Source organism: Dysgonomonadaceae bacterium zrk40 (assembly GCA_016916535.1).
In the GTDB taxonomy this organism is placed as follows: Bacteria; Bacteroidota; Bacteroidia; order Bacteroidales; family Dysgonomonadaceae; genus Proteiniphilum.
Map to the genome: position 1 here is coordinate 1498515 of CP070276.1, position 115343 is coordinate 1613857.

General features: G+C 51.1%; 74 protein-coding genes, 1 tRNA gene and 1 pseudogene (2 of these 76 cut by a window edge). 30 read left to right on the forward strand and 46 right to left on the reverse strand.

Features of this window, described 5'->3' with window-relative positions; translation table 11 throughout:
- The 3 genes from JS578_06340 to JS578_06350 all read right to left on the reverse strand — a co-directional run.
- Positions 1-337 carry the 5' end (the start) of an anthranilate synthase component I family protein gene (locus JS578_06340; protein ID QRX64844.1) on the reverse strand. The gene continues 1070 nt to the left of window position 1, outside the view, so only the first 337 of its 1407 coding nucleotides appear in the window; the start codon lies at positions 335-337; its stop codon lies off the left edge, out of view.
- Positions 338-365: 28 nt separating this feature from the next.
- A complete protein-coding gene (gene trpB / locus JS578_06345; GenBank protein ID QRX64845.1) occupies positions 366-1559 on the reverse strand; it encodes a tryptophan synthase subunit beta in 1194 nt (397 codons plus the stop codon).
- Between the two features lie 474 nt (positions 1560-2033).
- A complete protein-coding gene (locus JS578_06350) occupies positions 2034-2243 on the reverse strand; it encodes a heavy-metal-associated domain-containing protein (GenBank protein QRX64846.1) in 210 nt (69 codons plus the stop codon).
- Between the two features lie 232 nt (positions 2244-2475).
- Here JS578_06350 and JS578_06355 point away from each other — a divergent pair, with 232 nt between their 5' ends.
- The 4 genes from JS578_06355 to JS578_06370 all read left to right on the forward strand — a co-directional run bounded on the left by JS578_06355 (position 2476) and on the right by JS578_06370 (position 6046).
- A complete protein-coding gene (locus JS578_06355) occupies positions 2476-4050 on the forward strand; it encodes an ADP-ribosylglycohydrolase family protein (protein QRX64941.1) in 1575 nt (524 codons plus the stop codon).
- Positions 4032-4421, forward strand: coding sequence for an HIRAN domain-containing protein (locus JS578_06360; protein QRX64847.1), 390 nt, complete (start codon positions 4032-4034; stop codon positions 4419-4421). Before JS578_06355 ends, JS578_06360 begins: the two co-directional genes overlap by 19 nt.
- Positions 4414-4869, forward strand: coding sequence for a hypothetical protein (locus JS578_06365; GenBank protein ID QRX64848.1), 456 nt, complete (start codon positions 4414-4416; stop codon positions 4867-4869). The genes JS578_06360 and JS578_06365 overlap by 8 nt, the downstream gene beginning before the upstream one ends.
- A gap of 109 nt (positions 4870-4978) precedes the next feature.
- On the forward strand, positions 4979-6046 hold the full coding sequence (locus tag JS578_06370) for a DUF3810 domain-containing protein (protein ID QRX64849.1): 1068 nt from the start codon (positions 4979-4981) through the stop codon (positions 6044-6046).
- Positions 6047-6069: 23 nt separating this feature from the next.
- Here the strand turns inward: JS578_06370 and JS578_06375 are convergent, their stop codons facing one another.
- A complete protein-coding gene (locus JS578_06375) occupies positions 6070-8487 on the reverse strand; it encodes a copper-translocating P-type ATPase (protein QRX64850.1) in 2418 nt (805 codons plus the stop codon).
- A gap of 143 nt (positions 8488-8630) precedes the next feature.
- On the opposite strand from JS578_06375, the gene JS578_06380 reads away from it, so the two are divergent.
- Positions 8631-11402, forward strand: a complete 2772-nt coding sequence (locus JS578_06380; GenBank protein QRX64851.1) for a S9 family peptidase — start codon at positions 8631-8633, stop codon at positions 11400-11402.
- Positions 11403-11416: 14 nt separating this feature from the next.
- On the opposite strand, the gene JS578_06385 is transcribed toward JS578_06380, so the two are convergent.
- From JS578_06385 to JS578_06395, 3 genes are all read right to left on the reverse strand, one after another.
- On the reverse strand, positions 11417-12202 hold the full coding sequence (locus JS578_06385; GenBank protein QRX64852.1) for an RNA methyltransferase: 786 nt from the start codon (positions 12200-12202) through the stop codon (positions 11417-11419).
- 9 nt (positions 12203-12211) lie between these two features.
- Positions 12212-12673 (reverse strand): thioredoxin, encoded by a 462-nt coding sequence (gene trxA / locus JS578_06390; GenBank protein QRX64853.1) that lies wholly within the window; start codon positions 12671-12673, stop codon positions 12212-12214.
- 92 nt (positions 12674-12765) lie between these two features.
- On the reverse strand, positions 12766-13269 hold the full coding sequence (locus JS578_06395) for a pyridoxamine 5'-phosphate oxidase family protein (protein QRX64854.1): 504 nt from the start codon (positions 13267-13269) through the stop codon (positions 12766-12768).
- Between the two features lie 378 nt (positions 13270-13647).
- Between JS578_06395 and JS578_06400 the strand changes: the two genes are divergently transcribed.
- Positions 13648-14559, forward strand: coding sequence for an IS982 family transposase (locus tag JS578_06400; protein ID QRX64855.1), 912 nt, complete (start codon positions 13648-13650; stop codon positions 14557-14559).
- Positions 14560-14579: 20 nt separating this feature from the next.
- On the opposite strand, the gene JS578_06405 is transcribed toward JS578_06400, so the two are convergent.
- Positions 14580-16121, reverse strand: coding sequence for a YifB family Mg chelatase-like AAA ATPase (locus tag JS578_06405; protein QRX64856.1), 1542 nt, complete (start codon positions 16119-16121; stop codon positions 14580-14582).
- 22 nt (positions 16122-16143) lie between these two features.
- Complete coding sequence (locus JS578_06410; protein ID QRX64857.1) at positions 16144-17262, reverse strand: AhpC/TSA family protein; 1119 nt, start codon at positions 17260-17262, stop codon at positions 16144-16146.
- A gap of 225 nt (positions 17263-17487) precedes the next feature.
- On the opposite strand from JS578_06410, the gene JS578_06415 reads away from it, so the two are divergent.
- Positions 17488-18477: a glycosyltransferase gene (locus tag JS578_06415; GenBank protein ID QRX64858.1), complete on the forward strand. Its 990-nt coding sequence runs from the start codon at positions 17488-17490 to the stop codon at positions 18475-18477.
- Here the strand turns inward: JS578_06415 and upp are convergent.
- Positions 18474-19133: a uracil phosphoribosyltransferase gene (upp, locus tag JS578_06420; GenBank protein QRX64859.1), complete on the reverse strand. Its 660-nt coding sequence runs from the start codon at positions 19131-19133 to the stop codon at positions 18474-18476. The genes JS578_06415 and upp overlap by 4 nt on opposite strands.
- 248 nt (positions 19134-19381) lie before the next feature.
- Between upp and pckA the strand changes: the two genes are divergently transcribed.
- Positions 19382-20974 carry a phosphoenolpyruvate carboxykinase (ATP) gene (pckA, locus tag JS578_06425; protein ID QRX64860.1) on the forward strand — a complete coding sequence of 531 codons (1593 nt, stop codon included), beginning with the start codon at positions 19382-19384 and terminating at the stop codon, positions 20972-20974.
- Between the two features lie 99 nt (positions 20975-21073).
- Here pckA and JS578_06430 read toward each other — a convergent pair whose 3' ends face one another.
- The 5 genes from JS578_06430 to JS578_06450 all read right to left on the reverse strand — a co-directional run bounded on the left by JS578_06430 (position 21074) and on the right by JS578_06450 (position 25384).
- Positions 21074-21859, reverse strand: coding sequence for a DUF1080 domain-containing protein (locus tag JS578_06430; GenBank protein ID QRX64861.1), 786 nt, complete (start codon positions 21857-21859; stop codon positions 21074-21076).
- Positions 21860-21982: 123 nt separating this feature from the next.
- The gene (locus tag JS578_06435; protein QRX64862.1) at positions 21983-22702 is read right to left on the reverse strand and encodes a peroxiredoxin; all 720 of its coding nucleotides are present in this window, start codon (positions 22700-22702) and stop codon (positions 21983-21985) included.
- Between the two features lie 268 nt (positions 22703-22970).
- Positions 22971-24665 (reverse strand): FAD-dependent oxidoreductase, encoded by a 1695-nt coding sequence (locus tag JS578_06440; GenBank protein ID QRX64863.1) that lies wholly within the window; start codon positions 24663-24665, stop codon positions 22971-22973.
- Positions 24666-24704: 39 nt separating this feature from the next.
- A complete protein-coding gene (locus tag JS578_06445) occupies positions 24705-25094 on the reverse strand; it encodes a DUF134 domain-containing protein (GenBank protein ID QRX64864.1) in 390 nt (129 codons plus the stop codon).
- A gap of 218 nt (positions 25095-25312) precedes the next feature.
- Positions 25313-25384: transfer RNA gene (locus tag JS578_06450), tRNA-Arg, on the reverse strand.
- Between the two features lie 134 nt (positions 25385-25518).
- Between JS578_06450 and JS578_06455 the strand changes: the two genes are divergently transcribed.
- Positions 25519-26019: a flavodoxin gene (locus JS578_06455; GenBank protein ID QRX64865.1), complete on the forward strand. Its 501-nt coding sequence runs from the start codon at positions 25519-25521 to the stop codon at positions 26017-26019.
- A 93-nt stretch (positions 26020-26112) separates the two neighbouring features.
- Here the strand turns inward: JS578_06455 and JS578_06460 are convergent, their stop codons facing one another.
- The 9 genes from JS578_06460 to JS578_06500 form a co-directional block, all read right to left on the reverse strand.
- Positions 26113-27465 carry a DUF1080 domain-containing protein gene (locus JS578_06460; protein ID QRX64866.1) on the reverse strand — a complete coding sequence of 451 codons (1353 nt, stop codon included), beginning with the start codon at positions 27463-27465 and terminating at the stop codon, positions 26113-26115.
- 64 nt (positions 27466-27529) lie between these two features.
- The gene (locus tag JS578_06465; protein ID QRX64867.1) at positions 27530-28951 is read right to left on the reverse strand and encodes a Gfo/Idh/MocA family oxidoreductase; all 1422 of its coding nucleotides are present in this window, start codon (positions 28949-28951) and stop codon (positions 27530-27532) included.
- A gap of 32 nt (positions 28952-28983) precedes the next feature.
- Positions 28984-30267, reverse strand: coding sequence for a DUF2088 domain-containing protein (locus JS578_06470; GenBank protein QRX64868.1), 1284 nt, complete (start codon positions 30265-30267; stop codon positions 28984-28986).
- Positions 30268-30357: 90 nt separating this feature from the next.
- Positions 30358-31812, reverse strand: a complete 1455-nt coding sequence (gene gnd / locus JS578_06475; GenBank protein QRX62562.1) for a decarboxylating NADP(+)-dependent phosphogluconate dehydrogenase — start codon at positions 31810-31812, stop codon at positions 30358-30360.
- A 24-nt stretch (positions 31813-31836) separates the two neighbouring features.
- The gene (locus JS578_06480) at positions 31837-32916 is read right to left on the reverse strand and encodes a sugar kinase (GenBank protein QRX62563.1); all 1080 of its coding nucleotides are present in this window, start codon (positions 32914-32916) and stop codon (positions 31837-31839) included.
- A gap of 38 nt (positions 32917-32954) precedes the next feature.
- On the reverse strand, positions 32955-33767 hold the full coding sequence (locus JS578_06485; protein ID QRX62564.1) for an SDR family oxidoreductase: 813 nt from the start codon (positions 33765-33767) through the stop codon (positions 32955-32957).
- Positions 33768-33874: 107 nt separating this feature from the next.
- Entirely contained in the window at positions 33875-35122 is a 1248-nt protein-coding gene (locus JS578_06490; protein ID QRX62565.1) for a hypothetical protein, read from the reverse strand.
- 12 nt (positions 35123-35134) lie between these two features.
- Positions 35135-36541 (reverse strand): glucuronate isomerase, encoded by a 1407-nt coding sequence (gene uxaC, locus JS578_06495; protein ID QRX62566.1) that lies wholly within the window; start codon positions 36539-36541, stop codon positions 35135-35137.
- 119 nt (positions 36542-36660) lie between these two features.
- Positions 36661-41091 (reverse strand): response regulator, encoded by a 4431-nt coding sequence (locus tag JS578_06500; protein ID QRX62567.1) that lies wholly within the window; start codon positions 41089-41091, stop codon positions 36661-36663.
- Positions 41092-41441: 350 nt separating this feature from the next.
- On the opposite strand from JS578_06500, the gene JS578_06505 reads away from it, so the two are divergent.
- From JS578_06505 to JS578_06560, 12 genes are all read left to right on the forward strand, one after another.
- Positions 41442-44648 carry a TonB-dependent receptor gene (locus JS578_06505; GenBank protein ID QRX62568.1) on the forward strand — a complete coding sequence of 1069 codons (3207 nt, stop codon included), beginning with the start codon at positions 41442-41444 and terminating at the stop codon, positions 44646-44648.
- Between the two features lie 18 nt (positions 44649-44666).
- Positions 44667-46433, forward strand: coding sequence for a RagB/SusD family nutrient uptake outer membrane protein (locus JS578_06510; GenBank protein ID QRX62569.1), 1767 nt, complete (start codon positions 44667-44669; stop codon positions 46431-46433).
- A 5-nt stretch (positions 46434-46438) separates the two neighbouring features.
- Positions 46439-47995 (forward strand): fibronectin type III domain-containing protein, encoded by a 1557-nt coding sequence (locus JS578_06515; protein QRX62570.1) that lies wholly within the window; start codon positions 46439-46441, stop codon positions 47993-47995.
- An 86-nt stretch (positions 47996-48081) separates the two neighbouring features.
- A complete protein-coding gene (locus JS578_06520) occupies positions 48082-49758 on the forward strand; it encodes a glycoside hydrolase family 28 protein (protein QRX62571.1) in 1677 nt (558 codons plus the stop codon).
- A 27-nt stretch (positions 49759-49785) separates the two neighbouring features.
- Entirely contained in the window at positions 49786-50565 is a 780-nt protein-coding gene (locus tag JS578_06525; GenBank protein ID QRX62572.1) for a rhamnogalacturonan acetylesterase, read from the forward strand.
- 9 nt (positions 50566-50574) lie between these two features.
- Positions 50575-51756 carry a glycoside hydrolase family 88 protein gene (locus JS578_06530; GenBank protein QRX62573.1) on the forward strand — a complete coding sequence of 394 codons (1182 nt, stop codon included), beginning with the start codon at positions 50575-50577 and terminating at the stop codon, positions 51754-51756.
- 23 nt (positions 51757-51779) lie between these two features.
- Positions 51780-54122 carry a hypothetical protein gene (locus JS578_06535; GenBank protein QRX62574.1) on the forward strand — a complete coding sequence of 781 codons (2343 nt, stop codon included), beginning with the start codon at positions 51780-51782 and terminating at the stop codon, positions 54120-54122.
- Positions 54123-54131: 9 nt separating this feature from the next.
- Positions 54132-55172 (forward strand): PmoA family protein, encoded by a 1041-nt coding sequence (locus JS578_06540; protein QRX62575.1) that lies wholly within the window; start codon positions 54132-54134, stop codon positions 55170-55172.
- A gap of 33 nt (positions 55173-55205) precedes the next feature.
- Positions 55206-56576, forward strand: a complete 1371-nt coding sequence (locus JS578_06545) for a Gfo/Idh/MocA family oxidoreductase (protein ID QRX62576.1) — start codon at positions 55206-55208, stop codon at positions 56574-56576.
- A 20-nt stretch (positions 56577-56596) separates the two neighbouring features.
- Positions 56597-58138 (forward strand): pectate lyase, encoded by a 1542-nt coding sequence (locus JS578_06550; GenBank protein ID QRX62577.1) that lies wholly within the window; start codon positions 56597-56599, stop codon positions 58136-58138.
- Positions 58139-58177: 39 nt separating this feature from the next.
- Positions 58178-59776 (forward strand): glycoside hydrolase 43 family protein, encoded by a 1599-nt coding sequence (locus tag JS578_06555; GenBank protein ID QRX64942.1) that lies wholly within the window; start codon positions 58178-58180, stop codon positions 59774-59776.
- Between the two features lie 12 nt (positions 59777-59788).
- Positions 59789-61657, forward strand: coding sequence for an alpha/beta hydrolase fold domain-containing protein (locus JS578_06560; protein ID QRX62578.1), 1869 nt, complete (start codon positions 59789-59791; stop codon positions 61655-61657).
- A gap of 340 nt (positions 61658-61997) precedes the next feature.
- Here JS578_06560 and JS578_06565 read toward each other — a convergent pair whose 3' ends face one another.
- The gene (locus JS578_06565) at positions 61998-64598 is read right to left on the reverse strand and encodes a glycoside hydrolase family 3 C-terminal domain-containing protein (protein QRX62579.1); all 2601 of its coding nucleotides are present in this window, start codon (positions 64596-64598) and stop codon (positions 61998-62000) included.
- Positions 64599-64741: 143 nt separating this feature from the next.
- Between JS578_06565 and JS578_06570 the strand changes: the two genes are divergently transcribed.
- The gene (locus tag JS578_06570) at positions 64742-65557 is read left to right on the forward strand and encodes a ThuA domain-containing protein (GenBank protein ID QRX62580.1); all 816 of its coding nucleotides are present in this window, start codon (positions 64742-64744) and stop codon (positions 65555-65557) included.
- 26 nt (positions 65558-65583) lie between these two features.
- On the opposite strand, the gene JS578_06575 is transcribed toward JS578_06570, so the two are convergent.
- From JS578_06575 to JS578_06620, 10 genes and pseudogenes are all read right to left on the reverse strand, one after another.
- Positions 65584-67386: a beta-glucuronidase gene (locus JS578_06575; protein QRX62581.1), complete on the reverse strand. Its 1803-nt coding sequence runs from the start codon at positions 67384-67386 to the stop codon at positions 65584-65586.
- 118 nt (positions 67387-67504) lie between these two features.
- A complete protein-coding gene (locus tag JS578_06580) occupies positions 67505-68836 on the reverse strand; it encodes an exopolygalacturonase (GenBank protein QRX62582.1) in 1332 nt (443 codons plus the stop codon).
- A gap of 40 nt (positions 68837-68876) precedes the next feature.
- A complete protein-coding gene (locus JS578_06585) occupies positions 68877-70577 on the reverse strand; it encodes a glycoside hydrolase family 28 protein (GenBank protein QRX64943.1) in 1701 nt (566 codons plus the stop codon).
- An 11-nt stretch (positions 70578-70588) separates the two neighbouring features.
- Positions 70589-71746, reverse strand: coding sequence for a glycoside hydrolase family 88 protein (locus tag JS578_06590; protein ID QRX62583.1), 1158 nt, complete (start codon positions 71744-71746; stop codon positions 70589-70591).
- Between the two features lie 66 nt (positions 71747-71812).
- Positions 71813-75205 carry a DUF4450 domain-containing protein gene (locus JS578_06595; protein ID QRX62584.1) on the reverse strand — a complete coding sequence of 1131 codons (3393 nt, stop codon included), beginning with the start codon at positions 75203-75205 and terminating at the stop codon, positions 71813-71815.
- Between the two features lie 68 nt (positions 75206-75273).
- Positions 75274-77418: a hypothetical protein gene (locus JS578_06600; GenBank protein ID QRX62585.1), complete on the reverse strand. Its 2145-nt coding sequence runs from the start codon at positions 77416-77418 to the stop codon at positions 75274-75276.
- Positions 77411-78496, reverse strand: coding sequence for a glycoside hydrolase family protein (locus JS578_06605; GenBank protein ID QRX64944.1), 1086 nt, complete (start codon positions 78494-78496; stop codon positions 77411-77413). Before JS578_06605 ends, JS578_06600 begins: the two co-directional genes overlap by 8 nt.
- Positions 78473-79777: pseudogene (locus JS578_06610) on the reverse strand (pectate lyase). The gene JS578_06605 and the pseudogene JS578_06610 overlap by 24 nt, the downstream one beginning before the upstream one ends.
- 56 nt (positions 79778-79833) lie before the next feature.
- Positions 79834-81810 (reverse strand): RagB/SusD family nutrient uptake outer membrane protein, encoded by a 1977-nt coding sequence (locus tag JS578_06615; GenBank protein QRX62586.1) that lies wholly within the window; start codon positions 81808-81810, stop codon positions 79834-79836.
- Positions 81811-81834: 24 nt separating this feature from the next.
- Complete coding sequence (locus JS578_06620) at positions 81835-85083, reverse strand: TonB-dependent receptor (GenBank protein ID QRX64945.1); 3249 nt, start codon at positions 85081-85083, stop codon at positions 81835-81837.
- Positions 85084-85410: 327 nt separating this feature from the next.
- Here JS578_06620 and JS578_06625 point away from each other — a divergent pair, with 327 nt between their 5' ends.
- The 8 genes from JS578_06625 to JS578_06660 all read left to right on the forward strand — a co-directional run bounded on the left by JS578_06625 (position 85411) and on the right by JS578_06660 (position 96952).
- Positions 85411-89694 carry a response regulator gene (locus JS578_06625; GenBank protein QRX62587.1) on the forward strand — a complete coding sequence of 1428 codons (4284 nt, stop codon included), beginning with the start codon at positions 85411-85413 and terminating at the stop codon, positions 89692-89694.
- A 253-nt stretch (positions 89695-89947) separates the two neighbouring features.
- On the forward strand, positions 89948-90790 hold the full coding sequence (gene kduI / locus JS578_06630) for a 5-dehydro-4-deoxy-D-glucuronate isomerase (protein QRX62588.1): 843 nt from the start codon (positions 89948-89950) through the stop codon (positions 90788-90790).
- A 9-nt stretch (positions 90791-90799) separates the two neighbouring features.
- Positions 90800-91591, forward strand: coding sequence for a gluconate 5-dehydrogenase (locus tag JS578_06635; GenBank protein ID QRX62589.1), 792 nt, complete (start codon positions 90800-90802; stop codon positions 91589-91591).
- Positions 91592-91679: 88 nt separating this feature from the next.
- Positions 91680-92789, forward strand: coding sequence for a DUF4861 family protein (locus JS578_06640; GenBank protein QRX64946.1), 1110 nt, complete (start codon positions 91680-91682; stop codon positions 92787-92789).
- A 1-nt stretch (position 92790) separates the two neighbouring features.
- Positions 92791-93828 carry a sugar kinase gene (locus JS578_06645; protein QRX62590.1) on the forward strand — a complete coding sequence of 346 codons (1038 nt, stop codon included), beginning with the start codon at positions 92791-92793 and terminating at the stop codon, positions 93826-93828.
- Positions 93829-93980: 152 nt separating this feature from the next.
- Positions 93981-94649: a bifunctional 4-hydroxy-2-oxoglutarate aldolase/2-dehydro-3-deoxy-phosphogluconate aldolase gene (locus tag JS578_06650; protein ID QRX62591.1), complete on the forward strand. Its 669-nt coding sequence runs from the start codon at positions 93981-93983 to the stop codon at positions 94647-94649.
- A gap of 31 nt (positions 94650-94680) precedes the next feature.
- Positions 94681-96138 carry an MFS transporter gene (locus JS578_06655; GenBank protein QRX62592.1) on the forward strand — a complete coding sequence of 486 codons (1458 nt, stop codon included), beginning with the start codon at positions 94681-94683 and terminating at the stop codon, positions 96136-96138.
- Positions 96139-96472: 334 nt separating this feature from the next.
- Positions 96473-96952 (forward strand): hypothetical protein, encoded by a 480-nt coding sequence (locus tag JS578_06660; GenBank protein ID QRX62593.1) that lies wholly within the window; start codon positions 96473-96475, stop codon positions 96950-96952.
- Between the two features lie 122 nt (positions 96953-97074).
- Here the strand turns inward: JS578_06660 and JS578_06665 are convergent, their stop codons facing one another.
- From JS578_06665 to JS578_06715, 11 genes are all read right to left on the reverse strand, one after another.
- Positions 97075-98040, reverse strand: coding sequence for a glycoside hydrolase family 5 protein (locus JS578_06665; GenBank protein QRX64947.1), 966 nt, complete (start codon positions 98038-98040; stop codon positions 97075-97077).
- A 46-nt stretch (positions 98041-98086) separates the two neighbouring features.
- On the reverse strand, positions 98087-99280 hold the full coding sequence (locus JS578_06670) for an AGE family epimerase/isomerase (protein ID QRX62594.1): 1194 nt from the start codon (positions 99278-99280) through the stop codon (positions 98087-98089).
- 14 nt (positions 99281-99294) lie between these two features.
- Positions 99295-101739: a glycosyl transferase gene (locus JS578_06675; protein QRX64948.1), complete on the reverse strand. Its 2445-nt coding sequence runs from the start codon at positions 101737-101739 to the stop codon at positions 99295-99297.
- Between the two features lie 21 nt (positions 101740-101760).
- Positions 101761-103182, reverse strand: a complete 1422-nt coding sequence (locus JS578_06680) for an MFS transporter (protein QRX62595.1) — start codon at positions 103180-103182, stop codon at positions 101761-101763.
- 39 nt (positions 103183-103221) lie between these two features.
- Positions 103222-104403, reverse strand: coding sequence for a glycosidase (locus JS578_06685; protein QRX62596.1), 1182 nt, complete (start codon positions 104401-104403; stop codon positions 103222-103224).
- A 19-nt stretch (positions 104404-104422) separates the two neighbouring features.
- Positions 104423-105544, reverse strand: coding sequence for a beta-mannosidase (locus tag JS578_06690; GenBank protein ID QRX64949.1), 1122 nt, complete (start codon positions 105542-105544; stop codon positions 104423-104425).
- A 24-nt stretch (positions 105545-105568) separates the two neighbouring features.
- Entirely contained in the window at positions 105569-106918 is a 1350-nt protein-coding gene (locus tag JS578_06695) for an Ig-like domain-containing protein (protein QRX62597.1), read from the reverse strand.
- Between the two features lie 167 nt (positions 106919-107085).
- Positions 107086-109467: a hypothetical protein gene (locus JS578_06700; GenBank protein ID QRX62598.1), complete on the reverse strand. Its 2382-nt coding sequence runs from the start codon at positions 109465-109467 to the stop codon at positions 107086-107088.
- Between the two features lie 12 nt (positions 109468-109479).
- Positions 109480-110679 (reverse strand): hypothetical protein, encoded by a 1200-nt coding sequence (locus JS578_06705; GenBank protein ID QRX64950.1) that lies wholly within the window; start codon positions 110677-110679, stop codon positions 109480-109482.
- 61 nt (positions 110680-110740) lie between these two features.
- A complete protein-coding gene (locus JS578_06710) occupies positions 110741-112426 on the reverse strand; it encodes a RagB/SusD family nutrient uptake outer membrane protein (GenBank protein QRX62599.1) in 1686 nt (561 codons plus the stop codon).
- A 22-nt stretch (positions 112427-112448) separates the two neighbouring features.
- Positions 112449-115343: the 3' portion of a TonB-dependent receptor gene (locus JS578_06715; GenBank protein QRX62600.1), read on the reverse strand. Its footprint extends 327 nt past the window's final position; only the last 2895 of its 3222 coding nucleotides appear in the window; its start codon lies beyond the right edge, outside the window; the stop codon is at positions 112449-112451.

Sequence of the window (115343 nt, forward strand, 5' to 3'; positions counted from 1 at the left end):
TGTACCCGAAGAGGCCACACTGGTTCAGCTCATCGCCATCCACCTCGAAGCGAGAGATGAAGCGGTTGAGCGCATCGGAGATGGTAAAGGTATCCGAGAGGTTCTCTTGCTCCTCCGTGCCATCGGGGAATAGTGAAGTGCAAACGGCACGGTTCACCTCGATGCGGGCAATCGGTTTCAGGCCAAGATAGGAGATGCTATTCTGTCCGGCATGAAAGTCAGAACTCTCCAACAGGGCCGACTGGGGAAAGCTGTCCCTCACCTTGAGATAGACGCTCACCGGAGTATGAAGATCACCCATCAGCGTTTTTCGGTTAGTAGTATATTTGTATTGCATAGGATTTGTTTTTTTAGCTGTCAGTTCATTAAAAATCATACTTGTCTTCATACTTGAAGTAGGTCTCCAGATCCTTGTCACCGCGACCGGAGAGGGTGAGTACCACCAACTCACCGGGAGCGAAAGTCACCTTCTCCAATGCAGCCAGCGCGTGAGCTGACTCCAACGCGGGGATGATTCCCTCACGGTGGGTAAGTTCATAGGCAGCACGAAGCGCCTCATCGTCTGTAATGGCCACCACCTGAGCCCGTCCTGTCTCAACCAAGTGGGCATGGATGGGTCCGATGCCTGGATAATCCAGCCCCGCAGAGACAGAATAGGGCTCGGTAATCTGTCCGTCTTCCGTCTGCATCAGCAGTGTGCGGCAGCCGTGCAGTACACCCACACTCCCGAGATGGATGGTGGCGGCCGACTCACCGCTATCCACCCCTTTGCCGCCCGCTTCGGCCAGCAAGATCTGCACCTTCTCGTTGTCGAGGTACTCATAAATGGTTCCGGCGGCGTTGCTGCCTCCACCCACGCAAGCCACCAGCCGGTCGGGATAATCACGCCCCTCCTTCTCCAGCAACTGCAATTTGATTTCCTTGCTGATCACAGACTGCAGACGGGCCACCAGATCAGGATAGGGATGAGGGCCGACGGTGGAGCCGATGATGTAGTGGGTGTCGGATGGATTGCTGCACCAGTCGCGAATCGCCTCGTTGGTAGCATCTTTCAGTGTCATGTTGCCCGAGGTGACCGGCACCACCGTGGCTCCCATCATTTCCATCTTTTTCACGTTCATTTGTTGCCGTTCCACATCGGTCTTCCCCATGTAGACGGTACAGGGCATCTGCATCAGGGCACAAACGGTAGCGGTGGCCACGCCGTGCTGACCGGCACCAGTCTCTGCGATGATCCGCGTCTTGCCCATCTCGCGAGCGATCAGGATCTGCCCAATGGTGTTGTTAATCTTGTGCGCACCGGTATGATTGAGATCCTCCCGCTTCAGGTAGATCTTCGCCCCGAAACGTTCTGACAGCTGGTGGGAGTAGTAGAGCGGTGAAGGGCGTCCCACATAGTCGCGCAACAACTGATCGAAATCCTTTCGGAAGCGCTCACTCTCCATGATTCTAAGGTAGGCTTCGCGCAGATCAGTTACGCACCGGTGCAGGATCTCGGGGATATAGGCACCCCCAAACTGACCATAGTATCCATTCTCATTGACGTTGAATTGCTGCATAATCTTATGATGTTTATCTCTTTTAATTCGATACCCCTGTTTCTAAAACTGAAAAAGCCCGTCGCAGGATTGCGACAGGCTTTTTTATAATTTTTAGTGATGAACTATAAATGCACGATGCTACTCCTTACGACCTTGTGAGTTGTAAGCAGCGCCACCAATATCCGTTCATTAATAAATTTGTCATAATTCTTTCAATTGTCTGCAAAGAAATAGTATTTGAAATAAATTTGCAACTCTTTCTCTGTTTTTAACACAATTATTTTCGATTAAGATCCGAATGATTCTCCTTTGTTCTTTCATTTTTACTTCTTCCATATCGTCCGATACCGAAGCCGTATAAAAATGCACCAACTGAAAATCCGACCAACAGAAAGAAAATATACCTGTTCCATACAGATTTGGGGTTGAAATAAAGTACGATTGCACCTACCAACCAAACGAGAATGGACAATATGAGTACTTTCCTGTTGATCATATTTCTTCCGCTTCAAAACCGGTACGTTTGATGGTTTTGACGATATCTCCCGCATCCAGCAGCTCTGTCTCCACTGTCAATATTTTATTGGGGTTGTCTATATCAACTCTCCACGACTGAATACCCTCTTTCCTGTCGAGAAAAGGAGTCACCTTAGCCAGGCAATTGCTGCAATTGATATTTGTTTTAAACTGTATCGTTTTCATAATTCTTTTCATTCATTCATCTGCTGGTTGAAGGTTGTTGGATAACTGTTGCAACCGGCCTTTCATTAATTACAAATTTCAGGCTGTTTTGTTCATTTTAAGAATCTCCGAAATTGAACATAGCAAGGGAATAAGTGACCCAACAGTGATAAATATTGGAAGATATCTTCCTGACGATCAATTATTTTTTTTAATTTTACAGGTGAATACAAAAGCCTTTCAATTAGATCATATGCTTGGAGCGATTCTTGGCGATATCGTGGGAAGCACCTACGAGTTTGCCAACACCAAAGATTACAATTTTGACCTTTTTCCTGCCGGAAGTATTTATACAGATGACACCGTGCTGACTGTTGCCGTGGCAGATGCTATTTTGAATAAATGCGATTACGGAGAAACGATTCGCAAATGGGCGCTTCGTTACCCACATCCCAAAGGCGCTTACGGCAGTTCTTTCACACGTTGGATGCACGCAGATGAGATCAAGCCCTATGGCAGCTACGGCAATGGCTCGGCCATGCGTGTTAGCCCCGTAGGGTGGTTATTTGATACGGAGCAGGTTGTGCTCGACGAGGCACGCAAGAGTGCTGCATGCACCCACAATCATCCCGAAGGTATCAAGGGAGCTCAGGCCACGGCTATCGCTCTCTATTTTGCCCGGAAAGGGAAAGAGAAACTGTTTATCAGGCAGTACATCGCTGCTGAATTCGGATACGATTTGCATAAAACGGTGGATGAGATCCGTAAGACATACCTCTATAATGAATCATGTCAGGGCACTGTGCCTGAAGCATTGATCTGCTTTTTAGAGAGTGATTCGTTTGAAGATGCCATACGAAAGGCGATCTCCATAGGAGGTGACAGCGATACCATCGGAGCAATCACAGGTGCCATTGCAGAAGCGTTCTATGATATCCCTGTTGAGTTGGCGAATAAAGCCAGGAGTTATTTGCCCAATGATATGCTGGATACCCTGAAACTATTTGGTGAGAAGGCGCATCCAATGGCGATAGATCTGAATGACGACACCAAGCAGTTACGTGAACGCTTTCGGAAACTGAAAAAGATATTTTCGGAGCTTTTCATGCAAAAGCAAAACATGTTGTTGCACGAACAACCGCTTTTAACAGCACTTTATCTGCAAAAAATCGGATCCATACAGTATAAATCCTATTGCCTGGAGGTGGAACTGGCACAACTGAAACAGCGGCTATCGCTGTTGCAGATTTTTGTTAACCGGAATGAAAAACCAGATTTGAATGCGGTTGACAAAGAAATTGAAATTCGATTTTCTGAGTATCAACAAAAAATTGAATTCGACGCCAAACAACTGGCAGCTGCACGTGATTTTTTGAAGGGATCGTTTCTTTCACCCGAAGAATCGAAGAGAATTAAAGAGGTCTACTATATCATTGTCAAACGTTTACACCCTGACATCAATCCCGATTCGGACGAAAGAATGAATGAGCTTTTTGTAAAAGCACAAACAGCTTACGAGTTGAGTGATCTGCCCACACTGCAACAAATTCTTGTTCTGCTCGATAATAAAGAATCAGATCTTGAGGTTTTATTACCTGATCTGCAAATCAATGTAAACCGGCTGGCAGAAAACATCAGCACACTGGAGCATCAGATTGAACAGCTGTATCAATCATTTCCGTTTATTTACGAGGAAAAGTTACGGGACGAAGAATGGGTGAAGAACGAATGTGAAGAAATGAGCATAAAGATTGATACGATAAAACAGGAAATTGAAAAATACAAAAAATACATCACATTGTTGGAAGAATGGAAACCGGTATCGTAAAACTTACACCCGAATTGCTCGCACTTATCGGCACAGGCGGTGTGAAAGCCATTGCGCCATTTACACGCGAGATATTTTTACTGAATATCGTTGTCGCGGGAACAACATTCTGCGAACAAATGAATGAGCTGGAGCCGGATCTCGTCCCCGGGAGCGTACTGAAAATGATTCGACATCCCAAAAACGAATATGATGAACTTGCCATCGGCATCTATATCAACGACAATCGCATCGGATGGGTTCCACAGGAGTTCAATGAAGTCATTTCCCGCCTGATGGATGCGGGAAAAGCATTTTTTTGCCGTGTAGAAAATACAAGACGAATAAACAAATGGCTGAAAATCGACGTTAAAATTTATATGGTTGAATAAAAAACAGGAAGAACTAAATCATTTGTATCGCATGAAAAAGTTATTTTTTTTATTCGCTGTCGTATCATTCCTGGCAGCCTGCTCTGGTCCAAAGGGGATGGTCAAAATTGAACCGAATGGAAGAGAAGCGGCAGAGGAAGATTCTGTTGCATATGAACTGATTGTCTTCGATACAGGATTTGAGACCTGGTACTTGCTTCAAAACTCTCCGGCCAGATACCGCTCCCAACAGTATTATGAGAACTGGAACAGGCAGTATGTGTCAGAATGGAATCATCTGGCAACGCAGTCCAGCAGAAGATCATTTTTTCAGACCATTATGGGATATGAACCAGGTGTGGATTATGGATTTGAGCTGAATCACAAGCTGTTCTACTATTTCCAGTATGTTGAGCATGTGCTGCGGATACCTATTCTGCCTAACCCCCCTGTAGGGGTGGTTTATTAGTTTACTGGTTAAAAATGCAACTTGTCGGTCGAAGTGAAATAACATTATCCCGTTTGATAGATAATAACTATTTTTGGCTATGATTCAAACAGACAGGGAACATACTTCTTTGAAAAAATCCAATAAGCAAAAATGGATACGCCTGATTGTTGTTGGCGGTATACTACTGGCAGTCATCTTTATCTTCAGCCGAAGCCCTATGCTTTCCGAGGCATATATGCGAAACGATTACCCCGCCATTGCGACACTCTTCTCCTTTATCTCAGGCATTTTTCCTTTTTCACTATACGACCTTTTTATCGTGGCGGCATTGATATGGCTCACCGGTATGATCCTGCGGGTTATATTGCGTAAAATCACCCTCTCAACTTTCCTTTATTCAATGCTTAGATTCACGTTGATCGTTGTCGCCTGGTTCTATCTTGGTTGGGGAGTGGCCTACTTCCGGGGGGACTTCTACGCAAGAAGCGAAGTGACGAAAGCTACTTTCGACCGGGAGAAACTGATGAGGCTCACAGAGACAATCATTGAACAGGCTAATTACAACTACCTCGATTGCCGTTCGATGGACAAGGAGAAGGTACACCTGGAGATTGAACAATCGTATGCCGCTCTGCAGGACCCACTCCGCCTCTCCTATCCGAACGGTAAACGAAGGATGAAACCGATGCTCTTCGAACCAATCTATAGCGGAATGGGGGTATCAGGCTATTTCGGTCCCTTCTTCAACGAAATACACGTGAACCATTTCGGACTCCCTTTCACATACCCCTTCACGCTGGCACACGAGATGTCGCACCAGTTCGGCATCGCTGCCGAGTCGGAAGCAAACCTCTATGGCTTTGCAGCCTGCGTAAACAGCAACCACCCGATGGTACGCTACAGCGGTTACGCCTCACTACTGGGTTACCTGTTAGGCGATGCACGACGGTTGCTGCCCGATGTATATGATTCACTGGTACAATCAATACGTCCGGAGGTCCTTGCCGATCTGCAACGAAACAGTGCACACTGGATGGCAGCAAGGAACAGCATCCTCTCCGGTGCACAGAACTGGATGTACGATGCCTACCTGAAGACCAACCGGGTGAGCTCGGGACGTGAAAATTACTCCGAGGTTGTAGGACTGCTGCTATCTTGTGATTTTGAACAAATCATCACTCAGAATGGTGAATAACAGGATTGTTTAAACAAATCTGCTCAAAAGAAGTGTCGCTTCAGACGAAGGCTATTGGTCACAACACTGACCGAGCTCAGCGCCATGGCAGCACCGGCAATCATCGGGTTGAGCAGGAAGCCGGTGAAGGGAAAGAGCACACCCGCGGCGACGGGGATGCCGATCACGTTGTAGAAAAAGGCCCAGAAAAGATTCTGGCGGATGGTACGTACCGTGGCTTGTGAGAGTCGAATTGCACGGGGGATTCGTTTAAGGTCGGAGGAAATAATGGTCATGCTGGCCACATCCATCGCAATATCACTGCCGCTGCCCATGGCGATGCTCACATCGGCCTGTGCGAGCGCCCCGCTGTCGTTGATGCCATCTCCCACCATCGCCACCGTATGGCCCTGTTGTTGCAGTTTCTTCACCAACTCCACCTTCTCTTCAGGCAACACTCCCCCCCGGTAATCGGTGATTCCCAAGTCAGCTGCCAGGGCTGCAGCCACTTTTTCGTTGTCACCGGTATAGATCGCTACATCGATACCCATGCTGTGCAACTGTGCGATCGCCTCTTTTGAGGTAGGCTTCATCTTGTCGGTGATACCAATCACACCCAGCGCTTTCTCTCTGTCGGAAAACAATGAAACAGTGTGCGCCGCATCCATCTCCAGGTAAGCCTGCTGCTTCAGGTCGGCAGGAATCACAACTCCTCTCGAAGCCAGGTAATCCATGTTACCGATGTAATAAGTCTCATCGTCGTAAGTCCCTTCGATTCCCTTACCGCTCACCTGTGAAACGGTCACATCGTCAAGAAGAGTGCTTACCTCCTTTAGTTCGGCAGTAATGGCATCTGCCAGTGGATGTTCAGAACGCTGTTCGATGCTGTAGAGGATATCGCGATGCAGGGGGGTGGCATCGAGCGACCAGGTGATGGAGGTCACCTGGGGTTTCCCCTCGGTAATGGTACCGGTCTTGTCGAGCACCACCACATCCACTTTTTTCGCTCTCTCCAGGCTTCCGGCATCCTTGATCAGGATACCCTCATCAGCACCTTTGCCAATACCTACCATGATGGCGGTGGGTGTAGCGAGACCCAATGCACAGGGACAGGCGATCACCAGCACCGTCACCATGGTCAGTAGGCCGTAGACAAATCCATTCTCACCCCCAAAGAACAGCCATACCACGAAGCTGAGCAGCGCAATGCCGATCACCACAGGCACGAAGACCGCTGCGATGCGATCCACCAATCCCTGTACGGGAGCCTTGCTGCCCTGTGCTTCATCCACCGTGCGGATGATCTGTGCAAGAAGTGTATCTTTCCCCACCTTGTCTGCCCGGAAGAGAAAGCTCCCCTTCTGGTTGATGGTTCCGGCAAACACTTTCGTGCCGTTTTTCTTCTCCACATGAAGCGGCTCTCCGGAGATCATGCTTTCATCCACAAACGAGCTTCCCTCTGTCACCTCTCCATCGACAGCGATCTTCTCGCCTGGTTTCACCATTACAATATCTCCCACCAACACATCGGCAATCGGAATCACACTGGGTTCTCCATCACGAAGTACCGTCACTGTGGAGGGCTGTAGCCCCATAAGCTTGCGGATGGCATCGGAGGTGTGCCCTTTGGCACGCGCCTCCAACATCTTACCCAGAAGGATGAAGGCGATAATCACGCCGGCCGCCTCAAAATAGACATGCGCTTCCAGTCCGCGGCTCTCCCAGAACTCCGGCCAGAGCATGTTGAAGAGGCTGAAAAGATAGGCGATGCCGGTACTGAGTGCCACCAGCGTATCCATGTTGGCGGAGCGGTGGCGTGCCTGCTTCCAGGCGCCCACAAAAAAGCGGCGCCCGAAGAGGAAAAGTATCGGCGTAGCCAGGAGCCACATGACGATGTTGGCAAAGGGGGCGTGCATGAAGAACATGCCAACCACCACCAGCGGGATGGCCAGCGCCACGGCCAGAATGGTATGACGCCGTAGTGTTTTGTAGTTCTCCTTCTGCAGCTCCTCCACCTTTTCGAACGAGCTCTCCTCCTCTTCCATCAGCAGGTCATACCCCATCTCCTGCAGCGCCTGCTTCATTGCATCAGGTGTGGCAATGCCGGGCAGATATTCGATTTGCCCCTTGCCGTTACCATAGTTCACCGAGGCATTTAACACACCGGGCACGAAGGAGAGAATATTCTGCGAGCTGGAGGCACAGGCAGCACAGGTCATGTGCAACACGGGGTGAGTCGCTTTCTCGGTACGCACCTCCCCGCCGGCATGTCGGATGCGCTCCACCACCTCCTGCAGGATCTCCGCAGCGTCATCAACCCTGCGCTCATCGATGACAACAAGCAGCGTACCCTTTTGAGGATCATGTTTTAGGGATGCCACTCCCTTTACTCCCCGCAATGCATCCTCAGACAGGGCTGCCTTCCCCCTGAGGTTTATCTGATAACTATTTGCTTTCTTCATACTGGTATAGGAACAATTGAGGGAAGGGGGATGTTCATAATGCTCTGTTCTGACGCATATTTTCAAAAAATTTACTATTTTTGTTCCACCACATGTGGGAACCCGCACTGCGGTGATCTCCACTTAACAGAAAAATATACATTATGCAACGATCCTTTTCGCTAACCTTCGTCGGCATCCTCTTTGCCTTCTCACTCTTCTCCCAGAGAAAACCCCTCGACCACTCGGTCTATGACAGCTGGGAGAGCCTCAGCGCTACCAGCCTCAGTAATGACGGGAGGATGATGGCGACCCTGATCGCACCCCAGGAGGGAGATAGCACCCTTTTTCTCAAAGACCTCACCAACAATCGTTCCCTCACGATGGAGAGGGTCACCCGCTTCACCCTCTCACCCGACGGTGCATGGACGGTGGGACTGCTCAGGGCTCCTTTTGCGGAGCGTCGGCAGGCCCGGATTGACAAGAAAAAAGCGGATGGGATGCCTGATGATTCTCTGTTGATCATTCACAACCATACGTTCGAGGTAATGAAAATTGCCAATGTGCGTTCATTCAAAACGGCAGAGAAGGCTGTGACGCATATCGCCTACACCACAACCCTGCCCGAAGACACGACAAAAGAAGGGGCAAAAAAGGAAAAAAAGAAAGAACTGGTGATCTTACGGAATCTTTTGTCACAGTCGGAAGATACCATCCTCAACGCAAAAGAACACCTCTTCAGTAAATATGGGAATGCGTTTGCCGTTGTGATTCAACCGGAGAAAAAAGATAGCACCGATGCCCCGGGAGTGCTCTTTTTCGATCTGAACAAGCAGGCACAAAAAAGGATCTCCTGCGAAAAAAGAGAATATAAATCGCTTTCGTTCGATGAGGCGGGGACTCAATTGGTTTATCTTTCCACGGGGGACACCTCTAAAGTGGAACAGAAGGTGTTCGACTTACGCTATTTTGAAAACGGGGCCGACTCGGCTCATCTCATTGCCGACAGGAACGCCGCCGGCCTGCCGGAGGGGTGGATCTTCAACGAACATGCATCCCCCACATTCAGCAGGAATGGCAGCAGGATCCTGATTGGGGCCGCTCCCAGGCAGGAGCCCAGGGACACGACGCTGGTCGACTTCGAGATGGCAGACCTTGATATCTGGCACTGGGAGGACCCACTCATTCAGCCGCAACAGCTGGCAGAGCTCAGTCGTAAAAAACGACACACCTACAGCGGCATCATCAATCCGCATCACCCCGGTCACTACCTTCCGGTAGCCACCGAAGAGATGCCTCATGCCAACATCGCCGACGAGGGCAACGGCCGCTACGCACTGCTCTGGTCCGATCTGCCCTATCAGCTGGAGAGTCAGTGGGACATCTCCTCCCGTTATGATGTCTGGGTGATGGACCTTCAGGAGCAGCGCCTGCACGAGGTTGGCTCCCCGATAGCGGGACGACCGATGCTCTCGCCTGCGGGCCATTACACGCTCTGGTGGGACGGAACAGAACAGCAGTGGTTCGCCTACGACAACCGGAAGCAGACCACCCGGAACCTCACCTGCGCGATACCGGTGAACTTCTGGAACGAAAAAAACGATGTTCCAATGGAACCGGGCCCTTATGGAATGGCAGCATGGGGTGATGAAGACGATTATCTTTTGCTCTACGATGCATTCGATATCTGGAAGGTAGACCCGAGCGGCAAGACAAAAGCGGTCAACCTAACCCGCGGTGTGGGCCGCAGCGACTCGATCACCTTCCGTTATGTGAACACCGACCGTGAGAAACGTTTCATCGAGGAGGAGGAGCAGCTGCTGCTCTCCGCCTTTGACAACAAAAGCAAGGAAAATGGCTGGTACACCCTGGCACAGAAGGGGAGGAAACCGTTGCAAAAGAAAGTGATGGAGGGGTATACCTACAGCTCGTTGATCAAAGCGAAAGAGAAGGAACTCTACCTCTACCAGAAAAGCAACTTCCACACCACCCCGGACCTCTACGTCACTGCAGACCTCTGGAAAACGTCAGACAAACTGACCAATATCAACCCGCAGATGGAGCAGTACAACTGGGGAACAGCGGAGCTCTTCTCCTGGACATCCTTCAGTGGTGATCCACTGCAGGGGATCCTCTACAAGCCGGAGGATTTTGATCCGGGTAAAAAATATCCGATGATGATCTACTTCTACGAGCAACACTCCGACGAACTCTACCGCTGGTTCACACCGGCACCCAGCCGTTCGGTGATCAACATACCCTTCTTCGTGAGCCGCGGCTACCTGGTCTTCACGCCTGATATCCGCTACAGCGTGGGACAACCGGGAATGGATGCCTACAACGCCGTGGTCTCGGGTGCCGAGGCCCTTGCCAAAAACGATTGGGTGGATGCGAAGAGAATGGCGATACAGGGACAGAGCTGGGGCGGTTACCAGGTGGCTTACCTGGTGACGAAGACCAACCTTTTCAGGGCTGCAGGCGCCGGTGCTCCGGTATCGAACATGACCAGCGCCTACGGAGGTGTCCGCTGGAGCTCCGGACGCAGTCGCCAGTTTCAGTATGAGCAAACGCAGTCCCGCATAGGCGTACCGATGCTTGACTCACTGGATCTCTACATCGACAACTCTCCCCTCTTCTTCGCCGACAAGGTGGAGACACCGCTGCTGATGATGCACAACGACAAGGATGGGGCGGTACCCTGGTACCAGGGCATCGAGTACTTCATGATGCTGCGCCGCCTGGGCAAGCCTGTATGGTTGCTCCAGTACAACGGTGAGGACCACAACCTGACGCAGCGCCGCAACAGCAAGGACCTCTCCATCCGCCTGCAACAGTTCTTCGACCACTACCTCAAGGGTGATCCTGCACCGGCATGGATGACAAAGGGTGTCCCAGCCATTGAAAAAGGGAAAAACTGGGGTTATGAGGTGGATTAGTTGAAAGCTGACTTTTAAAATCCCCGCTGCCGCATCGCCTCAAAGGTGAGGATGGCGGTGGAAACAGAGACATTGAGCGAATCAATTTTCCCGCGCATGGGGATTTTGATTCGCTTTGTGGCGTTGTGCAGCCAGAAATCAGTCAATCCTTCCGCTTCAGTACCCATCACGATGGCGGATGGTTTCCGGAAATCGATGTTCTGATAAAATTCAGCCGCCTGAAGCTCCGCGGCAAAAACATTGATGCCACGCTCTTTAAGCCACAGCAGCGCCTCTTCGGATCTGCTGACGGCCGTGGGCACGGTAAAGAGCCCCCCCACCCCGGAGCGGATCACGTTGGGGTTGTAGAGGTCGGTCAGCGGATCACAAACAATCACCGCATCGGCCGCCGCGGCATCAGCTGTACGGAGCACCGCCCCGAGGTTGCCGGGCTTTTCCACCGATTCGAGAATAATTAGGAAAGGGTTTTCACTGAGGGTAAGATCCTCCAGCGCATGGGATTTGGGCTTAGCCAATGCCACCACGCCGTCGGAGTTCTCCCGGTAGGCTATTTTCGCAAATACTGCCGGGGAGATCTCAGTGATGATTTCTGGGGGAAGGTTCTCCAGTACACCCGGGTACTTGCTCTGGGTGAACATCTCCGGGCAGAGATAAACTTCAGTGATCAGATACCCCGCCTGCAGGGCCAGCGACAGCTCGCGGGCGCCCTCCAGCACGAAGAGCTGTTGCTCGCGACGCTCCTTGCTTTTGGAGAGCTTCACGATCTGCTTGATGGAGGGGTTCTGCAGGCTGGTGATCATGAGAGGTTGTTACAAGGCTGTTTTCTCATCCTTCTTCAACAGGAAAGTGTCGATAGCTTCCCTGAATGATTCCTTCGGCAAGGCTCCCATTGCCACCTGTGGTTTCTCATTCATGGGAATGAAGAGAAACATGGGGATGCTTTGCACACCGAACATGGCAGCCAGTTCCGGTTCTTTATCCACGTCAATCTTGTAAACGTAGATCTCCTCACCATACTCGGCTGCGAGATCCTTCAAGATGGGTGAAGTGATGCGGCAGGGACCGCACCAGGTTGCATAGAAGTCGACGATGGCCGGCTTGTCTCCGTTGTATTTCCATTCCTGGGGGTTCTCCTCATAGTTGAACACTTTCTCCAGAAAAGCGGTTTTGTTTAGTTCGACCGGTTTGGCTTTTTCTTTGCCCTGAGGCTCAGCAGCAGCGACATGCATCAAAAAAAGAGCTGCCGCAAAAAGGGTAATTACTTTCTTCATCTGAATCGAAAAAAAGTTGTGATTTTTAAATTGTATCTGTTACAACAGTGTGAGGGGGTAAAATGTTCCAAACGGGCAAACGGTGGATCGCATCAGAATTGCTGCCGATCCTTGTACCTGACTGAATTTCTGCTGGGTACACCAAACTCCCGTGCCGAGAGATCCTCCACCTCTACCTTCCAGATCTTCACGTTCCGTACCGCGGGTGCGGAATAACTGAAAGTATGCCCGGAGTACTGATGCATGGTGCTGTCGAGAGCCCTCACCTTCACTTCATCCTCCTCGACGAACTTCACCTTGCCACGACAAACGATGCTGGCGGCCAACATCCGGTAGCTGCAGGCCACATCCTCATCCTGCCACACCAGCTTCGGGTCGGTGCAGAAGGTGATACATACTTTCGGGTTCTCCTCCAGGATCGATATGGAATGTCCCTCCTGGGCGGAGTGGAGCCAGATCACCCCCTCCTCGTACCCGAAGTTCATCGGCAGCACATAGGGATTCCCTTCCTTGTCCGCCATTCCCACGTAGCAAATCATGCAGGAGCGGATGATCTGTTCAATTCGCTCTTTCTCTTCTACCGGATAAGTTCTCATATCTCCTGGCCTTGATGTTTCGTTTGTCAATGAATATGCTGCCTGCTTGCAGAAAAAATTTGTACAAAGATAAGCAGTTTCTCAAACAAGAAATGCATCTTGATTCAAAAGAGGGTTTATAGGCCTGTTTTTATGTGCGGTTTGTGCTATCAAAAAGTAAAACGAGACAGGGACTTTCATGGGTTCTGGAAAGCTCTAGCCTTATTGCACCCTTATTGCACCCTTATATCCACTCCCATAATTATTAGAGGGGATATTAGGATGCAATAAGGTTATAACGTGAGTTCGGGATAAGAAAAGCATAAAAAAAGTTGTGATATAGGGAGATTATTTGTATATTTATAGCTGATAATCAAACAAATAACAAACATCAGCCCTATGATCACAACAGACAAAGTTATTGAAATATTTTGTATTGCCGACGATTTTTGTGCAGAATATGAGAATGAAATTCAGAATCATCAACTTCAAGCCGGGGGTACAACTAAAAGGAGAAACAGGAAAACGCAAATGTCCCAGAGCGAGATTATTGCCGTGATGGTCTGTTTCCACTGCGGAACCTTCCATAATTTCAAGAATTATTACCTGTTTTATATTTGCAAACACATGAAGAGCTATTTTCCAAATGCCGTTTCCTACAACCGTTTTGTCGAGTTGCAACCCAGGGTGATTGTACCTTTCATGCTCTTGCTCAAACTCTTTGGATTTGGTGAATGCACAGGCATTACATATGTGGATAGCACTCCCATTAAAGTATGTCATAACAAGCGTATACACTCGAATAAAGTATTCAGGGATCTGGCACAAAGAGGGAAAAGTACGATGGGCTGGTTTTTTGGATTCAAGCTTCATCTGGTCTGTAACGAAAAGGGTGAATTGCTGAATTTCTCTCTCACAAAAGGCAATGTCGACGATAGAAACCCTGACGTAATCAATGTTCTTACCAAAGATCTTTTCGGTAAACTATATGCAGACAAGGGTTACATCAGCACAAAGCTCTTCGAGATGCTGTTTGACCAGGGTGTTCATTTAGTGACCGGTATACGCTCAAATATGAAAAATTCCCTGATGTCATTCCGCGACAAGATTCTCTTACGCAAAAGATCTGTAATTGAGTCCATCAATGATGAACTGAAGAATATCTGCCAGATAGAACATTCAAGGCATCGTTCCACACATAATTTCATCATGAACATAATTGCTGCATTGGTGGCATATTGTTTCTTTCCCAAAAAGCCTTCAATCAAATTTGAAGTGGAAAAGTCAAGTCAATTAACCATTTGGGGATAATATGTTATCCCGAACTCACGTTAATAACCAATCCAGGATTCTCTGTCGAGACTGCGGTAACTGATCGCTTCCGCCAGGTGCGCTGCCCTGACTGACTCGCTGCCCGCCAGATCGGCAATGGTACGTGCCACTTTCAGAATGCGACTGTAGGCGCGAGCTGAAAGAGATAGCTGCTCCATGGCCACTTTTAACAGCCTCAGTCCCGTTTCATCAGGTTGTGCATAGCGATGAAGCATCTTGTTACTCATTTGGGCGTTGCAATATATGCCATTAGTCTTTTTGAATCGTTCATGTTGTATCTCACGACCCTGTATTACCCTCTGGCGAATAGTCTCACTCTTTTCGGTCACTCCGTTACCAGCCATTTTCTCGAATGGCACCGGCACAATCTCAATATGCATGTCGATACGGTCGAGCAACGGTCCCGAAATCCTGTTGAGGTAACGTTGTACGGCCCCGGGAGTGCATACACACTCTTTATCAGGATGGTTGTGATAGCCACATGGACAGGGGTTCATTGCTGCCACCAACATGAAGTTGGCCGGATACTCCACGCAAGAACGGGCTCGTGAAATGATAATCTTGCGATCCTCCAACGGCTGACGCATCACCTCCAGCACGTTGCGGTTAAACTCGGGAAGTTCATCCAGAAAAAGAACACCGTTGTGGGCCAGGCTAATCTCTCCCGGTTGGGGCCAGGAACCACCTCCGACCATTGCCACATCGGAGATGGTGTGATGGGGAGAGCGAAAGGGGCGGCGGGCCATCAGTGACAGGTGTTGTCCCATCTTGCCGGCCACACTGTGTATCTTTGTTGTCTCAAGTGCCTCCTCCAGGGCGAAAGGTGGCAGGATGGAGGGCAACCTGCGGGCCATCATCGATTTTCCTGAACCGGGGGGACCTATCATGACCAGGTTGTGCCCACCCGTTGCAGCCACCTCCAATGCCCGTTTCACATTTTCCTGACCTTTCACATCAGAGAAATCATACTCAAAGGAGAGTCGTTCTTCCAGAAACAGATGCTCCAAGTCAACCTCAACTGGTTGTAAACTGTTCTCCTCATTGAAGAAGGATACCACTTGAAGAATGTTCTCCACGCCGTAGACAGATATCCCTTCCACTACGGCAGCTTCTTTGGCATTGGATGCCGGAAGTATCAGATTGCTGTAACCCTGCTCTTTTGCCATCACGGCAATGGAGAGGGCTCCTTTCAGGGGAAGGATCTTCCCGTCGAGTGACAACTCGCCCATCATCAATGAGTCTGCAAGGCGATCGCTGCTGATCGCACCGGAAGCAGCAAGCACTCCCACCGCCAGGGGAAGGTCGTATGCCGATCCCTCCTTGCGGATGTCGGCGGGTGACATGTTGATGACAACTTGCTGACGGGGAAAATGGAGGCCATTCACCTCCAGTGCAGATACAATTCGTTCGTGGCTCTCCTTTACAGATGCATCAGGAAGTCCAACCAAGAGGAAGCGGATGCCGCGTGAGACATTCACCTCGATGGTAATAAGTGTGGCGTGAATACCTTGTACAGCCGCTCCGAATACCTTGACCAGCATGTAACCGGGTTTTGAATGAAACTTACTCTCCGGAAGCCTCCTTGATTACTTCCGCGATACCATGAGCAGGGATGTTACGCACTTTGATAATCCCGTCGGGGTCAATCAGAATGTTGTAGGGTATGTACTGTACGTTGTAACTTTCCACGATATCTGCTCCCCAGCCTCTCTTCTCGGGAATGGTAATCCAGGCAAGGGAGTCACTCTCGCTATAACCCACCGGATAAACGTCAGAGTCGATGTAGATGGTGATAAATGCAACCTCTTCCTCATCCATCTGAGTATACTCCTCCTTCAAAAGTTCTATCATTTCACGGGAATCATCACCGGCAGTTGAGACAAATGACAACAACAGATATTTCCCTCTGAAATCGTGCGATCGGATCTCCTCACCCTCCTCATCTTTCAACGTGAAGTAGGGCATCCTGGCACCCTCAGCCGAACGATTAATCATTTCGGAATATGCTTTTAGTTTCAGGGCCAGCTCACTTTGCATTATTTCTCCCTGCATGTAACCAAGCACACGTTCAAGAACCGTGGGATTGTCGCTTTGAACAAAGAAACTGTTGATCAAAATGAGGCTTGACAATTTAGCAGGATTGGCTTTGATGGTTTCTTCCGCCCTTAATGCCAATTCATGATTGAGCACATTCAGTTTCAACAACTCTTCCTGTCGGGAACGTGAATGGCTATTACCTGTATCGAGTTCACTGCTTAGCCGTAGATTTGCGAGCAACAGTTCGCGTTGTTTGAGCAGATCCTCATTTTCTGATTTAAAAAGAGTCAGCGCATCGTTCACTTCGTTACCCCTGACTTTGATCAGATCGGGCAATTGTGCAACACCGTTCACCCTGATGCGGTCATCCTTGTCAGCAAATACCACTACTGCACTTTCATAATGATCGAGATAGAGTGAATAAGCGGTAAGGGTATCGGGGTTGACCGCATAGTTAAAACGTCCTTTACCGTCAACCGCAATGGTATCAATCGCCAGTGAATCGGACGACAGATAGGTAGCAAGAATGTAGGTTGAGTCCAGATGCCCAATTTTACCCTTGATAATGGTTCCCTCACGGCTGCCACAGGAGAGCGCCATCCAAAGGGTGACAAGAAAAAAAAGTATGCCTGAACTTTTTGTCATAGATAACCACAGTTTTTTCAGAACTGTTATTTTCAATTCGAAATGCTTTTAAGCGTAGCAACAGCCCAATCTTCCAATTAGACAAAGGTAGTGTCTTTTTTTAAATATTCAAACATTTTCACATTTATTTTGTTTTATTTTTTATCTCAACTCCGAATCCTCCAAAGCACTATCAGAATATGGATGAAATTCATTAGATTTGCATCACCAAATTGCTGTCAGCCTATGTATTTTTCTATTGTGATCCCCCTTTATAATCGTCCTGATGAATTGGATGAGTTGTTGGAAAGTCTCTGCAAACAGAATTATGATAATTTTGAAGTGATTGTAGCAGAAGATGGCTCAACTATAAAAGGAGACCGGGTGGTGAGGAAATATACGGATCGGCTCAAGATCAACTACTTTGAAAAGAAGAACAGCGGCCCAGGACTCACCCGCAATGCCGGGGCGAGCAGGGCCAGCGGCGACTATCTCATTTTTTTCGATTCCGACTGCATCATACCTCCACACTATTTAAATACGGTCTCTGCATTTCTTGAAACAAATCAAGCAGATGCATTCGGTGGTCCTGATGCTGCCCTCCCAACCTTCAGCCCTATACAGAAAGCTATCAACTATGCAATGACCTCCTTCTTTACCACGGGTGGCATTCGAGGCGGCAAGCGATCAATGGAAAAATTCCACCCGCGGAGTTTTAACCTTGGGGTATCGAGAGATGTATTCAACCACTTAGGAGGGTATGGCACCATGCGTTTTGGGGAAGATATCGATTTCAGTCTGCGACTCATAGAAGCAGGATTCCGTACTGCTCTCATCCGTGAAGCCTATGTCTATCACAAGCGACGCTCCACTTTCCGCCAGTTTTTCAAACAAGTCTACAACTCAGGCATTGCCAGGATAAACCTCCATTTGCTTCATCCCGGCTCCCTCAGGCTGGTACACATGCTTCCCGCCCTCTTTGTCGCAGGCATGGGGATCGTGCTAGTTGCCTCATTTCTGCTGCCTGCACTTCTTTTATTCCCGCTGCTCTATTGCCTGCTGGTTTTCCTGGATTCAGCACGCATCAACCGCTCGGCAAAAGTAGCACTATACAGTATCGCAGCCGCCTGGATACAACTCACCGGTTACGGCAGCGGCTTTCTTGCGGCTGTCTGGAAACGTTTGATCCTGAAAAAGGGTGAGTTCAGGGCGTTTGAAAAGAAATTTTACGATTAGTCCTTTTGACCGTAAGCAAGGTCACCCGCATCACCAATGCCAGGTACGATGTAAGAAGAGTCATTTAGTTCGGGGTCAATGGCTGCAGCCCAAATGGTTGTTTTCTCTTCCGGGAAATTCTTGATGCAATAGTCAATGGCTTGCTGACTGGCAATGATGGTGGCAATGTGAATGTGTGAAGGATTTCCCTTGGTGAGCAGTGCCCGGTAGGTAAGTTCCATGCTGCCTCCCGTGGCCAGCATCGGGTCGGTCAGGATGAGCGTCTTTCCCTCAATCGAGGGAGAGGCTATATACTCAATATGGATGTCAAAGGTCTTGTGACCTGTCTCCTTGTATTTCCGGTATGCCGACACAAAAGCATTCTCAGCACCATCGAAATAGTTGAGTACACCGTGATGGTAAGGAAGTCCCGCACGCAATATGGTGGCAATCACAATTTCCTCATCCGGCACGCTCACCTCCGCCACATCGAGCGGTGTATTAACCTGAATAGTTTTGTAATGAAGCTCCTTACTGATCTCGTAGGCCATGATCTCACCCAGCCGTTCAATGTTGCGACGAAAACGAAGCCTGTCGCCCTGGATGGTGACATCGCGAATTTCACGAACAAAGGAGTTAAGTAAGGAGTTGGTTTCCGAAAAATTGGTTACTTTCATGCTAGCGGTTCTATAGTGATCAATGATTTTTCGGAAAACAAAGGTAGTGATTTTCGGCTCTTAGGTAAACAATTGCCCGTTTTTTTTGTTGAAATAGAAGTTTTTCTGCGAAAAAACAGATAATTAAAGAAAATTTTCTTTAATTCCTTTCCTGTTTCAGGTAAAAACACTATATTTGTATCGTTGTTTTAAGGTTCATCAAAACTGAGTTTAATTCAAACATACATAACAACCCAAAATTAATCAAGATGGCAAATTTAGATTTAAGCAAGTATGGCATTGTGGGAGATTTCGAAGTCCTTCACAATCCTTCCTACGAGACACTTTTCCAGGATGAAATGAATCCTGCCAACGAAGGCTTTGAAAAAGCCAAACTAACAAAAACAGGCGCTACAGCTGTATACACCGGAAAGTTTACCGGTCGTTCACCCAAAGACAAATTCATCGTTGAAGATGATGTAACAAGAGACACCCTCTGGTGGGACGGCACCATCAACCGTCCTTGCACCACAGATGCATTCAACTATTGCAAGGATCTTGTCACCAATCAGCTCAGCACAGCAAAGAAAATATATGTGGTGGACACCTTCTGTGGTACCAACGAAGATACCCGCATGAAAGTGCGTTTCGTAATGGAGGTAGCATGGCAGGCTCACTTTGTGACCAACATGTTCATCCGTCCCTCGCACTACGAACTGGCTAACTACGGTGAACCCGATTTCGTTAGTCTGAATGGATCGAAAGTTGTCAATGACAAGTGGCAGGAGCAAGGCCTCCACTCTGAGAACTTCACCCTGTTCAACCTGACAGACAAGATGCAGGTAATTGGTGGCACCTGGTATGGTGGTGAGATGAAGAAGGGTATCTTCGCCCTGATGAACTACTACCTGCCGCTGCGCGGTGTTGCTTCCATGCACTGCTCTGCCAACGTGGGCAAGGATGGCGACGTGGCCATCTTCTTTGGTCTCTCCGGTACCGGTAAGACCACCCTCTCTGCCGACCCGAAACGTTACCTGATTGGTGACGACGAGCATGGCTGGGACGACAACGGTGTCTTCAACTTCGAAGGTGGCTGCTACGCCAAGACCATCAACCTCACAGAGGAAAACGAACCTGATATCTGGAGAGCAATCCGTCGTGACGCCCTTCTCGAGAACGTGGCTGTGGATGATGAAGGTAACATTGACTTCACCGATATCTCCGCTACCGAGAACACACGTGTCTCCTATCCGATCCATCATATCAGCAAGATCGTGCTCCCTTCTCGTGCCGGTCACGCCAAGAAGATCATCTATCTTTCTGCCGATGCCTTCGGTGTGCTGCCTCCGGTTTCCATTCTGGACGACAACCAGGCTCAGTACCACTTCCTCTGCGGATTCACCTCCAAGCTGGCAGGTACCGAGAGAGGGGTAACCACACCACAGCCCTCCTTCTCACCCGCCTTTGGCGAAGCGTTTCTGACGCTGCACCCCACCATGTACGCACAGCGTCTGGTAGAGAAGATGAACCAGCATGGTGCCAAGGCTTACCTGGTGAACACCGGCTGGAACGGCACCGGCAAGCGTATCTCACTGAAGGATACCCGCGCCATCATCGATGCCATCATCACCGGCTCGATCGAAGAAGCTGAAACTTTCCACGTGCCCATCATGAACCTGACCGCTCCGGTGAAACTGGAAGGGGTATCTGACATCCTCGACCCGCGTAACACTTACGCCGACAAGAGCGAATGGGAAGCCAAAGCCAAGAAGCTGGCCGGTATGTACATCGAGAACTTCAAACAGTATTGCGACAATGATGCAGCCATCGCGCTGATCCCCTCGGGACCGCAGGTTGACTAAACGCAATCTTTTCGATATCCAATATGCAGAGAGGCTGTCCATCGGGACAGCCTCTCTCTTTTTTGTGCTATTGATCTCTCAAGCTTCCTGCAGGTAAGTTTACTCCAGAATCATCAGCTCCACCTTCCGGAAGTCAATGGGATGACTTTCGCTTTGAAGAGAGATAGTTCCCTTGTGCAGCATCTTGTCCCCATGATTGAGGTCGAACAACAGGGGATAAGTGGCATCCCGCTCGTCCAGCTGCGGCTGGTTGTATTGCAACACGGTATCGCCGTTCACCACATGATAAAGCACCTCATTGCCCCTCACCTCCAACTCTGCTGTCACCCACTCCTCTCCGAAGAAGAACTCCGATGTTGAACTGATGCAGTGATCCAAGATCAACTCGTCCCCCATCACGATGTTGGTGCCGGGGGTACAGACATTCATGTTGGTGCGTTCCACCAGTGAATCGCTGCCAAGCAACTGCACCTCCACCGAGGTGGGAAAATCCTGGTCGAGTGTCATCGTCTCCGGACGCTGACCATGTACCATGATGCCGGAGTTGCGGTAGGCCCACCCCTCGCCGCCGGGACATTGCTCACCCACGAAACGATATTCCACCCGCAACTTGTAGTGCGACAGCTCATCCTTGTAGAAAAGGTGACCGAACCGATTGTTAAAAGCATCATACTGATCATAGCGCACCTTGAGCAAACCATCCTCCACACGGAAGGTGTTGCCATAGTTGTCACCGGCCTCATAGCCGGTGATCTTGGGCGTCCAACCGGTCAGGTCCTCCCCGTTGAAGAGTGAGATCCACTCATTCTGCTCGCTTTTCTGCTGACATGAACCCAGCAACAGTAAAATCAGGAAAGGGGTCGTCCAAAAAAGAATCTTCTTCATCGTTTCAATATTTAAAGGTTATTTGTAGTTACGAGCGTTTAGGCAAAGATACAAAACAATTGCAATAAAAAAATCCCGCCTCTGGGTGAAGCGGGATTCAATCGTACGGTTCAGACAAGGGGATTAGCCTCTCAGCAACGCATTGTCAATTGCCTCCTTCGAAAGCTTCTTCGTGCAGAAGAACCAGTCGTAGCAGTGCATATCTTCCTCTTTGGTCTCCATCCGCTCTTTGGCTACACCACAGGATCCGGCAGTAGGTACGATCACCTCGTCACCCGGACGCCAGTCGGCAGGAGTGGCCACTCCAAACTCATCGGCTGTCTGAAGGCCGATCAGGACGCGCATCAGTTCGTCGAAGTTGCGTCCCAGCGAGAGCGGGTAATAGATGATGGTGCGGATGATGTTCTTCGGGTCTACGAAAAAGACCGCGCGCACCGCCTGGGTGGAGTTCTCGTTGGGCTGGATCATGCCATACTTCTTGGCCACCTCCATGGTGATGTCCTCGATGAGCGGGAAGGTTACCTCCACATCCTTCATCCCCTTGTATTCAATCTTCTCCTTGATGGTGCGCAGCCAGGCAATGTGGCTGTAGAGGCCATCAACCGAGAGGCCCACCAGCTGACAGTTGAGTGCTTCAAACTCAGGTTGCATGCTCGCAAAGGTCATGAACTCTGAGGTACATACCGGCGTGAAGTCGGCCGGGTGACTGAAAAGGATCTTCCATTTGCCTTCAAACCCTTCCGGGAAGTTGATGATACCCTGTGTTGTCTTGGCGGTGAAGGAGGGTGCCTTGTCACCGATTCTCGGCATTGCCGGATTGTTGTTTTCCTGATTTGTTTCCATAGTTCGTTTTTTTTGATGATTTTTGAAATGTTTATTAAAAGGTCTACACAGTCATTTTTTTCGGATGTCGCTCGGATCTGGTTCTAATCTCGTTCTAATCTCGTTCTAATCTCGTTCTAATATGGTTCTAATATGGTTCTAATATGGTTCTAATAGATTCGAACGAGATTAGAGTGATATACGACCAAATTAAAATGAAAAACCATCCCATATGAAGCCTTTTATAGGGATTAAAATTAAAAACTGATACCTCTCAGCCATCAATCAGTCACTTCTCCCTTGCATAGGGCCAGGCGGCGATACCACCCTCGAGCACCTTCACGTTGGTGTACCCATTGGCCTGCAGGATAAGTGCTGCTTCATAACCGCGAAGCGAGATCTTGCACCAGGTGATAATCTCAGTATCCTTCTGCTCAGGGAGCTCACCCAGGCGGTTACGCAGCTGTCCCAGCGGGATAAGCCGTTCACCGATACCAAGACGCATAACCTCGAATTCATTGGGGTTCCGCACATCGATCAGCAGCAAATTCTCTTTGGTCTTCAACCGTTCTTTCAGCTTGTCGGCAGTGATCCCGTGGAGGTAGCCGTCGAGCTTATTCTGCATGATGTGGGCGGTGGCGATGCTGTGGTCGATGGCCAGCGAGAAAGGAGGCGCATAGGGAAGATCAGCGTTCGCCATCTCATCGACAGTCAGCCTTCCCTTGATGGCCATGGCCCAGATAGCCACCTGTTTGCTCACATCGCCCGGGCCGATCACCTGGGCACCCAATATGCGGCGGCTCTCCTTGTCGGCAACCAGCTTCGTGATCAGCAGTTTGCCGTTCATGAATCCGGGTTTATCCAGGCTGGCATTGACAACTGTTTCGATGCCGGTAACCCCTACCTTGAGGGCGTGTTGTTCGGAGAGGCCCGTTGAGCCAACACCATAGTCGAACACCTTGCAGATACCGGTTTGGATGGTACCGGGAAATTGCACCCTGTTCCCCTTGATGATATTTTCACCAATCGCCCTACCCTGCAGGTTTGCCAGGTCACCGAACGGTGCATGTACCGGCTTCCCGGTGATCAGGTGGGAAATTTCAACACAGTCTCCAGCGGCGTAGATATCGGGATCGGAGGTCTGCATGTAGCCGTTAACTTTGATGCCTCCGGTTTCTCCGATTTCCAGTCCCGCTTCCCGCGCCAGCCTGGTATTAGGGGTGACGCCGATTGCTACCACTGCAAGGTCGCACGGTATCTCTGTTCCATCCTGCAGCTTCACCGCAGTCAGCTTGCCGTTCTGACCCAGGAACGAGGCCACACCATTGCGCAGGATCACATTGACCTTGGTCTGCACATAGGCTTCCACAAGACGGGCCATCTGCTTGTCGAGAAAGGTGAGCAGTTGTGGCAGCAACTCTACCAGGGTGATCTCGATACCTGCCAAGTGAAGAGCTTCCACTGTTTCAATGCCGATCAGACCGCCACCGATCACAACAGCTCTTTTAATCACACCCTCATCCCTGATCTTACGTAGGTAGTCGGCATCGGCTATTGACTGGAGAGTGGTGATGCCTTCCAGTTCCACACCCGGCACAGGAGGCTTGCGGGCAGTTGCACCGGTGGCAATGACAAGCTTATCGTAAGGTGCCATAGCTGTTTCACCGGTAGTGAGATCTGTATAGGTGATCTGTTTCTTCTCCCGGTCAATGCTGTTGACCTCTGTCAGCACCTTCGTGGTGATTTTCTTGGCATTCCAGAAGAAGCGAGAGTCGCGTACCACGCCTGCAGGAGAGCAGAGCAACTGGCTTCGATCGTCAAAGAAGCCACCCACGTAATAGGGATACCCACAGGAGGCCATTGAGAGGTCGGAGCCTTTCTGGTAGACGGTAATCTCTGCGTTCTCGTCCATGCGACGCGCTTTTGAGGCGGTCTTGGGGCCGGCAGCGGAGCCACCGATGACAATGATTCGTTTCTTTTCCATCGAAAAATTCAAGTTGTTAGAAAGTGGTTAAATATCGGGTTATTTCTGATCCGTTTGAATGGGAATCAATTCATCGCTGTCCGGGAAATCACAGTCGTTGCAATGGTGGTGGTTTTCGAGTCCACCAACCAACTTAAAACAGCGCCGGCAGCGGTACCACTCTTTATCGAACTGTACATTCCCCCCTTCAATGTTAATCATCTTACCCTCCACCATCGCCTTGGCAATGGTCTGTCGTGCCTTCTCATAGATGCGCGTGAGGGTGGGTCTGGAGACATTCATAACCACGGCAGCCTGCTCCTGGGTCATGCCTTTGTAGTCAAGCAGCCTGATGGCTTCATACTCTTCAAAAAGCAGTGTGACCGATCGGAGCATCTTCCGGGGAATGCCGAAGGGTTTAAAACCCTGCATCAACGGAGGATGTTCCATTTTCCTATTGTGTTTGGGACGGGGCATAAGCAGCAAATAAGTGGATGATCAGAATTTGATTTATTTTCAAAGATAATAAAATTATGAACGTATGATCAATTAGCCATGTAATTTATCTACAAATAATTTCATGCATCTTGTTTTTACAAGGAGTATGGGCGTGAAGGCCTTCATTGAAACAGCCGATGAGGATCTCACCGGCTGATGTCTGCTTGAAGTAGCACGGCAGGGAATCGAACCCTGATCTAAAGTTTAGGAAACTTCTATTCTATCCATTGAACTACCGCGCCATACGGAACTGCAAAAATAGCTTTTTTTTGATTCCTGACAAAAGAATTGCCACACTCCCTCTCACTTTCAACAAACAATTTCGCAAAAGAGATGTTTAACATCTGTAAGAATCACAACAAAATATCGCAACAGAATGAATAAAATAGCCATACTTTACGGCAGCTCGGGTGGAAACGCTGAATCGGTTGCCAGGCAGGTACAGGATCTCTTTGAAGGAGAGGCCGACCTCTACAACGTACGTGAGGTGACCCTGGATGAGATCAGGGATTATCCCTACTATATCATCGGGACCTCTACTACCGGCATCGGTGACCTGCAGGATGACTGGGAAGGTTTTCTTCCATCGTTTATCAGGCTGGATCTCTCCGGCAAGAAGGTCGCCATCTTCGCACTGGGCGACAGTGCCTCCTACTCTTCCAGCTTCGCCGAATCGATGAAGGTGGTTTACGATGAGATCGCCGATAGAACCACTATCGTGGGGCAGATGCCTGATGAAGGCTATACCTACGATGACTCGATGGCGGTAATCGACGGGATGTTCGTGGGGTTGCCCATTGACGAGGATAACGAGTATGACATGACAGGAGAACGGTTGGCCGCCTGGGTAGAAAAACTGAAAAACGAGTTTGTATAGCTCTTGCTCCTCATTCACATCGAAATGAAAAAAAGCATACTCTCTTTACCGAGAGTATGCTTTTTTTATATGATTCATATAGATGGAGTTTCCTTAAAGCTCCTTGATCTTGATATTCTGAAACCAGACCTCATCGCCATGGTCTTGTAACAGGAGCAATCCCTCTTCCGCATTTCCGAAGTTGGGCCAATCCTTGTACTTGCTGGTCTTTACAAGCTGGTTCCACTCCTCGTTGTTGCGTTCATATTCAACAATTTTCACCCCGTTAAGCCAGTGCTCCACATGGTTTCCCTCCACCACCACCATGGCAGTGTTGAAAAATCCGTTGCGGAAGGGCTTGTCAGCGGGAGCAGGAATTAGGTCGTAGAGTGATCCCAGTGTCCGGTTTCCATCCTTACCCATTTTTGCATCGGGGTGACGTCTGTCATCCAGTATCTGGTATTCACAACCGATGGCCGATCCTTGACCCTTGTTCAGATTGGTATCCACAAAATATTTAATGCCGCTGTTGGCTCCCTCGGTGATCCGGAAATCGACCTTCAGCATGAAATTCTTATAGGGTTTTGTGGTCACAATGTCACCTCCGTTGGTGGACTCTCCCCCATCGCTCTTGTGTACCTTGAGGATGCCCTCCTCCATGGACCATCCCTTTTCGGGGAAGCCATCCAGTTTGGCACCCCGCCAACCTTCGCTGCTGCTGCCATCCCAGAGGAGTTTCCACCCTTCGGCAGCCTCTTTTTCAGAGATGGTGTTGGCAATCTGGTTGATCTGTTTCACTTCGCTGTTTTCCGGCATTTTGTATTGCTCCAGCTCATCGGTAAGGATACGGATGTTGCGCCATGCCACCGTTTTCCCCTCCTGTTCGGCACTTCCTATGGAATGTACCTGCAATGCGATAAAGCCTGAAGCGGTGGTGTTGTCGAGCAGGTCGGTGCAAGGAACGTCGTTTACCCAGGTACGAATGGTGTTACCAATGGCCTCGACACGCGCCTTGTTCCACTCACCGTTTTTGAATGCTTTTTGCCCTTCGGGGTTGTAATTCAACGAGTAGAGCCATCCGCGGCGCGCTTCGTCGTAAACACCACCGGTCCAGGCTCGTTCTGAGGGATCGATCTCGAACTGATAACCGTGTACCCTTCCCTCGTGAAATTCCGGCAGACTGTTGCTGCGAAACTGCACACCTGAGTTGAGGCCATCGTCCACTTTGAATTCAAATTCGAGGATAAAATCGTCATACACTTCATTGGTTGCAAGGAAGGTATTGGGGGTGTTCAGTTGGGAAATGCCCACGATGGCACCATCCTCCACCTTGTATTCGGCGGTACCGTTTAACTTTTCCCATCCTTCCAGGTTCTCTCCGTTAAACAGATCCTGCCATTGCGGCCCCTGAGCACAGGAGGTGAGCAATGCGACAATTGTGATCAGCAGTAAACTTCTCTTTTTCATTGTTCCTTATCTTTAAGTTTAAAAAAACTCTGTTTCAATTTTTCAAGATTCAACGTCCCAGATCTTAGATCCGGTAGAAATCTTCCCATCCTTTCCTGGGAGGTTCACCCGTCAGGAAGGCATCGGCAAAGGCATCGTTGGTCACCCGCTTGGTTTCCCTGTCGAACACTATCTTTCGGTTGAGACGCTGTGCGGCAACCCCCATACTGAATACCTGGCTAAGCGGAGCCGCGATTTCAAACGGTGAACGGGTCTTCTCTTTGCCCTGGCAGGCCAGCAGGAAGTTCGCAAAGTGGTTTGAGGGGCTTTCCGGCACCTCCGGCAGATGTTTTTCCATCTCTTTTGCCTTCTCATCGGGGATGATGCTGAGGGTGCTGCCATGTGAGCCACCCTTGAAGGTCAGTTCCTTGCTATAGATCTCCTTGCCCGGGTTCAGCTTGGCAGGTTGTATCTTCCCTCCTGCAACGGAAGGAATGTTGGGATCAATCTCCGAAACACCATACCCATCCGGTACAGCGGGGATATTGTCCAGTCCGTCGTACCAGGTAATCACCAGCGGCGGCATCTCACCACGGGCGGGGAACTTGAACTCGATGGTACTCGACATAGGGAAGAAATAGTCGTTGTGACCACTCAATCGCAGCGGATTCACCTCTTCTGGCAACCCCAGGTCGAGGAACTGATGGGCGGTATCGATGATATGTGCTCCCCAGTCGCCCAGGGCTCCCATCCCGAAATCATACCAGCAGCGCCACTGACCGTAGTGAAAATCCTTGTTATAGGAGTGGTGATCACGAGACATCAGCCAGAGATCCCAATCCAGTGTTTCGGGAATTGCTTCGGCTGGTGGAAACTGTTTGATGTTGGGATCCCAGCCGTGCCAGCGACGCGGGTTGTTCATATGGGCAGTGATGGCGGTCACATCCTTGATGATGCCTGCCTCTTTCCACGCCTTGAACTGGAAGTAGTTGGCCTCGGAGTGTCCCTGGTTCCCCATCTGGGTTACCACGTTGGGATATTTCCTTGCAGCCTTGAGCAGCAGCTCCGACTCGTGAAAAGTACGGGTAAGCGGCTTCTCCACGTAGACATGTTTTCCCTCTGCCATCGACATCATCACGGCGGGAAAGTGGGCGAAATCGGGGGTGGCGATGGCCACTGCCTCAATCTCGTTACCCATCTTGTCGAACATCTCCCGGAAATCTTTAAATCTTTTCGCGTTGGGGAACTTTGCCAAAGCTTTCTGGGTATGCTCTGCACCGAGGTCCACGTCACAAAGGGCCACCACGTTTGCCAGACCGGTCCTGTCGAAATCGTTGATGATCTCCCATCCCCGGTTGCCGATGCCGATTTGTGCCAGGTTCACTTTCTTGTTGGCACCATGCACCCTGTTAAAACTGGCGGCACTGGTATGCGTGTGGACTCCACCCAATGCAAGTCCTGCTGAGGCCAATGCAGCCTTTCTTAGAAAATCTCTTCTTGTTGTCATGTAAATATGATTTGTTGTTACACAATGACATTTTACTCAAAACGATCTTTGTATGCCCATAAACCCAGGGCCGGACTGGAGATGTAATAGAACTCCTCACCATCGGGAAGGGTGTTGAACCCTTCGCTGAGCTGTGAAGGATCGTAGCGTTGCATCATGCGATCGATGTCATCCCATTGAAAACCTACACTTTCGATCTCCTCGCGGGTAAGGTTTTCAACTCCTTTCCCGGGACAGTAAGTGACCGAAAAGCGCCCCTCCGAGGAGCCGTGAATCAAGTGGGCAGCTGCTCCCAGGTTATCCCGCAGCTCGCCGTTCTCCTCCACCGCCTTCAGGGTGTGGGGGGTACCGAAATAGCCATATTTGCGGATCAATCGATCGATGGTCTTGTCCTCACCGAATTCCTTGAGTGCAGGAGCCAGGACAATCAGTTCGCCTCCGTCGGCAATAGCCATGCGGGTACGGTAAATCGACTTGTTTCCCAGCCAGGTGCTCTTGAACTCGGTGGGATCGAGCCAGACCACCACTTTATGAAGCGGTTTCTCAACCATTACGAAGTTCACCTCCAAAGAGAGCCTGGCAGCCCGGTCGAACACATCAAAGTCGTCACCCACAAAGAGTCCGTAGGTCTGCTGCTCACCATTCCCATTCACTCCCACCACCGTCAACACGTAGATGATGGGCAGATGGTTGGCAAAGTGGTCGGTGGCGTAATTAAAGACACGGCGTACCGGCGTATCTGCACGCCCCATCATCCGCTCCATCCCGTAGACAGCACCGATGTAATGGCTTTTGTTGATCCCTTCACTACCACCGGTACCTACGAAGATGTTCTTGTTGTAGTTGGCCATCCCCACCACTTCGTGGGGCACCACCTGTCCAATGGAAAGAATCAGGTCAAACTCACCTTCCACCAGCAATCGGTTTACCTGGGCCGGCCATGAGAAATTGACCTTCCCCTCCGAAACCTCATGAATATAGCTCTCAGGTACCACGCCCAGGGTTACCACATCGTTGCGCCAGTCATGCTCCCGAAAGAGTGTTTTAGGTGTCCGCCCGAACATATGGCTGATCTGCGGTTCTGTCATGGGGGTATGGGTACCCAGTGCCGGTAGGATATCGGTAAGCTTCTCCCCGTAATACTCCCAGGTCATCTCTGTTAGCTCGCCTGCCCTGCTGGGCAGACGGGTGTAATCGGGCGGAACGGCCAGTACTTTCTGCCGTTCGCCCAATTTATCCAATGCTTCATTGAGACCTTTCTTCAGATCATCGCGCGACAGCGCAGTGTCAGAAGAACCTTTCTCGTAATAAATCATCCTATTTTTGATTTAAGATATAAGATGTTGGATTTCACTAACAATCAACGAATTCTCCAATCCGCAAATCAGCAAATCACCACATCATCACTACACATCATAGGTGGTGGAGGCAGTGTCACCTCCGTGTCCTGTCCAGTTGGTATGGAAGAACTCACCTCTGTTTCTGTCCACCCGCTCATACTGGTGGGCGCCGAAATAGTCACGTTGTGCCTGTAGCAGGTTTGCCGGAAGGCGTTCGCTACGGAAACCATCGAAGTAACTGAGTGCCGAGGTGAGTGCCGGAACCGGTATGCCGTTCATCAGGGCGGTTGCACAAACCCTACGCCAGCTATCCTGAGCATCTTCCACCGCCTCTTTAAAGAAGGGATCGAGCAACAGGTTCTCCAACGATGGGTTCTTGTCGAAAGCCTTCTTGATATCACCCAGGAAGCGGGAACGGATGATGCATCCACCACGCCACATCAAGGCAATACCACCATAATTGAGGTTCCAGCCATGCTCCCTTGCCGCTTCCATCATCAGGTCATACCCCTGGGCGTAGGAGATGATTTTGGCTCCGTAGATTGCTTTTTCCAGGTCGTTGACAAACTGCTTCTTATCTCCCTCGAACGAGGCTTTTTTGCCGTTGAGCACTTTCGATGCCTTTACGCGCAAATCTTTTTGTGCAGAGAGACAGCGCGAGAAGACAGACTCACCGATAAGCGTGAGGGGTATGCCCAGATCGAGTGCCGAGACAGCGGTCCACTTGCCGGTACCCTTTTGTCCCGCGGTATCGAGAATTTTTTCCACCAAAGGAGATCCATCTTCGTCACGATAGGCCATGATATCGGTGGTGATTTCAATCAGATAGGAATCGAGGACGCCCTGGTTCCACTTCTTGAACACCTCGTGCTGCTCGAAAGCATCCATGCCCAATAAATCTTTCATCAAATGATACGCTTCGTTGATGATCTGCATGTCACCATACTCAATGCCATTGTGTACCATCTTCACGAAGTGGCCGGCACCGTTTTCACCCACCCAGTCGCAACAAGGCACACCACCGTCGACCTTGGCCGAGACTGCCTGGAAGATCTCCTTCACATGGGGCCATGCATCGGGGGAACCGCCCGGCATCATGGAGGGCCCTTTCAGGGCTCCCTCTTCACCGCCCGACACTCCGGTGCCCACATAGAGCAAGCCTTTGCTTTCCACATATTTCGTGCGACGGATGGTGTCGGGGAAGTGGCTATTGCCACCATCGATGATGATGTCTCCCGGCTCCAGCAGAGGGAGCAACAACTCGATGAAATCATCCACCGGCTTACCGGCTTTCACCAGCATCATCACCTTGCGAGGACGTTCAATGGATGCCACAAACTCTTCCAATGAGCGGGCACCGATGAAATTCTTCCCCTTCCCTCTACCGTCCAGGAATTGATCCACCTTTGCGACCGTTCTGTTGTAGACGGCTACGGTGTATCCTTTACTCTCCATGTTCAGGACCAGATTCTCTCCCATGACGGCGAGACCGATCAACCCAATATCTGCTTTTTCTTTCATTATTATCAGTTGTTTATTTGAAACTTATCTCTTCACACGGGCATTACCCTTCCAGATGCTCCAGATCACCTCCTCATCGGCCGGTTGTGCATAATCGGTAAGGAAGGTTGTGGCCAGTGCACCGCTGGCCCAGGCAAACTGGATCCACCTGGCAGGATCCATCTGGCGGAGGATGCTGTAAAGCAAGCCTCCCACAAAACCATCACCGCCACCGATACGGTCCATGACGTTGATCTTACGCAGGGGTGCTTCATGCCAGTTCCCGTTCTCATAAACAATGGCGCCCCAGAGATGTTCGTTGGCACTGATCACCTCCCGCAAAGTGTTGGCAAAGACAGAGACATTGGGGAAAGACTTCCCGGCGTTAAGGATCATCCCCTTGAATGCATCAAAGGTGTCACCGATATTTTCACCACCCGCTTTGGGACCTTCAATTCCGAGACAGAGCTGGAAATCCTCCTCGTTGCCGATCAGAATATCAGAGAGCGAGGCTATCTCAGAGAAAGCTACTCTCAACTCTTTTTCTCTTCCTTTCCAGAATGTTGCCCGATAGTTGAGATCGAATGAGATGAGAGTGCCATGCTTCTTGGCAAAACGGGCAATTTCCAGGCAGAAATGACTTGTATCGGGCGACAGGGCTGCGATTAGACCTGAGAGATGCACGATCTGCACACCCTCTTTCCCGAAGATGCGTTCCAGATCGAAGTCTTTCACGTTGAGTGTCCTGCCCACCTCTCCGGCACGGTCGTTCTGTACGCGGGGACCGCGCAATCCGAAGCCACTGTCTGCAATGTTGAACTGATGGCGGTAGCCCCAGGGATCCCCCTGCGGCACCTCGGGACCCTCATATTCCATGTGCCGTGCCCGCAGATCAGATTTGATGAAAGCAGCTATGGGGCTGTCTTTCACAAAGGTGGTGAGCACTTTTACGGGCAGACCGAGGTAGGAAGAGATGCTTGCCACGTTGGTTTCAGCACTGGTAGCCTGCATCTGGAACATATTCGAACTCGGCACCGGCTGTGCGTTCACCGGTGTGATGCGGACTCCCATGCTGGTAGGTACCAGCAATGCATATTTATAATCTTTTTTTAGTTCAAGTGACATATTGTTGATTTGTTGATTTGTTCAAGGATGAAAGCTTTTCAAATACTAAACGAATCGAAACCACCATCGACGATTGCAACCGTACCGGTGACAAATCGGGATGCATCGCTGACCAGGTAATGGAGCGTTCCGAGCAAATCCTCCGGATCACCGAAGCGGCGGAAAGGTGTGTGGGCAATGATTGTGTTGCCTCTGTCGGAGTAGGAACCGTCGGGGTTGGTAAGCAGTGCCCTGTTCTGTTCAGTGATGAAGAATCCCGGACAGAGTGCATTGACGCGAAAACTCTCACCGAACTTGATAGCGAGCTCGCCGGCAAGGTACTTGGTGAAGTTGGTCACGGCTGCCTTGGCGGCTCCATAACCGGCCACGCGAGTCAAGGGTCGCAGAGCAGAAGCCGAGGAGACATTGATGATGTTACCCTTTTTCTGCTCAACCATATACTCAGCAAATACCACGGAAGGGATCACGGTCCCCATCAGGTTCAGATCGACCACCTTGCGGAAGTCATCCATCTTCAGGTCGAAGATGTTGTTGTTGGGTCCGATGGTGGCTCCGGGCATGTTGCCCCCGGCACCGTTGATCAGCACATCGATCTTTCCGTATGCAGCCACGATATCACGTGCGTTCTGCTTCAACACGGCCTCGTCAGAGACATCTGTCTGCAGGAACATCGCCTCACCACCGGCAGCTTTCACTTTTGCTGTCAGTTGATCACCTTTCTCCTTGTTTCTGGCCAGTACAGCCACCTTGGCACCATGTGCCGCCAGGTACTCCACCATGGAAGTACCGAGCACGCCGGTACCTCCGGTGATGACGATCACCTTATCCTTTATGTTAAATAATTCGTACATTTTTACATCAGTTTAGTTTGGTCAAATTTACAACAGCAATTCACCGCAAGAAAGGGATTTTACGTAAATCTCACTTCAAATAACGCTAAATTGAATTACGCCGTATATTAAATGGTGAACAATCTTCTCAGGTGGCGCTCGTAGATGTTCTCTTCCACGCAGGAACCGACCACATCGGCATATTTCTCCAACATGGAGGTGTAGGTAGTCCCCATCTCAGCAGCCACCTTGTAAGCCACGTGGATCAACTGCCGGAAGTTTGCATTGTAGTCGGGGTGTCCCGGGATATGACGCAATGTGTTGGCGTACTTCTCACTGCTCCAGCCGTTCACCTCTTCTACCGAGGGCAGCTTTGAGCCGTCGATGTCAATCACATCGGCATAGGGACCACAAAGTTCTTCCTGACGGTTGTATGAGCTCTCGTAAATCTTCTTAGCCAGTTCAAGACCTTCACCTCCGGCGACAGCCAGTCCGATTACCTCTTCAAGCCAGGTGGTACCTGCTGTTTTCAGGTGCAATCCCTTGTCGTAGCGCAGAATGATATCAGCCATGATGGGGTAGATGGAGAACTTGTCGCTGCCCGAGTGGACACTGAGCTTCAGTTCCTGTGGCAATCCAAATTCGCGAACGGCATAGTCGATCACCAGCACATCTTCTTCGAACTCTTTCTCAAACTGTTCCAGGTCACCCACATAGTCGACACCCTTGTTGAAGCGGCCGGTGAATTTGGGAGCGATTGTCTGTGCAGGAACGCCCTTGTCGGCCAGCATCTTCAGGATAAAGAGCAATTCAACCGGTGTTTGAGGCGATTCGACTTCATCCATGGAGACCTCCGTGATGAAGTTACCTTCTCCCTTCTCTTTTTTCAAAAATGCGTAAATTTCCGAAGCATGTTGTGTAGCTGCCAAAAACTTGGAGGCGATTGACTCAAGCAGTTCTTTGGTTACCTGTAAAGGAGCTTCCATGCCGGGGATATTCAATTCTCCCATGTACGCGGCACAAGAGTCAACAAATGCATCCACATCTTCTTTGCTGCTTTCCTTACCAATGAAGGAGGCCACGTCGAGGGTGAAGAAATCAGAAACCTCCACATATTTGGCAACTGTTGTGAGGTTGATATGATCGGCGTCCACGAAGTAAAGCCCCTTGAATCCGAGTGCCTTTACTGCCTCATCGGCCTCCTTGCGGGTGTCGGCCGGAGCTGTACCTACGTAGATATGCTCACGGTTTGATTTATTCCAAACAGGGCTAATATCCAGTCCCTTTTCATTCGCTTTCATGATGGCTTTCAACTGTGCCTTGCCCTGGTAGGTGAAACGGTCACCCACACCGATACTGTATTTACCTAATTTCATCTTATCTAAATATTAAAAGTTAAAAAAATTGTTTGCGTTGTGGTAGGAGATGTTTTCTACCATCTCACCGAGAAAGGCCATTTCAGAGGCAGGGAGCAATCCTTTTTCCAAATCATCACCAATCAGGTTGCAGAGAATCCTGCGGAAATACTCGTGTCGCGGATAGGAGAGGAAGCTGCGCGAGTCGGTAAGCATCCCCACAAAACGACTCAACAGCCCCAGGTTGGAGAGTGAGTTCATTTGAGCTTCCATGCCTGTCTTTTGATCAAGGAACCACCAACCCGATCCAAACTGTATCTTTCCGGCAACGGAGCCATCCTGGAAATTACCGATCATGGTCGCTATCATATCATTGTCACGCGGATTGAGATTGTAAATAATGGTCTTTGCCAGTTTGTTGTCTGTGTCGAGCTTGTCGAAGAAGCGGCTCATGGCCTTGGCTACGGTGAAGTCACCTATTGAGTCAAAGCCTGTATCGGGGCCCAGCTTGTTAAAGAGGCGTGTGTTGTTGTTACGGATAGCACCGTAGTGGAACTGTTGGGTCCATCCTTTCTCCCAGTCCATAAGGGCACCTTCGTGCAACATGGCCGATTTAAATTTTCTGATCTCCTCTCCTGTCAGCTCATTTCCGCCATATACCTTGTCAAAGATCGCTTCGATCTCTTTTCCTGTATATTCTTCGGCATAAAACTCTTCAATCCCGTGATCGGAAAGCTTGCAACCCACCGAAGCAAAGAAGTCGTGCCGGTTACGCAGTGCTTCAATCAGATCGCTGAATTTGCTGATGGTGACACCGGACACTTCTGATAATTTCTCAAGATAGGCCCGGTAATCCTTGACGTTCTCCACCGCCATTGCCTTGTCGGGACGCCAGGTGGGCAATACCTTGATGGCAAACCCCTCCTCTTTTAAAGAGAGATGATGCTCCAGCGAGTCTACAGGATCATCGGTGGTGCACACCACCTTCACGTTGAACATCTTCATCAGACCCCTGGCAGAGTATTCAGGAGTTCTCAGCTGTTCCGTACAACGATCATAGATCTCCCGGGCGGTAGTGGGGTTCAATAGTTTCTCCACGCCAAATGCGGACTTCAGCTCGAGGTGTGTCCAATGATACAATGGGTTTCGCATGGTGTAAGGCACCGTTTCCGCCCACTTCTCAAATTTCTCCCAGTCGCTGGTATTCTTTCCGGTACAGTATTTTTCATCCACACCGTTGGTACGCATGGCACGCCACTTGTAATGATCGCCTTCGAGCCAGATCTGACCAAGGTTGTCGAACCGGTGATCTTCTGCGATATAGGCAGGGTTCAAATGACAATGGTAGTCAATGATGGGCTGTTTTGCCGCGTGCTCATGATAGAGCTGACGTGCAGCATCACTTTGCAATAAAAAATCTTCGTGAATAAATGGTTTCATATCATCTGCTTTTTGTGAATTTAATTTCCGTATCAGAAACAGGGAGTATTTGGTCAAATCTCTTTGCGATTGGAAGGAATCTCTGAATCTCAAAGATAACAATTTCTAATTTAACTTTTTCACCCCAATTCATTTTCTTGAGTTGCCGATACCGGAATAACGTTCATCTTCCTGTATTCTGTTGGCGTCATCCGGTATTTATTCTTGAAACATCTGGAAAAGTACTTGGCATCGTTCATACCCACCATGTAAGAGATCTCCTTGATGGTTAAATCTTCCTGTATCAGCAACACGGCAGCATGTTGCATCAACACATCCCGCACATACTCCACCGGTGCCAGACCGGTGAGCCCTTTCACCTTCTTGAAAAAAACGGAGCGGCTCATACCCATCTCCATTGCCAGGTCTTCAATCACATAATCATTATTACCCAGGCGCTCTTCAATGAACCTGTTGATTGATTGAATAAACGTCAGATCCTTGTCGTTGACAGCTGTTTCGTTTTTGCTGATCTCTTCCGATATCGTTCCGGGTGAGCGGTAGACCCTGTTGCGGTAAAAATTCTGCAATTCATTTCTCCTTTGCAACAGACTTTTCACTCTCGCCTTGAAGAATGTAACGCTGAAGGGTTTGGAAATGTACTCATCAGCCCCCTGCTCAAATCCCTCCAGCTTACTCTCTAATGTTGTTTTGGCCGTGAGTAGCAAAAAAAGAATGTGACTGGTCTGGACGTTCTTACGAATATTCTCCAACAATTGCATGCCATCTGCTTCAGGCATCATGATATCACTGACAATGAAATCGGGCATCAGCTCCTGTGCTTTCTCAAATCCCTCCAAGCCATTCGATGCTTCATGCACTTCGTAATCCTCTTCCAGGATGGAACGAATAAACTGACGCAGATCCTCATCATCTTCCACAACCAACACCAGGGGATGTTCATTCATACGGGTGTACACCTCACAGTGAGCCGTTGTACTATTTTGTGCCTCCTCAATCTCTGTTTCTCTCCCACTGAACGTAGTTTCATCGATGGTAACCTCAGGCCCGAAATGTGCAATCCCCTTTTTGAAGAAGAGGGTAAAGCAGCTGCCCTGGTTCACTTCGCTCTCCACTACGATGCGTGCCATATGTTTGTCGGCCAGCTCCTTCACGATGGAGAGGCCTATGCCGGTACTGGGTTTGCTCTTGTCTTCGTTGAACGATTCAAAACGCCTGAACAACCGTGCCTGCTTCTCCTTTGAGATGCCTGACCCGGTATCCCTGATCTCAACAGACAACTCGTTGTCTTGGTTGTAGAGGGTGAGGGTGATTGAACGGCCCGCCGGGGTGTACTTGAACGCATTTGAAAGTAGGTTCAGGATGATCTTCTCCAAAGCTTCACCATCGGCCCAGATAATTGCATCGCCGGCACGGTTCACGAACCGGTAGTCAATCTTTCTGATCTCCGCATTTTTGACATACCCCTCGAAAAGATTCTCAATAAACGGGGCAATCTCAATCCTGTGCACGGTAAGTGGCAACTGTGACATCTTCTGGAAATCGAGGATCTGGTTGACCATGTCCAGCAACCGGTTGGTGTTCTTGGAGACCAACTTGAGCTGATTCTTCACAAGCGAAGGAGTACTGCTGCTGGAGAGGAGATTCTCTATTGGCGAAACAATCATGGTGAGCGGAGTCCGGATCTCGTGAGAGATATTGGTGAAGAATCGTGTCTTGATCTCTGATTCCCGTTTCTCCAGGATGATCTTGTTACGCATCCTGTAAAAGGTATAGAGTATCTTAAAGGTAATATACAGTATCAACAACAGCAATAACACGTAGATTAAATAAGCCCATCCGGTTGCCCAGAAAGGAGGCATCACTTCGATGGCCAGGAGTCGCTCATTCTCTGCCCACACACCGTCGCTGTTAGTCGACTTAACACGGAACAGATACTTTCCAGGGGAGAGATTGGTATAGTTGGCTATTCTCTGATTGCCGGAAAAATTCCACTCCTTGTCGAACCCATCCAACTTATAGGCGTAAAAGATATTCTCAGGATCGATGTAATCGAGTGCTGCAAACTCAATACTGAAAAAATTCTGGTTGTGCTTCAGATGCAACCTGTCAGTCAGATGAATGTCACGTTTCAGCGGACCATCAGGCGTGATGGGTACGGAACGGTTGAATAGCCTGAACTGCACCAATGCCAGGTAGGGATTAAAAGTGTTGTTCCTCACCTGATCGGGATCAAAAAGAATCATTCCGTGTGAGTACCCGAATAGCATTCTCCCGTCACGCAGCCGGCACCTGGAGTCTTCAGAGAAATTGTTTCGTTTCAACAGCCGTTTCATCTCACTGAAGTTCTCAAATGTCTCATCGCTACGGTTGAATTTGGTCAGCCCACCTTCGCTGCCAACCCAGATGTTACCGAGCCGGTCCTCCTGTAAAGAAAGAATGATGTTGGAGGGGAGTCCATGGTTGCTATCGTATGTCTCGAATAGAATCGGGAATCCCATACTATCGGTTTCCGACACCCGGCTGATCCCCCCCCCGAAGCTACCGATGAAAGTCTCTCCATCCTCAGTGGTACAAATGTCGATGATATCATTGGCACCCACAGTGCCGGGATCATCGCTGTTGTGAACGTAGGTCTTGTAAGAGATCGCATCGGCGCTTCTGAAATCGGGGTCAAACATAATCAAGCCTAAAGTTGTTCCCACACAAATATTCCCGTAGCGGTCCTCGTTGATGATTCGCACCTGATCACCCAGGCTGAAGGGATAGCCATTTAGTCCGTTTCCATGGTGTAGCACCCTCTCACCGCCGGTACCGTGGAGTATCAGGTTGATTCCACCTCCAAATGTCCCAACCCAGATATTCCCATTCTTGTCTTCATAGATGGAGTAAACGTGGTTGTCACTCAGCGAGTGGATATCTCCCGGGGTATGTTGTATCCGGTGGATCGCATAGGTCTCACCACCCTCATCCGGTGTCAGCCGGTAAATACCTTCTCCCTTGGTGCCGATCCATATGTTTTGTTGGGAATCTTCTGTGATGCAATAGGCGATGCCTCTCAGCGGATTGCCCTTGCCGATTGTACCCTTCTCGGTGAGAATACCCTTTTCCTTTAGTGAAGCATCGTAGAGATGGATCATCCCATCTTTGGTGGCAGCCCATATGGTGCCTTGTGAATCCTCGAAGATGGGACGAACATCATTGCTGATGGTAGAATGGATATTGTCGTTCAGTAATATAGACCGAAACTGACTGTCATCAAAGAAGATCACCTTTTCCAGTCCGTGTGACCGGGTACACATCCAGAGGTTTCCTTGCCTGTCGGAGTAGGCTGAGTGCATCATGTTGGAAAACAACCAGGAAGGAGAGAACGGTTCGTTGTAGAAGGGGATCAGATGGTCAGTCTCCGGGTCATAAAGTGAGAATCCCCCCCCCCGGGGATGAATCCAAAGACGATCCTCAATGTCTTCAAAGATAAAAAAGTTGGGGGGAAATACACTCGTTTCAGTACTCTCAATGAATGGCTCGTAATTACGATATTGACGAGAATAAGGAATGAACCTTGCGACCCCGAGGTGATCTGTTTCGAACCACAGATTCCTGTTTTTGTCCAGGTAATAGGAAAAGATCTGAGCAGAAGTCATTTCAGGGAGAGTTTGCCGGTTATAAATCTCCACGCTGCCATCGTGAGTGTTGTATATAACGAAACCGCTATGAGATGAGATCACTGCAATCTTATCTGTTGAGATTTCATCGATGGCAATCACATCGGTGGTCAAACCTGTGTGCAATGGATGAAAGCTCCCTTTCTTCTTGTCGTAACGCCAGATGACACCTTTATCAGCACCAAACCAAATCTCCTCGTTCAGTTCTAAGACGCAGAAAAAGGAAAACTCATCGGAAAAAGGTGTATTGGTCGCCGGATGGAAGTAAAAAATGGGCACACTGCTTCCGGCCTCAAGGAAAGTAAGACCTCTGCCGGTAAGGAACCAGCAATTCCCCTCACTGTCTTCATGCACCCCGTTCACCCGGTTGTCGGTAAGATTGTGATTGCGCGTATGATACTGATTGGCATGAAACAGTGAGTCCGTGACAACGATGCATCCATCTTCTTCAGACAGAAGCCAGACATTCCCATTTGATGAAGAAATGATACCGGATGCAGCAAAGGGATGACCCTCGAGACCCGAAATAGCTCCTGTACCGGTAAAGGTCTCCGTGCGGACATCAAAACGATAAGCATGGTTGTCGTATGTCAGGGTCCAGATGTTACGGTAACGATCCTCAAAGAGGTGATCAATCCTACTGCTCTGTGATGCAATATCAGTGCTACCGGGCAGGTGGTAGGTTTTGAAGGTATAACCATCGAACCTGCTCAGGCCATCCCAGGTGCTGAACCACATGAATCCGCTCCGATCTTGCAGGATATCGGTGATGGTGTGTTGCGGGAGTCCATCCTCTGGACCGTAATGAACAAAGTAAGCCTCCGGTTGTGCCTTGAGGGGAACAACAACCACGAGAATAAAAAACAGCAGAATTTTTATGTTCATTACACTTATATTTTGCTTCCTACAAATATACATTTATTTGCTCTTTCCCTTCAGCATTTTCGATCTTATAACAATATATCACCCCTTAAAAACCAATTTATCACCTCCAGTTCCATTCGAATACATTATCATTGTATGTAGAAAATGCCAAATCGCTGGATAAGAACTATTATGTCAGCGATAAAAGCAAAAACAAATGAATGTTAACGATTTAATCAGTAAGCAACACTTAAATTGAAACTCGATACGCATGAAAAAAAATGTACCTTAAAAAAGAGAGAGATGGATGAGCCTCCATCTTATATGATGAACAGTTATTTACTCACTTATTTTTAATAAACATGACAAATATGAATGAAACAGGAATGAAAAGAAAAGTAACCATCGGTTTACTACTCCTACTTCTCTTTTCAATGGGTATTTCAGCCCAGGAGAGAACGATTCGTGGGGTTGTGAAAGACTCCAACGGTGAACCAATTATTGGAGCCAATGTGATGGTGAAAGGTACGAGCATCGGTGCTGCCACCGATCTGGAGGGGAACTACACAATCTCCGTTCCCACATCAGCAACTACACTCTACGTAACCTACATCGGCATGAAGGAAGCAGAAGCACCCATCACCGGTAACGTAGTCAATTTCACCCTCGAAGAAGATGTTTCCAGTCTTGACGAGGTAGTGGTAATCGGTTATGGAACGATGCGAAAACGAGACCTTACCGGATCTGTGTCCTCGGTGAATGCCGAGACACTGGCTGCAGTACCGGTAGCCTCCGCCGTAGAGGCTATAACCGGTAAGATGGCCGGGGTGCAGGTACTCACCACAGAGGGTTCACCCGATGCCGAGATGCGCATTCGTGTTCGTGGTGGAGGCTCCATCACGCAGAGTAACGATCCTCTCTTCATTGTAGATGGTTTCCCCGTAAGTACCATCTCTGACATTCCGCCTACCGACATCGAATCGATTGATGTACTGAAAGATGCTTCCTCGACCGCCATTTACGGATCACGCGGTGCCAACGGGGTTGTGATCGTAACAACTAAGTCGGGACAAGCTGGCAAGCTTCGGCTAAGCTACAATGCATATTTCGGTGTGAAGCAGATCGCGAAAACAATGGAAGTGCTCTCCCCCTATGATTATGCTTCCTGGCAATATGAACTGGCAGCCCTCAAAGGCAACGATGCCATCGAGAACTACAACTCCTTCTTCGGCAACTACCAGGACATCGATCTCTACCGCAATATACCTCACAACGATTGGCAGGATCTCACTTTCGGACGTCCCGGCAGCTCCATGAACCACAGCCTGAGCCTCAACGGCGGAAGTGACAAGATGACCTACGCGTTCAACTTCTCACATCTCTCCGACAAGGCGATCATGGAAGATTCCGACTATCGGCGCAACAGCATGAGCCTGAAGCTAAACAACAAGGCTACAGACCGTATCGCACTCGATTTCTCGGTACGTTACACCGACACCAAAATCAACGGGGGCGGTGCCAATGATGCCAACAGTACGCTCGATACCGACAAGCGGTTAAAATACTCAGTGATCTACACCCCCATACCGCTGAAGAACCTCGATGCTTCTGCCGGTAGTGCCGACGACGACCTGGGGAATCTGTACAACCCACTGGTATCCATCAGCGACAACGCTCGTGAGAAGACTCAGAAACGTCTCAACATGGCAGGAAGTGCCACCTGGGAGATGGTAGACAACCTGAAGCTTCGCTCGGAGGTGGGAATGGACCACCAGGACGACGGAGACCAACGCTACTGGGGTCTCACTACATATTACATCAAGAACTACCCCTCGGTCGACAACCAGGGTAAGCCCGCCATCCGTCTGGTTAACCGGGAACGGCAGGCATTGCGAAACACCAACACCATCAATTACGATTTCAAGAATCATCTTGGAGAGGACCACAGCCTGAACATGATGGCAGGTCACGAGTACATCATACGCAAAGGAATCACGCTTACCGACGAGGTTCACGGCTTCCCCGCAACCTTTACTGCCAAGGATGCCTGGCGTCTCTCCTCGCAGGGGGTACCCTACACCATCGACAACTACTACAACGAGGATGACAAGCTACTTTCCTATTTCGGTCGTATAAATTACGATTACATGAGCAAGTACCTGGTGAGCGCCACCTTCCGTGCCGATGCCTCCTCCAAGTTCAGCAAAGAAAACAGATGGGGTTATTTCCCCTCAGCTGCCGCTGCCTGGCGCATCTCCTCCGAACCATTCATGGAGGGAACCAAGGGATGGCTTGAGGACCTGAAACTGCGCGCCAGCTTCGGTACCGCCGGTAACAATAACATCCCTTCCGGACAGCTGGTTCAGATGTTTGAATCGAAGGCCACCTCTTGGATCAACGGCTTCTCAAGTTATTGGGCACCTTCAAAGGTGATGGCCAATCCAGACCTGAAATGGGAGACCACCATCACCCGTAACTTAGGACTCGATTTCACTCTGTTGGGAGGACGTTTGAGTGGTACGGTAGAAGCTTATCGCAATACCACCAGCGACCTGCTGATTGAGTTCCCCGTTGCGGGTACCGGTTACGACACACAGTACCGCAACATGGGTGAGAACCAAAACCAGGGGATTGAAGCAACACTCAACTGGTACGCCGTAAACAGGAAGAACTTCACACTCAGCTTCAGTGGCAACATTGGTTTCAACAAAACTGAAATCCAGAGCCTGGGCATCATGAACGACTTTGGATATGAGACCTATTGGGCTTCCTCAGAGATTGGCTATGACTACTGGATTGCCAAGGGAGGTGCCGTGGGCCAGATGTTCGGATATCATTCCGACGGTCGATATGAGGTGGATGACTTCACCGATTATAACGAAACGACAAACCGTTGGAACCTCAAGGAAGGGGTTGCAGACGCCTCCGGCGTGGTGGGTACCATACGACCGGGATCGATGAAACTGAAAGATCTCGACGGTGACGACATCATCAGCGTAGAAGACCGTGAGATCATCGGCGACGCAAACCCAGTACACACCGGCGGATTCACTCTCAACTCCACTTTTTACGGCTTTGACCTCGCTGCTGCCTTTAACTGGAGCTACGGCAATGACATCTACAATGCCAACAAGATTGAGTTCTCCCACACAGGGAAATATCAATACCGAAACATGATCACCACCATGGAGCCGGGCAAGCGTTGGACCAACCTGCGCGAAGATGGCACCATCAGCAATGATCCCGCAGAACTGGCGACCATGAATGCCAACACCACGATGTGGTCGCCCTACACCTCTCGTATGATCTTCAGCGACTGGGCGGTTGAAGACGGCAGTTTCCTCCGGCTCAATACACTCACATTGGGTTATACCCTCCCGAAACACCTGTTAGCCAAGGCGAAGATCGAGAACCTTCGATTCTACGTGACCGGCTACAACGTGGCACTCTGGACCAACTACAGTGGTTATGATCCCGAAGTATCCACAATCAGAAGGACCAACCTCTCACCGGGTGTCGACTACTCAGCCTATCCGAGAAGCCGTCAACTTGTATTTGGTGTGAACCTTAATTTTTAACCCTCAAAGATTAACTGTATGAAAAAATATATCAATATCTGTCTGATTCTTCTGACATTCGGACTTTTCTTCAGCTCCTGCGACCTGGATGCACCATCACAGTCGGCAGCCGAAGGATCGGTCGTCCTCTCCATTGAGGCACTGGCCGAAGGAGCGGTAATGGGCATCCACCAGTCGTTCGGGGAGACCAACTCCTACCGCGGACGTTTTTTACCCTACTACGGCATCAACAGCGATGTGGAGTGGATCAACGGCATCAACCCCACCCAATTAAACGATGCAGGCAAGTACGAACTCTCTACCTACGCCGCCTCCCCCGGAAACACGCAGATGAACACAGACAACAATGCCTGGGCCAAGTTCTATGAAGGAATTGAACGAGCCAACAAAGCTATCGAAGGGCTGCGCGACTTCGGCAACGTGGAGGAAAACCCACGTATGGCACAACTGCTTGGTGAAGCACTCACTTTACGGGCAGTGATTTATCTCGACCTGGTGAAAGCATGGGGTGATGTACCGGCACGCTTTGAGCCGATCACCACTGAGACACTCTACCTCCCGCGAAGTGACCGCGATGTCATTTACAAACAGCTGTTGGCTGACCTGGATGAGGCAGAAGAGCTAGTGGCATGGCCGAACGAAACCAACATCACTGCCAGTACTGAGCGAGTCAACAAGGCGTTCGTGAAAGGACTGATGGCACGCGTCGCCCTCTATGCCGGCGGATACTCACAGCGAGCCGATGGTGTGCGCCGCAGCACAGACCCCGAGCTGAGTGTCGATAAGATGTATGCTCTCGCAAAAGAAAAAACCATCGAGGTGATTCAACAGGGATCCAACACACTGGGATCCTTCGAACAGAACTTCCGTCTGCTATGCCAGGATGATGTGACCGCCGGAAAGGAGTCACTCTGGGAAATTCCCTTCTCCGCAGGCCGCGGACGAGTGCTCTTCACCCTGGGTGTGCAACACAGGGCTGCTGACCAGTATACCGCTCAAAACAGGGGCGGCACCAACGGTCCCCTGCCTTACCTTTTCTACGACTACGACGTAGAGGACTTGCGGCGTGACGTTACCTGCGTACCCTACGAGTGGTCTAACTCAAATCCGAGTCACCAGCAGCTCAGGAGCATCGACAACTGGTGCTTCGGCAAACTGCGCTATGAATGGATGAATCGCAGAGTAACCTCCACCAACGACGACGGCATTAACTGGCAATACATGCGCCTGGCTGATGTCTACCTGATGGCTGCCGAAGCGATCAATGAGCTGGAGGGTCCCGCTGCAGCGGCACCCTACCTGAAGTCAATCCTCGACAGGGCACTGCCGGCAGAGAAGGTGACCGCCTACATGTCGCAGGCTACCGCCAGCAAGGATTCCTTCTTCAATGCGATCGTCGACCAGCGCGCCCTGGAGTTTGCAGGCGAAAGTCTTCGCAAGGCAGACCTGATTCGCTGGAACATGCTCAAAACAAAGCTTGATGAGGCCAAGATGAAGATGACACAGCTTATCAACCGAGAAGGGCCCTACGCTGATCTACCCGAGAAGCTCTATTTCAAGACTGCAGACGACAACGAGACTCTGATCATCTACGGACTGAACCACGGAGACAGCGATGAAATCGGAGCCAGCCTCGGTTACGAGGGCAGCACCACCTGGTTCGACACTGACGATCTGACACCGGAACTGATCAATGCGCTCTACCAGAACGATCCTGATCAGAACCAATTCTGGCCCATCTGGCAGACATTCATCGACAGTAGTAACGGACAATTAACGAACTAATCATTATGGAAAGAAAACAGAAATACAGTATCGCACTACTCGCCTTCCTGGCAGCAGCGTTGTTCAATTTCAGCTGTACCGATGACAGAGCTGAGGAGCTTTCATCGATCGATTACGAGAGACTCTTCTCTCCCATCAAGATTGAAGCGTTCGTGATCAACCGCACCGACGCACGGCTGAGCTGGACACTCAACTCGAATGTAGAGTCTTACTCGCTGGAAGTTTTTGCCGACGACAGCCTCACTTTTGCCGGCACACCGGTGAGGACCTACAACGATGTGACTGGTGATCAGCTCCCCTATTACATTCGCGAACTCGACGGCGAGACGCAGTACTCGGTGCGGATCAAATCAGTGGCTGCCGGCAAGACTGAATCTAAATGGAGTGGCGTGTCTTTCAAGACCGGTACGGAGAATATCTTCCTTCCTTTCCAGGATGGTGATGTGAAAGCTACTTCGGCAACCCTTCGCTGGACACCGGGCAAAACGCTCACCACAATCATGCTCGAGCCGGGAGGCATCCAGCATACGGTGACTGCCGGTGAGATTGCTGCCGGCATCGCTACCATCGAAGGCTTAACAGCTGAGACAACCTACACGGCGACCCTGAAGAACGGGGCAAAAACAAGGGGTATCGTAGAGTTCATGACACTGGTGGATATCGGCAACGCTATTGCCGTTTATCCGGAAGATGACCTACTTGCCCTGCTGGCCGCCGCCAACGACGGAGATGCATTCGCCCTCTTCCCCGGCAGCTACGGCGCAGGTGACATGTTTGTGGTGAACAAAACCATTGAGATCAAGGGTGTCTATCCTTACGACAAGCCAGTACTGAACGGCTACATCTCGTTGGAAGATGGAGCAGGCCTGCTGCTCAAAGATGTGACACTCGACGGTGGTGCATCACAGGGACAAAGCATTGTCTTCAACACCGGTGAAGTTACCTACAACGCCCTTACCGTGGAAGGATGCGAGATCAGGAACTTTGTGAAAGGGGTTTATTACCTGAACGTTGCATCCCTGGTGGAATCAATCACCTATCACAACAACCTCATTTATAACATTGTCTGTGACGGAGGCGACTTTATGGATTCCCGTAAGGGTGCATTCAACAGCCTGACCTTGACCAACAACACCATTTACAACAGTGCAACGGGACGTGATCTGATTCGCTATGACGATGCTTCAGGCAGCTTCCCGGGAATGACTTCTACCATCCTGGTGGATCACAACACCTTGCATGGTGTCTGCAACAGTTCATCCAAGCGGTTGTTCTACGTACGATTCAAGGAGAATAAGATTACCTTCACCAACAACATTGTGGCAGAAACAGCTGCCATCTTCACCAATCAGAACAACACCGATCCTTCTCCCACCTTCGGCGGAAACAACTTCTTCAATGCCCCGAACCTCTTCTCGGCATCAGGAAGCTCATCGAAATTTTATGATGACTCTGCCGACAGCGAAGATCCGGGCTTTGTAAATGCGGCCAACGGAGACTTCACCGTCACCAATGAATTGCTGAAAGCGAAAGGGACCGGTGACCCCCGCTGGATAAACTAACCCAAGACCCTATACCAGTTTACGTGACTCTTTTTTAAAGAGTTACGCAAACTGGTATTGTGACTAAAACTGTAACAACTGAAAGAATGAAGAATTATTTTTCGATTCTCCTGCTGATTTCCCTTCTGATTTCCTGCAAGGAAAATGCTCCGGACAATCGTACCTACCCTTATACTCATCTCTATGATGGGCTCCCTTTCGAAATGCCACAGGTCGAAATCCCAACCTTTCCCGAAAACCATGTCAGTGTGGCCGACCATGGTGGCAAACCTGACGGCATCACCCTCAACACCAAAGCCTTTGAAGATGCCATGCAGGCACTCTCAGAGAAAGGAGGTGGTACACTGACCGTACCGAAAGGGGTCTGGTTCACCGGGCCTATCGTCTTCCGCTCGAACATCAACATGCATCTTGAAAAAGGAGCACTGATTCTTTTCTCCCCCGACAAGGATCTATACCCGCTGGTGGAGACCGTCTTCGAAGGTCTCGACACCCGCCGCTGCCAATCGCCCATCTCAGGACGTAACCTTGAAAACATCGCCATCACAGGTGAAGGATCCATCAACGGTTCGGGTGAGGCATGGCGACCCCTAAAAAGAGAGAAGGTGACTGAGAGCCACTGGAAAAAGGTGGTTCAATCTGGTGGTGTGGTGCAGAACGACAATTACTGGTTTCCTTCAACCGCCTCGTTAAAAGGCCATGAGATGAGCGACATGAACGTACCGCGACAAGATCTCACAGAGGAGCAGTGGCAGGAGATCAAAGATTTCCTGCGCCCCGTGATGGTCAGCTTCATGGAGTGTAAGAACGTATACTTGCAGGGGGTTCTGTTTGAAAACTCCCCGGCATGGAACATCCACCCGCTGATGTGCGAGAATGTGATCGTGGATGGCATCCTGGTGCGTAACCCCAGCTACTCACAGAATGGCGATGGCATCGATCTGGAGTCATGTGTCAATTCTCTTATCGTAAACTCGGTGTTTGATGTGGGCGATGACGCCATCTGCATCAAGTCGGGAAAGGATGAGGACGGAAGGCGGCGCGGGCGCCCCACCGAAAACCTGATTGTGGACAACTGCAAGGTATTCAACGGTCACGGCGGCTTCATCGTGGGCAGTGAGATGTCAGGAGGTGTGCGCAACATTTCAGTGAGCAACTGTCAGTTCCTGGGTACCGACGTAGGACTGCGCTTCAAGAGCAACCGTGGACGTGGAGGCGTGGTGGAGAACATTTACATCTCCGACATCTACATGTTCGACATTGCGACCGACTCGTTTCTCTTCGATCTCTACTATGGTGGCAAGTCGGCATCTGAATCTCTTGCAGACGGGGATACCACGCCGACCGATCAACCTACCTTCCCCGTTACCGAGGAGACTCCTGTATTCCGAAACATCTTCGTGAAGGACCTGGTATCACGCAATGCCCGCAGGGCAATGTTCTTCAACGGTCTGCCAGAGATGAACATCGAAAACATAAACCTGGAGAATGCCTTTGTAACAGCTCGTTACGGCGCTGAGTTCTCAGAGTCGAAAGATATAACCTTTAGAAATGTGACCGTGATCCCGCAAGAAGGCCCGGCCTACATGTTTCACAACGTAAAAAACTTCAAAACGGAAAATCTATCATACGAAATCGGTGAAAGACAAAAGGCAGCAGTGATCACCGGACGTGAGACATCAGGACTTCAACTCTCCGGCCTGCAGGAAGAGCTTGCTGAGATCGCACCGGAAGTGGAGAGCGACAAGGTTGTCTTCAAATAAAAAGCAGAGGTAGTGATGAAAATAACAATGAAACCTGTAATACTCCTCTTATTGCTGTCTTTATCTTTGTCGTTGGGGTGCACAGGACCCAAGCCGGCAAAGATACTGATGGCAGGCGACTCTACCATGGCAGACAAGCCGCTGTCCAAACAGCTAGTGGATAGCCTGACCGGGGAGTCGACAGAAGAGGCGTTTCTGGAAAGAGGCTGGGGGCAATTATTACCTGAGATGATTTCCGATATGGGGAGAGTCCTCAATTATGCCCGTAATGGCCGCAGCACACGCACCTTCGTGGAAGAGGGACTTTGGGGTGAATTGTTCGATCAGATCGCACCGGGTGATGTGGTCATCATCCAGTTCGGTCATAATGATGGGGTAATCACCAAGAGAAGTTACACCAATCCGGCTCAGTTCAGGCTGAACTTTGTGGCGTTCGTCAACGAAGTGAATGCCAGGGGAGCCTACCCTATCCTCTGCACCCCGGTCGCCCGTCGCAGGTTCGATGAAAAGGGAGTACTACAACCAACTCATGGGGAGTATCCCGATATCATTCGCTCAGTGGCCACTCAGGAGAAGGTGCCCCTCATCGACATGGAAGTACTCACCTCAAAATGGTTACAAGATGCCGGCATGGAGGGATCAAAACAGTTTTTCCACAAGCTCCCTCCCGGTGTCAGCAAGCTCTATCCTGAAGGGATTGACGACAACACCCACTTCAACGAGCAGGGAGCCAGGGAGGTAGCCCGAATGTTTGTCGACGCGGTCAAAAAACAGAATGTTGAACCACTGACTCATTTACTTAAATAACAAATCCCGATGAAAAAATTATTCACATTCCTTTTCCCATTCATCTCTTTGTTGCTTAGTTGCACGGGAGAGAAAGAGGTAACAGCAGATCCCTATTACCTGAGGATGGCCGAGTCGGAAATGCAACGTTACCCTGAGAGCTGGATGGTAGACTTCTCAGAGAAAATCAAATGGAACTACACCCATGGACTGGAGCTGCAAGCAATGATACAGGTATCGGAGAAAAGTGGCGATGAAAAATACTTCCGTTATGCCGAAGCCTATGCCGATACGATGGTCAATGAAGATGGGACCATCAAGACCTATGTACTTGAAAAATACAACATCGACCACATTAACCCCGGTAAGATGCTCTTTCCAATCTATGAGAAGACGCAAAACCCCAAGTACCTGAAAGCCCTTCAGCTACTCAGAAGCCAGATGGAAACCCACCCGCGCATCTCCAACGGTGGCTTCTGGCACAAGCAGATCTACCCCCACCAGGTATGGCTCGACGGTCTTTACATGGCAGGCCCCTTTTTGGCGGAATACGGCAAACGATTCAATGAACCGGAACTGTTCGATGAGGTGACACTTCAACTCACCACCGCCTGGGACGACCTGATTGACGAGGAGAGCGGTCTGCTCTACCACGGTTGGGATGAGAGCCGCGAACAGCGGTGGGCCGACCCGGTCACCGGGCGCTCACCTCACTTCTGGTCACGAAGTATCGGTTGGTACATGATGGCAATGGTCGATGTGCTGGACTTCTTGCCGGAAGACCATCACCAGAGGGCTGAAATCATCGAACAACTGAACCATATTGCTACTGCCATAGAAAAATATCGTGACCCTGTAACGGGAATGTGGTATCAGGTAACCGACCTGGGCGAAAGAGAGGGCAACTACCTGGAATCGTCCGGCTCCATCATGTTTATCTACAGCTGGGTGAAAGGCGCACAAAAAGGCTACCTTCCTGATGCTTTCCTGCAAAAGGGTACAGAGGCATATGATCAATTCCTGGAACAGTTTATCCGTGAAAACGAAGACGGCACCATCTCGGTCACCGACGTCTGCTCCGTAGCCGGCCTGGGGGGTGAGAAGCGGTACCGCGATGGCAGTTTCGAATATTACATCTCGGAACCGATACGGGATGACGATCCCAAAGCCATTGGTCCGTTCATCATGACAAGCATATTGTTGGAGCGGTAATAAAAAAAATATAACTTTGACTCATGACGCACAATCCAACCATCCTACTGATAATCTCAGTTTTGTTATCTACTGCCAACTGGGTGGCGGCACAGACACCAGCCTTTCCCGGCGCCGGGGGTGCCGGCATGTTCACAACCGGTGGGCGTGGAGGAGAAGTGCTCTATGTCACCTCCCTCGATGACTCCGAAGAGCCTGGCACACTACGTTGGGCCATACGTAAGAAAGGTCCCCGTATCATCTTATTCAAGGTGTCCGGGGAGATACGTCTTAATAGCCCGCTGAAGATCAACAACGGCGACTTGACCATCGCCGGCCAATCGGCTCCTGGTGATGGCATCTGCATCAGCAACCACGAGACGGTGATCAGTGCCGACAACGTAGTCATCCGCTTCATCCGCTTCCGGCTGGGAGACAGGGCTCAGAAGGCGGTTGATGCGTTATCAGGGTTCAGGAACGAGAACATCATCATCGACCACTGTAGCATGAGCTGGGGAGTAGATGAACTCTCCTCTTTTTACGACAACCGTAACTTCACCATGCAATGGTGCTTCATCACCGAAAGTCTCAGAAACTCGGTACATACCAAGGGAAGACATGGCTACGGCGGCATATGGGGCGGCCAGAACGCATCGTTCCACCACAATCTGCTTGCTCACAACGACAGCCGCAATCCGCGCTTCTGTGGCAGCCGTTACTCCAACCAACCCGATCTGGAGAAGGTGGATTTTCGCAATAACTTGATTTACAACTGGGGAGCTAACAACATCTACGCCGGTGAAGGTGGCGAATACAACCTGGTAGGGAATTATTTCAAGCCGGGGCCTGCCACCGGGAACAGTGCCTCTAAACGAATCCTGAACCCCGATGCGGACAACGGCAAAAACAACCAGCCGTCTGGCATCCATGGTCGATTCTATCTCGAGGGGAATATCCTGGAGGGTAATGAGTCGGTCAGCAACGACAACACGCTTGGAGTGGAAATGGGAAGTACTTTTGCTCAATTTGCCCCACAGGTAAAGCGAGAGAATATTATTGCTACGGAGCCCTTTCCAATGGTCCCGATCACTACCGATGAAGCAGCGCAAGCCTACGAAAAGGTGCTGCGCTTCGGTGGCTGTTCACTGGTGAGAGATCTTCATGACGAACGGTATGTAGAGGATGTGAAAGCTGGTTCCTACACCTTTGAGGGCTCTGGTGGCAGCACCGGGGGACTGATCGACAGTCAGGAGGATGTGGGAGGATGGCCCGAGTACCGGACTTTCAATTCATATCTGGACGGAGATGAGGATGGTATTCCCGATGGATGGCTGGAGCAGCACTTTCCCGGTAAAAAGGCGGATGAGTTGAATGAGGAGGGATACACCTACCTGGAGCTCTATCTCCACAGCCTGGTAGCCCATCTGATGGGAAACGAGACTGGTGAAACTGCTAAAAGCGTCCGCCAAACACCCGGTGCCACCAAAAAATTTGTTGTGGACCAACAGGGAGATGGTGACTTTCGTTCGCTTCAGGAGGCAATTGATGCGGTAAGGGCGTTTGACCCTGATTACACCACTGTGATCTATCTGAAAGAGGGAACCTACTATGAAAAGGTGGTGATTCCCGATCATGTGCGAAACCTCAAGATAGTGGGAGAGAACAGGGAGAAGACCATCATCTCCTACAACGACCATGCCCTGTTGAACAATATGGGGACCTTTCAAACCTACACTCTGTTAATCAGGGGTGAAGATATCACCCTGGAGAACCTCACCATCGAGAACAATGCCCCCATGGTAGCGCAGGCGGTAGCCCTCCATACCGAAGGAGACCGTATCATTCTGAAGAACTGCCGGCTACTGGGCAACCAGGACACCCTCTATACCGGCAGGGAGAAGGGAAGGCTCTTCTTCCATAACTGCTACATCGAAGGAACCACCGATTTTATCTTCGGACCCTCAACTGCCTGGTTTGAACAGTGTGATATCCACGCCAAGAAAAACTCATACATCACAGCAGCCAGTACCCCAGCGGACGCATCCTTCGGTTACATCTTCAACCGGTGTCACATCACCGCTGCCGAGAATGTGACCTCCCTCTACCTGGGCCGTCCCTGGCGCCCCCATGCCATGACGCTCTTCATGTACTGCACACTTCCGGCGGCTATCAACCCTTCCGGGTGGGACAACTGGCGCAACCCGGACAACGAACAAACGGCACGTTATGCAGAGTTTAATAACAGTGGAAAAGGAAGCAGACCGGCAGAGAGAGTAGCATGGAGTAAAATCCTTACCCAGGGTGAGGGCGCGTCCATCACCCTTGAAAAGGTGATGGGTGATTTTTATCCTGCAATCATTGCTGAAACAAATCATCTCGAACCATAAACAATCAAGATGAGAAAGACAGAGTACATCCTCATTCCAGCGCTGCTGCTGACAATGCTATTCCTCAGCTGTAAACAAGCTCGACATACAGAGGTGATCTTTAAGGAAGATCCCTCACGGATGAAAATAGATGTCTTTATAGGCGAACACTACTTCACCTCACTGATCTATACCGACAGCCTGGAAAAGCCATTCCTCTTTCCCATCCTTACCGCCTCCGGAAAAACAGTTACCAGGGGCTATCCCATCGATCCCCGTCCCCATGAACGAATCGATCATCCCCATCAGATGGGTCTGTGGTTCAACTTCGGCGATGTGAACGGACTCGACTTCTGGAACAACTCTTCAGCCATCGCACCGGAGAGAAAAAGCCACTACGGTCATATTCAACTCGATTCCATCATTGATCTTGATCCTGATGCAGGAGAACTGAGAACCCTCTCTACCTGGAAAGATTCCCGGAAAAACAGGCTTCTGGAAGAAAGAACAACCTATCGTTTCAGCGGTGATGCGGAACAAAACCGCTTTATTGAAAGAATCACTCATTTAACCGCCCTTCAACAGGTTACACTCAGAAGCAACAAGGAGGGCCTCTTCGCCATCAGAGTCGACAGGGCTTTTGAGGAGCCTGACGAGAAACCGGTCAAACGGCTCGATGCCGCAGCGCTCCCGGCCGATGAACCCTCCGTCAACAATGAAGGAGTCAACGGTCGCTACCGCAACCGTCAGGGTTATGAAACTGAACCGGAGGTGTGGGGTAAAAAAACGCCCTGGGTAGCTCTTCGGGGAACAAAAGAGGGGGAGGTGATCACCCTGGTGATCCTCGATCATCCGCAGAACCCCGGTTACCCCGGCTGGCCCCATGCACGTGGATATGGGCTCTTTTCGATGAACAACCTGGCGGGTAATACCATGAATTCTGCTGACCCACCCATCGAAATTGCGCTGAATCCGGGAGAGGAGATCTCCTTCCGTCACATGCTGATCATCGGTGGAGAGATGAGTGATGAGATGATCAACAAGATGATGAAACAGTTCCATAATCAGTAACAACACAACTATTCACCCTTAAACGACAATAAAATGAAAAAAGAAACAAATCCAATATCCAGGAGAAAGTTCCTGGCTGTCTCCGGAGCCATCGCCGGAACGACCATCGTGAACCCGGCTTCAAACATCCTTGCATCCAACATGGGCAGCAACAGCATGAACAACAAGAAAACAAGGCTGGCCATCGTCGGGCTTGGCATCAGGGGTACCAGCATGTGGGGCAGCAGCCTCACGAGAGAGTATGGCAACCTGATTGAGTTCGTAGGGCTCTGCGACCACAACCCGGGGAGGCTGGCGCTGGGCAAGCAGCTCATCGGTACCGACTGCCCCACCTTCGACAACTTCGAACAGATGATGCGCGAGACCAAACCCGACCAGCTGATCGTCACCACCGACGATGACACGCACGACCACTTCATCGTGAAAGGGATGGAGATGGGCGCCGACATCATCTGCGAGAAGCCGATGGCGATAGACGAGCAAAAGATACAACGAATCATCGATGCCGAGAAGAGAACAGGCAAGCAGTGTAGGGTCACCTTCAACTACCGCTACTCACCCCACCGCGCCAAGATGTGGGAGATTCTCCAGTCAGGTGAGATCGGTGAGCTCACCTCGGTCGACTTCCACTGGTACCTCGACACCTCGCACGGTGCCGACTATTTCCGTCGCTGGCACCGCCTGATGGAAAAAGGGGGATCACTCTGGGTGCACAAGGCCAGCCACCACTTCGACCTGCTCAACTGGTGGATTGGCAGCGACCCGGAGAGCGTCTATGCCCTGGGCGACCTGCAGTTCTACGGCAAGAACGGGCCCTTCCGTGGCGACAACTGCCGCAGCTGCAACCATAAGAAAGAGTGTGATTTTTATTTCGATATCACCAAAAACGAGCGACTGGTGAAGCTCTATGTCGAGAACGAAAAATATGACGGCTACCACCGCGATGGATGCGTCTTCCGCAACGATGTCAACATCTACGACAAGATGGCCGCCACCATTAAGTACATGAACGGCGTGCAGGTGGCCTACTCGCTCACCACCTACTCCCCCTACGAGGGCTACCGCATTGCCTTCAACGGCACAAAGGGACGTATGGATGCCTGGATACAGGAGTCCAACCCCACCACCGATGCCAACTACGACGAGATCGTGGTCTCAAAGAACTTTGGGAAGAGAGAGTATCACCACATCCCGCAGGGCAGTGGACACGGCGGCGGCGACAAGCTGCTCAAGGACCAGATCTTCATCCCCGGCACACCCGACCCGCTGCGGCAAGCCGCAGGCGTACGCGACGGCTCACTGGCCTGCCTGGTTGGCATCGCCGCCAGAAAGAGCATCACCTCGGGCGAAACGGTGATGATCAAAGACCTCACCTCCATTCAGCCCATGGAGAAGAAAGCCTGACAAATGAAACGATTGAGACAATGAGACGGCTCCCTTTCTTCCTGCTGACTGTCATAATGCTTTTACTCACGGCGACATTAAGTTGCGAGAAGAGTATCCCGGTAATTGAACATCCTGAGAAGGATAAGCCGGAGACAGAAAAGCCGGGTGAGACAAGCAACCACACCTATCCCACACCGGTTACCGAGGCGGCCCAGGCCTTCCCCGGTGCCCGGGGGGGAGGAATGTACACCAGTGGCGGCCGGGGGGGAAAGGTGATCCGGGTGACCACCCTCGAGGACAACGGCATGCCGGGTTCACTCCGCCATGCCGTGAATCAGTCGGGAGCACGTATTATCCTCTTCGATGTGAGCGGTACCATCAGGCTGAAGAGCAAGCTGGACATCACACAAGGGAACCTCACCCTTGCCGGCCAGTCGGCTCCCGGCGGCGGCATCACCCTGGCCGACTATCCCGTGGAGATCAAGGCGGACAATGTGATCGTGCGCTACCTCCGTTTCCGCATGGGAGACCTCCAGGTGACCAATGACCAGGATGCATTCGGTGCACGCAACCGCAAGAACCTGATCATCGACCACTGCTCCATGAGCTGGTCTACCGATGAGTGCGCTTCCTTCTACGACAACGAGAACTTCACCCTCCAGTGGAGCATCCTCTCCGAGAGCCTCCGCCTCTCGGTGCACGAGAAAGGATCACACGGCTACGGCGGTATCTGGGGAGGTGTCAACGCTTCCTTCCTCTGCAACCTGCTGATACACCACGACAGCCGCACACCCCGCTTCTGTGGCAGCCGCTACAGCAACAAACCCGATAGGGAGAGCGTTGATTTTCGCAACAACCTGCTCTACAACTGGGGGGCCAACAATGCTTACGGCGCTGAAGGGGGAAGCTATAACCTGGTGAATAACTACTACAAGCCGGGCCCCGCCTCCTCCAACCGCGGCAGGCTGCTACAACCTTATGCCGACGATGGGAAGAATGCCCAACCAAAAGGAACCCACGGTCGCTTCTACCTCAGTGGCAATTACGTGAGCGGCAACAACAGCGTCACCGCGAACAATAGACTGGGGGTACATCTGCACAGCACATTTGCAACACACGCACCCGGCGTGACGCTCGATGATATCCTTGCCGAAAGCGAGTTTGAGATGGCGGAGTCAACCACCGTCAGCGCCGCGGAAGCCTATGAACAGGTGCTTCAACAGGCGGGCAGCAGCCGCAGCCGTGACGCGATAGACAGCAGACTGGTGGAGGAGACCCGTACCGGCACGACAACCTTCAAGGGACTTAACCCGCAGAACAGCGATCCCTACCCCAAGCCGGGCATCATCGACAGCCAGGAGGATCTCAAGCCGGCCGATGCCGGTGCCGACTGGACCGCCTGGCCCTCCCTGGCAGAGGGAGTACTTCCTGCCGACAGTGATGGTGACGGCTTGCCCGACACCTGGGAAATTGCAAAGGGATTGGATCCGCAAACAGCCGATGCAAGCGGTCGTCACCTCAGCACCGCCTACGATAACATTGAGGTCTACCTTAATGAGCTGGCCACCACAACTGAATAAAACATCAGAACAATGATACGACCAAAGGCACCGATCACCATGCTACTGCTTGCAGCAATCACCTTCAGTCTCTTCCCGCAGGACAATATCTCCCGCACCTGGGTAGCCGACCGGGGTGATGGCACCTACCGCAACCCCATCCTCTATGCCGACTACTCCGATCCGGATGTCTGCCGTGCGGGTGAAGATTATTGGATGACCGCCTCCAGCTTTAACTGCATACCGGGACTGCCCATCCTGCACTCCAAAGACATGGTGAACTGGCAGCTCATCAACCATGCCATCGATCGGCTGCCGCCCGAGGCGCACTTCTCCACACCACAACATGGTAACGGTGTATGGGCCCCCTCCATCCGCTACCACGACAACATGTTCTACATCTATTACGGAGATCCAGACTTCGGCATCTTCATGGTGAAGAGCAATGACCCCACAGGAGTATGGAGCGAGCCCCAACTGGTGAAGGCCGGTAAAGGGCTGATCGACCCCTGTCCCCTCTGGGATGAAGATGGAAAGGTCTACCTTGTCTACGCCTATGCCGGCAGCCGCGCCGGTATCAAGAGCGTGCTGAACATCGCGGAGATGAATGCCGAGGGATCAAAAACCATCACCCCCGGCCGGATCATCTACGACGGCCATGCGCTCGATCCCACCATCGAGGGACCCAAGTTCTACAAACGTGACGACTGGTATTATATCTTTGCACCGGCCGGCGGGGTTGCCACCGGCTGGCAGACGATCCTCCGCTCACGCAACGTCTATGGTCCCTACGAAAGAGATGTATCGCTTGCTCAGGGCACTACTGATGTGAATGGCCCGCACCAGGGTGCCTGGGTCACCACACCCGCCGGAGAGGATTGGTTCTACCACTTCCAGGATGTCGGAGCTTTCGGCCGCATTGTCCATCTGCAACCGATGAAATGGGTGAACGACTGGCCGGTGATGGGCAACGATGCTGACGGCGATGGTTGCGGTGAGCCGGTACCCTACTGGAATAAACCGGCGATAGCAGGCAATCATCCCATTGTTACCCCTCAGGAGAGTGACCTGTTCGATGCCCCCACCCTTGGTCTTCAGTGGCAGTGGCATGCCAACCCGGGAGAGTGGTGGTCCTACAACGACACTGCCACGGGGACCCTCACCCTCTACTCCGTGCCAATACCGAATGATTATCAAAACCTGTGGGATCTCCCCAACCTGCTGCTGCAGAAATTCCCCTCCAACAGGTTCAAAGCCACCGCGAAGCTTACTTTCCTCCCCTCGGATGCCATCACCGGCGAACGCACGGGACTGGTTGTAATGGGGATGGACTATGCCCTGCTGGCACTGGAAAAAACAGACGAGGGGTTCACCCTGTCGCAGATCAGCTGCAAAGATGCCGACAAGGAAGGAGAGGAAGTGATCCATGCATCAGTCCCACTCTCTGCAGGAGCACTCTTGCTACGCGTGGAAGTTGAGCCTGACGCCGGTTGTCGTTTCAGTTACAGCATGGATGGGAAAAATTTCATCCCCCTGGGTCAATCGTTCACCGCGAGAGAAGGGAAGTGGATCGGTGCCAAGATGGGACTCTTCTCTTCCCGTCCGGTCAGCAACAACGACGGGGGACGCGTGGTGGTGGACAGTTTTATCGTGGAATAATGCCGTTCAATCATGAAAACAAAAAGCTTCTTCGCCTTATTAATCCTGCTGAGCTGCCTCTACTGGCAGTCATTTGCTCAGACTGTAATGATTGGAGGTGTGCCGCGCGACACCAGCTACACCGTCCACAGTTCCTACATCAAGGAGGTGAAACGGTTTCCATTTATCCGGATCGCATCGGCAGAGATCCCTGCCGGCATCATAGCGATGGAAGCCATTCCCTACAAGTCGGTCGGCAACCGAGAGTTGATGCTCTCAGTCTACCGCCCCGACAATGATGAAATTCTGCCCGCAGTGATGATGATCCACGGGGGTGGCTGGAACTCCGGATCACCCGATATGCAGAAGGCGCTCGCCCTTGGGCTGGCCCGCAACGGTTATGTCACCTTCACCGTGGAGTACCGCCTCTCACCTGAGGCACTCTTCCCCGCGGGGATGGAGGACCTGGAAGAGGCGGCAGCCTGGTTTACGCATCATGCCGCTCAGTATGGAGCTGATCCGGCCTCCCTTGTCGTTTCAGGCTCCTCTGCAGGCGGACAGCTGGCCGCGCTGATTGGTACACGGAACCGTGAGAACCGCTTCCGTGCCGTGATCAACATCGACGGCATCTCCACCTTCGTCAACCCTGAGACGGTAGATCGGGCTGAGAAAGCCCGCCTGTCGGGTGATAAAACTCCTGTCGATGCCCTCTGGCTGGGTGGCAGTTACAGCCAGAAGCCGCACCACTGGGAGGCTGCCTCGGCACTCTTCCAACTGCACCGGGAAAGCGCACCTGTATGCTTTATCAACAGCGCCATCCCCCGTTTCCACAACGGACGTGACGAACATATCCGGCTGCTCGACAGCCTGGGGATCTATAGTGAGGTGCACACCTTCGACGACACCCCCCACACCTTCTGGCACTTCCATCCCTGGCATCTCTCCACTGTCCGGCTGATGACCGCCTACCTGGATAAGATCTTCCGGTCGGCAGAGCCGGTCGACAGGAGCGGTTTTGACTGGGTAGTGGCACAGGATGGCACGGGCGACTTCACCACTGTGCAGGCAGCCATCGACGCGGTGCCCGATTTCAGGAAACGGCCCACCCGCATCCTGATTCGCAACGGCATCTACCGCGAGCGACTGGTCATCCCAGAGACCAAGCATCAGCTGACGCTGGTGGGTGAGGAGAAGAACCGCACCATCCTCACCTGGAACAACTTTGCCGCAAAGAAAAGCCCACTGGGGGATGAGCTCGGCACCTCCGGATCGGCCTCCACCTACATCACCCCCGACCTCTTCACCGCCGAGAACATCACCTTTGCAAACGATGCCGGACCGGTGGGACAAGCGGTGGCGGTGATCGTGCGGAGCGACCGGGCACGTTTCATCAACTGCCGATTCCTTGGCTTTCAGGATACGCTCTACACCCATAAAGCGGGCAGCAGGCAATACTACCAAAACTGTTATATTGAGGGCACGGTCGATTTCATCTTCGGCTCCTCCATTGCCTGGTTCGAGGAGTGCGAGATCTACTGCAAGGAGAACGGTTACATCACTGCCGCCTCCACCCCGCAGCAGCAACCCTTTGGATATGTGTTCAACCGCTGCACCATCACGGGTGACACACCCGATTCCTTCTACCTGGGCCGTCCCTGGCGACCCCATGCACGGGTACTCTTCATGGAGTGCGAACTGGGTGATGTGATCCGCCCCGAAGGATGGAACAACTGGGGCAATCCCTCCAACGAAAACACCGCCTTTTACGGTGAGTTCAACAACCGGGGCGCAGGGGCCTCCACCACACAGCGTGTGGGTTGGTCGCACCAGCTCACCAGAGATGAAGCTGTAACGATCACAAAAGAAGTGGTGTTGGGAAGTGATTTTTTTAGTGATTTTTAATCTCGACAGCTACAAAACCTACCAAGTAATTAGACTATCTTCTTACCTGAAAAGACACACTTTTTGGAACAATATTCCAAAACAAGAGAGTGTGTAAACAGGGTTCAAGGAGCCTCTAGCCTTATTGCACCCTTATTGCACCCTTATATCCACTCCAATAATTATCGGAGTGGATATGAAGATACAATAAGCTCAGAATATAGGAATAGCTTCCCAAAACAGGCAAAAAACCTGCCGATCTGAGGGGAACGACAGGAATGTTACACACAAGGCAGGCGCTGTCAGGCGATTCAACCGATATGTCAATCGCCTGACAGGAACAATCTTCTGCTTCGGTTATCTATTGTGAAATGGTAAGTAAAACAGTTTGCAGATCATGTTCACGTGAGCTGCCGCCGACCATCAGCTCATACGCACCGGGTGTAACAGCCACCGACTGGATCGACTCGTTCCACCACTCCAGCTCCTGTTCACCCAGGGTAAAGGCAACCTCTGCCGTCTCACCGGCCGGGATCATCACCCTCTTGAATGAACGCAAGGTTTTCGACGGTCCCCCGGCATCCCCCACCTTTCGCAGGTAGAGTTGCAACACCTCCTCACCGTCTCGACTGCCGCTGTTGGTAACCGGCACCGTCAGCTTCAGCGTTTCTCCGGCAGTGATCCCAGTTTTGCTGAGCTCCGGCGAGCCATGGTGGAAAGTGGTATAGCTCAATCCGTAGCCAAAGGGGAAGAGCGGCTCCTGATCCATGAAGCGGTAGGTGCGTCCCTTCATGCTGTAATCCTCAAAATCGGGCAACTGCGACAGGCCGCTGTAGAATGTGACCGGCAAACGCCCCGCGGGGTTGTAATCGCCGAAGAGTACCTCCGCCACGGCGGTGCCACCCTCCTGCCCCGGGTACCATGCCTGCAGGATCGCCTCGCACATTGCTGTCTCCGGCACCAACGCGACGGGTGAGCCGGAACAGTTGACCAGCACGATCTTCTTCCCCGCGCGGTGCAGGGCTGTGATCAGTTCCCGCTGTACCGCAGGGAGTTCAATGTCGGTGCGGTCGCCACGACGGAAGCCAGGAAGGTCGACTCCCATCTCTTCGCCCTCAAGCAAGGGAGAGATGCCACCGGCAAAGATCACCAGGTCGGCATCCTTCACCCGCTCCACCGAACGCCTGATATCCAGGTCATCCTTGAAACCGAGGTCGAAATGAAGCTGCGCCTCATTTTTCAACGGCTCGTAGAGGATCTCCAGCTCATAGGCTTTGCCTGCCTCTACCCTCATGGTATGCGAAACCTTTCTGGTTCCATGGCGGTTGGTGAAAGAGGCAATCTCTTCTCCGTTAACCATCAGCTCCACGATGCCGGAACAATTGAAGTCGAAAACAACATCACCCGACTCTTCCGGGGTAAGGATGCTCCGGTAAGATGCAGAGAAGTCGATGAGGTTCACCCCGGGAGCAAAAACGGTGGCACCCATGGCTGAGAAACGAAAGGGGGTAGCCACCTGTGCGCTGGTTACAGGATCTCCCTCCCGTGAGCTGTTGTTCCAGTAGCTCGCAGTGAAGCCTGCACCCTGCGGTGACTGACATTGGTTGAAGATGCTCCTGATCACCGTTCGTTCCACCCAGGAGCAGCCCTGCTCGTAGATGAGCCGGTCTTCGGGACCCAGTGCCGCCTGCAACCCCTGCAGGATGGTCACCGTGCGACGGGGTGTACCGTTATAATTGCCCCACTGCATCACCGAGTCGTTCGCATTGGGACCCATCACCGCGATGGTGAGCCCCCCTCTCTTCAGGGGCAGCATCTCATTGTTGTTCTGCAGCAGAGTCATCGACCTGCGGGCCACGTCAAGGGCCAGCGAGTCATGTTTTTGCGAGGCTACCACCGAGAGGGGGATCTTCGTCCAGGAAACCTTTTCCGCATCATCCATCTCTCCCAGGGCAAAACGGGAACGGAGCAGTCGCTTCAGGGAGATATCGAGCTCCTCTTCACTGATGAGTCCCTGCTGCACACTCTCCAGCAACGCCTCGTAACTGGTGCCGCAATCCAGGTCGGTACCGCTCCTCACTGCCGCTGCCGAAGCTTCTGCTGCATCAGCATGGGTCTGATGACCATCCTCCCTGTAGAAATCGGCGATGGCACCGCAGTCAGCCACTACCACCCCCTGGTATCCCCACTCACCGCGCAGGATCTCCATCAACAGCCGGTTGCTGCCGCAACAAGGTTCTCCCTCGAAGCGGTTGTAGGCACACATCACCTGCTGCACGTCACCCTCGGTCACCAGTGCCTTGAATGCCGGCAGGTAAGTCTCATAGAGATCGCGCGGATCGATCTGTTCCGCGTTGAACGAATGGCGGTTCCATTCCGGACCGGAGTGCACGGCAAAGTGCTTGGCGCAGGCATGCAGCTTGTCATACTTCTGGTCCGCCGGACCCTGCAATCCTTTCACCACGGCCACCCCCATACGGGCAGCCAGGTAGGGATCCTCCCCATAGGTCTCAATCCCACGGCCCCAGCGGGGGTCACGCAACAGGTTCACGGTGGGGGTCCACATGGTGAGTCCCTGGTAACGTTCGTAGCTTCCCTCTGAAGCATAGAAGGCATTCTTGGCGCGTGCCTCGTCGGAGACCGCTACAAAAGCGTTGAACAGCGCATGTTCGTCGAAGGAGGCAGCCATGCCAATGGGCTGCGGGAAAACGGTAGCCAGGCCTGAGCGACCCACCCCGTGCAGCGCTTCATTCCACCAGTTATATTCTTTGATGCCGAGTCGTTCAACCGGTGCGGAGACATCCATCATCAGCAGCACCTTCTCTTCGAGCGTCAACCGCTTCACAAGATCATCGGCTCTCTCCTCCGGAGAAAGTGAACTGTTGGTGTAGGAACGGTTGCATCCGGTCATCAGCATGAGAGAGAGCATACCGTAGAGAAAAAGGGATCGCTTGGAAATCATGGTCACAAATATTTTTCAGTGTTTGGAATCTGCATGGGTGCGAACAAAATCAACCCTTCAAAGATAATCATAAACTTATAAATTGTGAAAATTTGCGTCACACGAAAAAAAATATATCTTTGTCGGCATAAGATGACCAAAGTATGAAAAACGTACGAATCCTTTTAATCACATTCCTGACAGGAATAACATCCCTCACGATGAGTTGCAACAACACCCTAAAACAGAACGAAAAGAGCGTAATCCCGGATGAAGCCCTTAAAGGCAAGAAAGTGCTTTATGTCTATGGCGGATGGGAAGGGCACGAGCCGGAGCAGTGCCGCGATCTCTTTGTGCCCTGGCTGGAGTCGGAAGGGGCAGAGGTCTTTGTTTACGACAACCTCGACTGCTACAACGACAGCGCGTTGATGGAACGTGTGGATCTGATCATTCAGCATTTTACCCAGGGTGAGATCACCCCGCAACAGGAAAAAGCACTGCTCAATGCTGTGCGCAACGGCACCGGCCTGGCCGGATGGCATGGTGGCACCGGCGACTCGTTCCGCAACAACGTGGCCTTTCAATACATGGTGGGGGGTCAGTGGGTGGCGCACCCCGGTAATGTGATCGACTATGAGGTGAACATCACCGACAGGGAGGATCCTGTGACCATGGGATTGAACAATTTCGACATGCATTCAGAGCAGTATTACATGCATGTGGACCCCAACGTAAAGGTGTTGGCAACCACCACCTTCAGCGGGGAACATGACGACTGGATAGAGGGCGCCGTGATGCCGGTGGTCTGGAAGAAATCATTTGGTAAGGGAAGGGTCTTCTACTCCTCACTTGGTCATGTGGCCAGCGACTTTGAGGTACCTGAAGTACTGGAGATCATGCAGCGGGGAATTCGCTGGGCAGCCCAAAGCAAAGCGGAGGGACCCGAACAATGGCTCTCTCCGCTTTATCCTTCCACGTGACTTTCAAAGACAACCTTGCAAATGTATCACTTGTTGTGATACTGTTTTTCTTTCTCTGAATAGAAATCTTTCAGTACGTAGAATGCTTTCTTTTTGACTCCTTCACTGGAGATCAACCCCTTACGGTTGAAGAAGTCCTGAATATCCGGCAACTGCCTGCGGGGTGAATAAAAGTCAACCAATATCCAGGGTGAGGTACCGGCGAAACCATCCACCTTGTCGTACATCTTGAGCGTCAAATCGTAAAGTGCGGCCTGATACTCTTCTGTCCACCGCTCCTCTTGGTCGCCATGTCTCCCCTGCAAAGCTCCCGCACCAAACTCACTGATGAAGAAGGGTTTGTTGTAGGGAATATTCCACCCTCTGGTTTTCAGGTCCTCCAGCTTTCCGCCATACCATCCCAGGTAGCTGTTGAAGCTGATGATATCCACATGGGAATGCATCCGGTCGTTGATCTCGGTCACCCCATTGGTGGTACGCCCCACCTCCATGGCCATACTGATCAGTCGGCTGTCGTCCTTTGTCCGTGCATAATCCACCAGACTTATCAGGAAGCGGTCTCTTGCATCACTGTGGGGTGTCTCGTTGGCGACAGACCAGATCACCACTGCACCACGGTTCTTATCCCGCTCAATCATGTCATTGAGTTGCCTCTCAGCATTCGCATAGGTGTCGGGGTTCTCCCAGTGAATGGTCCAGTAAAGCGGAATCTCCGACCATACCATCAGTCCCATTTTCTCCGCCTCACGCACCATATGTTCGTTGTGGGGGTAATGAGCCAGACGGACGAAGTTGCATCCCATCTCTTTGGCCCATCCCAGCAACACCTTCGCATCCTCAGGTGTAGAAGCTCTCCCCTGCCTGAAGGGGGCCTCCTCATGAATGGAGATGCCGCGCAGGAAAACCGGTTTACCGTTGAGCAGTATCTCCTTACCCTTCACCTCGATCTGTCGAAAAGCAATCCTGTCGTTCAATGCTTTCCCTTCGTGAATCAATCTCACCTCATAGCTCCTGGGGCTCTCGGGGCTCCAGAGCTCAGGCTTGGCCTTCACGACAAAAGAGGCGTTTCCCGTTTGATCGGTGGTAAGCCGCTCTCTGATGCCCAGTTCGGGGATCTCCATCTCAAGCGAGACTCCCCCGACGGGACTATTGAGCCGGAGATAGCCGCTGATACGATCGTAACGACCCTTTTCAAGCTGTATAAGATAGTCATCAATAAAAGTCTCAGATTCCTCTACCAACAGCACATCGCGTGTGATGCCGCCATAGTTCCACCAGTCAGCATTCACTGTGGGTACTCCTTCCGGTATCCGGTCGTTGTTCACCATCACCACAATGAAGTTCTCACCCTCTTTCACCTTGCCGGTGACGTTGAAATGAAAGGGGGTGAAACCGCCAAGGTGTCTCCCCAGCAACTCCCCGTTCAGGTAGACGCGGGCATCGTAGTTGATAGCACCAAAGTAGAGAAATTGCTTCTTGCCCGGCTGTGGTGAATGGTTGAAGTAGCGTTGGAACCATACCGTTCCCTCATAGAAGAATAACTGCTCGTTGGCACTGTTCCAGTCGGTAGGAATGAACATCTTGTCGGCGGTATCAAAATTGTACTCCACCAGATCCGATTTATCTTTTGCCTTTGCATTCCTGAAGAATCCATTGGGATTCGGATTGAGCCGGTAATCATAATAACCGTTGCTGAAGGGATCAATGATATAGTTCCATTGCCCGTTCAGTGATGTCACATTGCGTCCGTAGACATTTTGCAACTTTAATTCCTCTGCTTGCAATTGTATGGAGGCAAACAGAAACAGTAAAATGGCCAGTTTTCTCATCGCTTTTATATCTTTATGAATCAATATTTTACCCCAGACCCATTGGCCTGAAACATTCCAGGTGAATCACACGGATGATAATTGATGTAAAGATAACAAAAATTGAACGATTTCATTTTTACTGTTCAGCGTTATTAAGCAGGCTGCCGTTCACCCTCACGTTCCTGAGGTTGAAAGGTTTGATGAAATCTCTATTTAACTCGGGATGGACTGCTTTAATGTTGAGGTTCTCAAAGGTGAAATGCGACAGGATGTACTGATCTGATTCTGACACATCAAAGAAACGGTTACACTCGAGGTCGATGTTGCGCATGGTCACGTTGCTGGAGTAGGAAAGCGGGATGCTCTCCTCCCCCTTCAGATCGAAGAACTGTGTCCAGGGCTTGATGTAGAGGAAGCTGCTGGCATTGCCGGTGATATCCTCCACAAGAATGAATTCATAATTCTGCGGGGTGTCGGGACGCATCTTCAACCAGAGGAGCCTTACCGCCTGATCCACCTGCAGGCGACGCACAATCACATTCCTGTTGTGAATGGATTCGCTGCCGCAGGTGAGCACGCCGTGACAGAAGCCAAAAGTACAATCCTCGATGATGATGTTGTGGTTGGCGCCGTTCTCTTCCAACTTGTCGGCATTGGGTCCCTTGCCACCTTTGAGTGCGATGGCATCATCGTTGACCGAGATATTGCAATTGGTGATGTGCACGTTGGTGCAGACATCAATGTCTACCGCATCGGAACTGGGTGCTTTCACCGGCTCACGGGGAGCGAAGATTTCAAGATTCGACAATCTGACATTCTCACTTTTATAGAGATGAGTGGTCCAGAAGGGAGAGTTGATCAACCGCACCCCGGTGAGATGCACATTCTTACTGTTCGAAATAAACACCAGGCGCGGACGCATCTCATCCAGGTTGGTGCATTGGGGATTGAACCTCCTTCGCAGCCAGAATGACTTCCAGTAACGCAGGCCGTTACCGTCGATGGTTCCCTCACCGGAGATGGTGAATCCATCGAGACCGTCAGCGTTTACAAGTGCAGCAAAATAGTCGATGCTCCTCCCCTCGATACGGGTAGGCAGGATGGGGAAGTTGCTGATGTCATCGCTCCCCTTCAGCACAGCATTCTTCTCCAGGTGGAGATGGGTGTTCTGCCTGAAGAAAAGAGCACCGCTGAGGTACACCCCTTTAGGAATGCATATCACTCCTCCACCATTTGCATGGGCCTTATCAATAACAGCCTGTATCTGTTCAGTCTGGAGCAGGGTGCTATCGTTCACCACACCATGATCGGTGATCCGGAAAATCTTACCCAGCTTCTCAATTTTCACCTCTTCAACGTTCCTGAACCAGTCGGGGATAACCGTTCCGTCGGGGAACCGCTCGCTTGCGAAAAAGGGAGCACTCAACAAAGTGCATAACAAAACAAGGATGGTTTTTTTGGTCTTCATAGCTTTTATCTTTTTTTTCATTAGTAGGTCCTGTGTGTTTTTACTGGATGTCATCCGCAGTAGGTTGTGAAGCGAACGTCACCGCATCACCCCCTACCTCGGGGCCCAGAAAAGTCTGCTCGGCAACGTTGGTGAGCCTTATCTTTTCTGTTTTGCGGCCTCTCACCTGATAGATAGTTTCGGACAGAACATCAGTCACCAGGTTCTCAACTGTAAGGTTACGCACATTGTGAAGATTCAGGGCTGCTCCTGACTCGGCAAATATTTGAATGTTCTTCAGCGTGATATCTTCAGAATCGATCAATTCTGCTCCCTCACGGGCATGCACCACATAATCCTCGATATGAATGTTCTCGATGTTCTGCTCCGGCAGACCATGGAAGTACATCGCCCTGCGTGCATTCCTGCAGGTAATCCGTTCCACAAAGATGTTCCGGAAAACAGGTGTCGTCTCATCTACAGTAGGCAAGAAATCCTCCTGCGGCACCTGATCGCCATCCTCAAGTGATTCCACAGCCGACTTGCCACCATAATAGAGGTTAAACAACAGTGGCTCCGTTGCAATATCAAACATGCTGATATCGGAGATGTAGATGTTCTCCACAACACCGCCGCGACCCCGGCGGCTCTTGAATCGCAGGCCCACGTCAGTACCCAGAAACTGACAGTTGGAGACAGAGATATTTTTCACACCGCCTGACATCTCGCTACCAACCACAAATCCACCGTGCCCCTTGAAGACTGTACAGTTGTCCACGATCAGGTTCTCTGCAGGCATGTTGCGTCTTCTGCCATCCTCATCTTTCCCCGACTTGATGCAGATGGCGTCATCACCCACATCGAAGGAGCTGTTCACAATCAGGCTGTTCCGGCAGGACTCCAGGTCGATGCCGTCACCATTCTGAGCAAAGGAGGGATTGCGTACCTGGATGCCATCGATGATCACATTCTCGCACATCAGCGGATGGATATTCCAGGCGGCTGAATTCTGAAAAATGACTCCCTGAAGAAAGACATCCTTACAGCTCTGGAGACTAACCATCACGGGGCGCAAAAAGTCTCTCAACGCAAGCCATTCCTCTTCTGATTGCAAGTTACGTGGCACGTTCATATCGCTGATGGTGTCGCCATGAAGATATGCTGCAGAAGGCATCCAGTAATCGTCACGTTTGAATACCCCTCCCTGAGAAGTTGCACGTTGCCACTGTCGTTCGGTAACCTTCTCTTTCTTCAGCGGGCGCCAGTAATGACCGTTGCCATCGATGACACCATTGCCGGTGATGGCAATGTTCTGCAAATCCTTTCCCCATATGGGTGACTGACAGCGACGGGTGTCCAAACCCTCAAAAGAGGTCTCCACCAGCGGATAGAGATCCTTGTCAGGAGAAAACAGTATGATGGAGCGATCGTCCAGGTGCAGGTTGATATTGCTCTGCAGGACGATGGGACCTGTGAACCAGACACCTGCAGGCACAATCAGTCTGCCACCTCCCCGTGAGGAGAGATGATCCATTGCCTTGGCAAAGGCTCCGGTGTTCAATGATGTACCATCACCCACCCCTCCGAAGTCGGCCACGGAAACGCTGTAGTCGGGAAATGTGGGAGGTGAGAGCAACGGCATCTCAAACGGGAGGTTCTCATAGAGATAACTGTAGGCTGAGTCCTTCCCGTTGCTATCATTGCAGGAAGAGAGCAGAAAAAGGGTAAACAGAAAAAGGGTGAATCGTGAAATTGTATGCATCATATCAATCGTTATTTATTCAACTCGAGACATCCCATGATAAAGGGACCGGTAGCCTTGGCATCGTTGTCTCTGATCTTCTCGCTGATGTAATATTCGAAACTGCCGTCACGATACGGATTACCTCCCAACCCACCCACGGAACAACACTGGGTGAGGGTTAACGTGCCGTCATCGTTTTCCACGATAAGCCTGTTCATCAGTCCCTGATAGGCCTTTTCTGCAACAGCTCTGTATTGCTTGTCGATGTATCCTTTATTCACTGCTTTTGCAAACGAATACATAAACATGGAGGAGACAGATGCCTCCAGATAATTACCCTCCCTGTCTCCCTGGTCCAACACCTGATACCAGAGCCCCGACCGATCCTGGTAGCGGGGCAGCGCTTCGGCCAATCCACTGATGATGCCGATCAATTCGTGGCGTTGCGGGTGATCAGCAGGTATAAAGTCCATCACATCTACCAGCGCCATAAACCACCATCCCATGCTGCGTCCCCAGAAGTTGGGTGACTGACCGGTCTCCCTGTTGGCCCATCGCTGCCGTTTACTCTCGTCCCAGGCATGATAATAGAGCCCGGTAGCTTCATCATAAGTACGCTTTGCAGTGACCAGGAACTGATTCATCACATCATCGATGAGTTCCGGCCGGTTGAAGGTGACGGCATACTCAGCCAGGAAAGGTGATCCCATGTACAACCCGTCGAGCCAGATCTGGTGCGGATAAATCAGCTTATGCCAGAAGACACCCTCGTGCGTGCGGGGATGCACTTTCATCTGATTCACCAGCCGATCCATCGCCAGCTTGTATTTCTCATCGCCGGTCTGGCGGTAGACTTCGAAGAGCACCTTCCCAGAGTTGATGTAGTCAATGTTATAGGTCTCCACCTTGTAGAGGTGAATCTCACCCTGATCATTGATCAGTGTGTCAGCCCATTCGATCACATAATCGAGATACTTTCGGTCGTTGGTTTCTCTCCAGACCTTCAGCATGGCCAGAGTTCCTACCCCTTGTGCGTAACCGAAGTAGAGTCGTTTGCCGTGATCCAACTGCCAGGCCTGCGGAGCACGTTTCATCTCCGACTCGGCAAACCTGATGGCTGTCGATTGTGCAATTGCACCCTGCATCATCAGCAGGGTCATTACACATATTGATATTATCTTGTACATAATGTTGTCGTTAAGGTTTTTATAAGATCGTCGTTTTCTGCCCTGGGCAGAAAACTCTCTGTTTATTTATCTTTCAAGCGTGACCGACATCAGTCCGATGACCACCTCGTTGGCAATGGATCTCACGGTGATGCTCTCCAGCTCCTTATCTCCCTCCAATGGCAGATCCAGAATGATGGCGGCTCCCCCATCGATTGAGCGTCCGTAGACCTCATCCGCCGGTATCTCATCGTCGAAGTTGCGGCTCACCTTTCCGGTCTTCAAACCCACCCTATAGGGTTGCGGATGTGAGAGGCGGAAGGCATGGTCGTCAACGAAGAGATCCTGCTCAATGGGAACCCATGTCTCCGGGTTGCGTAGCACCAGTTGTGATGATGTTCCATCGCAATAGGTGACCAGTACCTCACCGTTGGGAACATGCACCTGCATGTGGTTGGTAGAGCCCGCCATCAGCAGAAAGGCATGCGATGCATTTCCTGCCAGGGGGATGGTGACCGATGAGGGATAGTTGTCCCACAGCGAAGTAAAGGCGATGTTGGGCGCCTCATCCGATGGTGTCCGAAAGGGGATCCCGAAGGGTGTCTCAAAGACACCATCACGGCTTGCCTTTCTCAGACCACTGTCATCAATGGTGGCTGTAAGTGATGGATGACACCACTCACCAATTCCCTGCTTGGGTATCTGTAAGGTGGTGAAGGGCGACCGTGGGGAGAGGTACTCGTTGGTGAAGATCTGATCAACCGATGCATTCATATAGGCATCCATATCAACCGTTTCATATTGGGCATCCTCATTGACCAGATCCCAATTGAAACCTTTCGAGTCTGAGAGAGGTGCTGTTACCTGAATGGAAACAGCTCTCCACCATTCCAACTCACCCTCTTTCACACGGACAAAGAGTGTACGGTGTCCCGTTTCACCCTTTACGGTGCCACTGATGGTGTTGTTGCGAATTTTTGCAGAACGTAAAACCTCTTGAGGGTCATACAGCTCACGTATCCTGTTCTCCACAGGAATCTCAACCGGGCTGTTTGGTGCAGCCACCGCTTCGATTGCAGTGGTGGCTGTTTTTGATCCTTCCCAGACAATCTCAACCTGATATACATCTGCTATGCCACTGGCAATGGCAATCACCGGTGCTCCCACCGATTGCTCCATGCGCCAACGCACCTTGCGTCCATTGACGGTGATCGATCCTATCCGGTCGTAAGGGGCCTGCAGCTGCATTGTCAAGGCCAATTCACGGGGGAATGAGGATTTAATGGAATATCGGTCAGTCTGTCCTTCTCTTGCGAAGTGAAATGCAATGTCGGGTGTCTCGATGGAAGCGTAGTCCCAGTTGGCGGGAAAGCCGGGACGAATCACCAACCGCTGATTCATGGCATCGGGAAGGATGCCGAACAGACCCTGCACCAGTGCGCGTGAATAGACACCCACGGGGTCGCCAAAATCACGGTAGCATTCACCCCTGGCGGCATCATAGAAGCTGATCTGACCGATGTTGCCGGGGCTGTCTCCCAGGTACATACCATCCAGGATATTGCTTTTGAAGAGTTTGAAAGCCTCTTCGTTCCTGCCTGCCTGCCAGTAGGCGAGACTGGTGTGCCCCACTTCTGCAAAGGCTACGTTGTTCACCGACCAGGAGTAGGGAAACCAATTGGTGGTGGAAAGGGTGTAGTAGCCTTCATCCTCAAGCCCTCGTGCCTTGACAGGTATCCTGGGGATGGAACTGTCGATGTAACGGGTCGCCTGATAAGCCTGAAAAGGAGTGTGTATCTCGGAGTCGATGGCATGGTAAACCGTCCATACACCTGCCATGGGATGAATCATCTGCTCTCCCATGAGATCTTTGAACTCGGCCCACCACCCTTTGTGAGGGAGCCAGAGGGTGGAATTGATCGCCTTCAGAATCTTCGCTGCCTCCATCTGGTAGGGCTGCGGGTCCTTACCGATTTTCTCTGCAATCATTGCCGCCATGCTGTTTGCACGGTAGTTGTAAGCAGAGGAGTAGGTGACCGAACCGCTGTTGTACTGCAATGCATCGCTGGCCCAGATACAGGCATAGGCATCGTAAAGACCGTCATCGTTGGGGTCATAGTTGCGTTTCTCCCACTCCAGGTGACGCTGCAGCACAGGCCACATCTCCCTTACATAGTCCATATCACCGGTCCAGTTGAAGTGCCACAAGAGCTCATCGATGTAAACAAGGTTCATGTTGTAGTGGTGCATCTGATTGTTGTTGCGGGGATTGCGGCTGATATAACCGTTGCTGTACATCTGTGTGCCCCACCTCTTCTCAGCCCTGGTCAGGTTCAGCACCGAATCCTGTGCCGGATGAGCAATCACCGGCTCCACACCGGTCACCTGCGAGGCGGCGTAGCCGTTGAAGTGCCTTCTGGCGCGATCGTGCCACCCGATGGCATCTCCGGTATAGGCAGCACGCCAACCGTTGAGCGGCATGCGCCAACCGATGGCACCATGCTGCCATACAGCACTCTCCTCATCCCAGATACCATCGGCAGCGATGCTGAGTGCCCCTCCCAGGGTGTTGAAATAAGGATCAGGTGTATTGATCTTCACCGTGCCTGCAGTGGCACTCCGTTTCAGTTCCGCTTCTTCAAAGAGGGAAGAGAGCATCTCCTGTGTAAGCGGCTCGCCATCGTCAGCCTTTATCACCAGATAGATATCTTCACCTTTTATGGGTGATTGGGCAACCAGCAGGGGTCTGTTGCCACTCACCTCTGAACGGGTGAGGGCAGAAACGGTGTTAAGACTGTAGGGAGAGCCAAGCTTCAGGGTGGTTCCTTCAGAGAAAAGACCGGTGGTATAAAGAGGGCCACCTCTTGTACCCTCCCCGTAGGTAAGCCGGAACGATTCGTCACGGATGACAAACTGATTGCCCTCACAGGCATCAGCCTTTAGAGCGAACGCCTCTGGATCATCAACCCCCAGGTCCCCGTTCCGGGAGAAACGGCGATTGCTGGCTCCTCCGAAGAGGGTGACCAGTGTTCCTCCATCAGGCAAACCGCTTGCATCAACCCTTAGAATGATACCTTCGGCATCTGCCAGCGCCAAAACGGTGATCGTCAGGCTGCCCGTACCGAGCAGCGGATCTTTGATCTCATAGATGCGGCTTCCGGGCCTGTAGATCGATTTCACATACTCCGCATCATTCAACCAGAGGCTCTTCCCGTCGGAAAGCATTCCCAACTGAATGTTGCCTCCCATGTGCGGCATAAAAAGGCCAAATTCGGGCAAATCACCCGTTTCGATCCTGAAAGCAGTGTTGGTGCCGTAGAGGGCGCGGTTGAATTTCCGGTCACCATTCACGATTACGAAATCCTCTCCATCGGGACTGTATCTCAGTCGTCGCTCTTTGTTATGCCAGGAATCCATCGGCTGAGCAACCAGGGAGGTGGCAACCACAAATAGCAGCATCAGCGAAACTAACGTTCTCATAGAGATTATATTTATTTGGGCAGGCCCGGCACAATGGCCGGATCCTCATTACCCGTTACAATTCGTAATCAGGGCATGGGAGCCAGATCCTCCCACTGCACGTTCCATTTTCCATTTTTGGGGAATCCGGGAGTGTCCTCCTCGTTTCCGTCCCAGCCCGCACACATCATAGCCACGGCGGTGAGCAATCCCCCGTTACCGGGCAGATAGACACGCAACCGCTCATCCTGGTAGTTGTGTCCGTTCACCAGATAGGTATTGGTCCTTTTGTCCATCAGCAAGGCACCCACAGCTTTCTCCGGGTCACCCAGGCGGGCAGCACTCATGGCGGTCATCGGGTAATCCCATCCCCAGGTTTTGCCCCAGTTCCAGTTGTCCCAGATCCAATTCAGCGTATTCTGCATATAATCACGACGTACCAACTTCGATTCGGGCATCATACCCAATGCACCCAGCACTGCCGGATGGTCGGAAGTGAAGCGGATATCGATGTAGGTGTCGGTTGCATCCTCCGATGCAAGGTAGAGGCCATCCTGGTGTGCCAACGGTGAGAGCTTGTCGATCAGCTCATCCCATTTCATGTCACGCTGTTGTCCCAAGCGCTCTCTCCATTGCTGAGCTACCGACATGGCATAGTGCCAGTAAGAGAGTTCAAATGGCGGATTGATTGTCTCGGAAGCACGCAGTGTCTCCTGAGCAGGAATAATACCCTTGAGCAGATAACGTCCTTCCAGTTCATCGTAGGTGGCAAAAGATGCCATGAAACGGGCGGTCTCTTCCACCAGGAATCCATATTTATCCAATATCTCCTGTGAGGGATTGTTCCTGTAAATCAGCTCGGCCATATAGATGAAATGGGGTTGTTGCCAAATCAGGAATGAACCCACTTTCGAAGGAGCTTCCGTTGCAGAGGGATCGGTCATCTTCATCCAGCGGGCACCCTCAAACTGCTGACGCTCTGCGATCTCCATAGCCTTTGGATAGGCTGAGGCATACCAGTCCATGCTTCTTTCCAGTAGCTCCGTCCTGTTCCACAATGCAAAATGAACGGCATGCCACCAATGCATCTCGAGGTGGAACTTGCCGTACCAGCTGTTGTAGGTCAATCCGGTCTCCTGTGGTGGGTAGATGCCAGCCGACTGGATGGCCATGAGATATTGAGAGAGCACCACACGTCGCTCCAACTCCGCTGCACGCTCATCGGTGCTTTTCGAGAAGTCGACAGCCCCGCCGTTCTGCCAAAAGGCAGTCCAGTAGTTGGCTGAGGCATTGAAAGAGTCCATTGTGGGGATAGCATCGGTTTGCGGTATCTCTTCGGTAAAGGTGCAGGTGAATGCAAAGATGTCGCTTACCGGTGTGAGCACAAAGTAATGTGCCTCCTTCTCGGTGAGGGTTGCCTCACCCTCAAACTGCAGATCGATGTAATAGACGGTTGAGTCGAGTGTTCTCTTCAGCAGGTAGGAGTGTTCATTCTGTGCCACAATTTCGGTTTGATGCCTCTCAGGTGAGTCCCAGTGGGTGGCATCATCGGCATGCCCACCGGTGGGATAGGGAAAGCGCAGGTTCACCTGCATCATTCCCTTACCGATCAAGGATGATTGAAGCGCTACAGCCAGTTGATCCTGGTCGGGGTGTACCGCTGTTTCCACAACGGCGGAATCTGCTCCTATCATAAAACGACTGTGAATGATTCCCTCCCAGAGATCCAGCTCCTGGTTCAGGCCGGAGATCTGTTCTGGCAACAGCTTATTACCCTCCTGATCGTTCAGCTCCAATCCGATGTAACCGAGATGCAGACGGTGTGGGTTAACCCTGAAATAGTTCGCTGCATCCTGGCTTCTGCCCGGCTCATTGAACTGTACCGCGTAAGGTTCACCCCATCCCCTGAAGTTGTAATCCTTGAGTGTCTCTTCTGTGGTGAATCCCTCAACATTTGGAAAACTGTGCCACCCCCATTGTGACTGAGTGCCGAGGGGCACCCCCTCGGCATAGATCTCCGGGAAGGTCTGCAACCCCGTAGCGTCAACCGTCACGGCGAAGTTGCCATTGCCGGCAGAGAGTGAGGAGAGTGCCTCAAACTGGGCAACCTTGGGGTTATTACGCTTTACCAGCGCCAGCCGGTCAATCTTGGCGGGTTGATTGTTGCTACATGAGCAGATCACTGCGGTGAGCAGCAGCAACAGGAACTGCTTTGTTCGTGTAAATTTAATCATTGTCGGATGTAATTTTAAATACAAACCCGGAAGATGTTTCATATTTTCCTCCCTGCATGGCAGTAAAGAGATATGCCGGTTTGCCGTTTTTCATCAATATTTGAGGGCGCTCAAACCGCCCGTATCTTTTCAGGTGATCAGGAGCAGGTGGCTCATGCAGGTAAGCATCGGCCCCGAACCAGGCTATCCGGGGTTCACCCCAGTGAACCCCGTCAGTGGAGGTAAAGATCAATCCCACCTCATGGTCAAAATAACCCATGTCACGCATCAGCATTTTAAAGATGCCATTCTCCTGATAAACATAGGCATCTTCAACCTGTTTATTATCACCTAACGGGGAGAAGTCGACTACAGGATTGCCTTTATATCGTTTATAGGGTCCCAACACATTGTCAGAAACAGCCAGTCCATATTTTCTGTTGGCGCGGATGGGGCCCGACTCATTCCGGTAATCCTCCTTATTCCACGACTTGTAGTAGAGCCACGAATCTCCGTTGGGATGTATGATAAAGGCGGGATTGGTGGTGTTGCAATCGTCCCATGCACCCTCTTCACCCGCCTCCAGGAGAGGTTGGTCCATTCTCTTCCAGGGACCATAGAGTGAGCTGGCGGTGGCTACCCCGATGCGTTTGGTGTTTACGGTTTTATCGCTGTTACCCATGTAAAAAAGATAGTAGGCATCCCCAATCTTCTGAATATGAGGATTGTGACAGGTGGTAGCGTCAAAAAAACCGGGACGAGGTGCGAGCAGAGTGACTAGTTCTTTGTAAGGACCCTCAGGTGTGTCGGCCACTGCATGTGCGATCTCACTCTGATGAATCCATCTCCCCATTCCATAACGCTTCGGCCAGCGGGAGTAAAAAAGATGCACCTTCTCATCTTCATCGAAGATAGGTGCGCAACACCATACGTAATACTCTTCCGACTCCATGATCCGTCCCATTGGTTTCAGCTTAGTGCTGAAATCAGACAGCTTCTCCTGAGGATAATGCCCCACAACCTCTTTATCGATACTCTCTTTCAGAAGTGAATAGTGGTAGCCTGTAAAATCGGCCAGCGAGTTGAGATATATTTCCACATTGCTGTAATCACCATGCAATGTGAAGAGCGATGCATCCGTCGGATCGTGTGGATTGAGGTCCATCTGCTTTTCCCACGCATCGGGCATCCCGTCTGCGTCGCAATCCGAGGGACTCACTCCTCTTTTCAGCTGCGGCCATCCGCCAACAGCATCCTGCGAATCGATGATGCCTTTGTTCCCTCCGCCATAAGTCTCACCTCCAACGGCGGTACCTGTTCTGACCTCATTTACCACCCTGCTGTCGTAGGAGTCCCTGCGATAGCTGCATCCGGCATATCGAAGCACCTTTTCATAGGCGATCGCCGCGGGATCTTCCACAATGGGAACAAATGAATAGGGCTCCGTGGCTTTGATTACAGACTTACTGGTGCCCACCCCTTTCCAGTTGTCGGCGGTCACCTCGGCACTCCCATCCATTACATTGCCGGCCAGATAATAACCGCTGGTGCCATCTTCTGCCGGATCAAGAAACCAGGCTCTCAACTCAGGTGATGTTGCCGGTCCCGGTTTGTAGTAGTTTGCTACGAAGTTGATTCTACCATTGCGGCCGCCACCATAGGCCGCCTTATATCCCCAGTTGTAGACCACGTTGTTCCTGAAATCGACAGGGGCATAGCCATCGGAAGCAAAACGGGGGTTGCGGCTGCTGTGGTGTGCCAGCAGGTTGTGGTGAAAAGAGGCGTTGCTACCTCCCCAGATACCACCAAAGCCATGTGCCCCCTTGCTATGGGCTGATTTGGAGAGACTGTGTGTGACCATACACCACTGCACCGTCACATTCTCCGTACGATAAACGGTTAGCGCTTCGTCTACCGACCAGGAAACTGAACAGTGATCAATGATCAGGTCCTTCACCCGCATTGCACCCATGGCATCATCTTCTAAAACATGCAGGTCACCCATGCGTGCCCTGAGATAGCGGATGATGACATTGTTGGCCTGCACGTAGAATGGGTATCCCTTGAGACAGATGCCTTCACCTGGGGCACTCTGACCTGCAATGGTGATGCTATCGTTTTCAATGATCAGCTTCGACTGTAGATCTATGGTCCCATCGACGGTGAAGACCACAATGCGGGGTCCTTTCTGTTCAATGGCATGACGCAGGCTTCCCTCACCCGAATCATTCAGGTTGGTAACCCTGATGACCCTGCCGCCTCTGCCGCCGGTGGTGTATTTTCCGAACCCTTCAGCAGTGGGGAAGGCCAATGCTTGCGCACCGGCCGAACCCACACTCAGAAGAATCATACACAATGGAATGATCAATTGCTTCAACATCATGCTTTAAAGATAATATTTTTTTGCAATATTCTGGATTGTTTCTCCTCTTCGGATTAATAACAGGGATGTTGTTGTCCCGCAAGACCGGGATTCACATCGATGATATTGGTAGTGTTGAAGGGTAGGATCTCAACCTTCTTCTTTTCCAAAGCATAAAACATCCGTTCAATCCACTCATTCTTGGATGCCAGCCCTTCCACATCCTCCACAGAGAGGCCACCTTTCTGTTTCACGGAGTGACTGCCAAACATGTTCAGGATGGTGTAGTTTACTTCTGCTACTTCTGCACCAGAGGGAATCGACTCTTCGGTAAAATAGAGTTTACCATTCGATTTGTCCTCATAGAAGCTCTTTTCTAGGTAGCCTTTATTGGAAGCGTTCAGCGTGTTGAGCGTTGTCATTTCATCTGCACTCAGGTTCATTGAAGCAATATCTGCATCACTCATAGACAGATAGGGTACCGCAACAATCGGGTTTTGCATTACCCCTTTCACAGTCTTATAAGCGCGATAAACATCAACATCATCATAAGCACCTTCACGTCGGGCAAGCTGATAGAGCTTTTCCTTTTCAGCTGTCAGATGTTCGTAGAGAATCCCCCAACGTGTAAGGTCTGTTTTACGGAGTGATTCGTTTGAAAGCTCCAGTTTTCTCTCTTTAATGATTGCCTCTCTGAAACCATCATAATCGGATGGTATGGTACCTATCTTTGTGGCATCGTTCCTGAAAGCGCGCATGCGAACAGCCCTGAATGCATTGACGGCATCTGCCGTGGGCCCATTGTTCAGTTCATTCAGCGCCTCTGCATACATCAGCAGCACATCAGAGTAACGCAGCAGCGGGAAGTTGATGTTTCTTTTGCTGTCAGTAGCACCTCTGTCTTTCATCCAGTCGATACGGTATTTCCCAACACTGTTGCCAATATATGTACTCATCTGGAGATCATCATTTGCAAGGATGCCAAAATTACAAACAGCTACATCGCGTCTCTGATCAGCATCATTAAATTCAAAATAAAGGGTTGGCATGGCGATCATCTGTGGACCTCCCTTTCCGAAAGTTGCAGAGGTACCGCTGGTAGGAATTCCGTTTGTATATCCTGTACGAACATCTACAGAGTTGGGACCATACCAGCCGTACTCAAGCATCGATTCGTCGTTGTATTGCTTGAGGGCAAGGTCGCGGAATACCTGGTCATAATCACTCAGGAGTTGGTTCTCATTTCTTTGTATCACAGCTTCCGCAGCATCAACAGCGATTTGAAGGAGCTCTCTAACTCGCGCAGCATCATCCCTTTTGGCAATTCTCACAGTGGATTGGTTGTAGGGAACAGTACTCAAATCCCAACGCAACGAGTAGCCCGCAGCATGGAGTGCTACGCGTGACAGGATGCCATAAGCTGCATTTTTGGTGAAACGCTCAGCAGTGGCCACCATTCCTTCGCTCTTCCAGGGCAGCAGTTCAATGGCCTGTTGCAGGTCGGCCACACATTGATCCCAGATGGTATCGCGACTGACACGTGAAGAAGAGAAGGTGGTCAATTGAGCTGTTGGTTCCAGTGCGAATGGCACATCGCCGAAGAACCGAACCAGGTTCCAATAGGCATAAGCTCTGATGGCCAGCGATTCACCCAAAAGGGCATCGACCTTTTTCTGATCAGCATCTGACGAAGTCTGCATGTTAGGCAGGTTTGCAATGCTCACATTGGCGTACTCAATGGCTTTGTACATTGTGGTGTAGGTAGAGTTGAGCATTCCTGTGAGGTTAGTGTAGTCATAGTTTGACATGACATACTTTGAATTAGATTCCGTGGAGCTGGATTCGTCGGTACCCATCAGCAACTGATAACCGAGCTCTTGTGTATGCAGGAATGGGTAAGCACCCACAACAGTCATCTCAGCTCTGTTGATTGAGGCGAATATGGAGGAGCTGTCTGCTTTCGACTCCGAGGGCATGTCCAGCCAATCCTGGCATGCGGTAAAGAGTGCGAAGAAGGCACCAATGGCAAGAATATGTATTGTTGTTTTCATATCATTAAAGTTAATAGATTGTGATTAAAATTTCAGGTTTACACCTACCACCCAGCTCTTGGACCGGGGATATGATGAATTATCAATGCCCGGCGTGAGGGCGCTGCCCGATGCAGACACCTCAGGGTCATACCCGGTGTAGCGAGTGAAGGTATGGATGTTGTTCAGTGTACAATAGAAACGTACATTGCTGATCTTGGCCTGCTGGACGAGCTGACCGGGAAGCGTATAACCAAATGTGATAGTGTTAAGACGCAGGTAGGATCCATCTTCCAGATAGTAACTGCTGTGATCACTGATTGCCGTTTTATTGTTCTGGGAAATGTTCCAGAGAGTGGAGCTGTCGTGCTGATTTGGGTTGAGAGCAGCCAATCTTTCCAGATCGGTAGCTTCTCTGCCGGTCAGTGGGTCAATCAGCATGAAACGGTCTGCCATTTTAGCCACGCTGTTCTGGTTGGCCATGTAGGGACCGATAAAACGCTGGGTACTCATGTTGAACACCTCGTTGCCGTATACAAAGTTCATGAACAATGTCAGGTCGAACCCTTTATAGGTAAAGGTATTGTTGAGCCCCCCCGTGAATTTCGGCTGTGCATTTCCAATCACTGTGCGATCGTTCACCGAGAATACTGGAAATCCGTCCCCGTCTTTTTCACCTGCTACATCCTTATATTTCACATCACCTGGTTTCACCCCTGCACGTGCACTTCCTTTGAGATATGGCACATCGTCGTTGAGCCTGTAGGAGCCGTCTCCGGTCTGAGTGAAATCATTGGTGGTGTAAATACCATCGTAGATTAGGCCATAATATTGTCCCAAAGGCGATCCAACCTCAATCTTGTATCCCATGCGCGAGCTGTAATCCTGAATGAAGTAATTCAACTCACTGTCACCATACAGCGCCAACACCTTCGACCGGTTAAACGAGATGTTGAAGTCGGTCATCCATGAAAAATCATTGGTACGCACATTCACGGTGTTCAGGATCATTTCAACACCACGGTTGCGAATCGATCCCAGGTTCTGTATCTGGTTGGTGTAACCGGTAGAGCTGGGAATTTTATTCGAAATCAACAGGTTGTCAGATTCGTTGTTGTAGAGATCAACAGAGAGGTTGATTCGGCTCCTAAACAACGTGAGGTCAAGACCAAGATTGGTCGTGGTGGTTTTCTCCCATCGCAGTTCAGGATTACCCAAAGTAGATCCGGGTACGTAAGTGATGAAATCAGCCCCGTTATAGCCGTAATGCCCCGATCCGTAATTGGTGGCATACATGTTGTTGTCAATGTTGTTGTTACCTGCTGTACCGTAGCCTAAACGAAGTTTCAGGTTGTCAAGGTTATCGAATGATTCCATAAAACTCTCTTCAGAGATACGCCAGGCGGCCGAGGCCGAAGGGAAGTATCCCCATTGATTTCCCCGTGCGAACTTTGAGGAACCGTCGGCACGCAGTGTTCCGGTGAAGAGATAGCGATCATTGTAGTTGTAGAAGAGACGACCGAAACCCGACACGATGCCACTTCTATCCTTCCCAGAGTTCCATGTGTAGGGTGCCCCCATACTCACATCGTTCAGGCCGAAGTTACCATCGGAAAATGAACGATATTCGTTGTTCAGGTACATGCTCTCCACATAGTACGTCTCCTGACCAAGCAACACATTGAAGTTGTGCAGTTCATTGAAGTCAAAACCATAGTTTAATGTGTTTGTGATCTGCCATGAGAAGCGCTCGTTGTTGTTGCGGGAGCCATAACCGAATGGACTCATATTTGCTTTGGCCTGTTTGGTACTACCGTCGTCCCAGTAATCCTGACGCACCTGTTGCCACATATAGCTGCCGGAGGTACGGAACGTGAGGTCTTCCATCAGGTCAATCTCCAATCCGGCGTTCAGATTGGCCAGACGTGTGAAACGCTTGTTGGAGATGGCCAGGTTGTCCAGGATTGGGTTTTGTGCGTCATAATTGGCGTCGTTCATGATGTCACCGATAACAGTACCAATATCAGAATTTACCATTTCCTCGTTAGTCCATCTTACACCTCCGGTCACGGGTTGCAGAATTGTCTGCTTAAGCTTACCACCAAGAGAACCGCCACCATCGATGCTTGACGCCTGGAGACTGGAAGAGAAATCGAGACGTACACCTTTCCATAACTCGTGGTTTATTTTGCTGCGAATGCTGTTCTTCTGATAGCCGTGGCGATCCATGATGCCATCTTCACCTGTATAATTGTAACTCAAGATATATTTGGTCTTGTCACTGCCACCTGATACATTCACATTATGGTTATTGGTCAAACCGGTATTTCCAAATACGAGATCCTGCCAGTCGATAGCTGCACGATTGCCGTACTCTGAAGCTATACGGTCATATGCACCACTATAGAATTCCGATGAGTTGATATCACCGCCGAAAAAGTTGGCAAAAGAGTTGATTTCTCCACGAAGCGTTTGAAACTCGTACTGATACTTCACATAATCCTCTACACCGAGCAGATCGAGCCTCTTGCCCAAGCGATCAAAGCTGATAAAACCGTTGTAGGAGACTTCCGTCTTGCCCGATTTACCCGATTTGGTGGTGATAAGAATCACCCCGTTGGATCCGCGTGCCCCATAAATTGCAGTAGCAGATGCATCTTTCATCACATCAATGGACTCAATGTCGTTGATGTCGATATGACGCAAACCATTCTCCATCTGAAAACCATCCACAATGTATAGCGGTTCGGTTCCCTGTGTGATGGAAGTTCCGCCTCGTACAGTAATCTGAATGTCTGCACCTGGCGCACCGCTCTGCTTGACAACATTGACACCTGCTACCTTCCCAGTAATGGCCTGAGCTGCAGTGGTGACTGGTATCTTCGCGATATCACTCCCACTGATGGATGAGGTAGAACCGGTCAAATCTTTCTTGCGTGCGGTACCATAGCCAATCACTACCAATTCATCAAGTAACATCTCATCCGATCGCAGAGTGATGTTGAACTGACGTCGATTGCCTACCGTCACCCGTTGTGATTCGAAGCCCATATAGATAAATGTCAACACACTCCCTTCATCCGGCACATTCAATGTGAAGTTACCGTCAATGTCGGTGATGGTACCCATTGTTGTACCTTCCACCTGGATACTCACACCCGGAAGTGTTTCTGTTCCGTCCGTAACATTACCTCTTACGCTGATTCCATTTTGTGCAGCCAACGAACCGCACACTGCAAAAAAGGTCAAGATTAATAAAAGATGTCTGTTGAAAGATCTTTTCCCATTTTTCATGTTCTTTTTCATGTTATTGTAAATTTTTAATAAAATATTGAAAGAAAAGGATTGATAATTGCAACTATTGAGACGACTTTACATGGTAAGAAATCATTAAATCTAATCAATCGCAAGAATCCTGTCTATCACTGGCAACAAATGTATCATGACAGGAGATAACTGCACTGTAAAATTGTTCCGATACTCCCTACCAAGATACAGAGAGCAATATTCTGCGTTCAACGAACCGGACATATTGTCACAAACCCCGATTTTTGTTCATATCATCACAATTTGTTGATAAATACAATACCTTTTTTATATTTTTGCGTAAACCCCGATTCGATGATCCATTCATCTCAGATAAAAAGAGTCCTGCTCACCTTCGTCTCTCTGATGCCATTGTTGTTATATAGCAACGAAGGGATCCGGATTGACCATATTGACAACAAAGATGGATTGTCACACAACACGGTAAGGTATATCATCCAGGATCACCAGGGATTGATTTGGATAGCTTCCGTGAATGGACTAAACCGATACGATGGTTATAACTTTTCATCATTCTATCCTGAATTTTCCACACTCTCGCTTTCGGAGAACAATATAAGGATGATGTATGAAGACCAGCAGGCTTATCTCTGGATACAGACATCCTCCCGGTACTTTAACTGTTACAATCTCAACAACGAGTCATTTGTCGATTACACAGGAGATGGCGAAGCCCGTCAGTATCGCAACATAAAGGAAGCCTCAAATGGTGATATCTGGCTCTGGGGAACACAACAGGGTCTGTGCCACGTCACTCACCAGGAGACAGGTCTGTCGGGGAAACTTTATGACAAAAACAATATCGGCACCGATAATATCTCCTTTGTACTGGAAGATTCATCGGGAAATATCTGGGCCGGCACCGACAAAGGCCTGTTTAGCTTTAACAATGGAATGTTTCATCAGCCTGGTGAGAAAATGAGACGTTATCAGTTTCACAGTGCATTTGAATCAGGTGAAAAGCTCTGTTTTCTGACAAACAATGCTGAAATTGTGATCTATGATCAGCATAACAGGCATTTTCTTCCGGTGATCAATTATGCTCTCCAATTCCCGGGATTTCAAATCTACGAAACAGAATTAGTGGATGATGACCAAATTATCATCACAGGAAACCATTCCATGCTGATCTTTCACATTCCTTCTATGAAGGTTAACAACATCAGCTCTCTACTCAAGGGTGAAACCATCCGGGAGGGATATATTGTCAGAGACAACAAAGATAAGCCATGGGTCTACAACAAATCGGGTTTTGTATGGCATTACAACGCAGAGAAAGAAGCATTCAACAAATACCAATTGATTCCCGAACCGGTGCTTTCATTCATTGATCACGAAAGATATTCCATCTTCACCGATTCGAGAGAGATTACATGGATTTCTACCTATGGGAACGGATTGTTTGCCATCAAACAAAATGGAGAGATCGATCATTATACCACTTCAAACAGTGATCTCCGCACCAATTACCTACTCTATGTGACAGAAGATCATACCGGAAGCATCTGGGTGGGAACAGAAAATGCAGGCATTGCTAAATTCTCTTTCGCAGAACAGGCGAGGACACAACTGATACCTCCTTCACTACGTACAGCGACACACGAACAAACAGTCAGAAGTATTTATGAGGACCGCAACGAAAACCTGTGGATGGGCACCAGGAATGGAGATATCTGTGTTTATGACAGCAGCGGGCACAGAAAAGACCTGTTTAGTGGCAAGCAAAAGGGAATCTACACCATCCAGGCGGATCGTGAAGGGAACATCTGGATGGGCACAAAAGGAGATGGATTAAGAATCTTTCCCGCCGATGACTTGTCGGGCAGGAGCTTTTCCTACCTGCTATCTGAGGAGAGAGATGCAGGTGAGAACAGCATCTATTCAATTCTGTGTGACAGCGAGGGACGCATGTGGATCGGCTCCTTTGGCAATGGACTGTTCCTTTGTGAGTGGGAAGACAAAGAGTTGCACAGTCTCAGATTCAATCAGATCTCAGAGACACAAAGACAGGTCAGGTCACTCATACAGGACAAGGATGGCTACATCTGGTCGGGAGGTGAAAACGGTGTGGTCATCTTTCATCCCGACAGCTTGATTCAGGATGGTACCAACTACGAATGGTACTACTTCGACAAGGAGGATCCGGAATCATTGAACAACAATATAGTCAAAACTGTTTTCGAGGACTACACTGGGCGCATCTGGTTGGGAACAGCGGGTGGAGGCATCAACCTGGCCACAAAGAGTTCTTCTGAGGAAAGATACCGCTTCACCCACTACACAACGGAGAATGGCTTGACGAACAACATCATACAGGCAATTATAGAAGACCACAACCATAAGCTGTGGATCAGCACCGAAAGCGGACTATCCAAATTTGACGTGGGAGAAGGTTTTTTTGAGAACTACAATTTTGTTGACCGTTGGGAAAGCGATTATTTTTCAGAGTCTGTTGCTTTGAAAAGAGCGAACGGAAACCTTTTGTTTGGGAGTTACAGTGGTTTATACATCATTGATCCAAACGCTTTTGAGAAACAGTCCAAGCCACTGTCAACCCTATTGACCGACATGAGCATCAATGGGGTCAGTGTCTCTCCAAACAGTCAGGATACACCTTTAAGGGAGAGTATTACCCAGACAGGGCAGATCCGTCTCCGGTATAACCAGAACTCATTCGCACTTGCATTCTCCTCACTCAACTATCAGGAAATACATTCAAGCAGATATACCTACATCCTGGAGAATTATGACAAGGCGTGGAATCCGATCACGCAACACAATGTGGCGACCTATAAGAATGTACCTCCGGGAAAGTACCGTTTCAAGGTGAAAAGTGTCTCCAACATGATGGACAACCCTGAGAGAGTACTGGAGATTGTCATCAAACCACCATTCTGGCGATCACCAGGGGCTCTGATCCTCTATCTGATAACAGGTTTGTTACTGTTATACGTAACAGTGATCACCCTGATGAAGATGAACCGACTGAACAATGAAATCATCGTCGAGAAAAAGATGACTGCTCACCGCCTGCAATTCTTCACCAATATCTCACATGAGTTCAGGACTCCGCTTACACTTATTCGGGGCAGCATTGAAAGCATCTATGAGCAACAGCTCACACCGGTATTAAAGAAGCAGCTCGACACACTGAATAGAAGCTCTGAAAAGCTGATGAGGTTGATTGACCAGCTGCTCGCATTCAGAAAACTACAACATGAAGAGCTGGATCTGCGGCTTGAGAAGACTGATATCGTCTCATTTCTGCGAGAGATTTATGAGGTCTTTACCGAAACGGCTGAGAGAAAAGAGATCGAATACAGTTTTGAGACAACAGAAGAATCAAAAATGATTGTCACGGACAGAGGAAAAATGGAGATGATCATCTTCAACCTCTTGTCAAACGCCTTTAAACACACTCCACAAAAAGGAAAGATCAGAATAGAGGTTGCTTTCAACGAACCGGAAAAGCTCTGTACAGTAACTGTTTCTGACTCCGGTATTGGCATCCCACCCGAAAAACGAGAACTGCTATTTCAGCGGTTCAAACAGATCAGCTATTCCCCTACAGGGATAGGGATAGGCCTACACCTCTCAGCTGAACTGGCCAGGGTGCTTCATGGCAGAATCGATTACCGAGATTCTAATTGGTCTGGAGCCAGTTTTACACTCTCCTTCCCAATGAGAGCAGAACCTTCTGAGATTACTGAAAAAAAATACGATTCAGATGTATCAGTAAACGAACCGGAAACAGAAGCAGTGGGTGGTTTCATCTCTGCAGAGACAGCATCAGTGATACTAACGCCTGGACATAAACATAAGATCCTGCTGATTGAAGATGATGAGGAGATTAGTGCTTTCCTCAAAGACAAACTAAGTAACTATTTCGAGCTATCGTCAGCATCCAACGGGCTGAGTGGTCTGGAAACAGCAATCAAATCACCCCCCGATCTAATCGTTTGTGATGTAATGATGCCTGAAATGAATGGTTTTGAGGTGACAAGGAAGATCAAAGAGGATTTTGAAACCAGCCACATTCCCATCATTCTGCTAACCGCATACTCCTCTGCTGAACATCAACTGGAGGGAATTGACGCCGGAGCGGATGCCTATATCATCAAACCATTCAGCATCCATTACCTGATTACACGCATTCGTAAATTAATTGAACAGCGTGAGAAACTGCTATACAAGTTAGCACATGAACCGGGAATGACAAGTGCCATACCATTGCAGACTTCTGAGAAAGACAGGCTTTTTATTGAGAAAATCCACCAGGTGATGGCGATTCACCTGAAAGATACTCAGTTTTCAGTCGATGACTTTGCGAAAGAGATGAACATGGGCAGAACCCTCTTTTACAAAAAAATTAAGGGAATCACCAATTACTCACCCAACGAATATTTTCGTATCATCCGACTCAAAAAAGCTTCGGAACTAATGAAGAACAATGAGATGAATGTGGCAGAAATTGCATACGAGGTTGGATTCAACGATCCCGATTACTTTAGTAAGTCTTTCAAAAAACAGTTTGGCATCACTCCCACACAATTCCGAAGCGGCAACAAAAATAATTAAACAAATATTGATGATTTATCTTATAACGATTGTGATCGGTGATATTGATGTAGGCTGTAGCAATACTTTTATGTGGCAGAATGCTGATAAGAAGCACCATTGCATCAAAATGTCATCATATAGCCGATAGGATAATAATTCGTGTAGCAGATACCTCGCAAAACAATTAGAAATGTTTTGAAGTCGCAAAATAAAATAGTAAATTTGCCCTGCTACGTTTTTTAGACAAAATAATCATCAAACATTAAAATATATGAAAACAAATTATGAATTGCGCTACGCTGCCCATCCGGAGGATGCGAAATCTTACGACACGCAGCGGCTGCGCCGTGACTTTCTGATTGGGAAGCTTTTTGCTGCCGATGAGGTGAACATGGTATACTCCATGTACGACCGCATGATTGTGGGTGGTGCCATGCCTGTGGGTGAATCATTGCACCTGGAGGCTATCGACCCGCTCAAACAACCCAGTTTCCTTTGCCGACGCGAGCTGGGGATTTTCAACGTTGGCGGAAAAGGAAAGGTGAAAGTAGGTGAAACGGTTTTCACTCTCGACTACAAAGAGGCACTCTACATCGGCTCCGGTGAACGGGAGGTATACTTCGAAAGCGATGATGCTTCAAAGCCGGCCAAATTCTACTTTAACTCCACCAATGCACATAAGAATTATCCAGACAAGAAAATTACCAAGGCCGACGCCGTAGTAGCGGAGATGGGCTCACTGGAGGGATCCAACCACCGCAACATCAACAAGATGATTGTGAACCAGGTGTTGCCCACCTGCCAGCTGCAAATGGGAATGACCGAACTGGCGACCGGCAGTGTCTGGAACACTATGCCGGCACATGTTCACTCCCGCAGGATGGAGGCATACTTCTATTTCGAGGTTCCTGAGGATCAGGCTGTCTGCCACTTCATGGGTGAAGCCGAAGAGACCCGTCACATCTGGATGAAGGGCGATCAGGCTGTGCTCTCCCCTGAATGGTCAATTCACGCCGGCGCCGCTACCTGTAACTACACTTTTATCTGGGGTATGGGTGGCGAAAACCTGGACTATGGCGATCAGGATTTTTACAAGATTACAGACTTAAAATAACAACGAACAATGGTTAATTTTTCATTGGAAGGTAAGGTTGCTCTGGTCACCGGAGCATCATACGGAATAGGGTTTGCCATGGCCACAGCTCTGGCGGAGGCAGGAGCCACCATCGTATTCAACGACATCAAACAGGAACTGGTGGACAAAGGTATTGCCAACTATCAGGAAAAAGGCATCAAAGCACACGGTTACGTCTGTGACGTGACGAACGAAGATCAGGTAAACGATTTCGTGGCACGGGTTACCAAAGAGGTAGGGGTGATTGACATCCTGGTAAACAACGCCGGCATCATCAAGCGAATCCCGATGCATGAGATGAGTGCAGCCGAGTTCCGTCAGGTGATCGACATCGACCTGAATGGTCCCTTCATCGTTTCCAAGGCGGTGATTCCTCATATGATCAAGAAAGGTCACGGTAAGATCATCAACATTTGCTCCATGATGAGTGAACTGGGTCGCGAGACCGTATCGGCCTATGCCGCAGCCAAGGGTGGCCTGAAGATGCTCACCAAGAACATTTGCTCCGAATATGGTGAACACAACATCCAGTGCAACGGCATCGGACCCGGATACATCGCCACCCCCCAGACCGCACCCCTCCGGGAGAAACAGGCCGACGGCACACCCCATCCCTTCGACTCGTTCATCATTGCCAAAACTCCGGCTACACGATGGGGTACACCTGAAGACTTGATGGGACCGGCTGTTTTCCTTGCATCCGACGCATCGAACTTTGTGAATGGTCATATACTATACGTGGATGGAGGCATCCTAGCCTACATCGGAAAGCAACCCTAACCAAACAAGTCCCAATCCCAACCTCCACACAAGGAGGTTGGGCTAACTTCAACCAGTTGCAATGAATAATAGATTTCTTGGATTGTTGATGCTGGCCATCCTCATCGGAGGCTGCACCACACAGAAAAGTGAAGTGACGCTGAGAGTACAAAACAGCGGTACCGGCGACAGAGAGAACCAGATGGTGGAAATATCATGGGGGGACCTTAAGAAAAAGCTTGGCACTGTGGCGGAAAAAAGCCTTATCCTGGTAGATGATGAGGGGAAACAACACCCCTGGCAGATCGTAACCAACGATACAGACAGCAAATCGATCATTTTCCCGGTGACACTCAAAGCAGGTGGAACACAAACATTCCGTATCACCGAGGGTGAGCCTAATTCTTTCGAGCCTCTTGTTTACGGACGACTGGTTCCGGAACGGAAGGATGACTTCACCTGGGAGAACAACCGCACCGCCTTCCGGGTCTACGGCCCCGCACTGAAGGCCACGGGAGAGATCAGCAACGGAATGGACTTTTGGGCGAAGCGTACTGAATCACTAATCATTGACAAATGGTATCGCGACGACCTAGCAGGTGTAGCATCCTATCATGAGGACCACGGTGAAGGACTCGATTTTTACAAGGTGGGCAGGACGCTAGGCTTGGGAATGACAGCCCCAATCCACAGCGACACCCTCTGCCTGGGCGACAACTTCGTCACCGCCGAGATCATCAACAACGGACCACTGCGACTCACCTTTCGCCTGACTTATGAACCTTATGCCGTTGATGAAAAAATGGTGACGGAAACACGTATCATTTCACTCGATGCCTACAGCCTCTTCAACAAGGTGACCCATATCTTTGAAACTGATCTGGAGAGCTTGAACGTGGCTACCGGCATCGTGACCGATGAGAGCGTGGTGCCTGTCACATTCGGCGACTCCGGTGGCATCATTGCCTATGAAACACCCGGCAACGAAGCAAACGGCACGATTTATACCGCGGTTATCCAGCCGGCTGGTTATGAATCTGTTCAACTGTTCGACGGTCACTATGCCGGACTGAACAGCATCACACCAGGTTCATCCTACACCTCCTACGTGGGTGGCGGATGGAGCAAGGCCGGCTTTGACAATTTCGCCCAATGGGTCTCCTTCCTTAAAACTGAGAAAGCACAAATAGATCAACCCTTAACCATAGAGATTCAATAAGATGCAAAAAGTAGTTACTTTTGGCGAGATCATGCTGCGTCTTGCCACACCTGGATACCAGCGTTTTATCCAATCGAATAGCCTGGGAGCCACCTTTGGCGGCGGTGAGGCCAATGTGGCCGTTTCACTGGCCAACTACGGCATTCCAGTGGAGTTCGTAACCCGACTTCCACAAAACGACATCGCCGACTGGTGCATCTCCGACCTGAGAAAGTACAACGTCGGCACAAATGAGATTCTCAGAGGTGGCGAACGGATAGGCATCTACTTCCTCGAGACGGGTGCGGTGGCACGACCCTCAAAGGTGGTCTACGACAGGGCTCACTCCTCCATCGCATCGGTGGAAAAAGGGATGTTCAACTGGCGGGAGATCCTCAAAAATGCCACTTGGTTCCACTGGACCGGCATCACACCAGCCTTGTCACAAGGTGCGGCCGACGCATGTCTGGAGGCTATCCAGACAGCCAATGAGATGGGTGTCACCGTCTCGTGCGACCTTAACTACCGGAAGAACCTCTGGAAGTACGGAAAGAAGGCATCCGAGATTATGCCGGCACTGGTGGAGGGATGTGATGTAATTCTAGGCAACGAGGAGGATGCAGAGAAGGTGTTCGGCATCAAACCGGAAGGGTTCGAGGTGGAACATACCGGTGGGGAGGTCGATGCCGCCGAGTTTGAATCGGTATGCACACAACTGATGCAACGATTTCCCCGTGCAAAGAAAGTGATCATCACCCTGCGCGGCTCCATCAACGCCAACCACAACACCTGGGGTGGCTGCCTATACTCTGACAAGCTTTACCACTCGCGCCGCTACGACATCACACACATCGTGGACCGTGTAGGTGGGGGCGATTCCTTCATGGGCGGTCTGATTTACGGGTTGCTCACCTACAAGGATGATGACCAGCAAGCACTCGACTTCGCCGTGGCAGCCTCCTGTCTGAAACATACCGTTTACGGCGACTTCAACCTGGTCACCGCTCCCGAGGTAGAGACGCTGATGAAGGGCGACGGATCCGGCCGGGTAGTCAGATGATTTGTGTGAAGTTCATGGTGCATCTTTACAGTTCGGGGATTATGGTTTTAAAACTATACCTGATACCTGAGAACCAAATAATAAACACAAAAAGCTGATTGATTATAAACCAAAAGCTGAAGGCTGAACGCCGACCGCTGAATGCAAAAATTATGTCCAAATTTTCAAGACTCAAAGTATATCAGACAATCGAGGAGACTGGTATCGTCCCCGTCTTCTACCATCCCGATACAGAGGTTGCCAAGAAAGTGTTAAAAGCCTGCTATGAAGGCGGTATCCGCGCTTTCGAGTTCACTAACCGAGGCGACTTCGCCCATGAGGTGTTCACCGAACTGGTTAAGTGGGCCGAAAAGGAGTGTCCGGAGATGATTCTCGGTATCGGCTCCATCGTGGATGCCCCTACTGCGTCACTTTACATTCAGCTGGGTGCCAACTTTGTGGTGGGACCGCTGCTCAACCCCGATATCTTCAAGGTATGCAACCGCCGTCAGATCGCCTACTCGCCCGGTTGTGCCACCACCAGTGAGATAGGCCTGGCACAGGAGCTGGGAGCCGAGATCGTGAAAGTGTTCCCCGGTGGAAACGTGGGGGGTCCCTCTTTCGTGAAGAACATCAAGGGACCAATGCCTTGGACCAAGATTATGGTCACCGGAGGTGTAGAACCCACCGAGGAGAACCTCTCCGCCTGGTTCAAGGCGGGCGTCACTGCCGTGGGAATGGGTTCCAACCTCTTCCCCAAAGAGGTCATCAAAGCAGGCGAATGGGAAAAAATATCAGAGCTGTGCCGTGAGGGGCTGGCCATCATCCGGAACAACAGATAATCATTCATTCATTTAATATCAGAAAACAATCATGAGTAATCTACAAACAGGAAAGATGACCAATCATCGCTGGACCATCGTGGTGATGCTTTTCATGGCTACCACAGTGAACTACCTCGACCGACAAGTACTTTCACTGACATGGGCCGACTTTATCGCACCGGAATTCCACTGGACCAATAGTGACTATGGAACCATCACCGGGCTTTTCTCCATTTTTTATGCCGTATCGATGCTCTTCGCCGGCAAATTCATCGACTGGCTGGATACCAAAAAAGGGTTCCTTTGGGCAATCGGTGTCTGGTCGTTAGGTGCAATCATGCACGCCTTCTGCGGTCTTTTAACCGCCGGAATCACTGCCGGAGAGTGGACCATGAGCTTCCATGGTGCACGTGAGGCAATCTCCACAGTGGGTGATGTGTCGCTGGTGGTTTCCGTGAGTGTCACCCTCTTCGTGTTTGCGCGATTGGTGTTGGCCCTTGGAGAGGCTGGCAACTTCCCCGCCGCCATTAAAGCTACTGCCGAATACTTCCCAAAGAAAGACAGGGCCTATGCCACCAGTATCTTCAACTCAGGAGCACAAATCGGTGCCCTGCTGGCCCCCCTCACCATCCCCTTCATCGCCAAGGCGTGGGGCTGGGAGATGGCTTTTATCGTAATCGGAGCCCTTGGCTTCATCTGGATGGGCTTCTGGATATTTGTATATCACAAACCGGAACAAAGCAAGAAGGTGAACGCCCTCGAGTTGGAATACATCAACCAGGATGATGCCACTGACGCTTTAGAGGGAAGGGTGAAAGCCGATGGCAATGCCGGCAAGAAGGTATCCTTCAAACAAGCATTCAAATATAAACAGACCTGGTCGTTCGCGGTGGGCAAGTTTCTCACCGACGGAGTGTGGTGGTTCCTCCTCTTTTGGATACCGGCATACCTCAGTTCAGTCTACGGACTTGACTCCACAGAAAGTGCCCCTCATGTCTTCGTGGTCTATGCCATCTCCATGATCTCGGTGTTCGCTGCCGGCTACTTCCCAGCCTACTACATGGAAAAGAAAAAGTTAGACCCCTATCAGGGACGTATGCGGGCGATGTTGCTCTTCGCCTTCTTCCCGCTGCTCATCCTCTTTGCCCAACCATTAGGAGGTCTGTCGGTATGGCTCCCGGTGATCATCATCGGTATCGCTGCCGCCGCTCACCAGTCCTGGTCGGCCAACATCTTTACCACCGTGAGTGATATGTTCCCGAAACATGCTGTGGGCACCATCACCGGTATCGGCGGTATGGCCGGCGGGGTGGGATCCTTCTTCATCAATAAGAGCTCCGGTGTGCTTTTCGACCATGCAGCCAACACCAACATGAAATTCATGGGTTATGAAGGGATTGAATCAGGCTACTTCATCATCTTTATCTTCTGTGCCATCGCCTATCTGCTGGGATGGAGCATCATGAAGGCATTGGTGCCGAAGTACCAACTGATCACAGATATGTAATCGGATCGATCAATACAAACCACCCTCCGATGGTGATTAGGGTAGGAGAAAGGCGAAATAGTTTTTCTCCTGCTTTTTGTTTCCAGCAAGAAAATACAAACTCTTATTCACTGTGAGCTTATATTTCACATATCATTTAAATAATTGAGGATATTGTTTTTATTAGTTTTATTTGTTTCTTTGTAAAAATGATCTCAGGTCATCTCAGTTACGTTTCACTTTTGAGTACAAGTAATTCAGTGCAACATTTCATGCTGACCACACCTAAGATATTTTTTTATCAACGGCTAAAACTATTCGGTTATATTTAATGAATGGAATACGCTACCGACTTATGAAAACAAAGTATTTACTATTGGCCATATTGGCGTTATTGCCCGCAGGGTTAACGGCCCAATCCGACTTCGACATAAGTGCCGATTATTCGCCATACGAAGACATGATTTTACTTCATTTGGTAAACAATGCGGATAAACCGATGCGAATACGCAATAATTTTGGAGGTGGAACTTCCGGAAGTTTTGTTGTATTTCTTCTTAAAGATAAAGCAGGTAAGGAAATCTCACTCTTTGAAGCTGGGTTCTTAGAAGGAGTGGACTACCAGCGTTTTGTAGATATCAGCCCCCGTTCAACCAAAACGATCAAGTATCGTTTAAGGTCTTTGACTCCGTCGAGTTATGATGTATCAGAAGTTTACTCAGTGGAAGCGAGATGTTACATTCACTATTTAATTTCAGGAAAAAATAAATATGATTTCTTCGATAAAGTTCTGACCATTAATACGAAGCAAGACTTGATGATCGACCCAGGATAAGATGCCCAAATGTCATCACAATAGCGTTGAACTCAACAGCAAGGTTTGACTATCATTCCAGTCAAATCGGGGCCGGGCTGACCAACCCTACTCAATAGCATCCAAATCACCCAATCCTGGGGTTATAGGCCTCTTCGGATGGAGTTACGCGCCAGCCTCCCCCAGGGCTTGAGCAGGTCGTCTGTCCAGTTACCCTCCGCTTCGGCGCGGGGCAGCAGCATGGAGCAGGTCTCGTTCTTGTCGGAGACCGACCAGGCGACCCAGCTGATCTTGCGACTCTCCATCCACTCCACATAAGTCTCCCACTCCTCCGTGCCGAGGCGTCCGTCGCCGTTGGCTTCCGAGCCGCCGCACTCCGACACAAAGATGGGGATTCCGCTGGCGATGGCATCGTCGGTGCGGTCGCGCAACCATGCCTCGTGGGTGGCTGCATAGAAGTGCATGGTGTACATGATGTTGGTCACTTCGAGGATGGGATCTTCCGCCACCAGGTGGAGGTCCTGGTCCCAGTGGGGGCTGCCCACCAGTATGATGTTGTCCGGGTCGATCGCACGGATCACATCGATCACCTCTTCCGAGTAGGCTTTCACCTCTTCCCATTCAAAGTAGTCGGGTTCGTTCCATATCTCGTAGATGACATTGGGATACTCCCCATATTTGGTTGCCATCTCGGCAAAGAACCCTTTTGCCTCCTCGAAGTATTTCTTGTGGGCATGGAAATCGATGATCACATAGATGCCATTGTCAATGGCAGCCTCGATCACGGGCGTGATGCACTGCAGCGCAAACGCTGGGTTCTCCCGGTAGTTGTCCTCGATTTCCAATCCCATGGCGGCGCGCACCACCGTGCATTTCCAGTCCTCCGCCAGCCACTTCACCGCACCCTCGTTGTAGAAGCGGGGCCAGAGGTTGTGCCATCCCAGGCTGGCGCCGCGTAGCAACAGCGGCTCCCCCTGCTCGTTGCTGAGCTGTGTGCCGATCACCTGCAGCTGTCCGTGCTGTGCCACGACCGTGCTGTCGGCCGCCGTTTCATTGTTGGTCTGCTGCCCGTTGCCGCAGGAGATCGCTGCCGACAACAACAACAGCATTGTAAATAACACACTGTTTCTCTTCATATCTCTTTATTTTTAATCATTAATCCTGTCTGATTCGTTCGATCAGCTCCAGGCACATCCGCCCATTGTGATAGGGGCACTTCCAGAAGCCCGCCTTGTCGTTCACCCGGTCCGTCTCCCCTTCCGGCGAGACAGACCAGTACCACTCACCCTGCTCCCTGTCTACAAGGTGCTGCTTGATGAAATCCCAGCTGTTGCGTGTTTTGTTGAGCCACGCATCATCTCCCGACAGCTGCCAGGCATTGAAGAAGCCGACCACCGCCTCTGCCTGTGGCCACCAATCGCACCGTTCGTCACGATGTCCGTTAGCCCAATCCCTTTCATTGATCAGTGCACCTTTTTCGTTCAGTCCCTCTGCCGCGGCGTCTGCTATCCGCAGTATAACAGGTTTCAACTTCCGTTGCGTCGCCTCGTCACCCAGCACCAGAGCTGCTTCCTCGAGCAACCAAGAGGCTTCGATGTCGTGCCCGAAGGAGTGGAGGGTCGATTTGCAATTCCAATCCTCATCAAAGAAGAGATTGAGGTGCCCGCTCTCCGGGTCGATGATCTTCTCAAGGAAGAGGTCGATCAGGTTTTTCAGCCGATGTGCCAGCTTCTCATCCTTCCAGACACGGTAAAGGTTGGTGTAGGCTTCCAGAACGTGGAGGTGGGTGTTCATCGTCTTCTTCTCATTGGCATCCTTCTCACTCAGCCGCAGATCATCCAGCAGCTGCCAGTCGCAACTGTAAGCCTCCATGTAACCGTTGTTCACGCTGTCGAAGCTATGCTGTTCAATGAGCCGAAACAGTACTTTTGCTTTTTCAAGGGCTTCTTCGTCACCACTAACGCTGTAATACTCAGTCAGCGCATAGATGAAAAAGGCCTGACTGTAGATCTGTTTCTTGCTGTCGGCAGGGGTACCATCGGCATGCAGCATCCAGTAGGTGCCACCAAACTGATCATCAAAAAAGTGTGAAAAGATATATTCTTTGGCCCGCCGTGCTTCGGCGAAGTACTCCTCCGAATGCAGTCGCAATGCCGCCGACGAGAAGGTCCATAGGATCCGTGCGTGGAGAATACCTCCCTTCGGGGCATCGGGCACCAGACGGTTCTCACCGGTCATCCGACCATAGAAGCCACCCCTTTCGTTATCCTTCATCCTGTTCATCCAGAAGGGGAGGATATTGCCGGTCAGTTCGTCACGTAGTTCTTGTTTCAATACACCAATGTCCATCGCTCTTTCTTCTGCTAAAGAATCACTTCCACCTCACCCACACTGCCAGCTGGCAGGAGTGGTATCAAATTGCCTTTTACCGGTTCGCCGTTCAGGGTGATTGCCTTCACTCCTTTCATCCGCTTCTCAGGGTTGTTCACGGTGATCCGATAGGTCACGCCGCGGTACCTGCGTGTCACATGATACTGTTCCCATTCCGGTGGAATGCAGGGATCGATGATCAGACCGTCGTAGGCGGTACGGATGCCGAGAATATACTGTGAGATGGTGTAAAAGTTCCAGGCGGCGGTACCGGTGAGCCATGAGTTCTTGGCCTCTCCCGGCCGGAAAGCATCTTTGCCTGCAATCATCTGGGCATAGACGTAGGGCTCCACCTTGTGCAGGTCGCTGATCGCCTCGCTATAGGAGGGACAGATCTTACGGAAGTATTCCCATGCACGGTCTCCCCGTCCCAGCACCGTTTCGCCGATGATGACCCAGGGGTTGTTGTGACAGAAGATGCCCGCGTTCTCCTTGTAACCAGGGGGATAGCTTGATATCTCGCCGTATTCGATGTAATACTTCGTGTAAGGAGGATTGTTGAGCACGATGCCATGCTCACAGTCGAGCCGTTCTTTCACAGCGTTGAGTGCCTTCTCTGTCATCCCCTCCTCCAGGCCGATGCCGGCCATAGAGCACCAGCCATTGGACTCAATGTAGATCTGCCCTTCGATATTTTCCTTCGACCCTATCTTGTGACCATTATAGTCGTAGGCACGCAGAAACCACTCCCCGTCCCAGCCATGCTGCTTTACGGCCTCCACCATGCGAGCCACATGGTTGCGTGCCCTGTCGGCTTCCTCATCCTTGCCTAGTCTGGTGCATAGCTCTACGTAATCACGCCCACTGACCACGAAGAGACCGGCGATCATCAGACTCTCTGCCTGTGATCCCTCGCTCCTGTTCTCGGTGGTCTGAAAGCTCTCGTTGGGGTCGTCGGAGAAGCAGTTGAGGTTGAGACAGTCATTCCAGTCGGCACGCCCGATCAGGGGCAGCCCGTGGGGTCCCAGGTGATTGATCACATGATCGAATGAAACGGTCAGATGGTCGAAGAGAGATACCTCGGTGCCCGGCTCGTTGTCGAAGGGTACGGCCTGGTCCAGTATCGCGAAGTCACCCGTCTCCTTTACATAAGCGGCTGTACCAAGGATCAGCCAGAGCGGGTCATCGTTAAAGCCGCCCCCAATTTCATTGTTCCCTTTCTTGGTGAGGGGTTGATATTGATGGTAACAGGAGCCATTGGGGAATTGCGTGGAGGCGATGTCAATGATCCGCTCGCGGGCTCGCTCGGGAATCTGATGTACGAAGCCGAGCAGATCCTGGTTGGAGTCACGAAAACCCATCCCGCGTCCGATACCACTCTCGAAGTAGGATGCCGAACGGGAGAAGCAGAAGGTGATCATGCACTGGTACTGGTTCCAGATGTTCACCATCCGGTCCAGCTTCTCCTCCCCTGTCTTCACCCGGAAGTTACCCAACAGTTGATCCCAGTAGATACGTAATGCGGCAAAAGCGCTGTCCACCTTCTCCACGCTGTCGAAACGGGCGATCATCTCCTTCGCTTTGCGCTTGTTGAGAGCACCCCCGTTCTCCCATTTCTCCTGCGGATCGTTCTCTGCGTAACCGAGCAGGAAGATCAGCTCCCGGCTCTCACCCGGTTCCAGCTCAATCTCGAGGCAATGTGATGCGATGGGCGACCAGCCGTGCGCCACGCTGTTGAGGGGCTTTCCTTCCATCACCACTTGTGGTTCATCGAAGCCGTTATAGAGGCCAAAGAACGATTCACGGTCGGTGTCAAAACCATCAATGGGTTGGTTAACAGAGTAGAATGCGTAGTGGTTGCGACGTTCCCGGTACTCTGTCTTGTGGTAGATCACCGACCCTTCCACCTCCACCTCGCTGGTGGAGAAGTTACGCTGGAAATTCTCCATGTCGGTAGCGGCATTCCATAGTGCCCACTCCAGAAAGGAAAAGAGTTGCAATCTCTTCACTCCGCTCCCTTGGTTGGTCAGCATCAGTTTATGCACCTCACCGTGGGTCTGCAGGGGGACAAAAAAGAGCAACTCCGCTTTCACACCGTTGTGCACACCCGTGAGGGTGGTGTATCCCATGCCGTGACGGCACTCGTAGCTCTCCAGTTCAGTCTTACAAGGTTTCCAGCCGGGGTTCCATATTGTCTCCCCCTCCCGGATGTAGAAATAACGGCCACCACTGTCCATCGGCACGTTGTTGTAGCGGTAGCGCGTCAGCCGGCGGAACTTGGCATCCTTGTAAAAGGAGTACCCCCCTGCAGTATTCGATATCAGGCTGAAAAAATCCTCATTCCCCAGGTAGTTGATCCAGGGCCAGGGGGTGCGGGGGTGGGTGATCACATACTCCCGTCGAGCGTCATCGAAGAAACCATATTGCATAATCCTGATCTTTTACAGTTGCATAAGCACTTAATTCATCTTTGCAGCCGCTCTCTTCACTTCCAGCTGTTCGTAGTTCTCCTTCACCTTCTTGTCAGAGAGCGGGTAGAAGTACATACCGATGAATGCCAGGAGACAGCAGACTGCCGGCAGCAAGGAGATCATAAACCGTTCACCCCAGATTGTTTCGGCACTTTGCTGCAAAGCGTCGGGCACGTACTTGAAGTAGGCCAGCATCCAGCCGCTCAGGGCGGCACCGATGGCCCATCCCAGCTTCTGCGACATGGAGGAGGAGGAGAAGATGAGGCCACTGGCGCGGCGTCCGGTGGTCAGTTCCTGATGGTCCACGATATCGGAGAACATCGACCAGAGCAGGGGCAGCACATAACCGGCGAAGATCGAGATGGTGAACTGCAGGATCAGGATCCAGGTGATGCTGTTGGGGATGTAAAAGAAAGCAGTACTCAGGATGCCCGCCATCAGGATGGCGATCATGTAAGTTCTTCGTTTACCAAAACGTGCGGAAAGGGAGGGAGCCAGCATCACCCCCAGCAGGTTGGCCGCTTGACCCACCAGGAAATAGATGGTGGTCATGTCCCAGCCGGTGCCGGCCATGCGGTAGCCGGCCTGCACGTAGTCGCGGAAGAAGTAGATGGCTACACTGTCACGGATGGCGTTGAAGAGCAGCGCCGCCAGCCCCGTGGCCACCAAGATCCACCAGGGCGCGTTTCTGAAGAGGTTCTTCAGATCCTTCTTCACCGAGGCGTTCTCCTCACTTTCGATCTGTACCACCCGCTCCCTGGTCCAGGAGAAACAGAGCAGGAAGAGCACCACGCAAATCACACCGATGGCGCCAACCCCCATCACCCAGCCCACCGGGTTGGTGCTGACTGATGTCTCTGCCAGTGCGTTTACGGCGGCGCCCTCACCACCGAAGTGCTTCGCGAAGAAGTCGATCAGCGGCTGCAGCAGCATGAAGGTGACGAAGCTGCCAATGAAGGCGAAGGCCATACGGTAGGAGGAGAGCGTGTTCCGGTCGCGCGGGTCGGACGAGATGACAGCCAACAGGGAGGCATAGGGTACATTGACCAGCGTGTAGACCAGCATCATCAGAGAGTAAGTGAGATAGGCGTAGACCAGCTTGCCGGTCTGTCCGAAGTCAGGCACATAGAAGGTGATGACACCCATCACCGCAAAGGGAAAAGCGAACCAGATCAGGTAGGGACGATATTTGCCCCAGCGTGTTTTGGTACGGTCGCTCATGATGCCCACCAACAGGTCGGTGAGTGAGTCCCAGAGACGGGCTACCAGGAACATGGTACCGGCAGCGGCGGCGGTTATGCCGAACACGTCGGTGTAGAAAAAGAGGGAGTACATCCCGAAGATCTTCCAGAACATGGAAGAGGCAGCATCGCCTAAGCCGTAGCCAATTTTTTCCTTTAAGGTGATCATGAAGTTGTTTTTCATTTTCGGGAGAAGCATCTCCCGTTGTTAATCAATTGTGTTTAGAATATCCAGGTTTTTTTCTATCTGTCTTTTAAGTATCTGTACCGACGCCCCCGAGGTGAGCTTGTCCTCCGGAGTGTGAAGGCAGTAGTCCACCAGCCGTTCCACGGTGGTGGTGGCCACGTGCATCCGGGTGTCTGAGGAGGCGTAATAGATGTAAAGGGAGCCGTCCTCATCGGCGATCCAGCCGTTGCTGAAGAGCACGTTGGAGACATCCCCCACCCGCTCCTCACCCTCGGGTGCCATAAAGTAGCCTCCGGGTGAAGCGATCACTTTTGAAGGATCATCCAACGAAGTCAGGTACAAATATAATACATATCTGAGACCTGCGGCACATCCCCGCACACCATGTGCCAAATGAAGCCATCCCTTTGATGTTTTAATCGGTGCCGGTCCTTCACCGTTCTTCACCTCCTTGATGGTGTGATAATAGCGGCGGTCGATGATTTTCTCCTCCTTCACCACGGCATTGGTCATATCGTCGATGAGTGCCCAGCCGATGCCCTGGCCGTTGCCGGCATCGATGAAGCTGTCCTGGGGACGGGTGTAGAGGGCATACCTGCCATCCACGAACTCGGGATGAAGCACCACGTTGCGTTGCTGGCTGGGGGAGACCAGGTCGGGCAGTCGCTCCCAGGTGATCAGATCCTTCGTGCGTACGATGCCGGCTGTCGCCTTCGCCCGTGAGAGGTCGCCCGCGGGCGCTGTCTCATCGTACCGCTCGGCACAGAAGATGCCGTAGATCCAGCCATCCTCATGGGCGGTGAGTCGCATGTCATACATATTGGTGGCGGGATCCTCCGTCTCGGGAATCACCACCGGATAATCCCAAAAGCGGAAGTTGTCGATGCCATTCGGGCTCTCGGCGATGGCGAAGAAGGACTTGCGGTCGGCACCCTCCACGCGCACCATCAGCAGGTAGCGACCGTTCCACTTGATGGCACCGGCGTTCATGGCGGCATTCATGCCGATGCGCTCCATCAGCAGCGGGTTGGTCACTTCATTGAAATCGTACCGCCAGTAGAGGGGGGTATGGGCGGCGGTGAGCACCGGGTAGCGGTAGCGGCGGTACCAGCCGTTGCCTCTCTCCATCGGTTCATTCTTGCGGGTGAGGAGGCTCTCATGCTCCTTCATCATCTCTTTGATCTGTTGCTTATATGACTTCATTATAATTTCTCTTATGTCGTTACTGATACAGGTTGGGGATATCGTTGCTGAAAAGGGTTTTGGGATGTTGGTAAAAGACGACAAAATCATCGGCCGAGAGCTGTCCCGGGTAAGGTGCATAATAGTGGTCAGGCCGCTCGCGGGCGTTGCGCCATACCATCACGTAACTCACCGGATAGCGGTCCAGCACGGGGAAGAGTACCGATGTCCACCAGTCGGCGATCGGTATCGCCTCCAGCCCTGTCTCGGTGAGTGCGATCGGCTTGTCCCGCATTTTACCCTCCTCCGCCAAAAAGGAGAGGATGGTATGGAGTGAGGATTGATAGGCATCGATCCCCTCTTCGTTGTTACGGTGGTAGCCATCCAGACCCAGCAGATCAACATACTCATCACCTGGATATCGCTCCATATAGATCTCACCGGGGCCCTGCAGGTCGGGTGAATAAGCGTAGAGCAGGTTGTCCACACCTGCCCCGTCGAAATGGCTGCGGGTCATCTCCCAGAGGGCGGTGTACTCCTCCACGCTACAGAGATCCCTTCCCCACCAGAACCAGCTGCCGGTATGCTCGTGCCAGGGGCGGAAGAGCACCGGTATCTTTGTTCCCTCCTCGGTAGTGAGGGCGTTGAAGAAGGCGGCAGCCCTGTCGAGCCAGCCAAGGAAAAGCTCATGCTTCTCCCCACCCGGCAGGATGGCAGCCACCACATCATCGCGACTCACATCCCAGGAGTCGCCACCGGTAAGCGGGTTGTCGGCATGCCAGCTTACGGTGATCATCCCACCCCGCTTGTAATGACGGATCATCTCCTCACGAATAATGGCGAAGAGGACATTGTCGATATTTTTTTCGCTGTCGTGTTCAATCTTCCCGATGTCAAAACCCATCACGGCAGGATAGTCGCCCGTGACGCTCCGCACATCGGAGCGACCGCTGTCACCCTCCCAGGTGACACCGTAGAGCGGGTCATCCTGATGACCGAACATAAAACCGTCCGCAGCAATCACCTTCAGGCTGGACAACAACTTTTCTGTCTCCATCGTTCTTTGCGGACTGATCATCTCCTCACCGTTACCCGATGATTTTCTCTCCACACAGGATATGCCGGCTAGCAGTATGGCTGACAGCAATAAACCCGTTATCATTGTTCTTTTCTTCATATGCATCTCTTATTTCAAATCAGGTAACTCATCGCGTGTAAGCACGTAGGGCTGTGCCAGGGCATCTTCCCACCAGCTGATAGGGGCATACTGGTGGGTCTTCAACTGGAACGCTTCGCTGCCGGGATCGCGGGTGCGATCATATTCGTACCAGGGCATAAACCATAGCCACCTGGCACCGTCATTCCATTGTGCCGAAATGGTTGCCACGTTGCCGCACTCGCTGAGGGCAACCGGTTTTCCGGGGTAACGGCTCTGCAGTGTGGCGAATTGGCTCTTGATCGTCGAGGCAGCTTGTTCATCATAGATATCTCTTCCCACCATATCCACGTAGTCATCACCGGGGTACCAGTCAGGATCAATCACCTGCGAGGTCCAGACCCAGATCAGGTTGTCCAGTCCGTGGTGGTGCGTCATCCGGTCGAACATCAGCCGCCAGAGCTTTTTATAGGGCTCCGGTCCGCCGCCGCCCCACCAGAACCAGGCTTCGCCTCCCGGGTAGGCTCCGTTGTTGCCGGCTGCCTCGTGCAGGGGACGCCACAGCACTGGGATATTCTTCTCCTTTAGCAGCTTCAGGTAACCGGAGAGCTTGTCGATATCGGTGATCATCCGCTTGTACTCATCCGAGTCGGGATCATCAATCTTCTTCACATCGAAACGGGTTTCATCCGGTGCACTGCCCCAATAGAAGGAATACTTTCCCTCCACTCCGCTGTTGGCAGGCACGTTCCAGTGCCAGGATGCCGATACGACACCCCCGCTGTTCCACCACTCCTCGGCCACAGTGATGTTGCCATAATCGATCCAGTTGGCAGGTGAGGCATGCAGGTGGATATAATCAAAACAGTTGATTGCCGGCCAGTTGCCGGTGTGATGGTGTACCCACTCCGCCTCGTTGATGTTCCAGGCCACGTGGGCCATGGTGCCGGAGAGAGTTTTCTTCCCTTCCTGTTGTTTCAGAAACTGCAGCAGCTTCTCCGCCTGAGGTGAAAGACCCTCACGCGGGGGTAACGATGGACAGGTTTTGAAGGTGATTCGGATCTCAGATGGGTTGGAAAGGCCTGTGGGACCTTTCACCGTCTGGGCAGGTACCAACAGCGTGTAATCGGTACCAGGCAGCAGCGGGGGTACCGTCATCTTCAGTTCTCCCTCCTGCCCTCGCCAGAGGTTGGTAACCGGCTGTCCGTTAAGGGTGATCAGCGATGAAGGGGCAAGCGTCACGTTCATGTTGAAGCGAAGTGTGATTTCTGTGATCCCTTCCGCCACATCTGTCTCGCCATCGGCAGGATCACTGGAGATCAGCTGCGGTGGCTCACCAACGGGCGGCTCATCCCCGCCAGATGAACAGGAGATTACCATCAGCAGGTTGATCAACAAAAGGCATATAACACACCTTAAAATGATTTTTCGAATCATTTTTTTCACAATTTTGTGCCTGTTTTGCAACCTGCACGGAATATTCAGAGATGCTGTCTGAACCGGCTAAAACAGGTGGCCGGCTCAGACAGAATCTACAGATTGCTTTATTACTCTATGGTTACTTTGGTAAATATCAGGTCAGATCCCTGGATAATGATGCCTGCGTCAGGATAGTCACTATCTGCCTCACCCTTATTGGCTTCGATCTGATCCAGGATATCCCTCGTAAGTATCACTTCGAAAACACGACTGGCGAATTCCCAGCCATACACATCAGTAGGGACCAGCGTGTTGCTGCCTATCTCATCAAACACCAGACCACCCCATAATCCGTTGTTGATCTGTGCCTGTGCCCAAACCTGGTCAATCTGGTCAAAGTAGAAACGCATTTTTGCACCCGCTTTCACACTGCTAAAAACAGATGCCGGGATGACAACACGCCCCCCCTCGCTCCAGGTAATTGTTACCGGTCCGTTCCAGACCGCTTTTTCAAGGGGTATCTGGTATTTGATGGATACCTTCGAGATGATCCAGTCGGAGCCCTGCATCACGATCCCGCCCTTTTCGCGGAAGCGCTGCACCAGCTCGGGGGTCAGTGTAAGCTCAATCTCCTTCACATCCTTACCACCGGCATTGTCGGTAGTCAGATAGGCACCACCCAATTCGGGGAAGAAGATGCCGTCATTGCTCCAGTTACCGTCGTTGATCTGCACCTGTCCCCAGGCCTCTTTCTGTGCGAAGTAGATCTTCATCTTGGCATCGGCGGGAATATCCCTTTCAAACTCACTGGCTGGAATCATGACACGCGGATCGCTCCAGGGACCCAGGTCGGTCAGCGTGTTGAAGATCACGATCTCTACATCGGTCGCCGGTACAAAGGCGATACTGTAGGTGATCTCACCGTTGGAGGAGATCAGCTTCACCTTGCTGTTGGCGTTGGCCAGCTGCGGTATCTCGAAGTAGAGCAGATCTTTGTTGAGGATATACTGTACAGCTGTACCATCTACCTCTACCCCTGTCAGCTTGTCACCGTTGGTGATGCCGATCGACATCACGGTACCGCCCTTGTTTGGATCCTCCTCCTCACCCGGCAGCACCGGGAAGTAGGCAAACTGCGGCGCTTCAATAGTGAGTGATTCAATCTCCACGCTCTCTCCATTGGCCATGAAGAGGGTCAGGATACCGCTCTCTACGTTCATGGTCGGCATGGCTACCGTCAGGCTGGTGGGTGTGGTGTTGTTCACCTCCACCTCAGCACCACCGGTGAACTGCACTTTGGCTACCAGGTCGAGATCTTCACCGGTGATTACCACGTTGTCACCCAACGGCACCGTGCTGTTCTCATAGGCGGTGAAGGTGGGTTTGAGTGTTTCGATGGCCACTTCAACCGAGACACCACTGCCTGTATTAAGCAGCAAGTTGCCGCTGGTGGCTGCGTCGGGCATCGTCACCGTTACTTCGGTAGCAGTCTGGTTATCTGGCTCGACGGCATCTGCCACACCGGAGAAGGTGAGCGAGGTGACCAGCTCCATGTTCAATCCTTCGAGGGTGATCAGGTCACCTGCACGCAATCCGGTGGCAGGGGTGGCCACCACGTTGGCCGGCAGTGCCAGTCCGATGTTGGCAATCGCCACCTCCACGCCCGATGCGGGGAGGACGATCACCACACCGTCGGTCATGTTGGCGGGCAGGGTGAAGCGTATCGCTTCTCCCGTTTCGGTTTCAATCACTTCAAACGGAACCTCGTCGCCGTTTGGCATGAGAAGGGAAACCACCAGGTCAAAATCTTCTCCGGCAATTTCAATCACCTCACCCGGCTTCTTGCCAGTCAGGTCGGCAGGTGCAGCCACCGAGGGAAGCACCACCTCCACATCACTCGCTGAGTATACCTCGATGGGTATCTCCTCACCGTTGGAGATGATGATCTTGCCACTCTGCGCCTCTGCGGGCACCGTCACTTGCAACTTCTTGCGTGTCTGTCCCGGCAGGAAGGCGCCGGCCTCAACTGCCACGTTGTCGACGAAGATCACCCGCTTGATCAGGTTGAGGTAATCACCCTCGATGGTGAGGGTCTCACCCGGTTTCACCTTCAATGGTGATACCTTGCTGATGGAGATCGGTTCGGAATAGGTAAGGGGGGTGCGTGTCTTGATTTCACCACTTGTGGTGACCAGTGTCAAAATACCCACTCCGGCATCCTGGGGGATCACCACCTTGATCTCCCGTTCGTTCACGGTGATGATGTCGGTCACCTGTACGGTGCCACCGGTCACTCCGGGGAAGATCACCGCGGTGACCTCGCCCAGATTCTGTCCGATAAAGCGGAGTTCACCGCCGCGCAACGCGGGGGAGGGTCCGAACGATTGCAGCAAGGGGTCGTTGTTCACCTCCTCTTTTTCGCACGATGGCATCAGCAGGAGGCTGCTCAGCAACAGCATGAGGAGTGCCATGCCGGACCATCTGTTTTTTCTGGTAAGTATATTTTTCATAATCTATGGTTTTTATTCGTTCGGAACAACTCTGATATTGTCGATGCAGATGTAGGGGGTGCAATCGGTACCGCTGATGCCGCCATGGTAAACGAAGAAAGTCAGTCCTCCGTAGTTCCCCTTGGGTGCCATCTCCAGGATGCCACCTGCATGGTCGTACTTGAACTCGGTCAGCGGCACGGAAACTGTTTCCCATCCGTCCGTCACGAAGCTGCCACTGCTTTCCCAAGGCCTCCAGAGACCGCGCGGTGTGGTACCGTCGGCAATGTAACCGTTGGTACCGGTGGTGGACCAGGGGGTGAAGATCATCTGCAGAGCGAGGGACGACCAGGGTTGCGTCACGTTCACCTCGAACTTGAGGGTGGAGTTTGCCGGATCGGAAGTGAACAGATCTCCTTGAGGCCGTCCGTTGGCCGAACCCCAGAGGTTGAACGAGAAGTCATCCTCGGCCCAGTCTACAGTGGGATCACCAACGAGTGAACCGGTAAAATATACATAGTTGCCGCTGATCCCTTCAGGATCACTGTTCTTGATCTTACCGGCACGCCATCCGCCGTCGGCATTGAGGTTGTCCCAGTCGAGAATCATGCCGCGGTCGTCACGGAACTGAAATTTTGAACGACCGAACCCGTAGATCGACTGCACGTTGAGATATCCCTTTTGTGCCCCCTCGGGGATGCGGAAGGTCACCTTCGTCTTCTCGATGCTGATAATCTCGGTTACAGGGATGTTGCCTGCCATGGTGATGGTGAGCGGCACGTTGGGATCGTCGATGAAGTAATCACCATAGAGAATGGCCACGTGCCCGTCGTGCGCGTACTCATTCGAGATGCGAGACACCACCGGACCGGGCACCTGTACACCAAAGTCGTAGGTGACGGTGTCATTTTCCTTTGTAATCATATAAATCTTGTCGGTGACTACCCCGGGGATCTCCTTAGGAATGGTGACGAAGAGGTTGTTGTCGGTGATGAAGCTGGAGTTGAGGATTGCTTTCTTGTCGTTGAACCACATCTCGCGGATGCTGGTCAGGTTCTTTCCCACCAGCACGATGCTGTTGTCCATGAAAGCTTTCACCAGCAGTGAATCTGCCGACTCCGGAGCAGGGACTCTCACATAGTATATTTCAGGTATACCTTCGGTCAACTCAAATTTGTCGGGGTTGTCGTCGCACGACTGCACTCCGAAGGTGAAGAGGGCGATCAGCAGCATTAGCAGCGACCATCCTGTTTTTTTGGTATCTATCTTTTTCATATTGGTGTATTTCCTCTTGTTAATATTGAATGGTCGACAGGTCAAACTCTACCGGATCCAACAGCAGGTTGGGATTCATGGTCAGGTCGGTATCCGGGAAGGGCAGCTGGAAATGGGCGTCGGTGACGTTGGGTGCCGATGCTCCGGTATCATAGTAGGTATCGTCCGGATTTAGCACACCGGAAGTATAGTACTGTCCCAGTCCGATATACTGGTTTCTGCGCTGTGCTTTGATCTCTGCAATCGCTTTGGCTGGTTCGTAATAGTGCCAGCGTACGTAGTCGTACCAGCGGTCACCCTCGCAGGCCAGTTCCAGTCGACGTTCCTTCCATATATCCTGCCAGGTGATGGAGGTTTTGGCTTCATAGCCCTGCACGGAGCGTCCCCGTACATCGTTGAAGGCCTTGAGTGCTTTTGCGTCGGAGGTGGAAGCATTGTTGCCCAGCACTGCTTCGGCATAGATCAGATATACATCGGAAAGACGCAACAGGTGTGTGCTGAGGCTGGTTGCCATGCGTGCCATCGCATGACCGATGCCGATCTGGTGGTCGTTGTCGTTGCCCACGATATGCTTCACCTCATTGGCACCCACGGGGCTCTGGTACTCCATGCTTTCCACTGCAAACGCGGTGTAGTCCAATCCTCCCTTGTCCACCCAGAAGTAGTCGTACTTGTCACCGTACATCATCATGGTGGCCTTGCGGCGGGCATCCACGTTGTTGCGGGTGAGGCTCAGGGCATTTTCACCGAAAGCGTCCTGCAGGTCGACCGAGGGACCGCCATAGCCGCCCCAAGAGGCACCATATTCATCTATGCCAAGGATACCGAGGTCGGACTGGAGGGTGTTCTGCGAAGTCCACTGGTTGGAGACCACCCAGTGCCATGCCAGTAGGCTCTCCTCGCTGTAGTTGTTCTTCAGGCGAAATACATCGGAGTATACCGGCAACAGGTTGCGTCCGCTCTGGTCGATCACCATGCCTGCATACTCGGCAGCCTTGTCCAGGTCATCTTGGTTGCGGCTACCGCTCATGCCGTAGCCAGCCTTGGTGAGGTACACCTTCGAGAGGAGTCCGTAGGCGGAGTAACGGTCGATGCGCCCGGGATCATTGCTTTCCGGCAGCCACTCGATCGCCTTCTCAAGGGTCATGATGATGTAATCATACACGTTGGGAATCGTCGCCTTGTAGATGCTGTTGTAGTCGCCGGCAGAGATCATGGCCGAATTGTTGTGGATGATGGGTACCGCCCCGAAGGTGCGAACCAGATAGAAGTAGGTCATCGCCTTCCACACCAGTGCTTCACCCTTGACGGTATGCTTCGCCTGCTCACTCACATTGGGACCGGCCTTCATGTCGATGTTCTCAATGATGCCGTTGCAGTAGGCGTTTACCGACCAGAGGGAGGCCGACATGTTGGTCAGGTCCTCATCGGTGGAGTTGATGGTGAAGGTGAGGTAGGGTGATGATCCCCAATAGTAGTTGCCCGAGAGCACTTCACCCACCTTGAAGAAACCTCTCTGGAAGTCGTACCAGGGAGAGTTGTAGACCGGATTGACTGCCTGGAAACACTGTTCGTCGGTCTGGTAAAAACTGTCTACCGTGTAGTTGTCCTCCGTGGGCCGGTTAAGGAAATCCTCGCAGCCGGAGAGCATGAGCAGCATGACGCTGACAATTACGGTTTTTGTGATGATACTATATTTGTTCATATCCTGTACTTATTGAAGGTGATTAAAACGAAAGACTCACACCGAAAGAGTATACCTGCGGGGAGGGATAACGTCCGTTGTCGAGTCCAAAGACATTCTGACTGGCGGTGCTGGCACCGATTTCGGGATCGTATCCGGAATAGTTGGTGAAGGTTGCGAGGTTTTGGATGTTCGCATAAACCCTGATGTTCTCAAGCATCCATTTGCGTGCTACATTTGCGGGGAGTGTATATCCCAGCGTGATGTTGCGTACGCGCAGGTAGGATCCATCCTCAATGTAACGGTCGCTGATGCGGTCGTTGTCGTTCGGATCGTTGGCAATCGCCCTCGGAATGCGGGTATCGGGATTGGTCACCCGCAAGTTTGTGATGTCGTCGGTCCATTCGTAGATGGTAATGCCGTTCACGGTGGCGGGGTAGCTCTTGTTGGGGTCGATCGGTTCCAGGTTGGCACGCTCGGTAATCAGCTTCAATTGGTTGTCCCATGCACTCTTCATGTTGGAAAGGTTGATGGCGGTGTAGTTCAGCACCTTGTTGCCGTAGGAGCCGTTGAAGAATACCGACAGATCGAAGTTCTTATAGCTGAAGCTGTTGGTCATACCAAAGGTAAACTTGGGCAGCGGGGAACCGATGTTGGTACGGTCGTAGGTGTCGATCACGCCATCAGGCACTCCTTCCGGACCGCTGAGGTCTTCAAACTTGAGGTCGCCCACCCAGGTAGTGTTGTAACGGTTGAAAACGCCGTCGGTGGGATATTTCTCCGGTCTGGGAGAATTCTGCAGGTCTTCCAGGTCCTTATAGACTCCGGCCACCTTATATCCGTAGAAGTTATAGAGCGGTTCTCCCACGTTACTGATGGAAACCACGTCGCTCCACTGTCCGTACCCTTCAATGTGTACCGCGTCAGTGCCGTCGAGTGCCACCAGTTTGTTCTTGTTAAACGAGATCTGGAACTCGGTATCCCATGTGAAGGCACCCGTGAGATTACGCGTGTTGAGGGTGAACTCCAAACCCCTGTTGTTGATGGTACCGTAGTTGCCATAGGGGGCTGCCAGTGCCGAGGAGGCGTTGCCGCGCGTACCCATATAGGAGGGCAGCTGCAAGGGCATCAGCATGTCTTTCGATGTCTTGTCGTAAGCATCCACTACCAGACCGATACGGTTGTCGAAGAAGTTGAGGTCGAGACCCAAGTTCCACTGTTCCTGTGTCTCCCACTTGATGTAGGGATTGGCGATGTTCGACTGGCGGTAACCGAGGCCGAGGCTGGAGGGCATGCGCACGATGGCAGCACCCCAGCGGTACCCTCCGATGTTGGAGTTACCGGTCTGTCCCCATCCGATGCGCAACTTACCGTTGTTCAACACCTCCGTGAGCGGTTCGAAGAACGCTTCGTTGGAGAAGCGCCAGGAGGCGGCGAAGGCATGGAAACCAGCCCAACGGTTCTTGGGTCCGAAGTTGGAGGAGCCGTCGCGTCGGTAGGTGTAGGTCCCCATGTAACGGTCGTCGTAGTTATAGGTACCACGTCCGAAGAATGAGGCCATGGCACTGCTGCCAAAGCCGGAATTGATGAGTGGATCGGTACCGAGGCTGGGGTTCTTGATGTCGTTGGAGGGGAGTGCAGAGGCGGTCACGCTCTGATATTCATAGGTAGACTCCCACATCTCCTGCCCCAACATTACCGTATAATCATGCTTATCCTGTTTGCCGGAGTATGTGAGGTAGTTCTTCAACTGCCAAAAACGGTTGTCATTCTTCTGGATGGAGCTCATGTTTTTCTCCCTGCTCCAATTGCCATAGCGTACGGCTGGCTCGAAGCGTTCGCCACGTGTGCTGCCGATGTCGAAGCCCAGCTCGCTGTGCCAGGTAAGGCTCTCAATCGGGGTGATATCGGCGAAGATGCTTCCGTTCAACTTGCTTCTCCCCAACAGGATATCTTCGTCGAGTACCATGGCGATGGGATTGATACGGGTGTATCCTTCACGGATCACCGATGCGTAGTTGCCGTCAAGATCGTAGATCGGTATATCGGGTGGTGTCAACAGTGAGTAGTTGATCACGCCCTCCTGGCTGTCGGCCAGTCCGAGGCGCTCGTCGGTCTGCGAGTACATGGCATTCAATCCCAGCTTGAACCACTTCTTGAGTTGTGCATCCAGGTTGGAACGGAAGGAGTAGCGATTGAACTCGGTACCGATGATGGTACCATCCTGTCCCATAAAGGCACCAGATACGAAATAGCGTACCGCATCAGTACCTCCCTGTGCAGAGAGCTGATGCTGATGCATGGGTGCCTGGCGGAACACCGCATCCTGCCAGTTGGTACCGGTACCCAGCAGGGAGGGATCGGCAAACTCGGGACGATTCTCGGAGAGGGATACCTGGTTGCTATACTCAGCAAACTCCCGCAGGTTCATCATCTCAAGGCGGGAAGCCTGACGCTGTACGCCGTACATTCCTTCATAGGTGAACTTGGCTTCTCCCGCTTTTCCTCGCTTGGTAGTGATGAGCACCACACCATTGGCGCCCTGTGCACCGTAGATGGCGGTTGCGGAGGCATCCTTCAGGATTTCCATCGAGAGGATGTCGGAGGGATTGATGGTGGAGAGGGGGGAGATGGTGGATACGGGGCTGTTGCCCAGCGCATCACCCAAACCGAAGGAGGATCCGCTGCTGCCGCCGCCCTGAACGATCACACCGTCGATCACGTATAGCGGTTCAGCATTGGCGTTGATGGTAGATTGTCCGCGCACGCGAATGGAAACGGAGGAACCGGGAGCCCCGGAAGTCATCACGGAGGTCACACCCGCTGCCCGTCCCTGAAGTGCCTGGTCGAGGTTGGTAATTACCGATCCTTTGATGGCATCCTCACCCACGGTGACGGAAGCACCGGAGATGTCACTCTTCCGCATGGTACCATAACC

Excerpts from the sequence above, each read along its gene's own strand:
- trpB (QRX64845.1), bottom strand. The coding sequence starts at position 1,559 with ATGCAGCAATTCAACGTCAATGAGAATGGATACTATGGTCAGTTTGGG.
- JS578_06350 (QRX64846.1), bottom strand. The coding sequence starts at position 2,243 with ATGAAAACGATACAGTTTAAAACAAATATCAATTGCAGCAATTGCCTG.
- JS578_06355 (QRX64941.1), top strand. The coding sequence starts at position 2,476 with ATGCTTGGAGCGATTCTTGGCGATATCGTGGGAAGCACCTACGAGTTT.
- JS578_06360 (QRX64847.1), top strand. The coding sequence starts at position 4,032 with ATGGAAACCGGTATCGTAAAACTTACACCCGAATTGCTCGCACTTATC.
- JS578_06375 (QRX64850.1), bottom strand. The coding sequence starts at position 8,487 with ATGAAGAAAGCAAATAGTTATCAGATAAACCTCAGGGGGAAGGCAGCC.
- JS578_06380 (QRX64851.1), top strand. The coding sequence starts at position 8,631 with ATGCAACGATCCTTTTCGCTAACCTTCGTCGGCATCCTCTTTGCCTTC.
- JS578_06385 (QRX64852.1), bottom strand. The coding sequence starts at position 12,202 with ATGATCACCAGCCTGCAGAACCCCTCCATCAAGCAGATCGTGAAGCTC.
- trxA (QRX64853.1), bottom strand. The coding sequence starts at position 12,673 with ATGAAGAAAGTAATTACCCTTTTTGCGGCAGCTCTTTTTTTGATGCAT.
- JS578_06395 (QRX64854.1), bottom strand. The coding sequence starts at position 13,269 with ATGAGAACTTATCCGGTAGAAGAGAAAGAGCGAATTGAACAGATCATC.
- JS578_06400 (QRX64855.1), top strand. The coding sequence starts at position 13,648 with ATGATCACAACAGACAAAGTTATTGAAATATTTTGTATTGCCGACGAT.
- JS578_06405 (QRX64856.1), bottom strand. The coding sequence starts at position 16,121 with ATGCTGGTCAAGGTATTCGGAGCGGCTGTACAAGGTATTCACGCCACA.
- JS578_06410 (QRX64857.1), bottom strand. The coding sequence starts at position 17,262 with ATGACAAAAAGTTCAGGCATACTTTTTTTTCTTGTCACCCTTTGGATG.
- JS578_06415 (QRX64858.1), top strand. The coding sequence starts at position 17,488 with ATGTATTTTTCTATTGTGATCCCCCTTTATAATCGTCCTGATGAATTG.
- upp (QRX64859.1), bottom strand. The coding sequence starts at position 19,133 with ATGAAAGTAACCAATTTTTCGGAAACCAACTCCTTACTTAACTCCTTT.
- pckA (QRX64860.1), top strand. The coding sequence starts at position 19,382 with ATGGCAAATTTAGATTTAAGCAAGTATGGCATTGTGGGAGATTTCGAA.
- JS578_06430 (QRX64861.1), bottom strand. The coding sequence starts at position 21,859 with ATGAAGAAGATTCTTTTTTGGACGACCCCTTTCCTGATTTTACTGTTG.
- JS578_06435 (QRX64862.1), bottom strand. The coding sequence starts at position 22,702 with ATGGAAACAAATCAGGAAAACAACAATCCGGCAATGCCGAGAATCGGT.
- JS578_06440 (QRX64863.1), bottom strand. The coding sequence starts at position 24,665 with ATGGAAAAGAAACGAATCATTGTCATCGGTGGCTCCGCTGCCGGCCCC.
- JS578_06445 (QRX64864.1), bottom strand. The coding sequence starts at position 25,094 with ATGGAACATCCTCCGTTGATGCAGGGTTTTAAACCCTTCGGCATTCCC.
- JS578_06455 (QRX64865.1), top strand. The coding sequence starts at position 25,519 with ATGAATAAAATAGCCATACTTTACGGCAGCTCGGGTGGAAACGCTGAA.
- JS578_06460 (QRX64866.1), bottom strand. The coding sequence starts at position 27,465 with ATGAAAAAGAGAAGTTTACTGCTGATCACAATTGTCGCATTGCTCACC.
- JS578_06465 (QRX64867.1), bottom strand. The coding sequence starts at position 28,951 with ATGACAACAAGAAGAGATTTTCTAAGAAAGGCTGCATTGGCCTCAGCA.
- JS578_06470 (QRX64868.1), bottom strand. The coding sequence starts at position 30,267 with ATGATTTATTACGAGAAAGGTTCTTCTGACACTGCGCTGTCGCGCGAT.
- gnd (QRX62562.1), bottom strand. The coding sequence starts at position 31,812 with ATGAAAGAAAAAGCAGATATTGGGTTGATCGGTCTCGCCGTCATGGGA.
- JS578_06480 (QRX62563.1), bottom strand. The coding sequence starts at position 32,916 with ATGTCACTTGAACTAAAAAAAGATTATAAATATGCATTGCTGGTACCT.
- JS578_06485 (QRX62564.1), bottom strand. The coding sequence starts at position 33,767 with ATGTACGAATTATTTAACATAAAGGATAAGGTGATCGTCATCACCGGA.
- JS578_06490 (QRX62565.1), bottom strand. The coding sequence starts at position 35,122 with ATGAAATTAGGTAAATACAGTATCGGTGTGGGTGACCGTTTCACCTAC.
- uxaC (QRX62566.1), bottom strand. The coding sequence starts at position 36,541 with ATGAAACCATTTATTCACGAAGATTTTTTATTGCAAAGTGATGCTGCA.
- JS578_06500 (QRX62567.1), bottom strand. The coding sequence starts at position 41,091 with ATGAACATAAAAATTCTGCTGTTTTTTATTCTCGTGGTTGTTGTTCCC.
- JS578_06505 (QRX62568.1), top strand. The coding sequence starts at position 41,442 with ATGAATGAAACAGGAATGAAAAGAAAAGTAACCATCGGTTTACTACTC.
- JS578_06510 (QRX62569.1), top strand. The coding sequence starts at position 44,667 with ATGAAAAAATATATCAATATCTGTCTGATTCTTCTGACATTCGGACTT.
- JS578_06515 (QRX62570.1), top strand. The coding sequence starts at position 46,439 with ATGGAAAGAAAACAGAAATACAGTATCGCACTACTCGCCTTCCTGGCA.
- JS578_06520 (QRX62571.1), top strand. The coding sequence starts at position 48,082 with ATGAAGAATTATTTTTCGATTCTCCTGCTGATTTCCCTTCTGATTTCC.
- JS578_06525 (QRX62572.1), top strand. The coding sequence starts at position 49,786 with ATGAAACCTGTAATACTCCTCTTATTGCTGTCTTTATCTTTGTCGTTG.
- JS578_06530 (QRX62573.1), top strand. The coding sequence starts at position 50,575 with ATGAAAAAATTATTCACATTCCTTTTCCCATTCATCTCTTTGTTGCTT.
- JS578_06535 (QRX62574.1), top strand. The coding sequence starts at position 51,780 with ATGACGCACAATCCAACCATCCTACTGATAATCTCAGTTTTGTTATCT.
- JS578_06540 (QRX62575.1), top strand. The coding sequence starts at position 54,132 with ATGAGAAAGACAGAGTACATCCTCATTCCAGCGCTGCTGCTGACAATG.
- JS578_06545 (QRX62576.1), top strand. The coding sequence starts at position 55,206 with ATGAAAAAAGAAACAAATCCAATATCCAGGAGAAAGTTCCTGGCTGTC.
- JS578_06550 (QRX62577.1), top strand. The coding sequence starts at position 56,597 with ATGAGACGGCTCCCTTTCTTCCTGCTGACTGTCATAATGCTTTTACTC.
- JS578_06555 (QRX64942.1), top strand. The coding sequence starts at position 58,178 with ATGCTACTGCTTGCAGCAATCACCTTCAGTCTCTTCCCGCAGGACAAT.
- JS578_06560 (QRX62578.1), top strand. The coding sequence starts at position 59,789 with ATGAAAACAAAAAGCTTCTTCGCCTTATTAATCCTGCTGAGCTGCCTC.
- JS578_06565 (QRX62579.1), bottom strand. The coding sequence starts at position 64,598 with ATGATTTCCAAGCGATCCCTTTTTCTCTACGGTATGCTCTCTCTCATG.
- JS578_06570 (QRX62580.1), top strand. The coding sequence starts at position 64,742 with ATGAAAAACGTACGAATCCTTTTAATCACATTCCTGACAGGAATAACA.
- JS578_06575 (QRX62581.1), bottom strand. The coding sequence starts at position 67,386 with ATGAGAAAACTGGCCATTTTACTGTTTCTGTTTGCCTCCATACAATTG.
- JS578_06580 (QRX62582.1), bottom strand. The coding sequence starts at position 68,836 with ATGAAGACCAAAAAAACCATCCTTGTTTTGTTATGCACTTTGTTGAGT.
- JS578_06585 (QRX64943.1), bottom strand. The coding sequence starts at position 70,577 with ATGCATACAATTTCACGATTCACCCTTTTTCTGTTTACCCTTTTTCTG.
- JS578_06590 (QRX62583.1), bottom strand. The coding sequence starts at position 71,746 with ATGTACAAGATAATATCAATATGTGTAATGACCCTGCTGATGATGCAG.
- JS578_06595 (QRX62584.1), bottom strand. The coding sequence starts at position 75,205 with ATGAGAACGTTAGTTTCGCTGATGCTGCTATTTGTGGTTGCCACCTCC.
- JS578_06600 (QRX62585.1), bottom strand. The coding sequence starts at position 77,418 with ATGATTAAATTTACACGAACAAAGCAGTTCCTGTTGCTGCTGCTCACC.
- JS578_06615 (QRX62586.1), bottom strand. The coding sequence starts at position 81,810 with ATGAAAACAACAATACATATTCTTGCCATTGGTGCCTTCTTCGCACTC.
- JS578_06620 (QRX64945.1), bottom strand. The coding sequence starts at position 85,083 with ATGAAAAATGGGAAAAGATCTTTCAACAGACATCTTTTATTAATCTTG.
- JS578_06625 (QRX62587.1), top strand. The coding sequence starts at position 85,411 with ATGATCCATTCATCTCAGATAAAAAGAGTCCTGCTCACCTTCGTCTCT.
- kduI (QRX62588.1), top strand. The coding sequence starts at position 89,948 with ATGAAAACAAATTATGAATTGCGCTACGCTGCCCATCCGGAGGATGCG.
- JS578_06635 (QRX62589.1), top strand. The coding sequence starts at position 90,800 with ATGGTTAATTTTTCATTGGAAGGTAAGGTTGCTCTGGTCACCGGAGCA.
- JS578_06640 (QRX64946.1), top strand. The coding sequence starts at position 91,680 with ATGCTGGCCATCCTCATCGGAGGCTGCACCACACAGAAAAGTGAAGTG.
- JS578_06645 (QRX62590.1), top strand. The coding sequence starts at position 92,791 with ATGCAAAAAGTAGTTACTTTTGGCGAGATCATGCTGCGTCTTGCCACA.
- JS578_06650 (QRX62591.1), top strand. The coding sequence starts at position 93,981 with ATGTCCAAATTTTCAAGACTCAAAGTATATCAGACAATCGAGGAGACT.
- JS578_06655 (QRX62592.1), top strand. The coding sequence starts at position 94,681 with ATGAGTAATCTACAAACAGGAAAGATGACCAATCATCGCTGGACCATC.
- JS578_06660 (QRX62593.1), top strand. The coding sequence starts at position 96,473 with ATGAAAACAAAGTATTTACTATTGGCCATATTGGCGTTATTGCCCGCA.
- JS578_06665 (QRX64947.1), bottom strand. The coding sequence starts at position 98,040 with ATGCTGTTGTTGTTGTCGGCAGCGATCTCCTGCGGCAACGGGCAGCAG.
- JS578_06670 (QRX62594.1), bottom strand. The coding sequence starts at position 99,280 with ATGGACATTGGTGTATTGAAACAAGAACTACGTGACGAACTGACCGGC.
- JS578_06680 (QRX62595.1), bottom strand. The coding sequence starts at position 103,182 with ATGATCACCTTAAAGGAAAAAATTGGCTACGGCTTAGGCGATGCTGCC.
- JS578_06685 (QRX62596.1), bottom strand. The coding sequence starts at position 104,403 with ATGAAGTCATATAAGCAACAGATCAAAGAGATGATGAAGGAGCATGAG.
- JS578_06690 (QRX64949.1), bottom strand. The coding sequence starts at position 105,544 with ATGATAACGGGTTTATTGCTGTCAGCCATACTGCTAGCCGGCATATCC.
- JS578_06695 (QRX62597.1), bottom strand. The coding sequence starts at position 106,918 with ATGGTAATCTCCTGTTCATCTGGCGGGGATGAGCCGCCCGTTGGTGAG.
- JS578_06700 (QRX62598.1), bottom strand. The coding sequence starts at position 109,467 with ATGAAAAATATACTTACCAGAAAAAACAGATGGTCCGGCATGGCACTC.
- JS578_06705 (QRX64950.1), bottom strand. The coding sequence starts at position 110,679 with ATGCTGCTGATCGCCCTCTTCACCTTCGGAGTGCAGTCGTGCGACGAC.
- JS578_06710 (QRX62599.1), bottom strand. The coding sequence starts at position 112,426 with ATGAACAAATATAGTATCATCACAAAAACCGTAATTGTCAGCGTCATG.